Origin of the sequence: Nonomuraea marmarensis (assembly GCF_043197025.1) — a bacterium.
Taxonomy (GTDB): domain Bacteria; phylum Actinomycetota; class Actinomycetes; order Streptosporangiales; family Streptosporangiaceae; genus Nonomuraea; species Nonomuraea marmarensis.
In genome coordinates this window covers 111412-224516 of record NZ_JBICRM010000009.1, presented here as the reverse complement: position 1 = coordinate 224516, position 113105 = coordinate 111412, and the positions used below count along the sequence as shown (strand labels likewise).

The 113105-nt window shown below is 69.9% G+C and carries 104 protein-coding genes (2 of these 104 only partly in view); 51 read left to right on the top strand and 53 right to left on the bottom strand.

Translation table 11 applies throughout. The annotated features are described in order from the left end of the window. From ACFLIM_RS17695 to ACFLIM_RS17680, 4 genes are all read left to right on the top strand, one after another. A protein-coding gene (locus ACFLIM_RS17695) for a cytochrome P450 (protein ID WP_393166624.1) crosses the window boundary here: on the top strand, positions 1-27 show its 3' portion. It extends 1164 nt beyond the left edge of the window; only the last 27 of its 1191 coding nucleotides appear in the window; its start codon lies off the left edge, out of view; the stop codon is at positions 25-27. 141 nt (positions 28-168) lie between these two features. Further along, positions 169-738, top strand: a complete 570-nt coding sequence (locus ACFLIM_RS17690; protein WP_393166622.1) for an NADPH-dependent FMN reductase — start codon at positions 169-171, stop codon at positions 736-738. A 48-nt stretch (positions 739-786) separates the two neighbouring features. Continuing rightward, the gene (locus ACFLIM_RS17685; RefSeq protein ID WP_393166620.1) at positions 787-1761 is read left to right on the top strand and encodes an ATP-binding cassette domain-containing protein; all 975 of its coding nucleotides are present in this window, start codon (positions 787-789) and stop codon (positions 1759-1761) included. Next, a complete protein-coding gene (locus ACFLIM_RS17680) occupies positions 1758-2600 on the top strand; it encodes an ABC transporter permease (protein WP_393166618.1) in 843 nt (280 codons plus the stop codon). Before ACFLIM_RS17685 ends, ACFLIM_RS17680 begins: the two co-directional genes overlap by 4 nt. A gap of 238 nt (positions 2601-2838) precedes the next feature. On the opposite strand, the gene ACFLIM_RS17675 is transcribed toward ACFLIM_RS17680, so the two are convergent. The 5 genes from ACFLIM_RS17675 to ACFLIM_RS17655 form a co-directional block, all read right to left on the bottom strand. Continuing rightward, a complete protein-coding gene (locus tag ACFLIM_RS17675) occupies positions 2839-3129 on the bottom strand; it encodes a hypothetical protein (RefSeq protein WP_393166616.1) in 291 nt (96 codons plus the stop codon). Positions 3130-3468: 339 nt separating this feature from the next. Next, the gene (locus tag ACFLIM_RS17670) at positions 3469-4710 is read right to left on the bottom strand and encodes a helix-turn-helix domain-containing protein (RefSeq protein WP_393166614.1); all 1242 of its coding nucleotides are present in this window, start codon (positions 4708-4710) and stop codon (positions 3469-3471) included. 236 nt (positions 4711-4946) lie between these two features. Next, entirely contained in the window at positions 4947-5657 is a 711-nt protein-coding gene (locus tag ACFLIM_RS17665) for an HAD family hydrolase (RefSeq protein WP_393166812.1), read from the bottom strand. An 873-nt stretch (positions 5658-6530) separates the two neighbouring features. Further along, positions 6531-7406, bottom strand: coding sequence for a TIGR03620 family F420-dependent LLM class oxidoreductase (locus ACFLIM_RS17660; protein WP_393166612.1), 876 nt, complete (start codon positions 7404-7406; stop codon positions 6531-6533). Beyond that, positions 7403-8329, bottom strand: coding sequence for an NmrA/HSCARG family protein (locus ACFLIM_RS17655; RefSeq protein ID WP_393166610.1), 927 nt, complete (start codon positions 8327-8329; stop codon positions 7403-7405). The genes ACFLIM_RS17660 and ACFLIM_RS17655 overlap by 4 nt, the downstream gene beginning before the upstream one ends. A 118-nt stretch (positions 8330-8447) precedes the next feature. On the opposite strand from ACFLIM_RS17655, the gene ACFLIM_RS17650 reads away from it, so the two are divergent. Next, positions 8448-9104, top strand: a complete 657-nt coding sequence (locus ACFLIM_RS17650; RefSeq protein ID WP_393166608.1) for a TetR/AcrR family transcriptional regulator — start codon at positions 8448-8450, stop codon at positions 9102-9104. A 12-nt stretch (positions 9105-9116) separates the two neighbouring features. Here the strand turns inward: ACFLIM_RS17650 and ACFLIM_RS17645 are convergent, their stop codons facing one another. The 3 genes from ACFLIM_RS17645 to ACFLIM_RS17635 all read right to left on the bottom strand — a co-directional run bounded on the left by ACFLIM_RS17645 (position 9117) and on the right by ACFLIM_RS17635 (position 13947). After that, complete coding sequence (locus ACFLIM_RS17645; RefSeq protein ID WP_393166606.1) at positions 9117-12362, bottom strand: ATP-binding protein; 3246 nt, start codon at positions 12360-12362, stop codon at positions 9117-9119. A 47-nt stretch (positions 12363-12409) separates the two neighbouring features. Continuing rightward, on the bottom strand, positions 12410-13606 hold the full coding sequence (locus ACFLIM_RS17640) for a cytochrome P450 (RefSeq protein WP_393166604.1): 1197 nt from the start codon (positions 13604-13606) through the stop codon (positions 12410-12412). 134 nt (positions 13607-13740) lie between these two features. Beyond that, on the bottom strand, positions 13741-13947 hold the full coding sequence (locus tag ACFLIM_RS17635) for a cold-shock protein (RefSeq protein WP_393166602.1): 207 nt from the start codon (positions 13945-13947) through the stop codon (positions 13741-13743). A 236-nt stretch (positions 13948-14183) separates the two neighbouring features. On the opposite strand from ACFLIM_RS17635, the gene ACFLIM_RS17630 reads away from it, so the two are divergent. Together ACFLIM_RS17630 and ACFLIM_RS17625 are read left to right on the top strand one after the other, a co-directional pair. Next, complete coding sequence (locus ACFLIM_RS17630) at positions 14184-15701, top strand: FAD-dependent monooxygenase (RefSeq protein ID WP_393166600.1); 1518 nt, start codon at positions 14184-14186, stop codon at positions 15699-15701. 114 nt (positions 15702-15815) lie between these two features. Beyond that, positions 15816-16772, top strand: a complete 957-nt coding sequence (locus ACFLIM_RS17625; RefSeq protein ID WP_393166598.1) for an NAD-dependent epimerase/dehydratase family protein — start codon at positions 15816-15818, stop codon at positions 16770-16772. Here ACFLIM_RS17625 and ACFLIM_RS17620 read toward each other — a convergent pair. The 5 genes from ACFLIM_RS17620 to ACFLIM_RS17600 are packed head-to-tail and all read right to left on the bottom strand — an operon-like array spanning position 16762 to position 21463. Next, positions 16762-18030 (bottom strand): ABC transporter substrate-binding protein, encoded by a 1269-nt coding sequence (locus ACFLIM_RS17620; RefSeq protein WP_393166596.1) that lies wholly within the window; start codon positions 18028-18030, stop codon positions 16762-16764. The genes ACFLIM_RS17625 and ACFLIM_RS17620 overlap by 11 nt on opposite strands. A gap of 5 nt (positions 18031-18035) precedes the next feature. Further along, the gene (locus tag ACFLIM_RS17615; RefSeq protein WP_393166594.1) at positions 18036-19040 is read right to left on the bottom strand and encodes a branched-chain amino acid ABC transporter permease; all 1005 of its coding nucleotides are present in this window, start codon (positions 19038-19040) and stop codon (positions 18036-18038) included. Then, positions 19037-19918: a branched-chain amino acid ABC transporter permease gene (locus ACFLIM_RS17610; protein WP_393166591.1), complete on the bottom strand. Its 882-nt coding sequence runs from the start codon at positions 19916-19918 to the stop codon at positions 19037-19039. The genes ACFLIM_RS17615 and ACFLIM_RS17610 overlap by 4 nt, the downstream gene beginning before the upstream one ends. 4 nt (positions 19919-19922) lie before the next feature. Next, a complete protein-coding gene (locus ACFLIM_RS17605; RefSeq protein WP_393166589.1) occupies positions 19923-20639 on the bottom strand; it encodes an ABC transporter ATP-binding protein in 717 nt (238 codons plus the stop codon). Continuing rightward, on the bottom strand, positions 20636-21463 hold the full coding sequence (locus ACFLIM_RS17600; protein ID WP_393166587.1) for an ABC transporter ATP-binding protein: 828 nt from the start codon (positions 21461-21463) through the stop codon (positions 20636-20638). Before ACFLIM_RS17600 ends, ACFLIM_RS17605 begins: the two co-directional genes overlap by 4 nt. Before the next feature lie 178 nt (positions 21464-21641). Here ACFLIM_RS17600 and ACFLIM_RS17595 point away from each other — a divergent pair, with 178 nt between their 5' ends. The 4 genes from ACFLIM_RS17595 (at position 21642) to ACFLIM_RS17580 (ending at position 26961) form a co-directional block, all read left to right on the top strand. After that, positions 21642-23000: a PucR family transcriptional regulator gene (locus ACFLIM_RS17595; protein WP_393166585.1), complete on the top strand. Its 1359-nt coding sequence runs from the start codon at positions 21642-21644 to the stop codon at positions 22998-23000. Beyond that, positions 22987-24465, top strand: a complete 1479-nt coding sequence (locus ACFLIM_RS17590; protein WP_393166583.1) for a long-chain-fatty-acid--CoA ligase — start codon at positions 22987-22989, stop codon at positions 24463-24465. Before ACFLIM_RS17595 ends, ACFLIM_RS17590 begins: the two co-directional genes overlap by 14 nt. 129 nt (positions 24466-24594) lie before the next feature. After that, on the top strand, positions 24595-25344 hold the full coding sequence (locus ACFLIM_RS17585) for a sulfite exporter TauE/SafE family protein (RefSeq protein WP_393166581.1): 750 nt from the start codon (positions 24595-24597) through the stop codon (positions 25342-25344). 72 nt (positions 25345-25416) lie between these two features. Next, on the top strand, positions 25417-26961 hold the full coding sequence (locus ACFLIM_RS17580) for an OmpA family protein (protein ID WP_393166579.1): 1545 nt from the start codon (positions 25417-25419) through the stop codon (positions 26959-26961). Between the two features lie 5 nt (positions 26962-26966). Here the strand turns inward: ACFLIM_RS17580 and ACFLIM_RS17575 are convergent, their stop codons facing one another. From ACFLIM_RS17575 to ACFLIM_RS17565, 3 genes are read right to left on the bottom strand one after another with little or no spacing between them, the layout of a single operon-like run. After that, positions 26967-28163 (bottom strand): FAD-dependent monooxygenase, encoded by a 1197-nt coding sequence (locus ACFLIM_RS17575; RefSeq protein ID WP_393166578.1) that lies wholly within the window; start codon positions 28161-28163, stop codon positions 26967-26969. After that, a complete protein-coding gene (locus ACFLIM_RS17570; protein ID WP_393166576.1) occupies positions 28160-28792 on the bottom strand; it encodes a PadR family transcriptional regulator in 633 nt (210 codons plus the stop codon). Before ACFLIM_RS17570 ends, ACFLIM_RS17575 begins: the two co-directional genes overlap by 4 nt. Positions 28793-28822: 30 nt before the next feature. Beyond that, positions 28823-29524 (bottom strand): hypothetical protein, encoded by a 702-nt coding sequence (locus ACFLIM_RS17565; protein ID WP_393166574.1) that lies wholly within the window; start codon positions 29522-29524, stop codon positions 28823-28825. Positions 29525-29740: 216 nt separating this feature from the next. Between ACFLIM_RS17565 and ACFLIM_RS17560 the strand changes: the two genes are divergently transcribed. Genes ACFLIM_RS17560 through ACFLIM_RS17550 form a run of 3 tightly spaced genes read left to right on the top strand, consistent with a single transcriptional unit; the run spans position 29741 to position 35628 of the window. Further along, on the top strand, positions 29741-31300 hold the full coding sequence (locus tag ACFLIM_RS17560; protein ID WP_393166571.1) for a cellulase family glycosylhydrolase: 1560 nt from the start codon (positions 29741-29743) through the stop codon (positions 31298-31300). A 39-nt stretch (positions 31301-31339) separates the two neighbouring features. Then, positions 31340-34447, top strand: coding sequence for a BTAD domain-containing putative transcriptional regulator (locus tag ACFLIM_RS17555; protein ID WP_393166569.1), 3108 nt, complete (start codon positions 31340-31342; stop codon positions 34445-34447). Between the two features lie 38 nt (positions 34448-34485). Further along, entirely contained in the window at positions 34486-35628 is a 1143-nt protein-coding gene (locus ACFLIM_RS17550) for an FAD-dependent monooxygenase (RefSeq protein WP_393166567.1), read from the top strand. Here the strand turns inward: ACFLIM_RS17550 and ACFLIM_RS17545 are convergent. Next, positions 35615-36439 carry an SAM-dependent methyltransferase gene (locus ACFLIM_RS17545; RefSeq protein ID WP_393166565.1) on the bottom strand — a complete coding sequence of 275 codons (825 nt, stop codon included), beginning with the start codon at positions 36437-36439 and terminating at the stop codon, positions 35615-35617. The genes ACFLIM_RS17550 and ACFLIM_RS17545 overlap by 14 nt on opposite strands. A gap of 289 nt (positions 36440-36728) precedes the next feature. Here ACFLIM_RS17545 and ACFLIM_RS17540 point away from each other — a divergent pair, with 289 nt between their 5' ends. Then, the gene (locus tag ACFLIM_RS17540) at positions 36729-36914 is read left to right on the top strand and encodes a hypothetical protein (protein ID WP_393166563.1); all 186 of its coding nucleotides are present in this window, start codon (positions 36729-36731) and stop codon (positions 36912-36914) included. 36 nt (positions 36915-36950) lie between these two features. Here ACFLIM_RS17540 and ACFLIM_RS17535 read toward each other — a convergent pair whose 3' ends face one another. Continuing rightward, positions 36951-38054, bottom strand: a complete 1104-nt coding sequence (locus tag ACFLIM_RS17535) for a serine hydrolase domain-containing protein (RefSeq protein WP_393166561.1) — start codon at positions 38052-38054, stop codon at positions 36951-36953. 97 nt (positions 38055-38151) lie between these two features. Between ACFLIM_RS17535 and ACFLIM_RS17530 the strand changes: the two genes are divergently transcribed. Next, entirely contained in the window at positions 38152-38778 is a 627-nt protein-coding gene (locus tag ACFLIM_RS17530; protein WP_393166558.1) for a TetR/AcrR family transcriptional regulator, read from the top strand. Positions 38779-38785: 7 nt separating this feature from the next. Here the strand turns inward: ACFLIM_RS17530 and ACFLIM_RS17525 are convergent, their stop codons facing one another. Beyond that, positions 38786-39589: an N-acetylmuramoyl-L-alanine amidase gene (locus ACFLIM_RS17525; RefSeq protein WP_393166556.1), complete on the bottom strand. Its 804-nt coding sequence runs from the start codon at positions 39587-39589 to the stop codon at positions 38786-38788. Between the two features lie 322 nt (positions 39590-39911). Between ACFLIM_RS17525 and ACFLIM_RS17520 the strand changes: the two genes are divergently transcribed. From ACFLIM_RS17520 to ACFLIM_RS17510, 3 genes are read left to right on the top strand one after another with little or no spacing between them, the layout of a single operon-like run. Then, positions 39912-40547: a GOLPH3/VPS74 family protein gene (locus tag ACFLIM_RS17520; protein ID WP_393166555.1), complete on the top strand. Its 636-nt coding sequence runs from the start codon at positions 39912-39914 to the stop codon at positions 40545-40547. Between the two features lie 19 nt (positions 40548-40566). Further along, entirely contained in the window at positions 40567-42036 is a 1470-nt protein-coding gene (locus ACFLIM_RS17515; protein WP_393166553.1) for an APC family permease, read from the top strand. A 23-nt stretch (positions 42037-42059) separates the two neighbouring features. Continuing rightward, a complete protein-coding gene (locus tag ACFLIM_RS17510) occupies positions 42060-42656 on the top strand; it encodes a GNAT family N-acetyltransferase (RefSeq protein WP_393166551.1) in 597 nt (198 codons plus the stop codon). A gap of 50 nt (positions 42657-42706) precedes the next feature. Here the strand turns inward: ACFLIM_RS17510 and ACFLIM_RS17505 are convergent, their stop codons facing one another. Further along, positions 42707-43183 carry a hypothetical protein gene (locus ACFLIM_RS17505; RefSeq protein ID WP_393166549.1) on the bottom strand — a complete coding sequence of 159 codons (477 nt, stop codon included), beginning with the start codon at positions 43181-43183 and terminating at the stop codon, positions 42707-42709. 170 nt (positions 43184-43353) lie between these two features. On the opposite strand from ACFLIM_RS17505, the gene ACFLIM_RS17500 reads away from it, so the two are divergent. The 7 genes from ACFLIM_RS17500 to ACFLIM_RS17470 all read left to right on the top strand — a co-directional run bounded on the left by ACFLIM_RS17500 (position 43354) and on the right by ACFLIM_RS17470 (position 54704). Next, the gene (locus ACFLIM_RS17500; RefSeq protein ID WP_393166548.1) at positions 43354-46596 is read left to right on the top strand and encodes an ATP-binding protein; all 3243 of its coding nucleotides are present in this window, start codon (positions 43354-43356) and stop codon (positions 46594-46596) included. Positions 46597-46709: 113 nt separating this feature from the next. Further along, positions 46710-49220: a glycoside hydrolase family 9 protein gene (locus ACFLIM_RS17495; RefSeq protein WP_393166546.1), complete on the top strand. Its 2511-nt coding sequence runs from the start codon at positions 46710-46712 to the stop codon at positions 49218-49220. A gap of 42 nt (positions 49221-49262) precedes the next feature. Beyond that, on the top strand, positions 49263-49586 hold the full coding sequence (locus ACFLIM_RS17490) for a PadR family transcriptional regulator (protein WP_393166544.1): 324 nt from the start codon (positions 49263-49265) through the stop codon (positions 49584-49586). Next, the gene (locus ACFLIM_RS17485) at positions 49583-50845 is read left to right on the top strand and encodes a sensor histidine kinase (protein WP_393166541.1); all 1263 of its coding nucleotides are present in this window, start codon (positions 49583-49585) and stop codon (positions 50843-50845) included. The genes ACFLIM_RS17490 and ACFLIM_RS17485 overlap by 4 nt, the downstream gene beginning before the upstream one ends. Beyond that, complete coding sequence (locus ACFLIM_RS17480; protein ID WP_393166539.1) at positions 50842-52818, top strand: histidine kinase; 1977 nt, start codon at positions 50842-50844, stop codon at positions 52816-52818. Before ACFLIM_RS17485 ends, ACFLIM_RS17480 begins: the two co-directional genes overlap by 4 nt. A 32-nt stretch (positions 52819-52850) precedes the next feature. Further along, positions 52851-53273 carry a hypothetical protein gene (locus ACFLIM_RS17475; protein WP_393166537.1) on the top strand — a complete coding sequence of 141 codons (423 nt, stop codon included), beginning with the start codon at positions 52851-52853 and terminating at the stop codon, positions 53271-53273. Between the two features lie 9 nt (positions 53274-53282). Then, on the top strand, positions 53283-54704 hold the full coding sequence (locus ACFLIM_RS17470; RefSeq protein WP_393166535.1) for a pyridoxal phosphate-dependent decarboxylase family protein: 1422 nt from the start codon (positions 53283-53285) through the stop codon (positions 54702-54704). A 15-nt stretch (positions 54705-54719) separates the two neighbouring features. On the opposite strand, the gene ACFLIM_RS17465 is transcribed toward ACFLIM_RS17470, so the two are convergent. Both ACFLIM_RS17465 and ACFLIM_RS17460 read right to left on the bottom strand, forming a co-directional pair. Then, positions 54720-54926 carry a hypothetical protein gene (locus ACFLIM_RS17465; RefSeq protein WP_393166533.1) on the bottom strand — a complete coding sequence of 69 codons (207 nt, stop codon included), beginning with the start codon at positions 54924-54926 and terminating at the stop codon, positions 54720-54722. Between the two features lie 169 nt (positions 54927-55095). Further along, positions 55096-55554 carry an ATP-binding protein gene (locus ACFLIM_RS17460; RefSeq protein ID WP_393166530.1) on the bottom strand — a complete coding sequence of 153 codons (459 nt, stop codon included), beginning with the start codon at positions 55552-55554 and terminating at the stop codon, positions 55096-55098. Positions 55555-55751: 197 nt separating this feature from the next. Here ACFLIM_RS17460 and ACFLIM_RS17455 point away from each other — a divergent pair, with 197 nt between their 5' ends. After that, positions 55752-56573 (top strand): helix-turn-helix domain-containing protein, encoded by an 822-nt coding sequence (locus ACFLIM_RS17455; protein WP_393166528.1) that lies wholly within the window; start codon positions 55752-55754, stop codon positions 56571-56573. Then, positions 56560-56784: a DUF397 domain-containing protein gene (locus tag ACFLIM_RS17450; protein ID WP_393166526.1), complete on the top strand. Its 225-nt coding sequence runs from the start codon at positions 56560-56562 to the stop codon at positions 56782-56784. Before ACFLIM_RS17455 ends, ACFLIM_RS17450 begins: the two co-directional genes overlap by 14 nt. Positions 56785-57009: 225 nt before the next feature. Here ACFLIM_RS17450 and ACFLIM_RS17445 read toward each other — a convergent pair whose 3' ends face one another. The 3 genes from ACFLIM_RS17445 to ACFLIM_RS17435 are packed head-to-tail and all read right to left on the bottom strand — an operon-like array spanning position 57010 to position 58596. After that, positions 57010-58143 carry a methyltransferase domain-containing protein gene (locus ACFLIM_RS17445; protein ID WP_393166524.1) on the bottom strand — a complete coding sequence of 378 codons (1134 nt, stop codon included), beginning with the start codon at positions 58141-58143 and terminating at the stop codon, positions 57010-57012. A 17-nt stretch (positions 58144-58160) separates the two neighbouring features. After that, positions 58161-58295, bottom strand: a complete 135-nt coding sequence (locus tag ACFLIM_RS17440; protein ID WP_393166522.1) for a hypothetical protein — start codon at positions 58293-58295, stop codon at positions 58161-58163. Positions 58296-58341: 46 nt separating this feature from the next. After that, positions 58342-58596, bottom strand: a complete 255-nt coding sequence (locus tag ACFLIM_RS17435) for a hypothetical protein (RefSeq protein WP_393166520.1) — start codon at positions 58594-58596, stop codon at positions 58342-58344. A 180-nt stretch (positions 58597-58776) separates the two neighbouring features. Here ACFLIM_RS17435 and ACFLIM_RS17430 point away from each other — a divergent pair, with 180 nt between their 5' ends. From ACFLIM_RS17430 to ACFLIM_RS17405, 6 genes are all read left to right on the top strand, one after another. Beyond that, on the top strand, positions 58777-59001 hold the full coding sequence (locus tag ACFLIM_RS17430; protein WP_393166518.1) for a DUF397 domain-containing protein: 225 nt from the start codon (positions 58777-58779) through the stop codon (positions 58999-59001). A gap of 426 nt (positions 59002-59427) precedes the next feature. Beyond that, complete coding sequence (locus ACFLIM_RS17425) at positions 59428-60291, top strand: hypothetical protein (RefSeq protein WP_393166516.1); 864 nt, start codon at positions 59428-59430, stop codon at positions 60289-60291. Further along, positions 60291-60938 (top strand): NUDIX hydrolase, encoded by a 648-nt coding sequence (locus ACFLIM_RS17420; RefSeq protein WP_393166514.1) that lies wholly within the window; start codon positions 60291-60293, stop codon positions 60936-60938. Before ACFLIM_RS17425 ends, ACFLIM_RS17420 begins: the two co-directional genes overlap by 1 nt. Then, positions 60935-61183 (top strand): hypothetical protein, encoded by a 249-nt coding sequence (locus ACFLIM_RS17415; RefSeq protein WP_393166512.1) that lies wholly within the window; start codon positions 60935-60937, stop codon positions 61181-61183. The genes ACFLIM_RS17420 and ACFLIM_RS17415 overlap by 4 nt, the downstream gene beginning before the upstream one ends. A 21-nt stretch (positions 61184-61204) precedes the next feature. Continuing rightward, a complete protein-coding gene (locus ACFLIM_RS17410; RefSeq protein ID WP_393166810.1) occupies positions 61205-61768 on the top strand; it encodes a class I SAM-dependent methyltransferase in 564 nt (187 codons plus the stop codon). Beyond that, the gene (locus ACFLIM_RS17405; protein WP_393166510.1) at positions 61731-62567 is read left to right on the top strand and encodes a phosphoribosylaminoimidazolesuccinocarboxamide synthase; all 837 of its coding nucleotides are present in this window, start codon (positions 61731-61733) and stop codon (positions 62565-62567) included. The genes ACFLIM_RS17410 and ACFLIM_RS17405 overlap by 38 nt, the downstream gene beginning before the upstream one ends. A gap of 242 nt (positions 62568-62809) precedes the next feature. Here ACFLIM_RS17405 and ACFLIM_RS17400 read toward each other — a convergent pair whose 3' ends face one another. From ACFLIM_RS17400 to ACFLIM_RS17380, 5 genes are all read right to left on the bottom strand, one after another. Continuing rightward, positions 62810-63958 carry a methyltransferase domain-containing protein gene (locus ACFLIM_RS17400; protein ID WP_393166508.1) on the bottom strand — a complete coding sequence of 383 codons (1149 nt, stop codon included), beginning with the start codon at positions 63956-63958 and terminating at the stop codon, positions 62810-62812. Continuing rightward, complete coding sequence (locus ACFLIM_RS17395) at positions 63955-64104, bottom strand: hypothetical protein (RefSeq protein WP_393166506.1); 150 nt, start codon at positions 64102-64104, stop codon at positions 63955-63957. The genes ACFLIM_RS17400 and ACFLIM_RS17395 overlap by 4 nt, the downstream gene beginning before the upstream one ends. 66 nt (positions 64105-64170) lie before the next feature. After that, positions 64171-64398 (bottom strand): hypothetical protein, encoded by a 228-nt coding sequence (locus ACFLIM_RS17390; protein WP_393166504.1) that lies wholly within the window; start codon positions 64396-64398, stop codon positions 64171-64173. A 67-nt stretch (positions 64399-64465) separates the two neighbouring features. After that, positions 64466-65557: a sensor histidine kinase gene (locus ACFLIM_RS17385; RefSeq protein ID WP_393166502.1), complete on the bottom strand. Its 1092-nt coding sequence runs from the start codon at positions 65555-65557 to the stop codon at positions 64466-64468. Between the two features lie 40 nt (positions 65558-65597). Further along, positions 65598-67544 carry a family 10 glycosylhydrolase gene (locus tag ACFLIM_RS17380; protein WP_393166500.1) on the bottom strand — a complete coding sequence of 649 codons (1947 nt, stop codon included), beginning with the start codon at positions 67542-67544 and terminating at the stop codon, positions 65598-65600. Between the two features lie 207 nt (positions 67545-67751). Between ACFLIM_RS17380 and ACFLIM_RS17375 the strand changes: the two genes are divergently transcribed. Next, positions 67752-69293, top strand: a complete 1542-nt coding sequence (locus ACFLIM_RS17375; protein WP_393166498.1) for a golvesin C-terminal-like domain-containing protein — start codon at positions 67752-67754, stop codon at positions 69291-69293. 65 nt (positions 69294-69358) lie between these two features. Here ACFLIM_RS17375 and ACFLIM_RS17370 read toward each other — a convergent pair whose 3' ends face one another. From ACFLIM_RS17370 to ACFLIM_RS17355, 4 genes are read right to left on the bottom strand one after another with little or no spacing between them, the layout of a single operon-like run. Further along, positions 69359-70123, bottom strand: a complete 765-nt coding sequence (locus tag ACFLIM_RS17370) for an SDR family NAD(P)-dependent oxidoreductase (RefSeq protein WP_393166496.1) — start codon at positions 70121-70123, stop codon at positions 69359-69361. A gap of 16 nt (positions 70124-70139) precedes the next feature. Continuing rightward, positions 70140-70718, bottom strand: coding sequence for a TetR/AcrR family transcriptional regulator (locus tag ACFLIM_RS17365; protein ID WP_393166495.1), 579 nt, complete (start codon positions 70716-70718; stop codon positions 70140-70142). A gap of 34 nt (positions 70719-70752) precedes the next feature. Beyond that, entirely contained in the window at positions 70753-71034 is a 282-nt protein-coding gene (locus ACFLIM_RS17360; protein WP_393166494.1) for a hypothetical protein, read from the bottom strand. Next, positions 71031-72101, bottom strand: a complete 1071-nt coding sequence (locus ACFLIM_RS17355; protein ID WP_393166493.1) for a glycosyltransferase family 9 protein — start codon at positions 72099-72101, stop codon at positions 71031-71033. Before ACFLIM_RS17355 ends, ACFLIM_RS17360 begins: the two co-directional genes overlap by 4 nt. 72 nt (positions 72102-72173) lie before the next feature. Here ACFLIM_RS17355 and rfaE2 point away from each other — a divergent pair, with 72 nt between their 5' ends. After that, positions 72174-73607, top strand: a complete 1434-nt coding sequence (rfaE2, locus tag ACFLIM_RS17350; RefSeq protein WP_393166492.1) for a D-glycero-beta-D-manno-heptose 1-phosphate adenylyltransferase — start codon at positions 72174-72176, stop codon at positions 73605-73607. Between the two features lie 6 nt (positions 73608-73613). Here the strand turns inward: rfaE2 and ACFLIM_RS17345 are convergent, their stop codons facing one another. Both ACFLIM_RS17345 and ACFLIM_RS17340 read right to left on the bottom strand, forming a co-directional pair. Further along, positions 73614-74438: an alpha/beta fold hydrolase gene (locus ACFLIM_RS17345; RefSeq protein ID WP_393166491.1), complete on the bottom strand. Its 825-nt coding sequence runs from the start codon at positions 74436-74438 to the stop codon at positions 73614-73616. 47 nt (positions 74439-74485) lie between these two features. Then, positions 74486-76048 (bottom strand): IucA/IucC family protein, encoded by a 1563-nt coding sequence (locus ACFLIM_RS17340; protein ID WP_393166490.1) that lies wholly within the window; start codon positions 76046-76048, stop codon positions 74486-74488. A 55-nt stretch (positions 76049-76103) separates the two neighbouring features. Here ACFLIM_RS17340 and ACFLIM_RS17335 point away from each other — a divergent pair, with 55 nt between their 5' ends. Together ACFLIM_RS17335 and ACFLIM_RS17330 are read left to right on the top strand one after the other, a co-directional pair. Then, positions 76104-77660: an IucA/IucC family protein gene (locus ACFLIM_RS17335; RefSeq protein WP_393166488.1), complete on the top strand. Its 1557-nt coding sequence runs from the start codon at positions 76104-76106 to the stop codon at positions 77658-77660. A 121-nt stretch (positions 77661-77781) separates the two neighbouring features. After that, a complete protein-coding gene (locus ACFLIM_RS17330) occupies positions 77782-78318 on the top strand; it encodes an STAS domain-containing protein (protein WP_393166486.1) in 537 nt (178 codons plus the stop codon). 7 nt (positions 78319-78325) lie between these two features. Here the strand turns inward: ACFLIM_RS17330 and ACFLIM_RS17325 are convergent, their stop codons facing one another. From ACFLIM_RS17325 to ACFLIM_RS17315, 3 genes are all read right to left on the bottom strand, one after another. Continuing rightward, the gene (locus ACFLIM_RS17325) at positions 78326-79426 is read right to left on the bottom strand and encodes a sialidase family protein (RefSeq protein WP_393166484.1); all 1101 of its coding nucleotides are present in this window, start codon (positions 79424-79426) and stop codon (positions 78326-78328) included. A 152-nt stretch (positions 79427-79578) separates the two neighbouring features. Beyond that, positions 79579-80154: a class F sortase gene (locus tag ACFLIM_RS17320; protein WP_393166481.1), complete on the bottom strand. Its 576-nt coding sequence runs from the start codon at positions 80152-80154 to the stop codon at positions 79579-79581. A 2-nt stretch (positions 80155-80156) separates the two neighbouring features. Next, the gene (locus ACFLIM_RS17315; RefSeq protein WP_393166479.1) at positions 80157-80582 is read right to left on the bottom strand and encodes a hypothetical protein; all 426 of its coding nucleotides are present in this window, start codon (positions 80580-80582) and stop codon (positions 80157-80159) included. A 184-nt stretch (positions 80583-80766) separates the two neighbouring features. Here ACFLIM_RS17315 and ACFLIM_RS17310 point away from each other — a divergent pair, with 184 nt between their 5' ends. Further along, positions 80767-82173, top strand: a complete 1407-nt coding sequence (locus ACFLIM_RS17310; RefSeq protein ID WP_393166477.1) for a dihydrolipoyl dehydrogenase family protein — start codon at positions 80767-80769, stop codon at positions 82171-82173. A 28-nt stretch (positions 82174-82201) separates the two neighbouring features. Here the strand turns inward: ACFLIM_RS17310 and ACFLIM_RS17305 are convergent, their stop codons facing one another. From ACFLIM_RS17305 to ACFLIM_RS17290, 4 genes are all read right to left on the bottom strand, one after another. Next, positions 82202-82618 (bottom strand): STAS domain-containing protein, encoded by a 417-nt coding sequence (locus ACFLIM_RS17305; RefSeq protein ID WP_393166475.1) that lies wholly within the window; start codon positions 82616-82618, stop codon positions 82202-82204. A 74-nt stretch (positions 82619-82692) separates the two neighbouring features. After that, entirely contained in the window at positions 82693-83193 is a 501-nt protein-coding gene (locus ACFLIM_RS17300) for a MarR family winged helix-turn-helix transcriptional regulator (protein WP_393166473.1), read from the bottom strand. A 39-nt stretch (positions 83194-83232) separates the two neighbouring features. Next, on the bottom strand, positions 83233-84231 hold the full coding sequence (locus tag ACFLIM_RS17295) for a hypothetical protein (RefSeq protein WP_393166471.1): 999 nt from the start codon (positions 84229-84231) through the stop codon (positions 83233-83235). Then, entirely contained in the window at positions 84228-85436 is a 1209-nt protein-coding gene (locus tag ACFLIM_RS17290; RefSeq protein ID WP_393166469.1) for a hypothetical protein, read from the bottom strand. The genes ACFLIM_RS17295 and ACFLIM_RS17290 overlap by 4 nt, the downstream gene beginning before the upstream one ends. Before the next feature lie 296 nt (positions 85437-85732). On the opposite strand from ACFLIM_RS17290, the gene ACFLIM_RS17285 reads away from it, so the two are divergent. From ACFLIM_RS17285 to ACFLIM_RS17275, 3 genes are all read left to right on the top strand, one after another. Further along, positions 85733-87877, top strand: a complete 2145-nt coding sequence (locus ACFLIM_RS17285; RefSeq protein WP_393166467.1) for a transglycosylase domain-containing protein — start codon at positions 85733-85735, stop codon at positions 87875-87877. A 191-nt stretch (positions 87878-88068) separates the two neighbouring features. Beyond that, positions 88069-89040, top strand: a complete 972-nt coding sequence (locus ACFLIM_RS17280) for a LacI family DNA-binding transcriptional regulator (protein WP_393166465.1) — start codon at positions 88069-88071, stop codon at positions 89038-89040. After that, positions 89027-90268, top strand: a complete 1242-nt coding sequence (locus ACFLIM_RS17275) for a serine/threonine-protein kinase (protein WP_393166463.1) — start codon at positions 89027-89029, stop codon at positions 90266-90268. Before ACFLIM_RS17280 ends, ACFLIM_RS17275 begins: the two co-directional genes overlap by 14 nt. A 76-nt stretch (positions 90269-90344) precedes the next feature. On the opposite strand, the gene ACFLIM_RS17270 is transcribed toward ACFLIM_RS17275, so the two are convergent. Further along, positions 90345-91727: a GH12 family glycosyl hydrolase domain-containing protein gene (locus ACFLIM_RS17270; RefSeq protein ID WP_393166461.1), complete on the bottom strand. Its 1383-nt coding sequence runs from the start codon at positions 91725-91727 to the stop codon at positions 90345-90347. Between the two features lie 259 nt (positions 91728-91986). Between ACFLIM_RS17270 and ACFLIM_RS17265 the strand changes: the two genes are divergently transcribed. Further along, positions 91987-93057: a lytic polysaccharide monooxygenase gene (locus tag ACFLIM_RS17265; RefSeq protein WP_393166459.1), complete on the top strand. Its 1071-nt coding sequence runs from the start codon at positions 91987-91989 to the stop codon at positions 93055-93057. Further along, positions 93054-93566, top strand: a complete 513-nt coding sequence (locus tag ACFLIM_RS17260; protein ID WP_393166457.1) for a hypothetical protein — start codon at positions 93054-93056, stop codon at positions 93564-93566. Before ACFLIM_RS17265 ends, ACFLIM_RS17260 begins: the two co-directional genes overlap by 4 nt. Before the next feature lie 104 nt (positions 93567-93670). Here ACFLIM_RS17260 and ACFLIM_RS17255 read toward each other — a convergent pair whose 3' ends face one another. The 3 genes from ACFLIM_RS17255 to ACFLIM_RS17245 form a co-directional block, all read right to left on the bottom strand. Further along, a complete protein-coding gene (locus tag ACFLIM_RS17255) occupies positions 93671-95254 on the bottom strand; it encodes a cellulase family glycosylhydrolase (protein ID WP_393166455.1) in 1584 nt (527 codons plus the stop codon). A gap of 65 nt (positions 95255-95319) precedes the next feature. Further along, complete coding sequence (locus ACFLIM_RS17250) at positions 95320-97872, bottom strand: glycoside hydrolase family 9 protein (RefSeq protein ID WP_393166807.1); 2553 nt, start codon at positions 97870-97872, stop codon at positions 95320-95322. Further along, positions 97815-100706 (bottom strand): glycoside hydrolase family 48 protein, encoded by a 2892-nt coding sequence (locus tag ACFLIM_RS17245; protein ID WP_393166452.1) that lies wholly within the window; start codon positions 100704-100706, stop codon positions 97815-97817. Before ACFLIM_RS17245 ends, ACFLIM_RS17250 begins: the two co-directional genes overlap by 58 nt. A gap of 318 nt (positions 100707-101024) precedes the next feature. Between ACFLIM_RS17245 and ACFLIM_RS17240 the strand changes: the two genes are divergently transcribed. Beyond that, positions 101025-103376, top strand: coding sequence for a glycoside hydrolase family 6 protein (locus ACFLIM_RS17240; protein ID WP_393166449.1), 2352 nt, complete (start codon positions 101025-101027; stop codon positions 103374-103376). A gap of 157 nt (positions 103377-103533) precedes the next feature. Here the strand turns inward: ACFLIM_RS17240 and ACFLIM_RS17235 are convergent, their stop codons facing one another. The 5 genes from ACFLIM_RS17235 to ACFLIM_RS17215 all read right to left on the bottom strand — a co-directional run bounded on the left by ACFLIM_RS17235 (position 103534) and on the right by ACFLIM_RS17215 (position 107768). Continuing rightward, positions 103534-103932 carry a DnaJ family domain-containing protein gene (locus tag ACFLIM_RS17235; protein ID WP_393166448.1) on the bottom strand — a complete coding sequence of 133 codons (399 nt, stop codon included), beginning with the start codon at positions 103930-103932 and terminating at the stop codon, positions 103534-103536. A 12-nt stretch (positions 103933-103944) separates the two neighbouring features. Beyond that, on the bottom strand, positions 103945-104844 hold the full coding sequence (folP, locus tag ACFLIM_RS17230) for a dihydropteroate synthase (protein WP_393166446.1): 900 nt from the start codon (positions 104842-104844) through the stop codon (positions 103945-103947). Positions 104845-104886: 42 nt separating this feature from the next. Further along, positions 104887-105360 carry an ATP-binding protein gene (locus ACFLIM_RS17225; protein WP_393166444.1) on the bottom strand — a complete coding sequence of 158 codons (474 nt, stop codon included), beginning with the start codon at positions 105358-105360 and terminating at the stop codon, positions 104887-104889. Positions 105361-105484: 124 nt separating this feature from the next. Next, the gene (locus tag ACFLIM_RS17220; RefSeq protein ID WP_393166442.1) at positions 105485-106534 is read right to left on the bottom strand and encodes an NAD-dependent epimerase/dehydratase family protein; all 1050 of its coding nucleotides are present in this window, start codon (positions 106532-106534) and stop codon (positions 105485-105487) included. 52 nt (positions 106535-106586) lie between these two features. After that, complete coding sequence (locus ACFLIM_RS17215; RefSeq protein ID WP_393166440.1) at positions 106587-107768, bottom strand: zinc-dependent alcohol dehydrogenase; 1182 nt, start codon at positions 107766-107768, stop codon at positions 106587-106589. Between the two features lie 142 nt (positions 107769-107910). Here ACFLIM_RS17215 and ACFLIM_RS17210 point away from each other — a divergent pair, with 142 nt between their 5' ends. Then, entirely contained in the window at positions 107911-108177 is a 267-nt protein-coding gene (locus tag ACFLIM_RS17210; RefSeq protein ID WP_393166437.1) for a hypothetical protein, read from the top strand. Between the two features lie 7 nt (positions 108178-108184). Here ACFLIM_RS17210 and ACFLIM_RS17205 read toward each other — a convergent pair whose 3' ends face one another. After that, entirely contained in the window at positions 108185-108427 is a 243-nt protein-coding gene (locus ACFLIM_RS17205) for a 1-deoxy-D-xylulose-5-phosphate synthase N-terminal domain-containing protein (RefSeq protein ID WP_393166435.1), read from the bottom strand. Positions 108428-108551: 124 nt separating this feature from the next. Between ACFLIM_RS17205 and ACFLIM_RS17200 the strand changes: the two genes are divergently transcribed. The 5 genes in view from ACFLIM_RS17200 to ACFLIM_RS17180 are tightly spaced (at most 43 nt apart) and all read left to right on the top strand, a layout consistent with a single transcriptional unit that may run on beyond the window. Further along, positions 108552-109601, top strand: coding sequence for a polyprenyl synthetase family protein (locus ACFLIM_RS17200; protein WP_393166433.1), 1050 nt, complete (start codon positions 108552-108554; stop codon positions 109599-109601). A 12-nt stretch (positions 109602-109613) separates the two neighbouring features. Continuing rightward, entirely contained in the window at positions 109614-110555 is a 942-nt protein-coding gene (locus tag ACFLIM_RS17195; RefSeq protein WP_393166431.1) for a 4-hydroxy-3-methylbut-2-enyl diphosphate reductase, read from the top strand. Between the two features lie 31 nt (positions 110556-110586). Next, on the top strand, positions 110587-112002 hold the full coding sequence (locus ACFLIM_RS17190; protein WP_393166429.1) for a family 2B encapsulin nanocompartment shell protein: 1416 nt from the start codon (positions 110587-110589) through the stop codon (positions 112000-112002). A 43-nt stretch (positions 112003-112045) separates the two neighbouring features. Next, entirely contained in the window at positions 112046-112531 is a 486-nt protein-coding gene (locus tag ACFLIM_RS17185; RefSeq protein WP_393166427.1) for a hypothetical protein, read from the top strand. Then, positions 112528-113105: the 5' portion of a terpene synthase family protein gene (locus ACFLIM_RS17180; RefSeq protein WP_393166425.1), read on the top strand. It continues 1597 nt past the right edge of the window; the window shows 578 of its 2175 coding nt (coding positions 1-578); the start codon lies at positions 112528-112530; the stop codon falls past the right edge of the window. Before ACFLIM_RS17185 ends, ACFLIM_RS17180 begins: the two co-directional genes overlap by 4 nt.

Sequence of the window (113105 nt, the reverse complement as noted above, 5' to 3'; positions counted from 1 at the left end):
CTGCCCGTACGCAAGAGACCGGCGTAACGCTCCTCGGTGAGTGGGCAATGGAAGCCTGCCGCCGCGCCCTCGCGGGCTTCGACACCTGACCACCGCCCCCCGCCGCTAGATCCGATCTAGCGACCCTCCTAGCGCCTGTGAAGTGACGGCCGCGGGGAGGGGGAGACCATGGGGAACGATCGGCTGCGGGTCGCGGTGATCATCGGCAGCACCCGGGTCGGCCGCGTCTGCGACACGGTCGGCGGCTGGTTCGCCGGCCGGGCCCGCCGCCGCGAGGACCTCGACGTGGAGGTGCTCGACCTGGCCGACTACGCCTTCCCCAGTTGCTACCCGGAGGAGGCGACATCGTCCATGTGCCGCTTCGCCGCGTCCGTCGGCGGCGCGGACGCCTTCGTCGTGGTCGCCCCCGAGTACAACCGCAGCTTCCCCGCCTCGCTCAAGCAGGCGATCGACTTCGCCTATGACGAGTGGCAGGCCAAGCCGGTCGGGTTCGTCTCGTACGGTTCCGGCTCGGCCGGCTTCTACGCCGTCGAGCAGCTCCGTACCGTCTTCGGCGCCCTGCACGCCGTGACCATGCGCGACTGGGTGGGGCTCGACCTGCTCGGCGAGGACGTCGACGGGTGCCGCCCCTACGACACCGACGACCGCCTGCGCGCCATCGGCGCCATGCTCGACCAGCTCACCTGGTGGGGCCGCACGCTGCGCGAGGGCAGGCGCGCCCAGCCGTACGTCTCTTGATTGCGGAAAGTCCTGAATTCGGAAGCCCTGACTTGGGAAAGGATCTTTATGGCTGACCTGGCGATACAAACCACCGGCCTGGTCAAGGTCTTCGGCGACACCCGCGCCGTGGACGGCCTCGACCTCGCCGTACCCTCCGGCGCCGTGTACGGCGTGCTCGGCCCCAACGGCGCGGGCAAGACCACGGCGGTACGGATGCTGGCCACGCTGCTGCGGCCCGACGGCGGCGAGGCGACCGTGTTCGGGCACGACGTGGTACGCGAGGCGGACGCCGTGCGCAGCCGGGTCAGCCTGACCGGCCAGTACGCCTCCGTGGACGACGAGATGACCGGCGCCGAGAACCTGATCCTGCTCGCCCGCCTGCTCGGCCACCGCAAGCCGGCCGCCAGGAACAGGGCGGCGGAGCTGCTGGAGGCTTTCGGGCTGACGGAGGCCGCGGGGCGGCAGGTCAAGACGTACTCGGGGGGCATGCGGCGGCGCATCGACATCGCGGCCAGCATCCTGAACACGCCTGACCTGCTCTTCCTCGACGAGCCCACCACCGGCCTCGACCCGCGCAGCCGCAACCAGGTCTGGGACATCGTCCGCATCGTCGTCGCCCACGGCACCACGGTGCTGCTGACCACCCAATACCTGGAGGAGGCCGACCGGCTCGCCGGCCGCATCGCGGTCATCGACCACGGCAAGCTCATCGCCGAGGGCACTCCGGGCGAGCTGAAGTCCTCCGTCGGCTCGGGCTCGGTCCACGTACGCCTGCGCGACCCGGCCAACCGCCCCGAAGCGGAACGCGTACTCACCGAGACCCTGGACACCCTCGTCTACCTGGAGTCCGACCCGGTGGCCCTCACGGCCCGCATCACCGGCAACGGCCGCGAGCAGGCGGCCGCCGAGCAGGCCTCACGCGCGCTCGGCCGGCTGGCCGCGGCCGGCATCGTCGTCGACGACTTCTCCCTCGGCCAGCCCAGCCTGGACGAGGTCTTCCTCGCCCTCACCGACCACCCCGCCACTGAGGAGGCAGCATGAGCACGACCATTGAGAGCGGCACCACGTACGCCCCCGCGGCCGAGGTCCTCGGTACGGTCCTGGCCCCGAGGGCGAAACCGGCCCGGCCGAGCGCGTGGTCGGCGTCCATGACGTTCGGCTGGCGGGCCATGTTGAAGATCAAGCACGTGCCCGAGCAGCTTTTCGACGTAACCGCGTTCCCGCTCATGATGACGCTGATGTTCACGTACCTGTTCGGCGGCGCGCTGGCCGGGTCGCCGACCGAATACCTGCAGTACCTGCTACCGGGCATCATGGTGACGAGCGTCGTGATGATCACCATGTACACCGGTCTGGAGGTCAACAAGGACATCGAGAAGGGCATCTTCGACCGTTTCCGCACCCTGCCGATCTGGCGCCCTTCGACCATGGTGGGCTACCTGCTCGGCGACGTACTGCGCTACACGATGGCCTCGACGGTCATCCTCCTGGTGGGCCTGGTCCTGGGCTTCCGCCCCGGGGGTGGGTTCGTCGGGGTGGTGGCCGGGATCCTGGTGCTGCTGGGGTTCTCGTTCGCGTTCTCGTGGGTGTGGACGATGTTCGGGCTGCTGATGCGCAGCGAGAAGTCGGTGATGGGGGTCAGCATGCTGGTGCTGTTCCCGCTGACGTTCCTGAGCAACGTCTACGTCGAGCCGGAGACGATGCCCGGCTGGCTCCAGGTGTTCGTCAACATCAACCCGATCACCCACCTGGTGGCCTCGGTACGGTCCCTGATGGCGGGCACACCGGACGTGGGGCAGCTGACCTGGGTGCTGGTGTCGTCGGTGCTGTTCATCGCGGTGTTCGGCACCCTCACCATGCGGCTGTACAACCGCAAATAGTGAGAATGGCCGTGCCGGGTGACCGTCCTTCACGCGGCGCCCGGCAATCGCCTTGTCGTAGACGGCCGTTCTCGGCGGCGGGTTTCCTGCTCCAGGTTCCCGAAGAGCTCGGCCAGAGTGGCGCCGCAACGCACGTTGGAGAGTCCGCTGTGGTCGGGCACCAAGACGGTACGGAACGCGATGTAGCCGCCTCCGGCCCCTTCCATGATCTCCCAGCCCGGGAACCCCGTAGCCATCCTCACGCCGCCCGCCTGCCAGCTCCGCGGCCGTGGAGAATGGGGGCCCAGGAGCCTGGACCCGCAGCCCACAAGCGGTCGCCGCCCTGCCCGGTTGTGGCGTCGCTCATGCGGTGGAGCAGCTCGTCCGGCTGCTCGGCCTCGACCCAGATCCCGGGCGAAGGGCAGTGGCCTTGGTAGAAGGCGACGAGGCGGCGTCTGCTGAGGGAGTACATCAGCCACCAGGCGGGAAGGCGAGGCTGAAGCTCTTCGACGTACTTCCTTCCCGTGGCAACGTCGCTTTCATTGGTCATGAGCATTTCCTCCGCAGAGTCGAGGTCGGCTAGGGGGATGGGCGCGGGCCGGGCGTCGGCGGCAGGAAGCGCCCGGCCCGCGCCGGATGGTGCGGAGCGGCGGGGAAGTCATCACCGGGCCGCCCGCACGCGGCGTGGCCATGCAGCGCGCGTCCCTGGATGCGCTGCTCCGGGCCCAATCGGATGCCACGCCACGATCATCAGACCGGGGGTAGTCGAACGGGCAGGGTCAGGCGTGGCGGTCAGTGTGGCGTCATGCACACACCGTAAGCGCCCCATGATTCGGCACCGGGTGCCACCTGCACCCGTCGTCACGAGGGTGCAGTCCGCACCCACCATCTACAGGGGCAGTCCGAGCTCCTGAGCAAAGCTGCGGGCCCGCCGCTCGATCAACGGACCGCCCTGGTCGACCGCATCTGAGGCCATCTGACGGCCAGTCGGGCTGTAGTGCACCGAGTCATGCGAGATCGCATGCGCTTGGCGCAACCAGTCGAGCATGGATGACCAGTCGCGCCGCTGGTGGTAGGTGCGGGCGATCTCGACGTGTAGCCTGGCACGCCGCTCCCTTGAGGGGATGCTGTCGGGGTCGATCTGCTCGGCCCGCTCTTTTGCCGTCGCCGACTTGGTCAGGTCAGCGCCGATCGACACAGCGTGCAGCGCGACGTTGGAGCCGCCGAACTGCGTCCACGGATGGTGGTAACCGACGGGCAGCCGGGCAGCGGTGGCGGCGGCCTCATCCCAGAACCGCCACGCGTCGCCCTCCCGGCCAGCGCGGGCTGCGGTAGTGGCGGCATGCAACTGCATCGCGCCATAAAGGGCCCGCAGTTCGTCTCCGCCATCCTCAAGCTGATCGCGCAGTAGACCGGCGGCGTCGAGGGCGAGGGTCAGAGCCGCGTCGGTGTCTCCTCCGGAGCGTTGCACGATGGCGTACGTCCAGGCGGCCCCGGCCAGCGCGGCTGGCTGGTCGGATTCCTGGGCTGCGGCCATGGCCCGGTCAGCGACCACCCAGATCAGTTCAGGCTCGCTGGCCCACACGATGACATGCTGCACGAGTGCCCACAGGTCGACGAGCACGGCGTACGCGTCGCGCCGCTCTTGCCCGAGCGCCTGGCGGGCGGAGGCTCGCGCGTCACGGATGAGGGCGGGCAGCACGCGGCCGACGTCGGTACGGTGCGTGCGCGAGGTGTGCCACACCTGCCAAGCGTCCGCAGTGCGCTGCCGCAACGAGGCGACCGGCAGCGGCTGGTCATCGACCGTGAGCAAGGGCGCGCGTACGGCTTCGCGGATGGCGGGCACCGCTTCGTGCGGTATCCGGGCAAAGGCGCTGATGGGAATAGTGGTGTTGCCACCGAGATCCATGTCGCTGCCGGCGAGGACGGCGACGTCGCCAACAGCGAGCACTTCGGCAAGCCGGATGAGCACAGGCAGGCGAGGCGGCAGACGCCGACCAGACTCGATGCCCTTCAGCCACTCCGTGGAGTAGCCGACGAGACCGGCCAGGACTGGCCGGCTCATGCCTTTGCGTTCCCGGATGGTCTGGATTCGCTCGCCTGTCCGCTTTCCTTCGAGGTCGTCGAGCATCGGGATTACCCTCGATTCGTTCCGTAACCACTGATCAGGCTACGCCTGCGCCTGTGCGGTGGGGGTAGGGAACGCGGCCTGTGGCCACCCCCGTGAGTGCAGCGTGCGTTGTGAGCACGCGTTCAGGCGAGCAGGTCCGCGTGCCGGTCCCGCCGACTTCTTCGACGTACGTCCACAGCTTCGACCGGGTCTGGACCCCATCGAGGATTCCAACTTCTGGCAGCAACGCCGGGCCTCTAATGGGACAGGCCTGCCAGTTTCGTGACCGCAGCGACCAGAGCCGGGATGTCAGTCAGATCGGAGAACACCACGTCCGCGCCTGCCGCCGACAATTCGGCCACGCTGTCAGACCCCGTAGCCACCCCGATGACCGCGGCACCACCGTCCAGCCCGGCCTGGACATCACGTGGCGTGTCACCGATCAAAACAGTGGAGGACCGACCGAAACTCCCGCCGTATTTGCGGCAGGCACGCTGCTGGGCGACCGCGACCAGGTCGGCACGCACCGCACCGTCCGATCCGTACCCACCGACTTCGAAATCCAGACCCTCATGCAGGCCGAACACCGATACCTTCACCACCGCGTTGGCCTTGATGTTGCCGGTGAGCACAGACTGGACGATGCCCGGCACCTCGGCGAGCGCGACGATCGCGTCCAGCGCTCCCGGCAGCGCGTACCCGCGCTCACCGAGTCGCACCCGGTTGAAGGTCATCGCGTTCTCCAACGCGGCGTTCAGCCTTTCCAACTGGTCAGGGGAAGGCTCGATGCCGTGACGCTGCAGGAGGTTGAGCATGATCTGCGGGTCTGTACGGCCATCGGTCTCCGCCCGGTGCTCGGCAGGCCGCCCGGTTAGCAGTTCAAAGGCCCGAGCGTACGTCTCCTTGCTCACCCCACCGTTCTCGATCAACGTGTGATCGACATCCCAGAGCACCAGTCCCGCCACCATCGTCACCACCCATGCGCCTCGGACCGTTCTCCCAGGCTAGCGGCGTGCCAAGCGTCTTCGCCTAGTGATACGTCAAGTGCTTTGAAACAGTGGGCTCCGCAATCAGACCTTTGAGACCGTGCTCGATGCGGGGCGTTTTCGCCTCGTGCCATCCCGCCGCAGCCGACAGCGCCCGCGAAGTCAGATGCGCGTCGAGCCGTAGTTCGCGCAACCTCCCCGCAAGCGTCTGCCGCGCCGCCTGGGCGCTGGAGTTGGAGGGTGGTGTCGAAGCCATGGGGGCCGGGATCCGAGAAAACGCTAGACCTGGTACACCCTGTGATCGGTAGCCCGATCCCACGCCGCCGCGAAGGCAACAGCGCATTGCCTCACGACGACCGAAGACTCGTTCTCATCGTTGGCAACCGGCATAACGGCATCATCGAGGCGCGTACGTTCCGCCGCCTCCTGCTAGAACGCGGTCCGATATCCCGGATGGCAGGCGCCGGGTGATTCGCGAATGGGACGAGGTGCCCCGTCGCGTCGCCGAGGGCAGCTTCAAGGACGCGAATCTCTCTGACGGGGCCTGGCACTGAGCAACGCCGGAAACATGGGCGGCGCCCTCGTCGCGCCGGTCCTGCTGTTCAAGGTACGCCCGGTTGTCCCCATCGCCAACGATCTCCACCCACCCCCGCACGTCCAACGCAGCGGGCATGTAGTGGATGTTGCCGGGAGCCCCACAGCACATGTTCAGGTGGATCACCTTGATCACGGTGGAGGAGACGTTCAGGGACAGAAGCATGCGATGGAGTACGACCGGCGTCGCCGCATACGGCGGGAAATCATCCGAAGGCTCAAGACTCTTCGGACAGACACGCATATCGAGCTGAGTGACTCTCAGGGTAGGAGGTTCGCGGCAAGCGCTCGCCACTGTCGTAGGGGTGGGACGTGGGGAGTGGTGGTCAAGAGATGGAGGCTGACATGGTCGGCACCCACGTCGAGATGCTGGTGGACGCGGTGGGCGATGTCGTCGATGGTTCCGCGTACCACCAGCGCGTCGACAAGCTCGTCATTGAGGGCGTCGAGGTCTTGGAAGCCCAGGTCGTGCAGTAGTACGCGGCGGTTGGGGAGGGCCGCGGCGACGTGGGTGCGGGCCAGGTCGGCGGCGGTGCGGTCGAGGTCGAGGATGGCAAGCTGGGTGACGGCCAGCAGCGCGTGCGGCCCGAGCAGAGTCCTGGCGTGCTTGGTGTGTTGGACCGGCATTCCCAGGGGGTGAGCGCCCCAGGCCCGCCGGCCTGCCAGTTTGAGCATGCCCGGGCCGAGGGCCGCCAGCACTCGGTGTGGGGCCGCCGGTGGGGCGGGAGGTCCGAAGGGGGCGTTGTCCAGCGCGTCGAGATAGTCGCGCATGGCCGCCAGCGGCGGGCCGAAGCGGTGGCCGCGGACGTCTTCAACGAGGGCGGGGTGGCTCACTCCCAGGCCGAGCAGGAAGCGGCCGGGGAAGGCCTCCTCCAGGGTGCGCTGCGCGGCCGCGGTGCTTACCGCGTCGCGGGCGTAGATGCTGGCGGTGCCGGTGGCCACGGTGATCCGGCGGGTGGCGGACAGCAGCATCCCTGCCTGGGCCATGGCTTCGCGGCCGGTCGCCTCGGGGAACCACAGCGTCCCATAGCCGAGGTCCTCGATCTCGGTCACGGCCCGGCGTACCTCGGTCGCGGAATAGTTGTCGATGTCGCCCGCCCAGATCCCGATCCGTCCGAGACTGGGCCGCCCGCTCACATGTCCTGCGTTCCGGCGCGCTGGGCCGTCAGGAACGCGGAGATCTGGGACGCGCCGGTCCGCTCCAGCCACGTGCGCAAGTCCATCAGCCCTGGATGTATCCGGCGCACGGCCGACAGGTCGGCTCGGTAGCCGCGTTCATTGAGCCATTCGTAGGCGAAGGCGAACTCCTCACCGACGTGCCGGATCGCCTCGATGGGCACCTGCACGTACGGCAGGGCCGCGCCGATCGCCTCCGAGATGGCCTTGGTGATCTGCACTGGGGTCAGCTCGTCACCGGCCAAATCGATCGCCCGTCCGATCCACTCCTGCGGCCGGGCGAAGGCCAGCGCGGCGAAGGAGCCGACATCGTCGACGGCGATGATCTGCTGCGGGACGTTGGGCTCGAACGCGGTGGTCACGGTGCCCTCGTGCAGGTGGTAGCCGCCGGTGTAGTTCTCCATGAAGGAGACCGGCCGCAGGATCGTGGCGGGCAGGCCGAGCGTGGCGATGTGCTGCTCGATCCGTGCCTTGCTCACCAAGTTCTGCGGCAGCACCTCGCTGCCATGGCGGCCGGCTCCGGCGACCGAGGAGTAGACCAGGTGCGGGACGCCTTCGGCGTGTGCGGCCCGAGCCACGTTGACGCCCCAGCGGACCTCGTCATCGGCGGTGAAGTCAGGTGCGGTACCGGGAGAGCCGACGGTGGGCTGGACGCTGAACATGCCGTGGGCGCCCCGGGCTGCGGTGATCAGGGAGGCGACGTCGTCCATGTCTCCGCGCACGAGCTGGGCGCCTGTCTGGGCCAGAGCCCGGGCTGCGGCGCTGCCCGGATCGCGGGTGAGCGCTCGCACCCGCCAGCCGTCGGCGAGCAGGCGCGCCGTCACGGCGCGGCCCTGCAGACCGGTAGCGCCCATCACGACGACGGTCTTTTCCGGTGTGTCCACGGGTGTCTCCTGAAAGTCGGTCGCGCTGCGGAGCCATCACCAAAATGGGGTGGCCCTCCGTTTATGTTCCAGTACGATATGGAGGATCACCCCGTTTTGCAAGTCCAGGGAGGTTCCCTTGCCCCGAGGCGATGCCGCACCAGACACCACCGGGCGGCCGACGCGGGCCGATGCCCGGCGCAACTACGACCGGATCCTGGCCGCGGCCGCCGACTGCATCGCCGAGCACGGGGCCGAGGCCTCGCTGGAGGAGATGGCCCGGCGCGCCGGGGTCGGATCGGCCACTCTGCATCGGCACTTCCCCTCCCGCCAGGCGCTACTGGAAGCCGTCTTCCGCGACAAGGTCGAAGCCTTGTGCGCCAAAGCGCGCGACCTGTCCTCCGCCCCCGGTCCAGGGGCCGCGTTGGTCACCTGGCTGCACGCGGTGGGCACCCACGCCGCCTCCAACAGGGGGCTGGCTGCCTCTCTCCTGCGCGGCGCGCGCGACAGCGATCCCGCGTTCGGCACCACCTGCCACACGATGATCGTGAACGCCGGCAACGAACTCCTGGAGCGCGCCCGCCTGGCGCGCGCCGTACGTCCCGACATCGCCATCGTCGATCTGCTCAAGCTCGTCAACGCCATCTCGCTGGCCACTGAACATGACGTGGACGGAGTCTCCGAGGCCGAACGGCTGCTCGCGCTGGCCCTCGGCGGCGTCCATCCCCGCGCAAGCTCAACCGGGCACGGCACTGAGCAAGATGCTCACCCGGGTGGGAAGAAGACGGCCGGGTAACCCAGCAGACCCTCAGAGGCGCCAGGCGATGTCGTCGTCGGGCTGGTAGCGGCACGTTGAGCCGGTGGAGACGGTGGCGCGCAAGTGGGCGGCCAGTTCGGGGTGGGCGTGGTCGAGTTTGCGCAGCACGTCGCGGATCCTGGCCGTGACGGTCTTGCGTGCCCGCTCCGCCTCATCCCCCAATCGACGGGTACGCCCACCAAGCCCGGCCGCCGCCCGCAACTCCTCCAGCAACGCGGCCCGCTCCCGATCGAACCCGGCAGCCCACCGATCGTCGCCCAGCTCCACGGCCCGGTCGATCTCCTCGTCGAGCAACGCCAGACGACGGCGGTAACGGCTCTTGGCCTCCTCGTCGAGCACGTCGTCGCCGCCCATCCGGCGAGCCGCGACGACGACCTCACCGCCTTCAGGATCGAGCAGTCGGACGGCGGGCACGTCGTCACCGGGGCGGCTCAGCAAGGTGTGCAGGTCACGTAGCCCTTTGGCGTCGGGCATGTGGGCGACCCGCCCCGCGAACCCCAGCGACCAGACCGCGCCGTCCCTCCTGAACTCTCCGGACGTCACGCTGGGCAGGCCCGGCCTGTCTCCGGAGGCGTCCCCACCTGGGATGTCCTGCCTGTCGCCAGAAGTGCCCTCGCCTTGGCGACCCAGATCCGCCCCAGAAGTGCCCTGGTCCCGACGCCCCAGGTCTCCCCGTGCCGCATGATCGGGCTCCCGGGAGGGCGGCGCCGGGCGTACCGACTCCAGGACCTGGCGCATCCCGAGCTCGGCCGCCTCGCGCTGGACCCCGTCGAGCAGCCTCCGCGCAGTCTCGAGGTCGCCGGGTCCCGCGCGCGCGAGCAGCGTCTCGGCCAGGTGGGACCGGGCCAGGACGGACCATGGCCGTGCCCGCATCTGGTCGGCGGAGCGGTAGGCGGCGGTGAGCTCTTCGACGGCCTCGGTCCAGCGCTCCTCCGCGGCGTCCACCAGCCCCAGCCACAGGTCGTAAGGGCCGCTGATCTCCCACCCGAACAGCGACACCACCCACCGCCCCCGATGCGGCGTCAGCTCCACCCGCGCCCGGGCGCACAGCTCAGGGTCCTGCGTGGCGGCGGCCAGCTCGGCCTGAAGGCGCAGCCAGAGCGGCTGGATCATGCGGTCGGCCGGCTCCTCGCCGGCGTGGTGGCGCAGCGCGGTGTCGAGGTCGCCGCCGTGCAGGGCCGTCAGCGCCTCCAGCAACGGCACGCACGGGTGTTGGGTGCCTCTGAGCCCGCGGAGCACCGCCTGCTGCTCGGCCAGCCTGCCCTGCAGCGCCAGCATCGCCCAGCGGTGGTGCTCGATCATGAACAGGAAATGGTCGTGGTTGGCGTCCGGATGGACCTCCGACAGCAGCGACTCGGCCTCGGCGAAGCGGCCCCCGAGGGCGGCGACGATGCTCGCGTCGACGTCGGCGGACATCGCGAGGTGTGGCCGCTCACTGCGACTGCCCCTGGCGGCGTAGTCGTGGAACTCGCCGAGGTAGCGCGGATCGCCCTGCTCGATCAAGGCCACCCAGCGCAGCGCCCTGGCGAAGTGCTCGAGGTCGAGGTCGGAGGTGCGCCGGGCCACCGCGATCAGCTCGCCGGTCAGCGCCACCCGCTCCCCCGCCGTGCCCGGCCCCCAGATGATGTCGTGGTGCGCCCACAGGCTGAACGCCAGCGCGTCGTCGTCGCCGCCCTTCCTGGCCAGGGCGACGAGGTGGAAGACCAGGTCGAGGGCGAGCCGCTCGTCGGGCACGGAGCCGCCGACCAGCCTGCCGTGGGCCTCTTTCAGCTGGTCGAGGGCCTTTTCGAGGCCGTAGTGGGTGTGGAAGACCAGCGCGACGCGGGCGGGCAGCTCGGGATCGTCGAGGTCGCGGGCGATGGCGGCGGCCTCCTCGAAGCGCCGCCGCGCCTCCTCGCGCTCGGCCAGGTGGTGCAGCTCCCTGCCCAGGTCGAGCGCGATCATGGCCCGCCTGCGCGGCTCGGCGGCGGCGCTCAGCTCGTACGCCCTGCGCAGGTGGCCGACCTGCTCCTCGCCCGCCAGCCTGCCCCTGGCCTCGCGGGCGGCGGCCAGCAGGAGGTCGATGGCCCGGTCCGGGTCGGCGCGGTCGCCGGCCAGGTAGGCGTGCCTGGCCAGGTCGTTGGGCAGCACCTTGCCCGCCAGGCCGGGTGAGCGGTCGAGGGCGTCGACGACCGCGCCGTGCAGCTCGCGCGGGTCGTCGAGCGAGTCGTAGAGGGTCTCGCGCACCAGGTCGTGCGCGAACGCGAACACGCCGCCGCCCCTGGTCACCACGAGCTTGGCGACCACGGCCAGCTCCAGCAGCCGGTCGACGTGCGCGACGGGGGCGGCGATGGCCGCGGCGAGCACCTGACGGTGGAACTCGTTGCCGAGCACGGCCGCGGCGGGCAGCAGGTCGGACACCTGCCGCGGCAGCAGCGACAGCCGCCGCAGCAGCGCGTCGCGCACGCCGGGCGCGATGGCGCTGGCCGAGCCGCCGCTGCGCCAGAGCCTGGCGGTCTGCTCGATGAAGAACGGGTTGCCGCCCGTGCGCAGGTGGACCTCCGCGACCAGGTCGGGCGGCGGCTCGTGGCCGACCGTGCGGGCCATGAGCGCCGCGACGCCCGCCTCGTCGAGCCCGGTGAGCGTGATCGTGGTGGCCTTGGCGACGAGCGGCGACAGCAGGTCGCGCAGCGGATGGTCGACCGGCTCGACCTCGGCGTCGCGGTAGGTGCCGACCAGCAGCAGCCGCTCGAACCAGGTCTGCTGCGCCGCGAACTCCAGCAGCCGCAACGAGGCGGGGTCGGCCACGTGCAGGTCGTCGATGACGATCATCACCGGGCGCCGCTGCGACAACGAGACCAGGGCGGACGTGACCGCGTCGTAGACCCGGAAGCCGCCGGGCGTCTCGCTGCTCTGCTCCTCGCCGAGCAGGGCGGCCAGGCTGCCGCCCGCCGCCTCCTCCGCCGCGGCCCACTCCTCGGGCTCGGCGGCGCGCCGCAACGCGCGGATGACCTGCACCCACGGCCAGTAGCCAGGGGCGCTGCCGGAGTCCCAGCACGCGCCGCCGACCACCAGCGCGCCCTGCCGCCTGGCCTCGCCCGCCGCGCTGGTGACGAGCGTGGTCTTGCCGATGCCCGCCTCGCCGGTGACCAGCACCAGGCCGCCGTGGCTGCCGATCACCCTGGTGATCTCGGCACGCAACAGCGCTGCGGGGTGCTCCCTGCCGATGAGCTCGTGTGCGGCGATGTCGGTAGGCATGACGCTTGCACGTTATCCGCCCTGACCGACAATTTCCTATGGCCGCGCTACCAGGCCACCTCGAGCGAGGCCATGCCGTACACAATGCTGAACGAGCGGAATCTCGGCTCCGAATCGGACACGCGCAGCCCGGGGAAGCGCTGGAGCAGTGCGGGGAACGCGATCCGCATCTCCATGCGGGCCAGGGGGGCGCCCAGGCAGTGGTGTACGCCGTGGCCGAAGGCGACGTGGCCGGGCGCGCCGCGCTGGACGTCGAACGTGTCCGCGTCGGGCATGAGCGCCGGGTCCCGGTTGGCGGCGGGCAGGGCGCAGATCACCAGCTCACCGGCCCCGATGGTACGGCCGCCGATCTCGACCTCCGTCGTCGTGATCTTGGTGGTGCCGGAGTGCACGATGCTGAGCCAGCGCAGCAGCTCCTCGGCCGCGGCGTCGATGCGGTCGGGCTCCTTCCTGAGGAGTTCGAGCTGCTCGGGGTGGCGCAGCAGGGCCAGCGTGCCCAGGGAGAGCATGTTGGAGGTGGTCTCGTGCCCCGCGAACAGCAGCAGGCCGCCGATGCCGACGAGCTCGTCCGTGCTCAGGTCGTCGCCGTGCTCGCGTACGAGCATGCCGAGCAGCTCCTCGCCCGGGTCCGCCTGGATGCGGCCGACCAGGTCCTCCATGTAGGCCCGCTGCTCGAACTGGGCCATCAGCCGCTCTTCGCCCGGCACCGTCATGTCCAGCATCCTGCTGGTGCGCAGCTGGAAGCCCTCGCGATCGGCGTACGGGACCCCGAGCAGCTCGCAGATCACCAGCGACGGGATCGGCAGCGCGAACGACGACACCAGGTCGGCGGGGGACCCGGCGGCCTCCATGGCGTCCAGGTGGTCGTCGACGATGCGCTTGATCCGCGGCTCCAGCCGGCGCATCCGCCGGATGGTGAACTCGGGCGTCAACATCCTGCGCAACCGCGTGTGCTCGGGCGGATCGACGCCGAGCAGGTTGCCCGCGCGTACTTTGGCGAGCTGCTCCTCGGTCATCTTCGGCGCTCCCGGCAGCCGCGCGATGCCCTGCGGCGCGACCTTGAACCGCGCCGCGTCGCCCAGCACCTCGCGCACGTCCGCGTAGCGGGTCACGAGCCAGGCGGGATCGCCATGTGTCGTGGTGACACGCTTGACCCGCTCCTCGTCCCGCGCCGCCGCCAGCTCCGGCGCCGGATCGAACTCCACTCGCCGCATGTGCAGCGGCACTGTCGAGGACTCGCTCATGCCAACCCCTGAAATGATCCCGGTTATCGCGTTAAACGGTAACAATCATGGGCCGGTGCCCTCTAGTGCGATCTTCAACTAAAAGCCGGAACCGGGGCCCCTTTTTCGGCGCCCCGGCTCCTGGCAACGTCGCGTCAGGCGATGGGGACGATGTTTTCCGCCTGGGGTCCCTTTTGTCCCTGGGTGATGTCGAAGCTCACCTTCTGGCCTTCCCGCAGCTCGCGGTAGCCCTGGGCGGCGATGTTGGAGAAGTGGGCGAAGACGTCGGCGCCGCCGCCGTCCTGTGCGATGAAGCCGAAGCCCTTTTCGCTGTTGAACCACTTCACGGTGCCGGTTGCCATGCCGATCTCCTTTGACTGGCGCACTTCATGGATCCCATGTCGCCGCAATGACCCATCCGGAAATGACCGGCGAAAACAAAAATGCGCCCGTCAGGCGCACGAAGTTCATGGGTACCAGAACTGCAACGCGTACAAGTTAGCACGCGGAACCTGGCCTCGTCGTCGTGTTGCGCGGTCGGTAGCGCACGACGTCGATGGGAATATATCCCTGATCATCACGATGAAGAGGACGACTGATGGACCTCGTTGCGCAAGTTCCCGACTCCGTGCCCGTGCTGATCGCCGGAGGTGGGCCCGTGGGGCTGGCGACCGCGGTGGAGCTGGCTCATCATGGCGTTCGCAGCTTAGTGGTCGAGCCGCGCGAGTCGGTGTCGTGGTTGAGGCCGCGCGCCAAGACGACGTCGGCGCGTTCGATGGAGTTGCTGCGCAGGTGGGGGCTGGCGGAGACGGTGCGCGCCCGCGCGCCGCTGGCGGTGTCGTGGTCGGACGAGGCGGTCTTCGTCACCAGCCTGCTGGGGCGGGAGATCACCAGGATCGGCGGCTGCTTCGGGCTCGACCTCGTGGGCTCGGACCTGGCGGCCGAGCCGGGCCAGCAGGTGCCCCAGCCGCTGGTGGAGGAGGTGCTGCGGGAGGCCGCCGCGGACGCGCTGCGCACGGGATGGGAGGTGGCCGGGCTGCGGGAGGACCCCGACGGCGTGTCGGTGCGGATCGTCTCCGCCGGGGGCGAGGAGCGTGAGGTACGCGCCCAGTACGTGGTCGGCTGCGACGGCCCGCGCAGCGTGACCAGGGCGGCCATCGGCGCCCGCTACGAGGGCCGCCAGGACGCCAGGCCCAACTTCAACATCGTCTTCCGCGCCCCCGGCCTGGCCGAACGCATGCCACACGGCCCCGCCGTGCACTACTGGGTGCTGAACCCGGCCCAGCCCGGCCTCGTCGGCCGCCTCGACCTGAAGGAGACCTGGTGGTGCATCGCCCAGGGGGTACGAGCGGAGGACGCGGACCCGGTACGCCTGGTGCGCAACCTGGCGGGCGCCGACATCGAGGTGGAGATCCTGGCCACGGACCCGTGGACCGCCCGCATGTTGCTGGCCGACCGCTACTCCAGTGAGCGCGTCTTCCTGGCGGGCGACGCGGCCCACCAGAACCCTCCGTATGGCGGGCACGGGTTCAACACCGGGATCGGGGACGCCGTCAACATCGGCTGGAAGCTGGCCGCCGTACTGCACGGCTGGGCCCCCGCCACGCTGCTGGCCAGCTACGAGACCGAGCGCCGCCCCATCGCGGCCGACACCATCGAGGCCGCCGCCGCGAACATGGCCACCCTGGCCCCGGAACTGGCGGATCCGGCGCTCATGGGGGACGAGGCCGCGTTCGAGAGGGTGCGGCCGGCGGTTGCTGAGGCCGTGCTCAGGACCAAGGACAGCGAGTTCCACAGCCTCGACCTGGTGCTCGGCTACACGTACGCGGGCTCGCCCATCGTCGCCCCGGACGCCGGTGAGCGGCTGCCGCACCGGTGGCCGGCTCCCGGCGAATCGCTCTATGACCGGCTCGGGCCGGATTTCAGCCTGCTCGGCGACCTGTCGTTGCCAGGGGCGGGCGTACTGGTCGAGCAGGCCCGCGAGCTGGGCGTGCCGCTGCGGACCGTCGATCTGCCCGGTGAGCCCTTGACCCTGGTCCGGCCCGACCAGCACGTGGCCTGGCGCGGCGACGACCCTTCCGGCGCGCTGCGGCAAGCCCTCGGTCACGACCGATGATTCTGTCCCGCTTCGGCCGAAATAGGACGTTCAGCAGGGTATCGGGGCCGTTTGTACGGGATTCCGCCCCCCTCAACCGAGCGAGCCGTCCGCCCCCATAGTTACGCTGTCCGCATGCGAGTAGTGGTGATTGGCGCCAGCGGGCATATCGGTACGTACCTGGTTCCCAGGCTCGTCGATGCCGGACACGATGTCGTTGCGGTGAGCCGGGGGAAGCGGGGGCCGTACACCCCGCACGGCGCCTGGCAGCACGTCACCAACGTCACCGCCGACCGGGAGGCCGAGGAGTCCGACGGGACGTTCGGGCGGCGGATCGCGGAGCTCGAGGGCGATGTCGTCATCGATCTGATCTGCTTCCAGGAGGACAGCGCCCGGCTGCTGGCCGACGCGCTGACCGGGCGGGTCCGGCAGCTCCTGCACTGTGGCACGATCTGGACGCACGGTCCCAGCCAGCGGGTTCCGACCACCGAGGATCGGCCGAAGCGGCCCATCGGCGAGTACGGGCGGCAGAAGGCCGCCATCGAGTCCTACCTGCTCGAACGTGCCCACCGCGACGGGTTCCCCGCCACCCTCATCCATCCGGGGCACATCACCGGGCCCGGATGGGTGCCGGTCAATCCGGCCGGGAACATCAATCCGGCCGTCTTCCAGACGCTCGCCGAGGGTGGCGAACTCCAACTGCCCAACTTCGGCATGGAGACCGTTCAGCACGTGCATGCCGACGACGTCGCCCGGCTGTTCATAGACGCCATGAACAATCCGTCCGCCGCCGTGGGTGAGAGCTTTCACTCCGTCGCCACCACCGCCCTGACGTTGCGGGGTTACGCCGAGGCGGTGGCGGGGTGGTTCGGGAGGGACGCGCGGCTGGCGTTCCTGCCGTGGGAGCAGTGGCGGCGGGGCACGGTGTCCGAGGAGGACGCACGGATCACGTACGACCACATCGCGCACAGCCCGCACTGCAGCATGGAGAAGGCGGAGCGGCTGCTCGGGCACCGGCCCCGCTACACCTCCTTGGAGGCCATCTCCGAGGCGGTCGACTGGCTGGTCAGGGCGGGCACCATCACCCCGTAAGGGGGCCGAACTCCTTGCGGGTGTCGATCACCTGGCCGAACAACTGCCACCGCTCTCCCTTGAACGTCATGAGCTGCATCGACTCGATCGGGAACCCGTCCCCCTGCGCGGTGTTCATCGTCACCCCGGGCAACAACATGTCCACCTTGACGCCCTTCAGGTTGCGCATGGAGTCGCGCAGCCCTTCGCGGGTCGGGCAGGCGGCCGCCTCCATGGCCTTGTGGAAGCTGCTGGCCACCGCCCACCCGAAGGTGTGGTACGGGATGTTCGGGTCGGCGCCCGGCGCGTACTGCTGCATCTTCTGGCGGTAGAGCATCATCTCCGGGTCGTTCTGCCACGTCGGGTCGTTCGGGTCCTTGTAGTACGTGCTCGACACGACACCCTGCACGTTCTCGAAGCCGACGGGCTTGAGCACGGTGATCGAGGCGGCCACGTTGTTGACGATGTGCAGCGGGTTCCAGCTCGTGTTCTTGGCGTCGGCGGCCAGCGCCTGCGAGCCGAACTTGGGCGTGGTGATGTTCAGGAACACGTCCGCCTTCGACTCCGCCAGGTTGCGCATCTGCGGATCGATGCTGGGGTCGGTCACCTCATAGCTCTGCTGGGCCACGACCTTGATCCCGGTGCCCTCGATGGCCCGGGTGAACCCGCCGAACAGGTCCTTGCCGAAGTCGTCGTTCTGGTAGAGGACGGCGACCTTGGCGTCGGGCTTCTCCGTCTTGAGGTACTGGGCGTAGACGCGGGCCTCGGAGATGTAGTTGGGCTGCCAGCCGATGGTCCACGGGTGCGTCGTGTCGGTGCCCCACTTGGAGGCGCCGGTGGCGACGAAGACCTGCGGCACCTTGCGCTGGTTCGCGTAGTCCCAGGTGGCGGTGGTCGAAGGCGTGCCGAGCGTCTGGAACAGGGCGAACACCTGCTCCTGCTCCACCAGCCTGCGGGCCTCCTCCACGGCCTTGGGCGGCTGGTAGCCGTCGTCGCGTACGACGAACTCGACCTTGCGCCCGCCGATGCCGCCCTTCTCGGCGTTGACGTAGTCGAAGTACGCCTTGATGCCCTTGGGGATGTCCCCGTAGGCGGAGGCGGGGCCGGACAGCGGGTAGATGCCGCCCAGTTTGATGCTCTTGTCGGTGATGCCGGTGGTCTGCTGTCCCTGGCACTGGCCCGACGCGGCCGTACCGGTGCCACCGCCGCTGTCCCGCCCCCCGCAGGCGGCGACGGCGAGCAGGAGCAGCGCCGTGCAGCCGATCGCAGATACTCGCATCCCTCTTACTCCTTCCGGGGAATCTTCTTGATCAAGCGTTCGGCCAGCCCGGCCAGCCCGGTCGGGGCCACGTACATCACCGCGATGATCAGCAGACCGAAGATGACGCCGGGCGCGGCCTCGTTGATGTCCTGCGAGATGCTCGGCACGAACATCACGAACAGCCCGCCGAGCAGGGGCCCGAACAACGAGCCGAGCCCGCCGACGACCAGCCCGGCGAGCAGGGTGATCGACAGGTTGACGGTGAACGAGTCCGGTGACACGAACCCGATCACCCACGTGTACACGCACCCGGCCGCCCCGGCGAACATCGCGCTCCAGGCGAACGCGAGCGTCTTGTACGACGACAACCGCACGCCCATGACCTCGGCCGCCGTCTCGTCATCCCGCAGAGCGTGCAACGCCCGGCCCACCCGCGACCGCAACAGGCTGCGGGCCAGCAGGAACGCGGCCACGGCGATGGCCAGCGTGAGGAAGTACAACCACTGGTCCTCGGCCAGCCCGCTCCACCCGGGCGGCACGGGCTTGGCCAGCGTCAGCCCCATCGACCCGCCGGTCACCGCCTCGAACCGCTTGAGCAGGGGCACGAGGAAGATCGCGATGGCGAGCGTGACGAGCGCCAGGTACAGGCCGCGCAACCGCATCGCGGGCACGCCGAGGGCCAGGCCGAGCAGGAAGGCCACCCCGGCCGCGACGGGCAGTGTCAGGGGGTACGGCAACGCCCAGCGATCGAGCAGGATGGCGGCCGTGTACGCCCCGATGGCGAAGAACGCGCCATGGCCGAGCGAGATCTGACCGGCGTGCCCGACGAGGAGGTTCAGCCCGAGCAGCGCGACGGCGTAGATCAGCACCATCGTGAGCTGGAAGACGTGGAAGGGCACGAGCTGGAAGGGTGCGTAGCAGGCGGCGGCGAGGAGCACGGCGACCGCGGCCCACCGCCACCGCGGCCCCGAGGCAGCGGACGTCTTGCCCACCGCGACAGGTGCGGGTGCGCGCTTGACCTGGCTCATGCCCGCTCCACCACCGCTCGCCCGAACAACCCCTGAGGCCGCAGCAGCAGCACGCCCAGGATGATCACCAGTGGCACTCCCACCTTGAGATCGGATCCGATGAACCCGACGTAGGCCCCGGCGAGTGTCTCCGCGACCCCCACGATCAACCCGCCCACCACCGCCCCCACCGGGCTGTCGAACCCGCCGAGCGTGGCCGCCGCGAAGGCGTAGATGAGGACGCCGCCCATCATGTTCGGCTCCAGGAACAGCAGCGGCGCCACCAGCACCCCCGACACCGCTCCCACGGTGGCGGCGAGCCCCCAGCCGAGTGCGAGCGTCCACCCGACCCGGATCCCGACCAGCCGCGCCGACGTGGGATTGGTCGCCACCGCCCGCATGCCCAGCCCGATCTTGGTGTGCCGGAACAGCAGGTACAGCAGCCCCATGACCACCGCCACCACACCCAGCACACCGAGCGTGGAGAAGCTCACGCTGATCCCGCCCGCCGACAACGCGCCCCCGGGGAACGGGTTCGGGAAGTCCTTGATGAGAAAGGTCCAGATCCACCCGGCGGCGGCGTTGACGAAGATGAACAGCCCGACGGTGACGATCACCAGCGTCAGCTCGGGCGCGCCCTCGACCGGCCGGATGATCACCCGCTCGATGAGCATCCCGCCCGCGAACGACACCACCAGCGTGAGCACCAGCGCCAGCCAGAACGGCAACCCGGCCGCCACGCACTGCCAGGCGACATAGGTGGAGAACATCGCCAGCTCGCCCTGCGCGAAGTTCACGATCCCGGTGAACTGGTAGATCAGCACCAGCGCCAGCGCCAGGCTGGCGTAGATGGCGCCCGCGCCGAGCCCCTCGACGACCTGCTGCAGGAATCCGGCCATCGCGCTACACCCGGTATCCGAGGTAGGACTGGGCGACCTGCTCGTCGGCCCTGATCTGCTCGGCCGTGCCCGACAGCACGATCCGCCCGGTCTCCAGCACGTGCGCCTGCTGGGCGATACCGAGGGCGAGATGGGCGTTCTGCTCGACGACGACCACAGTGGTCCGCTCCTCTGCGTTGATGGCCTGGACGATGCGGAACAACTCCCGGGTGACCAGCGGCGCGAGGCCCAGCGACGGCTCGTCGAGCAGCAGCAGCCGGGGCCGCGACATGAGGGCCCGGCCGATGGCCAGCATCTGCTGCTCGCCGCCGCTGAGGCTGCCGGCGGTCTGCTTCATCCGGTCTTTCAGCGCCGGGAAGTAGGTGTGGGTCCGCTCGATGTCGGCGTCCACCGCGGCTTTGCCCCGCCGTACGTACGCGCCCAGCCGCAGGTTCTCCTCGACGGTCAGCGGCATGAACGTGCCGCGCCCCTCGGGGACGTGCGCGACCCCCTGCCTGGCCAGCGCGTCCGGTGGGCGGCCCACCAGGTCCATCCCGCCCAGCAGCACCCTGCCGCGCGCCTTGATCATGCCGGACAACGCCCGCAACAACGTCGTCTTGCCCGCCCCGTTGGGCCCGAGGATCGCGCAGATCTCCCCCTCCTGCACGGTCAGCCGAATCCCATGCAGTACGCGAGCATCCCCATAACCGGCCACCAGGTCCTCGACCACCAAGGAACTCATACGCCCTCCTGCGTCGGTCGCATGAGCTCGGAACTGCTGTGTTCGATTGTTCGCTCGCTTCGCTCACTCACGGCCGTCCCCAGATAGGCCTCGATGACCCCGGGATCGCGCTGCACCTCGCCCGGCGGCCCTTCGGCGATCTTGCGGCCGAAGTCCAGGCACACGATGCGCTCGCAGATGCCCATGACGAACCCCATGTGGTGCTCCACCACGATCACGGTCAGGTCGTACTCGGAGCGGATCGCGCCCAGCGTGCCCGCGAACTCGTCGACCTCGCTCGCGCTCAACCCGTTGACGGGCTCGTCGAGGAGCAGCAACCGGGGGCGCCCGATGAGCGCGCGGGCCAGTTCGACGCGCTTGAGCGTGCCGAACGGCAGCCCGGTAGCGAGGTGCCCGGACACCCCGGTCAGGCCCAGCCGGTCCAGCACGGCATCGGCGTCGGCGTGCAGCGCGCGCTCCTCTCGGCGCACCCCCGGCAGCCGCAGTCCAGCGGACAGGAAGCCGGCCCTGCCCCGGTGGTGCGCGCCGACCAGCACGTTGTCGCGGACGGACAGGCGCGGGAACAGTCCCAGGTTCTGGAACGTCCGTGCGATCCCGAGCTCCGCGATCGCGTGCGGCGGCACGGCGGTCAGGTCCCTGCCCTCGTACGTGACCGTGCCGGAGTCGGCGTCGTAGCGCCTGGTCAGGCAGTTGAACAGGGTGGTCTTGCCGGCGCCGTTCGGCCCGATGAGCCCCACCATCTCGCCGCGCCCCACGTCGAAGCCCACGCCGTCCAGCGCCGTGATGCCGCCGAAGCGAACGGTGAGATCGTGTACCTCCAGCATCCGGCCTCCTGGAGAACAATGTTCTTGAATTGGGCTCAGCGTAGGATCCGCTCGTCAACGGCCGCATTGGGCACGGTGACCCAAGATGTTTCAGGGGAGTTGTCCTCTGAGCACAGCGTCTGTCTCGGACCGGTTACGACCCGTTGACCTCCCCGCAATGGCCATGGATCATCCCGGCATGGCCAGTGTTTTCAGCACGGAGACCGTCCGGGCTGAGCGCGCCCGCATCCTGTCCGAGCTGCTCGGCGATCTCCATCGGCTGGCCGACGCCGCGCTGGCGACGATGTGCGAGGAGATCCCCGCGTACGCGGCGCAGCGGCCGGACTTCCACGCCGACGTGCGCGACCAGGTGGTCAAGCACTACCGCGCCAAGCTGGCCGTGCTGCTGGAGGAGCGCACGGTGACGTTCGAGGACATCTCGTTCACCCGGCGGGCGGCGATGCGGCGGGCCAGGGCGGGGGTGGCGCTGGCCGACTACATCAACGCGTTCCGGGTCGGGCAGCAGGTGTTCTGGGAGTCGGTGGTCGAGCGGGCCGGGGACACCTTCGCCGGTCGCGAGGCGGCCTTGTCGCTGGCGGCCCCGCTGATGCGCTACTGCGACTTCGCCAGCACGCACGCGGCGAACGCGTACATGGAGTTCCAGCAGTACGCCGCCGCCGAGGCGGTGCGCGAGAGCCGGGACCTGCTGGAGACGTTGCTGGCCGGGGGCGTGCCGACGCGCGGCAGGGAGCTGGCCGCGGCGCAGGCGCACGGCCTGGGCCCCGACGCGCGCACGCCGCTGCTCGTGGTGATCGCGGTGCTCGTCGGGTCGCCCGCGGCCGTGACGACGGGCCCCGACCGCGGCGCCGACGCCCGGCACGCCGCCTGCGCGGCCATCGCCAGGACCGGCGGAAACGGAACGCGTACGTTGTCCGTCGTGCGCCAGTCGGAGATCGTGGCGATCCCCGTGCTCGGCCCGAACACGGGCCCAGAGGAGTTGTGCGACCGGCTGCAGTCGGTGCTGGAGAGCCTGGCGGGCGAGGGGGTCAGGCTGGCGATGGGCATCAGCACGGTGTCGGCGGGGACCACGCAGATCCCGCACGCGTACCAGGAGGCCAGGGCCGTGCTGGACTTCGTGCCCGAGGAGGGCGGCGTGGCGGCGCTGCCCAGGCTCACGCCGTTCCAGTATCTGGCGCTGAAGGCCGACGACACCGCCCGCCATCTGGTGGACCCGCGCATCACGTCGCTGCTGGCCGAGGACCGGGCGCGCGGCGGCGTGCTCACGGCCACGATCAGGGCGTTCGCCACCGCCGACCTGAACCTGCGGGCCGCGGCCGAGCGGCTGCAGATCCATCCGAACACCGCGCAATACCGGCTGCGCAAGATCCAGGAGCGCACCGGGCGCAACCTGCGCTCGATCAACGATCTCGTCGATCTGCTCGTGGCGATCGCGTTGCAGGACGCGCTTCCGACCAATTCCGGGCGGGAAAGACTGGGCACCGCGACCAATGAGGGCCGTGGGAGCGCGGACGTACGGTCTTTCCATGAACCTCGCTGACCGGCTCCACACCGCCGCCCAGCGGCTGGGTGGCAGAGCGGTTCTCACACTGGACGAGGCGGAGCTCACCTACGGCGCGCTGGAGGAGCTGAGCGCTCGGCTCGCGGGGCTGCTGCGGGCCCGCGGGATCGGCGCCGGCGACCGGGTCGCGATCATGTTGCCGAACGTGCCCGAGTTCGGCGTCGTCTACTACGGGGTGCTGCGGGTCGGGGCCGTGGTGGTGCCGCTCGATCCGCTGCTGAAGCGGCGGGAGATCGCCGCGTACCTCGGGGACTGCGGGGCGCGGCTGCTCATCGCCTGGCACGCGTTCGCGGAGACCGCCGAGGCGGGCTCGACGGGCACGAAGGCGGACTGCTTCTTCGTGGTGCCCGGGGAGTTCCGCCGGTTGTTGCGGGGTGTGGCGGCCGAGCGCGAGGTCGCCTCCATGGCGGCGGACGACACCGCGGTCATCCACTACACGTCCGGGACGACGGGCCGGCCGAAGGGCATCGAGCTGACCCACGCGAACCTGGGCGGCAACGCCGCCACCGTGGCCCGCATGCACGCGCTCGGCGTGGACGACGTGGTGCTCGGGGCGCTGCCGCTGCATCACACGTTCGGGCAGACGTGCTCGCTCAACGCGACCGTGCACGCGGGAGCGCGGCTGACGCTGCTGCGGCGGTTCGAGGCGGGGCGGGCGCTGGAGGTCATCAGGCGCGACGGGGTGACGGTCTTCCAGGGCGTGCCGACCATGTACATCGCGCTGCTCGACCATCCCGGCGCCTCGGACATGTCGATGTTGCGGGTCTGCGCCTCGGGCGGGGCGGCGCTGCCGCTGGACGTGCTGCGGGCGTACGAGACCCGGTTCGGCTGCGAGATCATCGAGGGGTACGGCCTCAGCGAGACCTCCCCGGTGGCCGCCACCAACAGGGGAGGCCACCACCGCAGGCCGGGCTCGATCGGCTGGCCCATCAGGGACGTCGAGATGAAGATCGTCAGCGAGGACGGCCAGGAGACGCCCCGCGGCGAGATCGGCGAGATCGTGGTCCGCGGCCCCAACGTCATGAAGGGCTACTGGAACGACCCGGAGGCCACCGCCGAGGCCGTCCGCGACGGCTGGTTCCACACCGGCGACCTCGGCCGGGTCGACGAGGACGGCTACTTCTTCCTGGTGGACCGCCGCCGCGACGTGATCATCCGCGGCGGCTACACCGTCTACCCGCGCGAGGTGGAGGAGGTCCTGTACGAGCACCCGGCGGTGCGCCAGGCAGCCGTCTTCGGCGTGCCGCACCCGGAGCTCGGCGAGGAGATCGAGGCCGTGGTGTCCCTGCGCGCCCCGGTGACCTGCGAGGACCTGCGCGACTTCGTACGCGAGCGGGTGGCCGCGTACAAGTATCCCCGGCGCCTGTCGTTCGTGGACGAGCTGCCGATGAGCCCCACGGGCAAGATCCTCAAACGCGCCCTCACCCGCCCGGCGGCCGGCTAGCGCCCCGCCCTGAGCGGGCTTCGGGGCCGGGGCTACCATGGCGATGGAGCGGCGGGCGCCCTCGCCCGTGGTCTCATATCCCGATACGATCCATCCTAGCTGGTAAGACGTGGTCTACAGTCTCGCGCCATGACACCTTGGGAGATGGTCGCGGTGCTCGCGGCCGGCATCGCGGGCGGCACGATCAACACCGTCGTCGGGTCCGGGTCGCTGATCACGTTCCCCACGTTGCTGGCTGTCGGCCTGCCCCCGATCACGGCGAACGTCTCCAACAACATCGGCCTGGTGCCCGGCGGGCTGACCGGTGTCGTGGGCTACCGGGCCGAGCTGAAGGGCCAGCGCGGCCGGCTGCTCTGGCTGGCCCCCGCCTCCTTGGCCGGCTCGCTCATCGGTGGCCTGCTGCTGCTCAACCTGCCGGAGCGGACGTTCACCGCGGTCGTCACCGTGCTGATCGCGCTCTCCTGCACGATGATCGTGATCCAGCCCAGGCTCGGCAGAATGCTGGCCACCCGCCCCCGGCACGCGCACGGCGGCCCGTGGTTGTGGCTGGGCGCGCTCGCGGCCGGCGCCTACGGCGGCTATTTCGGCGCGGGGCAGGGCATCCTGCTCATCGGCCTCATGGGCCTCCTCCTGGAGGAGGAGCTGCAACGGATCAACGCGGCCAAGAACGTGCTCGTCGTGCTGGTCAACGCCGCGGCCGCCATCCTGTACACGATCGTCGCCGACGTCGACTGGCTGGCCGTGCTCCTGGTGGCCCTGGGCTCCATGATCGGCGGCTTCGCCGGAGCCCGGCTCGGCCGCCGGCTCTCCGCCCCGGTCCTGCGCGGGATGATCGTCTGCATCGGCGTCGTGGCGATCGTCAAGCTCCTCGCCGGTTAGCGGGGAGTCGCGCGCACTAAAAGCCACCCGTAATGCTGCTTTCTGGTCAGAAAGTACGACAGGATCGGTCGGGTGAGTTATCGGATCGCTGTCCCTTTCGTCGCGCTGCTCATGGTGTCCGCCTGTGGCGGAGCGCAGGACCCGGCCCCACCACCGCCCTCCGCCCCGGCCTCGAGCGCTCCGCCCGCCACCGCCTCAGCCGGTAAGGCCACGCCAGGGCAGGACACCAGGCCCGCGCTGGCCGAGACGCGCAGCACCATGACCCAGAACCTCAAGGTCGAGGTCGTCGGGCTGAACCGGGTCAAGGCCAAGCACCTGGTCGTCCAGCTCAGGCTCACCAACACGGGCACGGACAAGAAGCTGCCCTGGACGGGCGAGATGGGCGACAACACGCGCCCTCTGGGGCGGATCCGCTGGGCGTCCGGCATCGGCGTGCTCGACGCGCAGGCCCGCACCTGGATCCTGCCGTACCAGCCGGCCGACTTCCCCTGCCTGTGCAGCGACCAGGACCGGGACGGCCTCGGCTATTTCATCGACCCCGGCCAGTCGATCACCCTGTACGCGGTCATGCCCGCCTCCTCGGGCAACCCCGCCACCACCACGGTCGTCACCCCGGTGGGCTCGCCGATGCCGGACGTGCCGATCAGCGACGACCCGCCGGTCACGCCATCCGGCCTGATCATCCCCGACCCGGACGCCGAGCCCGTCACCACCGTCATCCGTAGCCTCGTGACCCCGTCCGAGTCGCTCGACAAGTCGGAGGAGACCGCGGACAACGGCAAGGACCTCCAGGTCAGCCTCTCCTCCGACGTGCTGTTCGCGGTGAACAAGGCCACGCTCACTCCCAAGGCCAGGGCCGTACTCGCGCGTACCGCGAAGTTGATCGACTCCTCGGCCGGGCCCGCGGTGACCGTGGAGGGGCACGCGGACTCCTCCGGCACCGACGCCATCAACGACCCGCTCTCCACGCGCCGCGCCCAGGCCGTCCGGCAGGCACTGTCCGCGCTCGTCACCAGACAGGGCGTGGGTTTCCAGGCCAAGGGGTACGGCTCGCGCCGCCCGCTCTACAGCAACGACACCGACGAGGGCAAGCGCCGCAACCGGCGCGTCACGGTGACCTTCGCCAAGCCGCAGACCACCGAGACCGCCACCCCCGAGGCCGCCGCCACCCCTGGCGCGACCGGGCTGACAGGCACCGGGAAGGCGGACGGCCAGCCGATCTCCATGGAGGTGACCGGGCTGCGGCGGCTCTCCGGCGGCCTCGGGCTGCTGACCTATCGGATCAGGAATGAGGGAGCCGACGAGGCCTGGTTCAACGAGCTGCACCAGGCACAGGACTGGATGTCGTTCAAGTACCGTGCGGCCTTCAACGTGTCGTTGACCGACGTGGCGGCCAAGCGGCAGTACCTCCCCGGCCGGCTCCAGGTGCCGACGGACGGCGGCAAGCTGGATTCGTACTGTGCCTGCACGGACGTGTCCGGCGTGCGGCTGAGCACCGAGAAGTTCGGTCCCGGGGAGGAGAAGGAGTTCTGGAACCTGTTCGCGTTGCCGGAAGGCGCTTCGACGATGCAGGTCAAGATCGCCAGCTTCCGCGACCTGCGGGTACCCGTCCAGTAGGGGGATCACACCGCCACGGGAGCGTCCCAGTCGACGCGGTGGCGCTGCTCGGGACCGAGCGTGCGCTCGGGGCTGAGGAAGGTCTTCGTGGCCATCGGCATCATCAGCCGCATCAGCGAGATGGCGACGGGGCCGAAGCTCTTGCTGTTGTTGGTCCTGGCCGCGCGGGCCGCGACCCGCTCGACCCGGGCGCGCCGCAGCCGTACGTACGCCGCGAACGCCGCCGGAACGTCGGGCAGGTCGCGCAGGCAGCGGGCGAGCTCCACGGCGCTCTCCGCGGCCAGCGAGGCCCCCTGGCCAGAGCTGGGTGAGGGCGCGTGGACCGAGTCGCCGACCAGCACCATCCTGCCGCGGTACCAGTGCGGGACGCTCGGCATGATCTCCACCGAGCCGAGCGTGACCAGTCCCTCGGCCTCGGTGTGCGCGAGCAGGTCGCGTGCGGGCACGTCGTCGGCGTAGATCTCGCGCAGGCGGCGCAACCACTCCGCCGCGGGCACCTGACGGGCCTGGGCCGAGGTCATCGGCCGCTCGTGCGGCACATTGCCGAACCACGCGGTACGCCCGTCGGGCTGCACCCAGTAGCCGAAGAACGCACGCCGGCCGAACACGAAGTAGGAGGCGTCGGCCCTGGCGGGGACCGTGAGGTCGGCCAGGCCGCCGAAGTTCAGCAGGGGGACGTGGCGGGGTGCCGGCGCGGCCGGGTCGATCAGCGGGCGCACGACGGACCTGATGCCGTCCGCGCCGACCAGGATGTCGGCCGACGCGCTCCCCCCGTCCGCGAACCGCGCGATGACGCCGTCAGGGGTCTCGTCCACGCCCACCAGCCGCCTGCCGTACTCGATGGGCACGCCGCTCGCCACGGCCTGAGAGTGCACCGCGGCGTAGAGCTCCGAGCGCCACATCGCCTGGCCGGGCGGCAGGTCGGGCAGGCCGGGCAGCTCGGTCATCCGCCGCCCCGCGCCGTCCCGCATGACCGTGTGCGCCATGGGCTGCCCGACCGCGCGCACGGCCGTCTCCGCGCCGACGATCCGCAACGCGTCGAGCCCGTTGGGGGCGATCGTGAGTGTGCCGCCGATGCCGTCGGCGCTGCTCGCGTACGCCTCGAAGACGGTCGCCTCGATGCCCGCGCGGCGCAGCGCCATCGCCGTCACCGGGCCCGCGATGCCGCCGCCGATCACTAATGCCGTTCTGACCGTTGTCATTGCCGACTCCCAAACATCTCGTGCCAGGTCCTGGCATAGTCCGGATCGCTGAGGGATTCGATGAGCCGGGTGACGAAGCCGAGCTCGGCGTCCAGCACCGCGAGCCGGTATTCCTCCTCGACGAGGAACACCCACGTCACACCCGCGTCAGCGGCGCCCTGCACGGCCTCGCGGATGCCGCGCCGCTCCTCGGCCAGCGCTTCCGACCTCCGCCTGAGCAGCTCGGTGGCCTCCGCCGGGTCGAGCACGCTCAGCAGCGACAACGCCACCCCGAAATGCGGGTACTCCTCATGCGGCGTGGCGACCAGCTCACGCAGCCAGTCGTAGAGCTCGCGCCTGCCCTCGGCGGTGAGCGCGTAGAGGGTGCGCTCCGGCCGCTCCGTGTCGCGCACGGTCTCCTGCTCGACGATGAACCCCGCCTTCGCCAGCTGCTTGACCACCATGTAGAGGGAGCCCCTGTTGTACTTGAAGCTCCGGTCCTTGTCGGTCTCCTGCAGGCGCCGCCCCAGCTCGTACGGATGCATCGGTTCCATCAGCAGGAACGCCAGCACCGCCAGGGCCAGCGGATTGGCCACCTTGCGCCGCTTCTCCATCGAGATCCCCTCATAGTTGATATCAACTATCCACACCTGTCTAGTTGATGTCAACTATATCGGGACTTATCCAGACAGTCCGAGGAAGAAAGCGACCGGGATCAACGCGACGGTGAGGGCGACGGCCCACCACCGGGGAGCCGGGCCGTCCTTGAGCACGGCGACGCCGAGCGGCACCAGGGCGGCGGCGAGCCCGAGCAGCGCGGCCAGCGAGATCGGGTCGCTGCTGCCCTTGAGCACCCCCAGCGGCAGCCCGGCCGCCAGGCCCAGGGCGAGACACCTGACCAGGCCGAGGACCTTGGCCCGGTAGGCGCCGATGGCGAGCACGATCCAACCGCCCATGATGCAGACGTTGACCGCCTTGAAGACGTGGAACGCGCCGTAGGTGTCCGCGACCGCCCGCTGCGCCGCCTCCAGCCCGAGCGCGTCCACCAGCTGGAAGGCCAGGTGGCTCACCCCGGCGTGGAAGACCCGCCCGAACAGCCCGAGGACGACGAGCGTGACGCCCCACTGCGCCCAGCCGGGATGCGTCTTCCCGATCAGGCGGGCCAGCGAGGTCACCGCGGGCCACAGCAGCACGACCCCGGCCGCGAACAGGCTGTAGGAAAGGACCATTTGGCCCGGCCGGGCGGCGTAGGCGGCGAGCTGGTCGGGGAAGAAGTCACCCTGGCCCGCCCGGATGAGCACCCCGGCCAGGAGCAGCAGCGGCCCGAGCACCAGCCCGGCGCCCTCGACCCAGCGCCCGGGGAGCGGGTGCGCGTTCGTCATGCCATCGATCCAAGCGGCGGGCACGCGGGCGCGCACGGGCGCTGCCGCGAGACCCCGGGGTAGACCCAGCACTACCTCCGGCGGCCAGGGTGGCGCGTGGTGAAAGTTTCACGCCTTCGCGCAGGTCAGAGCCATCGGAGCGCCGCCTCGCATTGACGTGCCCCGAGCAGGCGGCTGAGCATGGCGCGCGTTCTCCCTCTTCGAAAGGGCACCCCCATGCACTTGTCCAAGGCGATGACGGCCGCGCTGGCCACGCTGGTGGCCGGAGCGGCGGTCGCCGTCGCGCTGACCACGGCCACCCCGGCGGGCGCGGCCGCCGGAACGGGCACCGGCTACCTGCGCACCAGCGGGAACAAGATCGTCGACAGTACGGGCGCGACCGTGCGGCTGACCGGCATCAACTGGTTCGGCATGGAGACCGACAACGGGACCTTCCACGGCCTGTGGTCGAGCAACCCCTGGAAGAGCCAGATCGACAAGATGGCCTCGCTGGGCTACAACACGCTGCGGGTGCCGTACTCGAACGACGCGCTCAAGGCGGGCGCCACGGCCACCGGCATCAACGACTTCGTCAACCCGGACCTGGTGGGCAATTCGCCGCTGCAGATCCTGGACAAGGTCATCGCCTACGCGGGCACCAAGGGCATGCGGATCATCCTCGACCGCCACCGCCCCACCGCGGCCGGGCAGTCGCCGCTCTGGTTCGTCTCCGCCACCCCGGAGAGCACCTGGATCAACGACTGGAAGTCCCTGGCCCAGCGGTACGCGAACAACCCCACCGTCATCGGCGCCGACCTGCACAACGAGCCGCACGCCGAGGGCACCAACCCCAACGCGACCGGCGCCTGCTGGGGCTGCGGCGACCAGGCACGCGACTGGCGGCTGGCCGCGGAACGGGCCGGGAACGCGGTCCTGTCGGTCAACCCCAACTGGCTGATCTTCGTGGAGGGCGTGAGCTGCCCGAGCGGCGGCCTGTCCAACGTCTGGGACGGCGATCCCAGCAACGACGAGGACTGCGGCTGGTGGGGCGGCAACCTGTCCAAGGCGGGCCAGTATCCGGTACGCCTCAACGTGGCCAACCGCCTGGTCTACTCGCCCCACGAATACGCCACCTCGGTCTACCACCAGACCTGGTTCGACGCCCCCGACTACCCGGCGAACCTGCCCGGGATCTGGGACAAGTACTGGGGATACCTGTACAAGCAGAACATCGCGCCGATCATGCTCGGCGAGTTCGGCACCACGCTGGCCTCGAACATCGACAAGATCTGGCTGCAGGAGCTCATGAAGTACATGGGGACCGGGGTGAACGGGATGTCGTTCACGTACTGGTCGTGGAACCCGAACTCCGGGGACACCGGCGGCATCGCCAACGACGACTGGACCACGATCAACCAGCCCAAGCAGGACATCCTCCAGCCGTACCTGATCCCGCCCGTCGGGGGCACCGGTCCCTCCGTGACACCCACGGCCAACCCGCCCGGGCAGTGCACGGTGGCGTACCGGCAGACGAACACCTGGCAGGGCGGCTTCCAGGGTGAGGTGACGGTGAAGAACACCGGCACGAGCACCATCAACAACTGGAGCGCCACCTGGACGTTCCCGTCCGGGGTCACGCTGAACAACGGGTGGAACGCGGTCCTGACGCAGTCGGGCACGACGTGGACCGCCAAGGGCCCGGACTGGTCGAAGAACCTCGCGCCGGGGGCCTCGGTGGTGGTCGGCTTCACCGCCAACGGCCCAAGCAGCCAGCCCGCGAACGCCACCTGCTCCTGACCCCGCCGGTTGATCCGGGGTTGGGGGACAATCGGAGGCGTGCAGTTCGGCATTCTGGGCCCGCTCGTGGTGAGATCGCCCGACGGCGACCCGATCGCCGTCGGCGGTCCCCGTCCGCGTGCCCTGCTCGCCCTGCTGCTGCTCGACGCGGGGCGGCTCGTGAGCATCGAACGCCTCATCGACGGCCAGTACGGCGACCGTCCCCCCGCCGGCGCCGCCAACGCCGTCCAGGCGCAGATCTCCCGGCTCAGACGTCACCTGCCTGCCGATCTGATCGAGTTCCACGGGGCCGGATACCGGCTGGCGGTCGATCGGGACGCCGTGGACGCGCACCGGTTCGAGGGGCTCTCGCGTGAGGGGCGGAGGCTGCTGGCTGCGGGCCGACCCGCCGAGGCCGCCTTGTTGCTCAGGGAGGCACTCTGGTTGTGGCGGGGCCCGGCGTTCGCGGACGTGGCGGACGCGCCGTTCGCCGAGCCGCAGGCGCTCCGGCTGGAGGAGCTCAGGCTGTCGGCCACGGAGGACCTCCTGGCGGCCGAGCTGGCCCTGCCCGAGGCCAGTCCGGTGGCTGCGCTGCGGGAGCTGGTGGCCGCCCATCCGCTGCGCGAACGGCCGCGCGGGCTGCTGATGCGGGCATTGCACGCGGCGGGGCGGCAGGCGGAGGCGCTGGCCGTGTTCGACGACGTACGCCGGCTGCTCGCCGACGAACTGGGCGCCGACCCGTCACCCGAGCTGGCGGCCCTGCACCTGGAGATCCTCCGAGGAGAGCGGCGCCGGGAGCGCGTGGCGCGGCTGCCGACCCAGCTGACCAGCTTCGTCGGGCGGGAAGAGGAACTGGCCCGCCTCGACGCGCTGCGCACCGCCCGCCTGGTGACGATCGTCGGCCCGGGCGGCACCGGCAAGACCCGCCTGGCCATCGAGGCAGCAGTCCGCCGCAACCGTGAGTCGTGTTTCGTGGACCTGTCACTCGTGGACGGCGTGGGGCAGGTGGCGCAGGCCGTGCTCGGAGCGCTCGGGCTGAGGGAGTCGGCGCTCATCGCCGGTCTGCCCGATACCGCGGAACGTCTCGTTGCGGCGCTGGCCGAGCGGGACCTCCTGCTCGTCCTGGACAACTGCGAACACGTGATCGCCGGGGCCGCCGCGCTCGCCCGCCGCCTGCTGGCCCACTGCCCCGGCCTGACCATCCTGGCCACCAGCAGGGAGCCGCTGGGCATCACCGGCGAGCACCTGGTCCCGCTGGCACCCCTGCCCACCCCGCCGCTCGATGGCGGGGCGGACCCGACCGGCTATCCGGCGGTCAGGCTGTTCGCCGATCGGGCGGCGGCCGTACGGCAGGGGTTCTCCCTCGGGCCCGGCAACCTGGACGCGGTGATGCGGATCTGCGCGGCGCTCGACGGCCTGCCGTTGGCCATCGAGCTGGCGGCGGCCCGGGTGCGGACGTTCCCGGTCGAGGAGATCGCCACCCGGCTGGCCGAGCACGGCAGATTCAGATTGCTCTCGCGCGGCGACCGTACGGCCGCCGCCCGCCACCAGACGCTGCACGCGGTCGTGGAGTGGAGCTGGAGCCTGCTCGACGCCGAGGAGCAGGCGCTGGCCCGGCGATTCTCGGTGTTCTCCGGGGGTGCGACCCTGGAGGCGGTGGAACGGGTCTGCGGCGCGGACAGCGCGGAGCCGCTGGCCGACCTGGTGGACAAGTCGCTGGTCGAGACCGACGGCGGGCGCTACCAGATGCTCGACACGATCCGGCTGTTCTGCGCGGAACGGCTGGCTGAGGCGGGCGAGGAGGAGCGGCTGAGCGCGGCCCACGCGGCCTGGTTCCTGGAGCTCGCGCGGCGCGCCGACGACCACCTCTACGGGGCCGAGCAGCTCCAGTGGCTGGCCCGGCTGTCGGCCGACAACGCGAACCTGCAGGCGGCGCTGCGGTGGAGCGTGCAGCACGCCAGGCCGACGGCGTTGCGGCTGGTCGCGGCGCTGGCCATGTACTGGTGGCTGACCGGCCGCCGCGGCCAGGCCACCCACCACGCCGTACGCCTCCTCGAAGCGCTCGACCCGGGCGAACTGGCCGAGGAGTACGTGCTGGCCGTGCTGCACGCCGTGCCCGAGGCCGGGTCGCCGCACTGGGCGCGGGCCAGGGCGATCGTCGAGTCGCTCGACCGGCCGATGCGGTACCGGTTCGGGCCCGCCCTGTGGGGGATGATCGCCGGTCCGCCGGAGCCGCTCGCCGTGCCGGAGGCGGCCGAGCGGCGGCAGCAGCAGATGCTCGGCTCCGATCCGTGGAGCAGGGCGCTCGGACGGCTCAGCATCGCGCTGATGGCGCTGCTCAACGGCTCGGTCGTGGCGGCCGAACGGGAGCTGGAATCCGTGCTGGCGGACTTCGGCGCGACGGGCGAGCGCTGGGGGAAGGCGCAGGCGCTCGACTGGCTGGCCCTGATCGCGAGTTACCGCGGCGAGTGGGCGCGGGCCATGGGGTTGTGGCAGGACGCGCTCGACCTGCTCGAAGAGCTGGGGGCGCTGGACGAGCTCGTGGACTTGCTGCGCAGGCGGGCCGACGCGCACTGGCGGGCGGGCGACGCCCCGGCGGCGCACGCCGACTACGCGCGCTCGGGCGAGCTGGCCAGGCGGCTCGGGCGGCCGGAGCTGATGGCGTGGGTCCACCTGCAACTCGGGGAGATCGCCCGGCTGGAAGGAGATCTCACGGAGGCGTCCCGGTTGCTCGACGCCGCGCTGGCCGCCACGGAGACCGGCGTGTTCACCGCCGACGGCACCAGGTCACACGTGTGCACGGCACTCGGCCGGCTCGCCGCGGCCATGGGTGACGCGCCGGGGGCCGCACGCAGGCACCACCAGGCACTGGCCGCCGCCCTCGCGTCGCCGCTGACCACCGACCTCGCCGACGCAGCCGATGGCCTGGCCGGACAGGCCCTCCTGGACGGCACCGCGCAGCCATCGGCTGAGCGGGCGGCGTTGCTGCTCGGTGTGGGTGTGGCGCTGCGGGGGCTGGCCGTGGCCGGTGATCGTGACGTCGCCAGGATCGCCGCCGCCGCCACCCGCGTCCTGGGCCCTGAGGCCTTCGCGGCGGCGTTCGCCGGGGGCGCGGCGATGAGCAGGGACGAGGCGCTGACAACCCTGCGTGGGACTGTCAGCCGGTAGTCGCCCCGCTGTCAGCCGCGCTCGCGAAGCTGCGGGACATGCAGAACAAGAACGTGCTCATCTCCGGCGCCAGCATCGGCGGCCCCGCCCTCGCCCACTGGCTCATCCGCTACGGCTTCAACGTCACCGTCGTCGAGAAGGCCCCGGCCCTGCGCCTCGGCGGCCAGGCCGTCGACTTCAAGGGCCAGACCCACCTCACCGTCCTGGACCGCATGGGCATCCTGGACGACGTACGCAAACACCAGACCGACCGCGTGGACCAGGAGATCGTGGACGCCGACGGCCGCAGGCTGACGGTCATCCCCGGCGAGTTCACCGGTGGCGACCTCGAGATCACGCGCGGCGACCTGTCCAGAATCCTGTACGACCACACGGCCCCGAACTGCGAGTACGTCTTCGGCGACTCGATCACCTCGCTGACCGAGACTCCCGGCGGCGTCCACGTGACCTTCGAGCGCTCCGCCCCCCGCACGTTCGACCTGGTGGTGGGGGCGGACGGGATCCACTCCAACGTGCGCCGCCTCGCCTTCGGCCCCGAGTCCGACTATGTCAGGTTCCTCGGCCACTACTACGCCCTGGTGGCCGTCGAGGGAGGCTTCGGCGAGGTGGCGAGGATGTACAACGAGCCGGGCAGGATGGCCGCCGTCGGCGGGTCGAAGGCGCCGGCGTTCTTCGTCTTCGCCTCCGAGCAGCTCGACTACGACCGCTACGACCTCCGGCAGCAGAAGGACATCCTGGCGCGCGCCTACGCGGGCATGGGCTGGCGGACTCCGGCGATCATGGAGGCGGTGCGCTGCTCCGAGGACGTGTACCTCGACTCGATCAGCCAGGTGACGATCGACCGCTACAGCAAGGGCCGCGTGGTGCTGCTCGGCGACTCGGCCTACGGCAACACCCTGGGCGGCTTCGGCAGCGGCCTGGCCGTGGTGGGCGCGTACGTGCTGGCGGGCGAGTTGTCGGCGGCGGGCGGCGATCACCACGTGGCCTACGCCCGGTACGAGGAGCAGCTCCGCCGTTACGCCAAGGTCGCCAAGAACGGCAACGCGGGCCCCTTCCTCGCCCCCGGGACCCGGGCCAGGATCGGGATGCGTAACTGGATATTCAAGTACCCCTTCCTGCTCGGCCTGATGATGAAGGCGGCCGACAAGTTGGCGACCGACATCGAGCTCAGGACGTACTGAGCACCCGCCCGACGCCGCCGTCCACCCGGAGTCGCGGGACGCCGTCCAGCAGCGGGAGCCCGGCGTCGTCCGCGCCGATGCGCCAGTCCTGGACCGGTACGAGCCCCGGCCCGATCAGCTCGAACCCGTCGAACAACGCCAGCACCTCCTCCCGCGTACGGAACCTGGACTGCGCGGGCGAGCCCGCCGTCGCCTCCGTGAGCTGCGCGATCGCCTCCGGGTCGCTCTCCGCCATCGCATGGGAGAGCACCAGGTGGCTGCCGGGCGCCATGCGCTCCCTGAAGGCGGCCACGATGCCGGCCGGATCCTCCTCGTCCATCACGAAGTGCAGCACGCCGACCATCAGCACGCACACCGGCTGCTCGAAGTCGATCAGCCCGGTGACGTTCGGGTCGGCGAATATCTCGGCGGGACGGCGCAGGTCGGCCTGGATACCGGCGATCCCCGGGGCATCGGCGAGCAGCACCTGGGCGTGCAGCCGCACCACCGGGTCGTAGTCCACGTAGATCACCCGGCAGGCGGGGCTCACGGCGCGGGCGGTCTCGTGGATGCTGAGGGAGGTCGGGATGCCGGTGCCCAGGTCGATGAACTGCCGCAACCCCTGCTCGGCCAGATGGCGGACCGCCTCGACCTGGAACCGCCGGTTGGCCACGGCCACCAGGCGGGTGTCGGGGGCGACCGCGAGCAGCTTGTCGGCGACCGCCCGATCGATCGCGAGGTTGTCCTTGCCGCCGAGCAGATAGTCGTACACCCGGGCCGAACTCGGGACACTCGGGTCCACGCCGGGCGGAACGCGTTCTAGCTCGGTCACCAGGAGCCGTCTCTTTCGCCGCGTACAACTTGGACGTCATACTACTAGGCCGTTCCAGGTCCGCAGGCGAATGTGCCTTCGGCCGGACCGGCAGACGAAAGAGAACATGTTCTCGTTTGATTCGGGGGTGCACTTCCCCACCTGCGGGGGTTCTACACCGGCAAGGTGCTTCCCCTGGCGTACCGGAAATACAGCCTCATGACCGATGCGCTCAGGGCACCCGCCTGTGCATCCTGGTGGGGACGGGTCCGGGAGGGCCTGTTCCGTAGCTGAGAGGAGTCACGTGGGTATGGACAACGCGGCAGGCCGCCCGACCGTGATCTTGGATAATGGCGTCGTCGGCAGGGTCATGCTGGCTCACTCATACCGGCGCGATCTCGTACTCGTGCTCGGCATGGACGGCACTCTGCTCAGCTGCCAGCTCGACGACATCGCCTGCGTGGTCGGCGGAAAGCCGCTCTGCCGCGACGGGTGACGCGCTCTGCGATCGCGCGGAACGGCACCACCTGAGCTAGCCGCGGGTGACGATGCCGCCGATCAGCTCGGCCGCCGCGAAGTCGTTGGTGAGCTTGTTCTTGGTCAGCGCGAACGCGGTGCCGGTCGCCGTATCGGCCCAGGCCGCGCTGCCGCCCGCCCCCGGCACCCCGAACACCGTCGGGCTCTCCTCGGCCGTCGAAGTGGGGCCGCCGATGCCGTATCCGAGCCCCCATGCCGACGGCATGCCGAACACCTCGTCGATGCCGCTCGACGCCACGGCCGTCGCCTCGCGCAGCCGTTCCGGCGAGATCAGCCGCATCCCGTCCACCTCGCCGAGCAGCGCCGCGTACATCCTCGCGATCGCCCTGGCCGAGGTCTTGCCACCCGCGGGGATGTCGGCGGACAGGTAGTCGGGCCGGTTGCCCAGCGCCGCGGTCGGCATCAGCTCCATCGGACCGGCCTTGAACATCGGCAGGTCCGCCGGCATCTCCCCGAACGCCGACATGTCCATCGGCGCGTCCTCCAGCCTGGCCAGCCGGGCGTGCTCCTTCTCCGGCATCCCGAAGTACAACTCGTCGCCCACCCCCAGCGGCCCCGCCACGTCCTCGAGCAGGACCTGCGAGATGGCCTTGCCGGTGACCCGCCGGACGATCTCACCCACGAGGTACCCGAACGTGTACGCGTGGTAGCCGACTTTGATCCCCGGCTCCCACCAGAGCTCGGCGTCCTCCAGCGCGGCGACCATCTTGCCCCAGTCGCAAGCGTCCTCGGGCGTGGTGTCGAGCGGCACGCCGGGCACGCCCGCCGTGTGCGACAACACATGCCGTACGGTCACGCCCTCCTTGCCGTGCCGCCCGAACTCGGGCCACAGCTCCACCACCGGCGTGTCGTACCTGAACAGGCCCCGCTCGGCGAGCAGGTGCGCGACGGTGGCGGTGGCCCCTTTCCCGATCGAGAAGTTGTAGAACGGCGTGCCGGACGTGACGAGCCGCCCGGTCTCAGGGTCGGCCACGCCCGCGACCACGTCGACCACCTGGACCCCGTCCTGGTACACGGCCACCTGTAGCCCGCGCTCCGCACTTGATTCGACGAGCCCGTCGGCCGCTTCCTGCACCCGCTTCTGAAGATCCGTACTCATGGTGCGCCTCTCCTTTTCGCCGCTGGAACTAGACGGTACAGTACTCATCTCGGTACGGAACTGTCTAGTACTCTGTTCGTGAACAGAAAGGGCGGTCATGGCAGCGGAAGAGGACGGCCGGACGGCACGCAAGCGCAGGCAGATCCTGGAGGCCGCGCGACCGGTGTTCCTGCGCAACGGCTACGTGGGGGCGAGCATGGACGAGGTCGCCTCATTGGCGTCGGTGTCGAAGCAGACCGTCTACAAGCACTTCACCGACAAGGAGCAGCTGTTCACCAGCATCATCCTGGACACCACCGCCCAGGTGGACGGACTGGCCAAGATGATCACGGTCGCGCTCGACGAGAGCGACGACCTGGAGCAGGACCTGGGCGAGCTGGCCCGCCAGTTCCTGGGCGCGCTCATGCGACCCGACCTGCTCCGGCTGCGCCGGCTGGTCATCGCCGAGGCCGACCGCTTCCCCGACCTCGGCCGCACCTGGTACGAGCAGGGCTTCCAGCGATCACTGAACACCCTGGCCACCGCCTTGGAACGGCTGGCGAAGCGCGGACTGCTCAGCCTGGACGACCCCCAACTGGCCGCCGAGCACTTCGTGGGCCTGCTGCTGTGGATCCCGGTGAACAAGGTGATGTTCTGGGGTGGCGGCGACCCCTACACGGAAGCGGACCTGGAACACCTTTCGGAAGCCGCCGTCGCGACCTTCCTCCGCGCCTACGGCACCTAGCCGGCACCTAGCTGAGGTACTGCTTGAGCCCGGTGGCCAGGGAGGCGGCGATGCGTTTGCGGAAGGCGGCGTCGGACATCTTGGCGGCGTCGCCCGGATTGCGCATGTTGCCGCACTCGACGAATATCGCCGGACGCTTCGACAGGTTGAGCCCGCCCAGGTCGGTACGGGTCTGCAGCCCGTTCTGGCCGGTATAGGTGGCGTACGGCAGCCCCGTACCGGCTCGATACGCGTTCCGGATCGCCAGCCCCAGGCGGCGGGACGGCTTGATGATCGCGTCGTTGTGCCCGGGAACCAGCCCCGGCAAGATCACATGAAACCCGTGCCCGCCGGCCGCGGCGCCGTCACCGTGGATGGACACGACGGCGTTGGCCACGGCCTCGTTCCCGATGGCGGCGCGCTCGGTGATGCAGGGCCCGACGCCCTTGTCGTCGGGCCGGGTGAACACCACCTTGGCGCCCATCTCCTCCAGGATCGGCTTGAGCCGCTGGGCGACGTCCCAGGTGAAGGCATGCTCCGGGTATCCGGCCTGGGTCTGGGTGCCGGTCGTGTTACACGGTTTGCGGCCGGTGATGATGTCGACCGGGCGGTTGATCTCCGCGGGATGCGCGGCGTTGCCGCCGTTGTGCCCGGGATCGATCACCACGACCTTGCCCGCCAGCACGCGCCCGGCGGGCGACGGGGTGGCGGACGGCGACGCGGCCTCCCGCGCGGCGGGTGACACCGCCTCCTGCGCGGCGGGACCGCCACAGGCGGCGGACAGCGCGGCCACCGTGGCGAGTGCCATGGATCCGGCTCGGTACGCGCGCATGCTGTTGACCGTACCCGGCCGCGCCCGCCACGCCCAACAATCCCCTGACCTGCCATTTCGTGTCGCGCGGCCGGGGCGGGTGCGGCGGCCGGGGCGGATGCGGCGAGAAGCGGGCGCACGGCTGCTGCTCGACCAGCACCAATAGAACCCGATGAATACGGATAAATCGCTATATTGAGCTTTAATTCCGTCATTATCTTGACTTGCCATAAATGGGCCTACCCGGGCGATGAAGTTCTTGGTAGATATTTCGGCTGGCGGCTCCCTGTCGCCGGGTGAAGCCGGTCGTCCTTTAAGGCGATAGTGAGCGGACCGATTCAAGGTGCTTGCCGATGATTTCTTCCTCGTCTCATGGGACACGACCGGCTCGGGCAAACCCCGCCTGCACGTGCAGGGCGTCGCGCTGGGCCTGGCCGGAGCCCTGATCGGGGAGCTGGTACTGGGCCGGCGGGTGGCCGTGCGCGGCGTGCGGCTCGATGTGATCGACCCGCGGCGGGTCCAGGAGAGCGTGGCCGACCAGGTGCTGGCCGATCTCGGTAATTCGCCGCACCATACCGACGTGCGTACCTGGCTGGCGTACCTGGCGCAACGCTCGGTCGAGGACGTGAGCGGGCGGCTGGTCCGCGCCGGGCTGCTGGAACGCGAAACCCGGAAAATTCTCAAGCGCCGGCAATGCCGCTATTTCTCCACCGACTTCAGCCGGGCGGCCTGGCCCGCCGTACGCCTGCGGCTGGCGCTGGTCAGGCGCCAGCCGGTGTCGCCGCAGGACATGGCGCTGGCCACGCTGGTGGACGCGTGCGACATGACCGACACGATCCTCGACGAGGATCCGGCCGACCGGCGGGTGGCCCGTAATTACCTGGCCACGTTGCTGGCCACGATGCCCCAGCCGCTGAGCGACCTCAGCCGCCAGGTCAGCGCGGCCGTGGGCGACGCCGTACTGACTTATCGCACCTAACCCCCCAGAAAGGAACCCGATGCGCACCGCAAACTCCGACCCCGTCGCCGGCGCACTCGCCGCCGATCGGCTCGGCGCGCCCTCGGTCGTTTACTTCGTCCTGTCGGCCGCCGCGCCGCTCACCGTCGTCGCCGGGGTGGTCACCACCGGGTACGCGGTCACCGGGATCACCGGGCTGCCCATCGCGTTCCTGGTGGTGGGGGTGGTGCTGGCGGTGTTCGCGGTCGGGTACGTGGCGATGGCCCGGCACATGGCCAACGCCGGCGCGTTCTACACCTACATCAGCCGGGGCCTGGGCCGCCCCGCGGGCATCGCGGCCGCCTGGGTGGCGCTGATCGCGTACAACGCGCTGCAGGTGGGCCTGTACGGCGCGTTCGGGACGGCGGCGAGCCCGCTGCTCGAACGTTGGCTGGGCGCCGCGCCTCCCTGGTGGGTGCTCTCGCTGGTCGCCTGGGCGCTGGTGGCGGTGCTGGGCCTGATGCGGGTGGACGTCAACGGCCGGCTACTGGCCGTCCTGCTGACCGCCGAGGTCGTGGTCATCCTGCTGTTCGACTTCGCCGACCTGGTCAATCCGGCGCCCTCGGGGTTCTCGGTGGAGACGTTGTCGCCGGACGGGCTGTTCGTGTCCGGGGTGGGGGCGCTGCTGGTGATCGCGACACTGGGGTTCGTCGGGTTCGAGTCGTCCGTGGTGTTCTCGGAGGAGAGCCGCGAGCCTCGCCGTACGGTGCCGCTGGCCACGTACGCGGCCGTCGCGATCATCGCCGCCCTGTACGCCCTGTCGTCCTGGGCGATGACGGTGGCCACCGGACCCGCGAACATCGTGGCCACCGCCCAGCGCGACCAGGCGGACACCATCTTCGCCCTCGCCGCGGGGCCCCTGGGTGGCACCGTGGTGGACATCGCCAGGGTGCTCTTCGTGACCAGCCTGTTCGCCGCGATGATCTCCTTCCACAACACCACCGCCCGCTACTTCTTCGCGCTCGGCCGCGAGCGGGTGCTGCCCGCGATCTTCGCCAGGACGCGGGCGCGCAGCGGGGCGCCCAAGGTCGGCTCGATCGCCCAGAGCGTGTTCGGGCTGGTCGTCATCGTGCTCTACGCGATCCTGGGGCTCGACCCGCTGGTGCAGCTGTTCTTCTACGGCGGCTCGTTCGGCGGGTTCGGCGTACTGCTGCTGATCTTCGTGACCTCCGTCGCGATCATCGTCTTCTTCGCCCGCGAGCCGAGCGGCGAGACGTTGGCCCGGCGGGTGGTCGCGCCCGTGCCGGCCGCGATCGCGCTGGCCGTGATGGTGTGGCTGGCGCTGGACAACTTCCCGACGCTGCTCGGCGTGCCCGAGGGCGACCCCCTGGCGTGGATCCTGCCCGCCGTCTACGGCGTCGCCGCCGTGGTGGGGGTGGTGTGGGCCCTGGTGCTGCGGGCCGGGCAGCCCGCCGTCTACGCTCTGGTGGGGATGGGCGCCAAGGCGGCCACCGCCCAGGACGCCGCGTGACTGATTGAGAGAGGACCTGGGCCATGGGAGAGACGTTCGCGCTGAGGCCGGTCATCCGCCGCGCCACGGCCGATGACGCGGGGCGGGTCGCAGAGCTGATCGCGACCGCGTTCGCCGGCCTGAACGCGGTGCGCTACCTCGTGCCCGACCGCCGCGAGCGGCACCGGGTCATGACCGCCAACCTCCGCATCTTCGTGGACCACGCCGTCGAGCACGGCGAGGTCGACCTCATCGACGACGGCCCGGCCGTGGCGGTCTGGTTCTCGCACACCTCGCCGCTGCCCGAACCGAAGGACTACGACCGCCGCCTCGAAGCGGCCACCGGCGAGTGGATCGAACGTTTCCGGGTGCTCGACGCGCTGTTCGAGGAGAACCATCCCGCGCAGCCGTACCACCATCTGGCCTTCCTGGCGGTGCACCCGGACCGCCAGGACCAGGGGCTCGGCTCGGCGTTGTTGCGCCACCACCACGCCCGGCTGGCCGGCGCGCCCGCGTACCTGGAGGCCAGCGACCCGCGCAACCGCGACCTGTACGCGCGGCACGGCTACGAGGTGCGCGAGCCGTTCGCGCTGCCGGACGGTACGTTGTTCTGGCCGATGTGGCGGCCGGCCGGACCTTAGCCCGCGGTGCGGGCCCCGCCGGCGTGCGGCGGGGCCCGCTACCGGGCCGGCTACAGCCCGGTCAGTTTGAGCTCGACCAGGTACGAGTAGAAGGTCCCGTCGGTCCCCTCGATGAAGTCCTCCTCGTAGTCTTCGTCGCCGGGGCCGAGCGGGGCGCACACGGAGCCGTGGGCGACCACGGAGCCGAGGCTGTCACCCGAGTTGACCCACGGCGGGGTGACCTCGCGCAGGTTGAAGGACGCGGTCCCGGTGCTCGAGACGACCGTGCTCGGGAATCCGAACTGGTTGGGGTCTCCGTCGCTGTTGGTGCTCATGGAGAACCAGCCGTTGTTGGGGAACAGGTTCCCGCCGACCAGGAACCGGAGCTCGTCGTGGCCGTCCCGTTCCGCCACGTTGAGGGCGTCGATGTCGTGGAGCTCCACCAGGCACGACCCGGTCGCCGCGGCGGCGGGGCTCGCGGCCAGCGCCGTCGGGGCGGCCAGGCCCACGGCCAGGGCGAGCGTGGCGATCAGCTTGTGAGAGTGCATGTGTCCTTCTTCGGGTGTCAGAACGCTCCGCGGCCTTCGCGGAACATGGCCTCAGAGTGCGGAAGGCAGCGTGAGCGCATCATGAGAGCCCAGGTCAGTGGCGCAGAGCACGCCCCATCCGTGGCTTTTTCCACAGCCAGGCGCCCCGTTCGCACCTACGCTCCCCGGCTATGGGAGACTCGCTGACCCTGCTCATGCTCGGCCCGCCGGACCTGGCCGTCGGAGGAGCGCCCGTCGGCATCCGGTCGGCGAAGACCCGGGCCCTGCTGTGCTACCTCGCCGTCACGTCGGGGCCGCGCTCGCGGGCTGAGCTGGCGGCGCTGTTGTGGGGCGAGCGGCCCGACGCCAACGCCCGGGGCAGCCTGCGGCTGGCGCTGTCGGAGCTGCGCAGGGAGGTGGGCGGCTGGCTCGACATCACCCGCGACCACGTGCGCTTCCGCGCCGAGGACGGCTGCTTCGTGGACCACCGGCAGCTCACGCAGGCCCCGACCGTGGCCCAGGCGTTGCGGTTGTGGCGCGGGGAGTTCCTGGACGGCGTCTCCTTCGGCGACGCTCCCGCCTTCGCCGGGTGGCTGGAGTCGGAACGCCAGCGGGTGCGGCTGTTGCTGCGAGGGCTGCTCGTGCGGTCCGGCGCCGACGGGTCCGACCAGGTGGTACGGCTGGCGCGCATCGTGGCCGCGCTCGACCCGTACGACGAGGAGGCGCACCGGCTGCTGATGGCGTCCCTGGCCCGGGCGGGCCACCGGACCGCCGCGCTGACCTGCTACGACGACCTTAGACGGCGGCTGTCCGCCGAGCTGGGCGTCGAGCCCGCGCCCGAGACCCTGGCGATCAGGCGGGAGCTCGTGCCCAGGTCCCTGCCCGCCCGCCGCGCGGCCCTGCCCGTGCCCGGCACGGAGCTGATCGGCAGGGACGCCGACGTCCGGCGGCTGAGGAGGCTGATGGCCCGCGAACGCCTGGTCACCCTGCTCGGACCGGGCGGCGTCGGCAAGACCCGCCTGGCCATCGCGGTCACCACGAACGACGGCCAGGAAGCGGTCGGGACGCGACCCACCACGAACGACGGCCAGGAGGTGGCTGGGGCGCGATCCGCCCCGAGCGGCGAGTGGCGGGAGGTGGCGTTCGTGTCGTTCGCCGGGGTGCGGCCCGAGGCGGCCGTGACCACGCTGGCCCGCCGCCTGGGCGTGGACCTCACGCCGCCACGCCCCGCCCTCGACCTCCTCCTTTCCGCCCTGACCGGGCGCTCGATCCTCCTCGTGCTCGACAACCTCGAGCACCTCACCGGCTTCGACCCGGTCATCGGCGAGATCCTGCGCACCGCCCCGGACGTGCGGGTCCTGGCGACGAGCAGGCGGCGGCTGGACCTGGCGGGCCAGACGACCGTCCCGGTGGAAGGGCTGCCAGGACCGGCCGCGGAGGCGCTGTTCGCGGCCAGGGCGCTCAGGGCGCAACCGGCGTTCGACCCCGACCGCGAAGCCGCCCTGGTGGCCGCGATCTGCGCCGCCACCGGCGGGCTGCCGCTGGCCATCGAGCTGGCGGCCGGCCTGCTGCGCGCGGTCCCATGCGCCGACCTGGCCCAGCGCCTGGGCGTGGACCCCGGGCTGCTGTCGGACTCGGGACCGGCCGCCCGATCGCGGCACGCCGGCATGCGTACGGTCTTCGAGACCTCCTGGCGCCTGCTGGACCCGGCCGGGCAGGGGACGCTGGCGGCGCTGTCCGTCTTCGGGGGCGGCTGCACGCTGCGCTCGGCCCTGGAGGTCGCCAGGACCACCCCGCAGCTGCTGGTCCGCCTGGTGGATCACAACATGATCCACCTCACCGCCTCGGGCCGGTACGCCATCCACCCCCTCATCCAGCAGCTCGCCGCCGCCCACCTCCCGGAAGACTCCCCGGTACGCCGCCGCCACGCCGCCCACTTCGCCCGCCTGCTGGACCACCACGCCCCGGCCCTCCAGGACGCGTCGGACACCGAGGTCACCCGCGTGCTCGGCCCCGAGATGGACAACATCCGGCTGGCCTGGGCCGCGTCGGAATGCCCTCGGTTCCTGGACCGCTACTGGACGTTGTGCCTGCGGTTACGCCTGTACGAGGAGTCGGGGGCCATCGTGCGCCGCCACCTCGCCCGCACCCCGGAGGCGCCGCACCTGCGGGCCCGCTGGCTCAGGATGGCGGCGGTGAGCGAATACCAGCTCGCCAGGGAAGGCGATGCCGCCCGCCTGGCCGGCCAGGCACTCGACACCCTCGGCGAACCGCTGCCCGCCTCGCCCGCCGGTCTCGTCGCGGCCATGGTGACCGCCACCGCACGGCAGGTGGTGCGCCGCCTCGTGCCGGCCGGGCGTACCGACCTGGCGGGGCCTGAGGCCGCGCAGGCGCTGACGTTGCTGGCCAGGCTCGCCTACCACCAGCAGGACCTCCGCACGATGCTGGCGGCCTCGCTGCGCCAGCTCAACGCCGCCGAGCGGGCGACCGACCCCGCCCTGCGAGCCGAGGCGTACGCGAACTTCGCCACGATCGCCCGCATAGCCGGCCGCCACGGCCTGGCCACCCGCTACGGCACGCTCGCCGACCGGGCGCTGGCGGGCATCGAACACCCCACCGACGCCGCGAACCGCGCCCTGCTGTCCCGGGGGCTCGACCAGCTCGGTTCCGGGGCGTTCGGGGCCGCCCGCCGGTCGTTCAGCGAGGGCCGGGCCAGGACGCTCGACCCCCGGATGGCGGAGAACTGCGCGGGCATGCTCGCCGAGACCGCGCTCTGGCAGGGCGACTTCGCGGCGGCCGTGGAGCTGTTCGTCGCCACGGAGGAGCTGTCGGCCACGCGGGTGGGCGACGACATCGGCCGCTACTGGTGCCTGACCGGCCAGGCCGAGGCGATGTTGCGCATGGAGGCCGAGCCGGAGCGGATCAGGCAGCTGATCACGGCCGCCCGTGCGTCCACCGACCGCCGCCTGACCCACGAGAAGGAGCTCGGCCTGCGCAACGGGCCTGTCACGCGGGTCATCCAGCGGATGCGACTGCTGACGGCATCTGCCCGCCTCGACCTCCGCGACGGCCGCCAGGACGAGATACGGGACGCGCTCGCCGAGGCGCTCGCGCTGGCGGAGCGGCTGCCGTCGGCGCAGCCCGGCATGCTCGAATGCTGGTCGGGCCTGGCCGAGCTGCTCTGGGCACTCAACCCCTGGCCGGACCGGGCGACCGCGCGCCTCCTGCACGCCCACCTGTCCAGGTACGCGGCCCGCAACCCCGGCGCGGCGGCCAGGATCGGCTGGGCCCGAGCCCTGGTGCTGGCCACGGCGGGCATGGAGAAGGCGGCAGGCAAGGCGGCCCACCAGGCCATGGCCGCCGCCGAACGCCTGGCCACCCCCTACGATCACCGCAGGGCGGAGGAGTTGACCCGGCACCTCGAACGCGCATGAAAGTTTCACAGTCTTCGAGGACGGATGGTGCGCAGCCGTTGACTGTGCGGCGGTGGGAAAGGAGGATCGGATGGCTCCAATGGGAGCGCTCCCAGCACCCCCGAAGGACCTCCATGACCCGATACCGGGCCGCCTTACTGGCCCTTTTCACCATGGTCGCCCTGTCCCCCACCACGGCAGCAACCGCCGACGAGGGACCCGAGCAGATCGTGAACGGCACCTTCGACGCCGGCACCGCCCCCTGGTGGGGCACCGGCAACGTCACCCTCGCAGTCAACGAAGGACGGCTCTGCGCCGACATCCCCGGCGGCACCGTCAACCCGTGGGACGTCATCATCGGCCAGAACGACATCCAGCTGGTGGCAGGCGACACGTACGCGTACGGGTTCGGCGCCTCCACCACCCCGGCCAAGGTCGGCAGGGCGCTGGTCCAGCTCCCGGTGGACCCGTACACCCAGTACCTGTCGGCCGCCCCGGAGCTGAGCGTCTCGGGCAACGACTACTCCTACACGTTCACCGCCCCCGTGTCGTTGCCGAACGCCCAGGTGGCCTTCCAGCTGGGCGGCAGCGCCGAGCCATGGAGGTTCTGCTTGGATGACGTATCGCTCAAGGGCGGCGCCGAGCCCGAGGTCTACGAGCCGGACACGGGCCCGCGCGTGCGCGTGAACATGGTCGGCTACCTCCCCACAGGCCCCAAGAAGGCCACCGTGGTCACCACCGCCACCACAGCCCTGGACTGGGAGCTCAAGAACGCCGGCAAGCAGACCGTCGCCCGCGGCAAGACGACCCCCAGGGGCGTGGACGCCAGTTCGGGCCAGAACACGCACACGCTGGACTTCGGCTCGTACCGCAAGCAGGGCAAGGGCTACACGCTGACGGCGGACGGGGAGACGAGCAGGCCGTTCGACATCGCCGCGGACCTCTACGACGTGCTGCCGATCGACGCGCTGAAGTTCTACTACACCCAGCGCAGCGGCATCGAGATCCTGGACAGCCTCCGGCCCGGCTACGCCAGGCCCGCGGGCCACGTGGGCGTGGCACCGAACCAGGGCGACGTGAGCGTCCCGTGCCAGCCCGGCGTCTGCGACTACTCGCTCAACGTCAAGGGCGGCTGGTACGACGCCGGCGACCACGGCAAGTACGTCGTCAACGGCGGCATCTCGGTCTACCAGCTCATGGCCACGTACGAACGGGACAAGGCGGCCTTCAAGGACCGCCAGCTGAACATCCCGGAGAGCGGCAACGGCAAGCCGGACATCCTGGACGAGGCCCGCTGGGAGCAGGAGTTCCTGCTGAGCATGCAGGTGCCGGAGGGCAAGCCGTTCGCGGGCATGGCGCACCACAAGATCCACGACCAGAACTGGACGGGGTTGCCGCTGCTGCCGCACCTGGACCCGCAACTGCGCGAACTGCACCCGACCTCGACCGCCGCCACACTCAACCTGGCCGCCACGGCGGCGCAGGCGGCGCGGCTGTTCGCCCCGTACGACGCGGAGTTCGCCGCCAGGAACCTCAAGGCGGCCCGCAAGGCGTGGGTGGCGGCCAAGGCCAACCCGGCCAGGTACGCCGACCCGAACGACGGCATCGGCGGCGGCGCCTACAACGACAACGACGTGAGCGACGAGTTCTACTGGGCGGCGGCGGAGCTGTTCATCACGACGGGCGAGAAGGAGTTCAAGGACTTCGTGCTCGCCTCGCCGCACCACACCGGCGACATCTGGCGCGACCGGGGCTTCGACTGGGGCAACACCGCCCAGCTCGGCCGCCTGGATCTGGCCACTGTGCCCAACGCCCTGCCCGACCGGGCACGCGTGCGGCAGTCGGTGCTCGAAGGGGCCGAGAAGTATCTGGCGATCCAGAAGGCGCACCCGTACGGGCTGGCGTACAACCCGCCCGACTTCGACTGGGGCTCGAACAACCTGGTCCTGAACAACCTGGTCGTCCTGGCCACCGCGTACGACCTGACCGGCCAGGAGAAGTACCAGGCGGCCGTGCGCGAGGGCATGGACTACCTCCTGGGCCGCAACGCGCTCAACCAGTCGTACGTGACCGGCTACGGCGAGGTGGCCTCGAAGAACCAGCACAGCCGCTGGTACTCCCACCAGCTCGACCCCGCCCTGCCCAACCCGCCGAAGGGCAGCCTGGCAGGAGGGCCCAACTCCAGCATCCAGGACCCGCTCGCGCAACGGCTGCTGCAGGGCTGCAAGCCGCAGTTCTGCTACATCGACGACATCGAGTCGTGGTCGACGAACGAGCTGACCATCAACTGGAACTCCCCGCTGGCCTGGGTATCGGCGTTCCTGGCCGACAAGAGCGAGCGCTCCGACTGCCAGGTGCGCTACTCGGCGCACGGCTCGGGCACGTTCACCGGCCAGGTCGCGATCGAGAACACCGGCAAGGCGACCGTGGACGGCTGGAGCCTGCGCTGGTCCTTCCTCGGCGGCCAGCGCATTCGCGACGGGTGGGGCGCGACGCTGTCGCAGTCCGGCTCGGTGGTGACGGCGAAGAGCTCCGGCAAGATCAAGCCAGGCAGGTCCGTGACGTTCGGCTTCGCCGCCACGAACACCTCGGGACCCAATCCGGCGCCCGAGGTGTTCCACCTGAACGGAGACCGCTGCAAGTGAACCCGTTGCGGACGCTTCGTTGAACGGAATACTGTCGGCACCATGCCGAGGGGAACGTCTGAAGTCAGCGAGCCGATGTACTTCGTCCTCACCGCGCTACGTGCCGGCCCGCTGCACGGGCACGCGATCAGCAAGTCGATCAAGGAGCTGTCCGGCGGCCGCGTCCAGCCGTCGGTCGGCACCCTGTACGGCATCCTGGAGCGCCTGAACGAGCGCGGCGTGATCACCGTGGACCGCGAGGAGACGGTCAACGGCCGCAACCGGCGCTACTTCCGGATCACCGAAGAAGGCCGGGCGCTGGTGGAGGCCGAGGCCAGACGGATGCAGGCGGCCGCTTCCCTCGTGCTGCGGCCGTCCGGCACATGACCATGCACCTGGCAAAGAATGTCAGGCTCATGCTGCTCAGGGCGACAGGACCGCTGCTCGTGCGAGTGGCGGTCCTTTCAGGCATGCGGCGGCGCCGGCTCGCGCTCGTCGCCGCCAACCGCGCCCTGGTCTACGCCGCGCTCACCACCGTCGTCGGCGCCGTCTACTTCGGGATCATCGCGCTCGGCGCGGCCCTCGGCACGTGGTCCGACCTGGTCGCGGCGCTGGTGGCGGGCGCACTCTTCCAGCCGGTACGCCTCCGCCTCCAGAGCGCGGCCAACCACCTGTTATCCATGGAACACGACCCCTACCGGCTGGCCGACCGGGTCAGCCAGAGCGTGCAGGAGGCCCCGGGCCCCGCCGAGGCGCTGGCCTCCGCCGCCGCCGCGGTCCGCAGGGCGCTGGGGGCGCCGGGCGTGGCGGTCGAGGTGGTGTTGCCCGGCGGCCGCATGCGTACGGTCGCCGACGGCGAGGTCGGCCCGGACCCTGCGGTCGTGCGGCTGGTGTGGCACGGCAGGGCGATGGGCTGGCTCATGGTGGCGGGCGAGCCCAGGGACCCGGCGCTGCTCGACATGCTGTCCAGACAGCTCGCCGAGGTGGCGCACGCCGTACGGCTCAGTGCCGATGTGCAACGTTCCCGCGAGCGCATGCTCCTCACCCGCGAGGAGGAGCGCCACAAGCTGCGCCGCGACCTCCACGACGGGCTCGGCCCCACGCTGACGAGGCTGGCGATGAGCGTGGACGAGGCGCGGCTCAGCCTGGCCGACGGCCCCGAGACGGTCGAGCCGCTGCTGAGCCGGACGCGCAGGCAGCTGACCGAGGCCGTGATGGACGTGCGCGAGCTGGTGTACGGCCTGCGCCCGCCCGCGCTCCACGACTCCGACCTGGGCGAGCTGGGCCTGGAGAGCGCCCTGCGAACCCTGGCCGACGCGCCGGGCCCGAGGGTGGACGTGGCCGTCTCCGGCTCGCTCGCCGACCTGACCGCCGCGGTGGAGGTGGCCGCGTACAAGATCGCCCATGAGGCGGTGGCCAACGTGCGCCGGCATGCCCGGGCCACGACGGCGCTGATCCGGGTGGAGCGGCGGGACGGGCTCTGGCTGACCGTGTCCGACGACGGGATCGGCCTGCCAGAGCAGCGCCGCCAGGGCGCGGCGCTGCTCCGGCGCGCCGAGGAGGCCGGCGGCACGTGCGAGCTCGACGTGCGGCCGGGCGGCGGCACGTCGGTCGTCGTCAAGCTGCCCCTGAAGGAGACTGCATGAGAGGGCGGGTGGTCGTCGCGGGCGTGTGGGTGCTGGCGGTGTTGTCGCTGGCGGCCACGGTGATCGCGGCGCTGCTGGGCGCGCAGGTGGAGTCCTGGACCGAGAACCAGGGCCTCGATCCGATCGGGCTCATGTTCCCGATCACGGGCGCGTTCCTGATCTCGCGCCGGCCGCGGCTGCCGTTCCCGTGGCTCATGTGGGGCACGGGCGTGGTGTGGGCGGTTTACTCGCTGACGTTCGCCCTGGCCGTGTGGATGTCCGTGTACGCCCCGAGCCCGCTGACGCCCTACCTCGCCTGGCCGGGCATCTGGTTGTGGTTGTGGGTGGTGCCGACGTTCACGGGGATCATGCCGCTGCTGTTCCCCGACGGGCGGCTGCCGTCCAAGCGCTGGCGCCCGGTCCTCTACGGCAACCTCGTGCTCATGGTCGGCCACTCGCTGCTGCTCGGCCTGTCCCCCGACCCGTCGTTCGAGCTGGGCGTGCCGATGAGCAACCCGTTCGGCGTCGCGGCACTGGGAACGTTCCCCGAGGTCGCCGAGGCGTGGATCGGGGCTCCGATGATCCTGCTCTGCCTGCTCGGCGTGGTGTCCCTGGGTTTCCGCTATCGGGCCGCGACCCGCGAGGTACGCAGCCAGATCGCCTGGTACTTCTGGGCGATGGCGATCTTCCTCGGCTTCTGGGTGGCCAGCGGGGGCACCGAGGACCCGGTCGTGATCGCACTGCGCGTCGCCTTGTCAGCCGGCATCCCCATCGCGGTCATCGCCGCCGTGCTACGCCACCAGCTCTACGGCATCAGGCTCATACTCAACCGCACGCTGGTGTACGGCACGCTGGCGGTCGTCGCCGGCCTCACCTACTCGGTGCTCATCTGGGCGGCGAACAGCATGGCCGGGGACTACGGGGCGGCGGCGGGGCTGGCCGCGGCGATGGCCACGGGCGTGGTCTTCCATCCGGTACGCCTGCGCCTGCAAGGCTCGGTGGACCGGCTGTTCAACGTCGAACGCGACCCGTACAAGGCGGCCGACCTGCTCAGCCGGGCCGTACAGCGGGCTGGCGACCCCTCCGAGGCGCTGGCGGAGGCGATCTCCGTGGTGCGCGCTTCGCTGGGCGCGCGCGGCGCGGGCGTGGAGGTGGCGGGCGAGCCGGTGCTGTCGTTCGTGGACGGCGAGCTGGGCACCCGGCCGCGAACGGTCGAGCTGACCTGGCACGGCGAGCGGACCGGGCGGCTGCTGCTGGCGGGCGCGCGGCAGAGCAGGCAGCAGCTTTCGGTCATGGCCAAGCATCTGGCCGAGCTGGCGCACGCCGTACGGCTGAGCACTGACCTGCGGGACTCCCACGAGCGGATCAGCGCGACCCGCGACGAGGAGCGCCGCAGACTCGGCAGGGAGCTGCACGACGGGCTCGGGCCCTCGCTGACCAGCGTCACCATGACGCTGGACGAGGCGCGGCGGCGGCTGGAGCGCGACCCGGAGGCGGTGGACGAGCTGCTGGTCAGGGTGCGCGAGGAGATGACCAGCACACTCATGTCGGTACGCGAGCTGGTGGACGGCCTGCGCCCGCCCGCGCTGGAGGAGCGAGGGCTGGCCGGCGCGCTCCACGAGTTCGGCCAGGCCCCGGGGCCTCGGGTCGAGGTACGAGTGGAAGGCGCGCTCGGCGAGTTACCCGCCGGGGACGGCGCGCTTGGCGAGTTACCCGCCGGGGTCGAGACGGCCGCGTATCGGATCGTGCAGGAGGCGCTCACCAACGTCCGCCGTCACGCCCGGGCCACGTCGGTGCTGGTCACGCTGAGCCGCGACGACCGTGCCCTGCGCGTGACCGTGACCGACGACGGAATCGGGCTCCCGGATGAGCCGTCGCCGGGCGTGGGGCTGACATCGATGCGGGAGCGGGCGGCCGAGATCGGCGGCACCTGCACGATCGGCCCGCGCGAGGGCGGCGGCACCGACGTGACGACCGTACTCCCGCTCAGATGAGCCGTTCACCGACCCGGGTACGTCCAAGGAGTATGAAGATATGGCGACTCGTGCTCCTGCCGCTGCTCGTCCTGGCCCTGACCACATCCATGGCGCCAGCGCAGGCTGAGGCGGTCCTGGGGAAGCGGATCCTGGTCGATTTCCGCAAGCAAGGCGGGTTCACGGGGCTGAACGACCACGTGATCGTCTACGGCAACGGCTGCGTCAGGCTCAGCCGTCGCACCGGGCCGACCGTGGACAAATGCCTCACCGGCAAGGAGGAACGCAAGCTCCACGGCTATCTCAAGAACCTGAAGATCGGCCGCTCGGAAACGCGCCCGCAGGGGGCGGACTTCATCAAGTACACGCTCGTTTACAACAAGCACCGCGCCAGCCGCTACACGCTCCCCGGCAGCTGGCAGCCGGTCGTGCGGCACCTTGACAGAATCATGGAGAAATACTGGGCGCCGGACTAAGGAGACCTCGTGAACCTCCCCCCGACCGGAAGGACCACCGAAGACCTGCTGGCCGAGGTGGCCAAGCTCAAGGAGCACGACTTACCGGTGCGCGGCGGCCAGGTGACCGCGTACGTCTACGACACCGGGCGGGCCGACGTGCACGAGGCGGCTTCCCGCGCGTATTTCGAGATGCTGGAGGTCAACTGCCTCGACCCGACGGCGTTCCCGAGCGTGGTCGAGATGGAGCGGCAGGTCGTGGGCGCGGTCGCGGACCAGCTCGGCGGCGGCCACGGCATCTTCACCAGCGGCGGCACCGAGTCGATCATGCTGGCGGTGAAGGCGGCCAGGGACATGTGCTCTCGTGCCCGCCCGAACCTCGTGGTCCCGGTCACCGCCCACCCGGCCTTTCACAAGGCCGCGCACTTCCTCGGGGTCGAGGTCGTCTCCGTGCCCGTGGATCTGGCGACGTACAAGGTGCGGGCGCGGGACGTCGAGGCGGCGATCAACGAGGACTCCATCCTGGTCGTGGCCTCGGCGCCGTCCTATCCCCAGGGCGTGATCGATCCGATCGAGAACGTCGCGGCCGTGGCTTCGGCGGCGGGCGTGCCGTGCCACGTGGACGCGTGCGTTGGCGGATGGCTGCTGCCCTGGCTGCGTGCGGCGGGTTCGGAGATCCCGCCGTTCGACCTGTCCGTGCCCGGGGTCACGTCGATCTCCTGCGACCTGCACAAGTTCGGGTACGCCCCCAAGGGCGCCTCGGTCGTGCTGTTCGCCGATCCCGCGATGCGGCGCAAGGCGTACTTCGCCTCGGCGGCCTGGCCCGGTTACACGATCATCAACGCGACCGTGCAGAGCTCCCGGTCGGCGGGACCGCTCGGCGGCGCCTGGGCCACGTTGCAGGCACTGGGCAGGCAGGGCTACCTGGAGCTGGGCCGGGCCACCCTGGAGGCGACCACCCGGCTACGCGAGGGCATCGGGGCGATCCCCGGACTGCAGGTGCTCGGCGATCCTGCGTCGTCGCTGGTGGCGTTCGCCGGGGACGGGATCGACGTGTTCGTGCTGGCGGACGAGGCCCGGGCGCGGGGCTGGTTCCTGCAGCCGCAACTCTCCTACGCGGGCATCCCCGCCAACCTGCACATCACGGTCACCGGGGTGACGCTGGCAGGGGTGGAGACCATGCTGAAGGTGATCGCGGAGTCGGCCGAGTCCGCGAGGGCACGGGGTCCGGTCGTACTGCCGGAGGGGCTGGTGGAGTTGGTGGCGGGGCTGGACCTGGAGGCACTCGACGACACGACCTTCGCCGAACTGGCCTCCTCGGTCGGGGTGGATTTACGGCCGGGGGCCGGGCAACCGCAGATGGCCGTGGTCAACGCCGTGCTGGACGCGCTGCCGGCGGCCAGCAGGGAGGCGGTGCTGGTGCGGTTCCTGTCGGTGATATATGGCACGTAAGGCTATATCGCGGATTTATGCCGCACTTGCCGGAGCCTGTCGTTTTGGGCCGCGCATTTCCTGCTCCAGATTCTTGAACAGTTCGGGCAGGGTCGCGCCGCAGCGTACGTTGGAAAATCCACTGCCCTCGGGCACCAAGGCGGTACGGAACGCGATATAGCCGCCCCCGGCGCCCTCCATGATCTCCCAGCCCGGGAACCTCCTGGCCACCGTCACCATCATCACCGTCCTTTCGCAGGTAATGCCGTGGCGCCCCTGGCTGGAGGGGTCCCGATCTCCAGCCAGGGGCCATCCCACCCGCAGCCGCGAGTCCCATACACGCGCGGGTGGGGGATGCCCCGGTTGGCGATTACGGCGGGTGAGCCAACCGGGGCATGGTAGACGCGGGCGATCACGCCCTCGCTGCGTCACCGATCGCGAGCGCGGAGTTCGCCAGGTCGGCCCACACGACGCGGTGACCGCCCTCAATGGCGTGAGTGCCGCATCGGACACTCAGCCGAGCCACGATGCCGAGGCCACGGCCTGACTCCTCCATGGACCCAATCTGGAGAGGGACGAAGCGAGGTTCTGGCGTCTGGGTGCCCGGGTCGATCACTTCCAGCCGCACGAATCCGAGGCCGAAGCCCAGTCGCACGGTGACCCAGTCGCGCCGCGGACCACCCGGCACATGCTGGATGACGTTGGCCACCAGTTCGGTGACGATCTGGAGCGCGTCCGCCCGGACGTTCGGGTGGCTGTCGGCCAGCCATAGCCCGGTGGCCTGCCGGGCGTGCCATGGTGTCCGTTCGCTCCGGTGCAGCGTGGTACTTCTCCATATGACTACGTCCGCTGATGCGATTCCCGCCCGCATAAAATCACCGACTTGTCTAGATATGCCGCCATCTGATCCGGACAGGAATGTGAGCGTGCGTCCGGATGCCCTGCCTGCTTTCCAGAAACACTTACAAGAGTGCCGCCTCCCGGCTAACTTGTAATCAGCACGCAACTGTCCGTATCCAGACAGACCCAAGCACGTGGTTTGTGCGGATGCTTTCGAAAGGGCGTGGCATGACGGTGAACGAGCAACCAGAGTCCCCGACCGAGGAATACGGAGCGATGTTGAAGAGGGCACGGGACGCCGCCCACCTCTCCCAAGCTGCCTTAGGAGAAGTGCTCTCCTGCAGTGAGAGCTTGGTAGGGCTGATCGAGCGCGGTAAGCGTCGGCCGACCAAGAAGTTCACCCTCGCGGCCGAAGCCGCTCTGGGGCTGAAGGGAGACCTCTATCGGCTCCTCCCCAACACAACGGTCATGGCCACGGAAAAGTGGTTCAGCGAATGGCCGGGGGTGGAGACGAAAGCGGACACGATACGCACGTGGGAGCCCCTCGTAGTCCCAGGCCTCCTCCAGACACCTCGCTACGCGCAGGTCCTCTTCGCCGCCGAGCCTGGGGTCACCGAGCAGTGGAGAGAGGAGGCCCTCGCAACACGGATACAGCGGCAGTCCGTGTTCCAGCGCAAGGATCCGCTCATGTATTGGGTGCTGATCGACGAGTCCGTTCTCCTTCGGCCCGTCGGCGGAAAGGAGGTGATCCGGGAGCAGTTGGAGCACTTGCTGAAGATGGCCGAGCAGCCGAACATCTCGATCCAGGTCGTGCCGCTGGATGTAGGAGCTACGGCGGGCCTGGTCGGAGGCTTCGCCATCGCCCAAGGCGAAGGCATGCGGGACCACGTCTACCTCGAAGACGCCGCCGTGGCGGGCACTGTCAGCGCTCGCGAGGAGATGGTGCGGCGCGTTAGGCTCAGATATGACGCGATTCACAAATGGGCACATCCCGTACACGTGAGCCAGCGACTACTACGTGAGGTGGCGGCGACATATGAAGATCAGTGACGAGCTGCGCACCGAACTGGAGGCCGCACAGTGGAAGAAATCCACACTCTCCAGCTCCGGCGGAGGCAACTGTCTTTACGCAGCCAAGCTGAGCGGCGACCGATACGCGATCCGAGACTCCGAACAACCCGACGTCGAGCCGATGATCCTCCGGGGCAGCGTCTTCCGCGCCTTCGTAGGCGGCGCCAAACTCGGCGAATTCGACTTCTAGCGACACACAAAAGCCCCTGGCGTCACGTCGGGGGCAGCGTCGTGTCCCTGCGGCCAGGCGACGACGGACATGACGAGCACCTGCCCACTGCCATCGATCCCAATAGTTCTGCCGGTGATCGCACCCTCGACGAGGAAATGATCGCTTGCTGAGCACGGGAACTTCGGCGCGAGGCCGCACTCATCCGGTGGGAACTCCACGGACCCACCGCCGTCCGCTAACGGCCTATTTCACAATCCGTTCGGGGAAATCCAGCCAAATCCGCTGCCCTTCGGACGCAACTGTCATGCCGAACCGATCGCGTTCGGGCTCGCCCCAGCTCACCCACTGGAAGTAGGCATCCACGACCTCGTCCCACAGCGGCCGTTCGCCCACCTGAAACAGCTTGTACTCCACAGTGTCCGGCCTCCAGTCCACCGCCGCCCACGAGTACGGGTCGCCGGGGTCGGACACCCACAACCGATACAGGTCGCCGTCCTCGTCAGGTTCGCCGCTGCCGTTGGAGGTCAGGCCGGTCAGAGCAGAGATCGCCAGGTCCGCGCCCGCCGGGGCGTAGGCGATCGTACGCGGGTCGATACGGGTGGTCAGGTGATGCTTGTCGCCGGGACCACGCGGCGGGCGGTCGGGAGTGCCGCGCTGCGAGCGCATCATCATGTACGAGGCGAAGCCGGGGAAGCGGCCGACCGCGGTCCCGTCCGGCATGACCACGAGCCGCACCGCGTGGTTGGTGCCGAACCCGGGACAGTACGGCAACACGATCACCGCGCCGGGCCGGGACTGCTCGACCCACGCATACGGCACCGTCCTTACGCCACAGGTGACATGGATCCGGTCGAACGGCGCCCGCTGCGGGCACGCGGCCGCACCGTCACCGACGACCAGGTGCGGGCGGGCGCCGACGGCGGCGAGATTCTTGGCGGCCTGCTCGGCGACGGTCGCGTCCAGTTCTACCGAGGTGACCTCACCGTGCTCGCCGACCAGACGGGACAACAGAGCGGCGGTCCAGCCGGTTCCGGTGCCGACCTCCAGCACCCGGTGACCAGGGTCGGGATCCAGCAGGTTCAGCAGGTCGGCGACAGTGCTCGGAGCGGACGCCGAGGAGGTGTATTCACCGGTCATCTCGCTCAGGTCGGTGGCGCCGTCGTCGAGCTGGGTGACGATGCTGGTGTCGGAGTAGACCGTGTCCCACCAGGCGCCGGGGTCGGCGTCACGGTCGATCAGGAACGCGGTGCCGGTCTTGCGCGGCGATATGAGCCCGACGTCAGGAATGAAAAGGTGGCGGGGCACCGCGCGGACCGCCTGCTTGACAACGTCCCTGATGTCTCCTACAGGGTCGAGGTCGGCGATCAGGCGATCCATTCGCGCGGTGATGTCCACTACTTCTTGCCGTCCTTGCCGTCTCCGTGCTGGCCGGAGCCTGTCCTGTTCTCGTCGTCGTTGCTGCCCTGGCCTCCCTGCTTTGGGTCGAGCGGCGTGTCCTTGGGGCTGTTGGGGTCTTCATGACGGCCCACGAACGATCTCCTTTGCTCCACCTAGACGCTCACCGTAACCGTACGACTACACATCGGATCGGACAAGACGCTGCGACTGCCTGAACGGGCCGGACGTCCCGCTGGCGGCCGACAGGATGGCGATGCCCAGGCACATCTCGTCGCTGGTCCCGTCGCCCCAGACCACGTACCGCGCCGGCAGTTTCTGCAGTTGCGGCACCTTCGAGGGCTTCGAGGTGCGCGCCACCGATGGCGGAGCGCGTACGCGGCTTTCCGGCTTCCTGGGCAGCTCCGCCGACAGGTCTGCGACGGACGCGGTCACGTCAGCTTCGCGCTTGTCCAGGGCTACGGCATACCGGACCACGTCTACCTCGAAGACGCCGCCGTAGCGGGCATCGCGAGGAGATGGTACGGCGCGTTACGCTCAGATATGACGCCATTCACAAATGGGCGCATCCCGTACACGTGAGCCAGCGACTAATACATGAGGTGGCAGCAAAGTATGAAGATCAGTGACGAGCTGCGCGCCGAGTTGGAGGCCGCACGGTGGACGAAGTCCACTCTCTCCGGCCCGAACGGAGGAGACTGCCTCTTCGCAGCCAAGCTGAGCGACGACCGATACGTGATCCAGGATTCCGAGCAGCCCGACGTTGAGCCGATGATCCTCCGGGGCAGCGTCTTCCGCGCCTTCGTGGGCGGCGCCAAACTCGGCGAATTCGACTTCTAGCGTCACACAAAGGCCCTGGTGTCACGCTGGGGCACGGACGTAGCACTGCGCTCAAGACCCGCACCCGACTTGGAACGAAACAAAACCGACGCATTGTCGGCTAAGGTCACGCAAAAAACCATATTCCAGCAACCCTAATCTCCACATATTAAATACTTCTGCGCGACCAGCAAAGACGATAAACTGGCGACACCCGGAAGCGGTGTAGTCGGGCTGGCGGCGCAGTAAAGGTGCACAGACACCATGGCACCTAAATTGAGACGGGGTCCCAGACAGACCAATGACTCGCGCCTCAGACTGATAGCAACCGGGGTTTGGAGCGGATCTTTCGCATGCGCGGCCTTCGTCTTTCAAGTGGTCCAGGCGTGGATAGATCGCGGAGTTGCTCCAGAGATCTCCCGCTGGCTGGTCCCTTCCAGTTTCTCAGTGATCGTGCTGCTCAGCACTGCGGTCGGACACCTGTGGTTCCGCCGAGGCGCTGAAGCGCGAGAGGATCCGATAGCCGGCGATCTGGCCACAGCCGTCATCAGTTACGCTGAGCGACTGTACCAACCGCAGCGTTACGCGGCTCTCGTGCACTTGCGTAACAATATTTCCGAAACGCTGCATATTCTCGGATTCCACCAGATGCGGATTCGACTCGGCGAACTGGCTCTGAGTGCGGCCACGGTCTTGCAAGATGATGCCGCGAAAGCGTGGATTCTGACCGATGACCTAGGTTGGGCATATTACATTCTCCGAGACAAGGCCACGGCACTCAAGAATATCGAACGCGCTATTGAAGTGGTGGGCGAGGCAGCCTCGCCCTCCGACTCGGAATCCCTCAGCCTGGCCACCTGCCAGGCAAAAGCCCTGCGGCACAAGGCGTTAATTGGGTACGCTGACGAAGCGCACTCCTCCCGGCTTCTTGCCGAGGCGCAAAATGTTCTACAGGTTCTGCCGAAGTCGCCGAGCGCGATTCGTGAGTTCGCCCAACTCCACCATGCGAGAGCTTTGGCGATCGCGATGCGATTGGGCGTGCATAAGGAAGGTTTCATCCGTGAGGGCGACTCCGTGGCCAGCAGGAATCTGGACGAAGCGCTGAGCTGTGCAAAGTTAGCAGCCAGAGATTTCCAGGCGATTAAGGACACCGCACGACACACCAAGACGCTATTCCTAATAGTCCGATTGCTGGAAGCAAAGCGGGCAGAGCCGGAAGCGCGGGAAGCACGAATTCTGCGCGATCAAGCACTTGCACAGTCCGCATGGATAACGGAGCAAGGGATCGCGACAATCACCGGAGCTGAATAGTGGACGAGCACATCGACATCTATGATGCGAACCTACGTCACCTCGGTACCATGGAACGGCTTCAGGCCCACATGGAGGGGAAATGGCATGTGACCTTCCACTGTTGGGTGGTGACCGCGATCGACGGCGGGAAGATCCTCTTCCAGCTGAGATCAAAGAACATGGCGAACTTCCCGGACCTTCTGGATGTGACCGCCGCAGGACATCTTGAGGCAGGTGAACGCGTCGCCGACGGCATAAGGGAAGTGTCGGAGGAGCTGGGCATAGACCTCCCACCGGACTCCCTGCACGGACTCGGCTATCGCGTCGAGGTCGCGGACCAGGAGAACGGGCAGCGCAACCGAGAATACCAGGCGGTCTTCATTGCCCAGGTGGATCTACCCCTGGCCGAGTACGCACCGCAAGTAGAAGAAGTCACGGGTCTGCTCTGGCTACCCCTGGACGCGGGCATAGCACTCTTCAGCGACAAGGCCGCAAGCGCTACGGCGCACGGCATCAGATACGACTCAGCGACCGCGACATGGGTTCCTATGAAGAGAACGGTCGAAAAGCTGGACTTTCTGCCACGCATCCAGCAGTACTATCTCACCGCATGCATCATGGCAGACCGCCTGCTCAAGGAAGAGTTCCCACTGAGCATCTCGTGAACCGCGATGAGGACATCCGAATGACTTTGGATGGTTACTACGACGAGGTCGCCCCCTTATATGACTCGGTCCGGCTCGACCGCGAAGAGGAAATCCACCTCACTGTTTCGCGGGTGCGGAGCCACCTCCTACCTGACGACATCGTTCTCGATATCGGGAGCGGGACGGCCCGGTACGCTGCAGCGCTCCGTGAGCTCGGCCTAAATGTCCTGGCCTTGGACCGGCGGTTCGGTGTGCTCAAGTAGGCGCCACGTTCCCTTCCGAAGATCTGCGCTTACGGCGAAAGGCTGCCGCTTCGCTCGCAATCCATCGCTGCCTGCATGATGATCCTACTGATCCACCAAGTGGCGCCGGAAGATCGCTACTCTCTTCTGGCAGAAAGCCGGCGCGTGCTCAGGCCGGGCGGTGTTCTCATGGTGAAAACTTCCTCGCATCGTGACTTGCGACGGCGAACATTCGTGAAGTTCTTCCCGTCAGGACTCGAGATCAACTTATCGAGATATCCCACCATCGAGAACCTTGTCGAGACGGCACGGGCAGTCGGGTTCGATCTGCTCTGCCTGGAGCCCATCCACTCGTCGCAGGTCCTCCCTGTCGCGGATATCCTGCACGCCATCCGGAGTAAGCACAATTCAACCTTGGCGCTACTGAGCAAAGAGGAGTTCGACACGGGCTACGCATCCCTCGAGCGCACAGTCGACGCGATGAGCACCTTTCGAATAGATCACTACCACACGATCGCCAAATTCCGACGCAAGGAGATTTCGCCGGGATGCGCGACCTCTTTCAGGGGTGACCGTGGAGTTCCTTCGATCAGGTTCAGTTCGTGATCTCTATATCGACCAGGGCGACCTTATTCTCTTCGCCTCGGATCGGGTGGCGGTCCATGGGATCACATTGCCCACACCGATTCCCGATAAGGGTCGGATTCTGACATCACTTACTCTATGGTGGTTCGAGCGCCTCGCTGACATCATACCCAATCATATTATCTCGACTGCGAACCTGCCTGCGGGTTTCTCTGGCCGCGCGATCCGATGCCGGCTGCTCAAAATGGTGCCGATGGAATTCATCGCACGAGGCTATTTGGCAGGTTCTGGACTAGAGGAATACGAACTGACCGGGCGCGTGTCAGGCATTGATCTGCCACCAGGGCTCGTTAGGGGGTCGAAGCTACCCGCTCCGATCTTCACGCTGGCCAGAAAGGGAGAGCCCGGCGAGCGCGATGTCCCCTGTGACTTCAACGCTCTCGTCAACGAGTGCGGCATCGAAACGGCATGTGAGATCCGCAGGATTACGCTGGAGATATATCGCAGGGGTGCAACATATCTCGCCGAGCGAGGCATAATCCTGGCGGACACCAAGGTCGAATTCGGCTGGACGTCTGACGGAGGGATCATGCTTGGCGATGAGGTGCTCACCTCCGACTCATCCAGATTTTGGCTCCGAAATAATTGGCAGCCGGGGGTCATTCAATTCGCGCTGGACAGGCAGTTCGTCCGTGATTGGCTGATGAAAATCGGATGGAGTGGACGATCATCTCCACCTCTGCTTCCAGCGGATATCGTTGCGGAGGCTCGCAACAGATATGTCATGTCATTCACCTATATCACAGGAGGAAAGTGGTGATCCTGTTCACAGGTGACCCCCGCTATTCCTCTCGTGACCACAGCCCTTATCGTCTACTCCTCCTCAACCCACAGAACGCATGGGACGGGCCAGACAGTTGCATCTGCGAACTGTTCACCACCTGGCTGCGCGCCGCCCGTGACCTGGAAAACTGACCCAGGCGCGCCTGAGCCCGACACATTCCAGCGTTCAGGCCATTGCCTCGTCCGATCGACGGACCTGCCGCCGTCCACTGACGGTGTCTACTCGACAATCCGGTCCGCGGAATCCAGCCAAATCCGCTGCCCATCGGGCGTAACCGACATGCCGAACCGGTCGCGGCCGGGCTCGCCCCAGCTCACCCACCGGAAGTAGGCATCCACGACCTCATCCCACAGCGGCCGGGCGCCCACCTGGTAGATCTCGTACTCCTCGGCATCCGGCCGCCAGTCCACCACCGCCCAGGAGTACGGGTTGCCAGGATCAGACAGCCACAGTCGATATAGCTCTCCGTCTTCGTCGGGCTCGGCGCTGCCGTGGGAGGCCAAGCCGGTCAGCGCCGCGATGGCGAGGTCCGCCCCGGGTGGGGCGTAGGCGATCGTGCGAGGGTCGATGTCCGTGGTCAGGTAGTGCTTGTCTTCGGACCTGCGCGCAGACTGACCTGGGGCTCTGCGCTGGGAGCGCATCATCATGTAGTCGGCGAAGCCGGGGAAGCGGCCGTGCGCTGTGCCGTCGGGCATGACGATGAGTCGCAGCGCGTGGCCGGTACCGAAGCCGGGACGGTACGGCAGCACCATCACGGCGCCGGGCCGGGACTGCTCGACCCATGTGGACGGGACGGTCTGGATGCCGCAGGTCACGTGAACCCGATCGAATGGGGCGCGCGACGGGCACCCGTGCGCACCGTCGCCCACGACAAGGTAGGGCTGGACCCCGGCGGCGGCGAGGTTCTTGGCGGCCTGCTCGCCGACGGCCTTGTCCACCTCGATCGAGGTGACGTTGTCCTCGCCGACGAGATGGGACAGCAGCGCTGCGGTCCAGCCGGTTCCGGTACCGATCTCCAGCACGCGGTGGCCAGGTTCAGGATCCAGCAGCTTCAGCAGGTTGGCGACCGTGCTGGGCGCCGATGCCGAAGACGTGCAGTCACCCGAGCCCGTGGCGATGTCGGTGGCACCGTCGTCGAGTTGGGTGACGATGCTGGTGTCGGAGTAGACGCCGTTCCACCAGTCATCGGGATCGGCGTCGTGGTCGATGACGCGGATGTCCCCATCCGGCGCCCATGCCTGGCCTATGTGCGGGATGTACTGATGGCGGGGCACGGCACGGATGGCGTCGTAGACCCACGCAGCGTCCGGGACGAGGGCGCTGACCTGGCCGATCAGCGCCTCGGTCCGCTCGGGGATGTCCGTCACTTCTTGCCTTTGCCGTCGCTGTTGCCGCTGCCGTGCTTGCCGTCTCCGCCTTGAGTCTTGTCCGGGCCTTGTGGCTCGGGCTTGAAGGGCTTGTCGCCCTGCTTCTCGCCCTCGTGCTTACCCAAAATAACCTCCAGCTCCAACAAGGACACTCAGCGTAACCGTACGAATACGCACCGGATCAAGCAAGGGGCGTCCGACCTGGATGCTCGTTACCCATAGGGAACATCGACGTACCCGCTGCCCGGCGGCAGCGCGTAGCCGTACTTGGGGTCGAGGAGCGTCTCGTTGGTGCCGGGGGCCCAGTGCGCCACCCACGACGCGTCACCGACGCCCGCGTCGCCAAAGCACGTCCAGCCCTGGCCGGGAGTGCTGTCGTCGAGCCGGCGGGCCTGCTCGGCCTGTTCGGGGACACACCACGCCGAGGTCGTCGGCGCCACGGGCGGCGCGCTGAGCACCGTTCATCGAGGGGCCGTTCCCAGCCGCCGCCTTCTCGATCCGGCCGAGTCAGGGCGGTGACGTGGGCAGGGTGGCCTCGACGCGGAAGCCGCCGTCCTTGTCCTCACCGGTCTCCAGGGTGCCGCCGGCCAGCTCCACCCGCCGCCGCAGGTCGAGCAGGCCCATCCCGGGGCCGGTGACGGTGACCCAGGTGTCCGGCAGGCCGGGGGTGTTGCGGACGCTGAGCCGTACGGAGCCTGGAAGATAGCGGACCTGCACCCGCACGTCCGCGCCGGGCGCGTGCTTGCGGACGTTCGTGAGCGCCTCCTGCACCACCAGGTACGCGGTACGCCCCACAGCCCCCGGCACGGGCACCGGCGGGCCGGCAACTACGAGCTCCACCGGCACACCCGCCGACGCCGACTCCGCGACCAGGGGCCGCAGGTCGGGCAGCGGCAACCCCAGGTCGAAGCCCTCCCCCGCGCTACGCCGGAGCAGCGCCACCATGTGACGCAACTCCTCCAGCGCCTCGCCCCCCGTCGCGCGCAGCTCCTCGGCCGCCGCCCTGGCGCGCTCGTCGCCCGACGCCATGGCCAGGACGCCGGCCTGCAACACCATCCGGCTCACCCGGTGGGTGACCACGTCGTGCAGCTCGCCCGCCAGCCGCTCGCGTTCCACCCGCTCGGCCCGCTCCGCCAGCTCCCGTCGCAAGCGTTCCCTGACGGCCACGTACATGCCGTACAGAGCGGCGAGCGCGATCGCCACCTCGGCGCGGAAGACCAGGGGCAGGCGGTCGGTGAGAGCCAGCACGGCCAGGGCGAGGGTGAGCACCGGCAACCACTGCGTCATGCCCCGATGCCGGTCGACCGCGAACGCCATCGCGCCATAGGCGGCGAACGGCCCGGTGGGCGGCCAGATCAGCACCTCGCCCAGCGGGGGCAGGGCGGACGGGGCGAGCACCGACAACACCGGCAGGGCGATCGCCGTGCCCGCGCTGACCCAGGCGACGGTGAGCGGCGCGCGGCGCATCCAGAGCACCGGCAACGCCGCCGCCAGCAGGAGCGCGAGGACGGGAGCCGGGAAATATCCGATCGCCAGCGTCAAGCCTGCCGCGACCAGGACCGCGACCGCGTCGATCGGCCGCGGACGGACACCGTCCATCGGCTCATCGTACGATCACGTGCCGAAGGTGCCCAGAGTCTCAGACCTTGGTGAGGCGAACGGCGTCGGCGATGAGGTAACCGGTCGTGGACGTCCAGCGGCTCACCCCGACCACGTTGTACGTCCCGGCCGCCAGCGAGTACGTCCCGAGCACCCGCCACTGCCCCCCGCCCGACCGCTGGTCCACGGTGACCGTCTGGTTCCCGCCCGACGCGGCCACGATGTACGGCGTCGCGCTGTTGTAGCCGGAGTTGGCCGGATACCACACCTCCACCCGGTAATTCCCCGCACTCGGGACGGCGGCCCGGTACCAGGCCGGGTCGCTGGCCGAGACCGGGTCGGCGAAGCGGTAGTCGGCGCCGTGCAGTTGCCCGGAGAAGGTGGAGCTGCCCCAGTTCGCGCTGGCGGTGAAGCCGGGGTCGGAGTTGTCGATCACGACGCTGAACGTGCCGCCCGACGACCCCACGACCTTGCCCGCGCTCGGCGCGCTCTCCTGGTGCGTCCGGTTGAGGGCGGTCACGTAGTACGTGTACGTCCCGGTGGCGGTCGTGTCCGTGAAACTCGGCTGCCTGGTCGTCTTGACCAGGTTGCGGGCGTCGGCGAAGAAGCACGGATCGGACGCCGACTGCGAGCCGTCGACCCGGTAGACCGCGTACGACGTGCCCGAGCCCGTCCACGCGAGCTGGACGCCGTTCGAGACGCGGGTGGCCGAGGTGATCGAGGGCGCGACGGGCGCGCCGCCGGTGCCGCGGGCAGGAAGGAGGGCGGGCTTGGTGTAGTGGGCGTTCACCAGCCTGGTGATCGCCCCGATCCGGTCGGCCTTGACGTCCTTGGCGCTGAAGAACACGTCGCCGACCACCTCGGGATGCCGCCGGTTGTCGGTCAGGTGGTCGCTCAGCTCGGCCGGGTCCTGCCAGGCCGCGTCCTGGCCAGAGGCGCCCGCGCGGTAGGCGGCCTGGCCGACGACGAGTTGCACGCCGGTGCCCCGTACCACGTCGGACCACCAGGCGGTGAGCACCTCGTAGGCGGCCGTGGTGAAGCCGATGTGCCAGTAGATCTGCGGCGCGAGATAGTCCACCCAGCCCTGCTTCACCCACTGCCTGGTGTCGGCGTAGATGGCGTCGTACGACTGCAGCCCCGAGGTGCGTGAGCCGAGCGGGTCGGTGCCGGCGTTGCGCCAGATGCCGAACGGGCTGATGCCGAACGACACGTGCGGCTTGGCGGTGTGGATGCGCTGGTCGAGCTCCCGTACAAGGAGGTTGACGTTGTCGCGCCGCCAGTCGGCGACGTTGCCGAACGAGCCGCCGTACTGGGCGTACGCGGCCGAGTCCGGGATGCTCTCGCCGCTCACCGGATAGGGGTAGAAGTAGTCGTCCAAGTGCACGCCGTCCACGTCGTAGCGGGAGACGGCGTCCATGATCGCGTCCTCGATGAAGTCGCGTACCGCCGGGATGCCCGGGTTGTAGTAGAGCTTCCCGCCGTAGGCGAACCGCCAGTCGGGGTGCTGCCGCGCGGGGTGCGTGGAGACCAGCCTGCTGGGGTCGTCGTGGTTGGCGATCCGGTACGGGTTGAACCAGGCGTGGAACTCCAGGTTCCGGGCGTGGGCCTCGTTGACCATGAACGCCAGCGGGTCGTACCCCGGATTGCCGCCCTGGGTGCCGGTCAGCCACTGCGACCACGGCTCGTACGGCGAGGGCCAGAACGCGTCGGCCGTCGGCCTGACCTGTACGACCACGGCGTTCATACGTTTCTGCACGGCCAGGTCCAGCCAGGCGCGGAACTCGGCCTGCTGCGCCGACACGCTCAGTCCGGTGCGGCTGGGCCAGTCGATGTTCGCGACCGAGGAGATCCACATGGCCCTGAGCTGGCGCTTGGGGGTCGCGGGATCGATCGCGCAGGCCGCGGCGGCGGCGGATGAGGTGGGGGCCACGATGCTGACGAGTGCGGCGGTGAGCGCCGCCAGGACGGTACGCAGGAGCGCGGTCACGAAAGGAAGTTTCAGTGCGATCAGATCAAAGCGCAATAGTTTTCACAACTTCGGTGGGCCCAAATCTCGGACGGGTCACACCAGGGGCGGAAAGTTTCACCTAACACGCGAGTAATGTCAATTATCGACATTAGTCAGGAGGTGCAATACGGTGGGCCGCGTCCAGCGGCGCACCGCAGGTTACGGTTCCGCACCTACGGTGCACCCGTGGCAACCAACGAGGAGCACCCCATGACTCTCGCCCGCACGCGATTAGCCGCCCTCGCCACCTCGATCCTCGCCATCCTCCTCATCGCCGCAGGCCAGCCCGCCCTGGCAGTGGCCAAGGAGGCTCCGCTGCCCGCCGCGTTCGCCAAGGCGGCGGCCGGCCACGACGTACCCCGCGACCTGCTCGTCGCGCTCGCCTACGCCGAGACCCACCTCGACGGCCACCACGGCGAGCCCAGCGCCAGCGGCGGCTACGGCGTGATGCACCTGGTCAGCAACCCCACCAACCACTCGCTGGAGAAGGCCGCGGAGCTCACCAAGCTCCCCGTCGAGAAGCTGAAGGCCGACGACGAGGCCAACATCCTCGGCGGCGCGGCCGTCCTGCGTTCCCTCGCCGACAAGCTCGGCCTCGACGAGGCGGCCAGGAAGGACGCCGGCCGCTGGTACCAGGCCGTGGCCACGTACGGCAACGCCTCCTCGCCGGAGGTGGCCCGCCTCTACGCCGACGCCGTGTACGAGCAGCTCGGACTCGGCATCGACATCCGGGGCGTGCAGGTCAAGCCGCAGGAGGTCACCGCCGACCGCGGCGAGTACGCCAAGGCCCGCGACCTGAACGCGCAGGCCGAGGTGGCCAGCCCCGACTACCCGCCGGCCGCCTGGGTGCCCGCCAGCACCAGCAACTACCGGGTCTCCAGCCGCGAGACGAGCTACAACATCGACCGGGTGGTCATCCACGTCACCCAGGGCTCGTACGCGGGCACCATCTCCTGGTTCCAGAACCCCAGCGCGCAGGTCTCCGCGCACTACGTGGTCAAGTCCTCCAACGGCGCCATCACCCAGATGGTCCGGGACAAGGACGTCGCCTGGCACGCCGGGAACTCGACCTACAACAACCGCTCGATCGGCATCGAGCACGAGGGCTTCGTCGCCGACGCCTCGTGGTTCACCGACGCGATGTACCGGGCCTCCGCGGCCCTGACCAAGGCCCTCTGCGACAAGTACGGCATCCCCAAGACCAGGACCGGCATCATCGGGCACAACGAGGTGCCCGGCGCGACCCACACCGACCCGGGCCCGCACTGGAACTGGACCACGTACATGAACTACGTGACCGGTGGCGGCACCCCACCGTCGTGGACGACGACCGTCGACAACACCACGTCCGGCCAGTTCACCGCCAGCGCGAACTGGGGCACCTCCGCCTACTCCAGCCAGCGCTACGGCACCGACTACCGCTTCGCCGACCCCGTCGCCGCCAGCGACCCGGCGTGGTATTCGGCCGCCATTCCCAGCGCGGGCACGTACCGGGTCGAGGTCTGGTATCCGGCTGATCCCGGGTACAACAGCTCGGCGCCGTACATCGTGGCGGCGTCGAGCGGCAACCAGACCGTGTACGTCGACCAACGGGCCGGCGGAGGCGCCTGGCGCAGCCTGGGCACCTTCTCGCTCAACGCCGGCACCTACAACGCCGTCGGCGTGAGCCGCTGGACCTCGGGCACGGGCCTCGTCATCGCCGACGCCGTGCGCATCAGCCGGCTCTGAAAGACCGGGACGGCTCGCGCCCACTCTGGCGGGGGCGCGAGCCGTACCTATGCGGCGCGGCGGGGTCAGGCCGTGGCGCCGCCGTCGATCACGTGGTCCTGGCCGACGACGAAGCTCGACTCCGGTGACGACAACCACAACACCGCGGCGGCGATCTCCTCGGGAGTGCCGACCCGGCCGATCGGCAGGGCGGTCCTCATGCGCGCGTCCCGGTCCTCGCGGGTCTCGCCCGGACGGGTCGACATGGGCGAGTCGATGGGGCCGGGGCTGATGGAGTTGATGCGCACCCCCTCGCCGATGTGATCGCGGGCCGCGGTGCGGGTCAGGAAGCTCACCCCGGCCTTCGAGGCCGCGTACGCGCCCGCCCCCGGCAGCCGCCAGTGGGCCCCGAGGTTGGAGGCCACGTTGACGATGACGCCGCCGCCGTGCGAGCGCATGTGGGCGATCTCGTGCTTCATCGCCAGGAACATGCCCTTGAGGTTCACCGCGACCACGTCGTCCCAGGTTTCCTCGTCGTAGTCGGCCAGCGGCGCCACCGTGCCGAAGATCCCGGCCGCGTTGAAGGCCATGTCGAGCCCGCCGTACCGGGAGACGGCGGCCTCGACCATGGCGGCCACCTCCGCCGACCTGGTGACGTCCGCGGCGAACGCGCTCGCCCGGCCGCCCCCCTCCTCGATCGGCTTCACGACCTCCGCGAGCCTGGCGGTGTCCCGGCCCGCGACCAGCACCGCCGCACCCTCCCGCGCGTACGCGAGCGCCGCCGCCCGGCCCACGACCCCGCTCGCGCCGGTGACGAGCGCGACCTTGCCTGCAAAACGACCTGCCATCATTCCATACCAATCGTTCTCAAATTTGGACAGCGATCATGGCCTGCTCCACCGCGTCACGCAACCTGCGCGGATCCGGGTCGGCCCTGCCGAGCACCCTGACGCCCTGCAGCAGCACGAGCAGGAACCTGGCCAGCGCGTAGGGGTCCTTGCCCGCCGGGATCTCCCCCTGGGCGCGCGCCCTGACCAGCGTGGCGGCGAGCGCCGTCTCCAGCCCCGCCCAGCTGGTCGCGACCTTCCGCGACATCGCCGCGTCCCGCCCCGCGAGCTCGACGGCGGTGTTGACCACCATGCAGCCCCGCCGCAGCTCGTCTGCCAGCGTCTCCGCCACGTAGGAGTCGAGGAAGGCGCGCAGGGCGGGCAGCGCGGGACCCGGCTGGGACAGCGGCTCGACCACGTTGCTCTGCTCCAGATAGAGCTCCAGGGCCTTCAGGTAGAGCTCGCGCTTGCCGCCGAAGGTCGCGTAGATGCTCGCCCGCGCGACCCCGAGCCGCTCCACGAGATCCGCCATCGAGGTCGCCTCGTATCCGCGCTCCCAGAACAGCTCGAGAGCCCGTTGCAGGGCGACCTCGGGATCGAACTCCTTGCTCCTTGCCACGGCGGCAAAGCTAGCACAATCAAGAACGATCGGTCTAATTATCGTCATCCACGGATCGCAACTGCCGCGGCACCTCCAGCAGCCCCAGTACGTCCTGCTCTCCCCTGCGCGTGATGACGTCGTTGATCGCCTCGGCCACCTCCTGCCTGCTGTAGTCGCCCTCGGGCAGCTCGTTGAGGTGCGTCAGCAGGTCGGCGGGCAGGCCCACGTGCTGCGAGACCCGCGAGTACACCTCCCTCATCGCGACCCGGTCCCGGTCCTGGAACGCCTCGTCGATGGCCTGCTGCAGCTCGTCGAGCACGGCTCTGTCAGTCATCTCTCATCCCCCAATAGGTCCCTGGCCTGCTCCATCACCATGTCCACCGAGACGTCGGCCACCCACGACGGGTCGTGCGGGCAACGTTCGGCGCTCGGGTCCACGCCGCTGGCGCCGCATCGCGGGCACGCCGTGATCCAGGAGATCAGCGGCCGGTGCGTGGTCCTGCTGAGCGGTCCCGCCTGGATCAGGTTGCCGCACCAGTAGACGGCGACCGTGGGTGTGCCGACCGCGGCGGCCAGGTGGCGCGGGCCCGTGTCGTTGGCGATCACCAGGTCGCACCGCTCGTAGAGCGCGGCCAGCCCGCCGATGCCGAGCGCGCCCACCACGGGGATCGCAGGCCGCGAGCTCCGGCGCATCGCGGTGACCACGCCCATCACCAGGTCCTCCTCCTGCCGGGTGCCCGTCACCGCGACGGGCCGCCCGACCAGGTCGGCCACCTCGGCGAAACGCTCCACCGGCCACCGCCGCCGCGGATCCATCGCGCCCGGGTGCACCGCGACCAGCCCCTGCGGCGGCTCGCCGAGCGCCCGGGCCAGCTCGGCGCGGTCGTCGCCGGTGACCGCCACCCGCGCCTCCAACCCGTCCGCGACCCCGCCGACCAGCGCGACGACCTGCAGGAAGCGCAGGGTCTCGTGGTGATAGTCCGTGTACGGCACCCAGCGGTCCAGCAGCTCCGCCCCCGGCGCCCGCAGCCCGGCGCTCACCCTGGCGCCCAGCCGCCGGACGAACGGGTTGGAGAACCGGCCGCCCCCGTGGATCTGCACCGCCAGGTCGAATTCGCGTCCCAGCAGCTCCTCGCACAGGTCCTCCGGCGGCGGGTGCCCCGGCTCCGGCGTGGACACGCCCGAGATCGGCGGCAGCGCCACCACGTCGTCCACGGGACCGGGCCGGCCCGCGAGGAACTCGGCGTGCCACGACGTGCCGAGCAGCGTCAGATGGGCGCCGGGGTAGGCCCGCTTGAGCGCCTCCAGCGCGGGCACGGCCAGCAGGAAGTCGCCGAGCGCGTTGGCCCGCAACACCGCGATGCGTGCCACGCCCTCCACAAGTCCCGTCGTGCCCTGCATAGCCGCCTGGCTACCCAGAGACCTCATACCCATAACTGGTTTGAGCTGGTCTTTTGCAGGTACTCGCTCCTCATGGGCACTGAGAAGGCCGTCAACGCGGTGGTCGTCGGAGATGTCATGCTCGACTCCTGGCTGCTCGGCTCGGCCAAGCGCCTGGCCCAGGAGGCGCCGGTGCCCGTGATGAGCCTGGAGGCGACCGAGGACGCGCCGGGGGGCGCCGCCAACACCGCGGCCAACCTCGTGGCGCTCGGTGCCCGGGTCCGGCTCGTCGGCGTCGTGGGCGACGACGCCTGCGGGGACAAGCTCGTACAGTCGTTGCGCCTGCTCGGTGTCGAGACCGACCTGCTGACCGTGCCGGGGCGGCGTACCGCGCACAAGTGGCGGCTGGTCGCCAGCGGCCAGCTCACCGCGCGCTACGACGAGGAGGACCTCGACGTCATCCCGGACGAGGCCGAGCGGGAGCTGCTCGGGCGGCTCGCGGAGGCGCTGCCCGGCGCCGATGTGGTCGTCGCGTGCGACTACGGCGGCGGCGTGTTCACCCCCGCCGTGCGCCGGGCGCTGGCCGGGCTCCCGCTGCTGGTGGTGGACGCGCACGCGGTGGCGCCATGGCGCGAATGCGGGCCCGCCGCGGTCCTGCCCAACTACGCCGAGGTCGTACGCCTGCTCGGCCACGTGGACGAGACGACGGACCGGCTGGCGTACCTGACGTCCCGCTCTGACCGGCTCCTGGAGCTGACCCGGGCCGGGATCGTGGTGACCACGCTGGACGGGCAGGGCACGCTGCTGCACAGGAGCGGCCACCCGCCGTACCGGACCTATGCCCAGTCCGCGCCCCATCACATGGCGACGGGCGCGGGCGACACCTACACCGCCGCGTTCGCGCTCTGGCTGGCCGACGGCGCGTCGCCGGAGGAGGCCGCGGAGGCGGGCCAGGCGGCGGCCGGTGTCGTGGTACGCCGCCAGGGCACTGCCATCTGCACCCGGTACGAGCTGCTGCGCGCCCTGCGCCGCCAGGAGGGCGCCGTGCAGACGGGGGAACGCCTGGCCCAGCTCCTGGACGAGCACCGGCGCAGGGGGGAGCGGGTGGTGTTCACCAACGGCTGCTTCGACGTGCTGCACCGGGGGCACGTTACGTACCTGGAGCAGGCGGGCCAGCTCGGCGACGTGCTCGTGGTGGCGGTCAACAGCGACGCCAGCGTGGCCCGGCTCAAGGGCCCCGGACGGCCTGTCAACCCGTGCGAGGACCGGATGTCCGTGCTCGCGGCCCTCAACGACGTCGACTACGTGACGGAGTTCGACGAGGACACGCCGGAGCGGCTGCTCAGGCTGATCCGGCCGGAGCTCTACGTCAAAGGCGGCGACTACACGGCGGAGGCGCTGGCGGAGGCCGCGCTCGTGCGCTCGCTGGGAGGCGAGGTACGGGTGCTCGGCTACCTGCCCGACCGCTCGACCACCGCCATCATCGGCCGCATGCGGTCGCTGCCCGACCAGCTCGGGAACGCGTGACCGGGGTCAGCCCAGCGCCTTCACGAGCCAGGGGCGCAGGATCGGCAGGACGTTCGCCGCCTGCATGGCGCTCATGTGGTCGAGCCCGTCCAGCACCGCCACGTCCCACCCGAGCGCCGCCAGCTCGGCCCCGTGCCGCACCAGCGGGCCCGCGATGCTGACGCGCACCCCGCCCCACCGTTCGTCGTAGTCGATCTCGTCGGCCGACCCGGCGAAGCACAACCGGGGACAGGAGAGCCGCACCGCCCGGTCGTCGAACCCCTGCAACGCCTGATACAGCGTGACGAACTGCCGGGCCTGCTCCTCGGTGGTGGTCACCTCGGCCGACGACCAGTCGTACTCCTCCGCGGCCTGCGGGGTGGCCTGCCGGGGCTCGGTGGCCATCGCATGGGTCGCCATGGTCACCTGGAGCATCTCCTTGTACGGCCCCGCATACGCCGGGAACCCGCCCATGACCAGCGCCGAGACCCGGTCGCTCCTGACGGCGAGCTGCAGCCCGCTGAGCGCCAGCCAGGAATAGCCGTAGTACGCGAACCGCCCGGCCCCCGCCGCGTCCGCCACCGCCAGCAGGTCGGCCGCGACGTTGTCCGGGGTGAGCGTGTCCGGCTTGGGGGTGCTCATGACGTGCCCCTGGTAGTCGAAGGCGACGACCCGGAACGCGTCGCGCAGCCCGTCTATGAGCGACCGCCCGAGCGCCGGGTCCATGCCCCATTTCCGCAGCTCGTCGGCCCGCTCGCCCTCGACCGGCCGCGGATCGACCGGCAGCAGCAGGACAGGGCCCGACCCATGTGTCTCGACCTCGATGGTGCTCCCGTCGTGCAACGTCGCCATCGTCCCCTCCGTAAGAATTCGATACGCCGTAAAGTGTTGAGAATAGCTTACGGCATAAAGAGTCTCAACGGGTTGGGGATCGGCACGCATCGCATGTCCCCGCCGCCGGCGTCCAGCCAGCGCAGCAGCAGGTTGGCCTTGGCCGGGATGTGCGTGGCGGCCAGCAGGGCACCGAGTTCCTCGGGGTCGTCGTGGTCCTTGCCGCAGGCGGCGAACGTGGCCCTCGCACGTACCCACAACTCGGACCGCAACCCCGGATGGCGGGCCGCGAGGGCGCCGGCAATCTCGCAGAGGTTGTTGGTCAGCAGGCAGTACACCAGCCGCTCCCACCCGTAGGAGCCGCTCACCACGTGGGCGCCGTGGAGACGGGGATGCCGCTCGGCGACGAGCTTGACGCCCTCGTGGTCACGGAAGATCGCCTGCGCGGGTGTGCCGTGCTCGTCCACCCCGATCAGCACGTTCTGCAGGTGGCATTCGAGCACGACCCCGTGCCGCAGGTACGCGTGCAGCACCGGCGGCACCACGTGGTCGAGATAGCGCTCCCACCACGCGAGCGCCTGCTCCTCGCCCAGACCGTCGAGCGGGTTGCCGGGAAAACCCTCGCTGATGCCCGCCGCCAGCAGCGCCGTCAGCCCGGGGCGCAGGTGCTCGCGCAGCCCGTCGCGAACGATCACCGCCAGCGACTCTCCGCCGTCCAGCACCAGCTCGGCGCTGCGGTACCCGCGGTCGCGCAGCACGGCGGGGCGCGCGACGTGGTCCGGCAGGTCGTCGAAGGCCCGGCCGAGCAGCTCCGCGATCTCGGTCAGCCGGCGCAGGTCGTGCCGCCACAACCGGCGCACGTCGTTCGTGATCCGCACGTCCAGGCTGAACTTGCAGAACAGGTCTTGGTCCGGCAGGTACACCGTGCGGATCGACGAGGTCGGCGACGCCCTGACGGCGGTGACTCCCACCTGGCGCAGCCGCAGGCCCCCCAGCAGCTCCACCTGCCAGGGGTGGGCGGGCAGCAGGACCAGGCCGTCCCCCGGCGGCGGGCCGAGCCGGTCCAGCGCACTCGCGTCCCCCTCCTCGACCAGCTTCGCCGCGGGCACGCCGAACAGCGGCAGGGCGAAGCTCGCGTGCGCCTCCGGCGAGTACGGGAGCCAGGCCTCCGGCCCCGCTCCACCCCGTGCCTTGGGCGCGGGGTGGTAGCGATGCCCCGCCACGAGGGCCTGCTCAGAGCGCAGGTACGGGTCCGCGGGCGGCACGGCGGTCCGCCTGGTCGCCAGCAGGGTGGCCATGACGTCCCGGCTGTGCACGATCTCGGCGGGCAGCGTGTCGTTGGCGACCCCGGTGCCCGCACGCAGTTCGGCGGCCGCCAGCGCGATCAGGTCGTCCAGCGACAGCGGGCACCAGCCGTCGGGCGTGCGCAGCGCCGGTCCCGTGGGGAAGCGCTCTCCGCCGACCCGCAGCACATGGCCGGTGGCGGGCAACAGAAGGGTCCTGGGATCCAGGTGTGTGGCCACTTCACGGATGAGGCAGTTGAGCAGCGCCGTCACCGCGAGGGCTTCGGCGTCTCTGCATGCCTCCTGTTCCGGCCCGAGGGGCGGGAGGAGGCCGTCGATGGGTGTCATGGCGACCTGCTCCTACCCTTTGTACCCATTGTCGCCAACAGGGTAGCTACCAGGCATGATTCTGGAAATGGGGGGAAATATGCGGCGGCTGGAGGTGGACTTCGCGGCGCAGCTGGCCGCCGTGCGCCCGGACCTGTCAGCGGGGTACGCGGCGGCCCTCCCGGGCGCCCGAGCCGCCGTCCTGGGCCGTCTGTGGCGCAGCCTCCTGTACGAGCCCCTCCCCGGACTGGCCAAGGTCCGGGGCGGCGAGATCCTGCTGGTAGACGGGCGGAGGCTGACCGGGCGGGCGCGGCTGCCCCATGACCTCGGCGGCGAGCCCGCCCTCTGGCTGGACGGCCGCCCCCACACACATCCGGCCGAGCTCCTGTCCACTCTCAGCCTGCCCGGCACGGCCCGGCTGGTCGACGATCTGGACAACAGCGTCGCATCGCTGGCGTTGTCCCGCGCGGGAGCCGCCGCGCACCCCCACGCCACGACCACCCCCGAGGACCACGAACAGAGCGTGGTCGACGGCCACCCCTACCACCCGGGCTGCCGCAACCGCCCGAGCGTCTCGGTGGCCGAGCAACTCGCGTACATGCCGGAGCACCGCCCCGTCGTCTCTCTGGACCTGGTCGCGCTGCCCGCCGCCGAATGCCTGGTCGCGGGCCCGTGGCCGCTCATGGACGGCGACCGGCTGCTGCTCCCCGTGCACCCCTGGCAGACCCGGCACGTCCTGCCCGCCCTGGGCCTGCGCCCGCACATCGTGGGGGCTCTCCAGGCCCGCCCGCTCATGTCCGTACGAACTCTCGCCCCTCTCGACGGCGGCCCGCACGTCAAGACGGCGTTCGCCACGCGGATGACCTCGGACGTCAGGGACATCTCCCCCGGCTCGGTACGCGACTGCGTCCCCCTGTCGCACCTGCTGACCACCCTGGCAGCGAGGCAGGGCGGCCGCCCGCAAATCGCCCGTTACCTGGCCGGGGCCGCCGCCAAGGTGAACGGCGAGTACAGCGCCGACCTGTCCGCCATGCTGCGCGAGCCAGGAGCGGGAAACGCGATCCCGGTCGCGGCGGTCACCCGCGCGATGGTCCGCGATCCCGCCGGATGGCTGACGGCGTTCGCCCACCTGGCCCTGGCGGACACCCTGGGCCTGCTGGCGCTCGGCGCGGCGCTGGAGGCACACGGCCAGAACCTGCTGGTCGCGCTCGACGGCGACGGCTCCCCGTCGCGGCTGGTCTATCGCGACCTGGCCGACGTCAGAATCAGTCCCGCCAGGCTCGCCCGCAACGGCGTCGAACTCCCGCCGATCAGCGACAGGCTGCACACCGACGACCCCGAGGTCCTGCACGCCAAGCTTTTCGGCTCGCTCATAGGCACCACGTTCGGCAGCCTGATCTCGCTTTTCGGGCAGGGTGACCGCGCCGCGGAGTCCCGCCTCTGGGGTGTCGTGGCCGCCGCCGCACGGAACGTGTTCGACGAGCTCCCGGGCACCCCGGACGTACGAGCCGACCGAGACGCCCTGTTCGGGGCGCACATCACGGTGAAGGCCCACCTGCTCGCGCAACTGGAGGGCGCCCCGCCGGGCGACAGCTGGGCCAGGCTGCCCAATCCGCTCACCACACTGGCCTGACCGCGCTGTCGCGGAGTGCCTGGCTGTAGGCGCGGCAGGGGAGGAGGATGGCCAACAGCCGGAAATCTGCCACCGCGCCAATCACGGCTAGCGCAAAGGCGAGGGGAAGGAGCGCGTGCAGATGATGGAGTTATCGGTACGGCTCGTTCCCGTCGGCGACACTACCCTGGTGATCGCCTTGACGGGAGAGCTCGACCTGACGACCAGGCCCGTGCTGGCCGCCTTCCTCGACCCGCTGCCGCGGTCCCGGGTGAAATACGTGGTCGTGGCGGCGGCGGAGCTCTGGTTCTGCGACCTGAACGGCCTGGAGCAACTCGCGATCACCCATCGCGCCCTGCGCGACAAGGGCGGCCACCTGGCCGTCGCCGAGGCCCAGCCGCCCCTGCGCCGCCTCATCGCGCTGATGACGGAGCGCACCCAGCCCGTCATCCCGGTGTACGCGAGCATGCCGGACGCCCTGGCGGGCACCGACGTCGAGACCTACAAACGGCCGGCGCCACCCGTGACCCGCCACCTGCCGCACCTGCGCACCGTGCAACGCCTCCCGCTCCACGGCCGCTCACGCACCCCCCGCAAGCCGCCCCGCCCCGAGGAAACCGGCCCGTCCCCCCCGATCACCATCCACTCTCCACCCACCGGCACTGCGACAACCACCTGAGGTACATCTAGGCGGCGAGTTCGGCGAGCGGGATGCGGCGGAAGACGATGCTCTCGTACGGGCCGAAGTTGCCCGTTTCGAACAGCAGCCCCACCGTTCCCCCGTCCAGCCTGACCAGGTCCGAGTATGCCGCGGGCAACCCCGACACCGTGTGGGCGGTCCGCCAGGTGACGCCGAGGTCGTCGCTGGCGCGTACCGTCATCGACGCCCGCGCGTCCGGTGCCGCCGGGCCTGAGAACAGCAGCACGTCCGGCGACGCGCACCACAACACGCTGCCTTCCACCACCGGCCCGACCAGCCCGGCCTGCGGGCGGAAGGGCAGCTCCAGCGCCTGCCCACCGTCGGAGGAGTAGGCGTCGGCCCTGGTCCCGGGGGCGGTGGAGTCGGTGCGGGTGTTGACGTAGACGCGCCCGCCGGGCAGCTCGGTCGCCGTGGTCTCGTTGACGTTGACGTAGCCGTCCGGATTGTCGTCGACGTACCCGATACGCCAGGTCTTGCCGCCGTCGTCGCTGAGCAGCGAGTGGCCGCCGTTGTACTTGCCCTCGGTGCCGTTGTCGGTCCCGCCCGGCGGCAGGGAGTGGTTGGCGGGCACCACGATCCGCCCGGCGTGCGAGCCCTGCCGCAGCTCGACGGCGTGCCCGGGGGCGGTCGCGTACCAGCGCCACTCCGGCCGCTTCACGCTGCCGGTGATCTCCGCGGGCGCCGACCAGGTGACCCCGTCGTCCTCACTGACCTGCACGAACACCCGTCGCCCGTCGGCCGCCGGCACCTGGCCGCGCCTGATCTTGTCCTCGGTCGCCGTCGGCCCCTGCCTGACGTACACCAGCACGATCCTGCCGTCGCCCAGCACCACCGGCGCCGGGTTGCCCGCGGTGCCCCGGCGCGGCTCCGTGGCGACCACCTGCAGGTTTCCCCACGTCGCGCCGCCGTCCGACGACCGCCTGAGCACCAGGTCGATGTGGCCGGAGTCCCCGGCAGAGGTGTGCCGCCCCTCCGCGAACGCCAGCACCGTGCCTGCCCCGGTCACCACAACCGCGGGGATCCGGTACGTGTTATAGCCGTCGGTCGACTGCCGGTACGCAACCGACGTCGGATAACGATCCGCCATGCGGGCACGCTACGGCTTCCGGGTTAACGGCCCCCGACGAAGGGCGTACATGGAGACGAATGTGGCCGGCGGTGGAGCAGGGGCATATCGGTGTGGGCGTGGCTGTGCCGCCGAAGAGTCGGCTCCTCGGCGGCACAGGTGAGGGTGCTGGTTCAGCTGGCGAACACGATCACGTTGTCGCGGTAGCTGCGGTGGGCGCGGTCGAACGTCCCGCCGCACGTGATCAGGCGGAGTTGGGTGCCCCGGCCCGAACCGTAGACCTCCTTGTCGGGGATGCGGCTCTTCGGGTAGCGGGCCAGGCGGCCGACCCTGAACGTGGCCGTGCTGCCGTCGGCGCGGTCCACGTGGATGCGGTCGCCCTTCCGCAGCTCGCGCAGCCGGTAGAACACCGCCGGCCCGGTCTTGGAGTCGACGTGACCCGCGATCACGGCGACGCCTTTCTCGCCCGGCTCGGGTCCGGCCTTGTTCCATCCCACCCGGTCGAACCTCGCGGGGGCGACCAGGCTGCCCTTGGCGTCCAGCCGCAGCGGGATCACCCGGGTGGAGATGCCGATGGCGGGGATACGCAGCCGTACTGGATCGGCCAAGTCAACTGACGCCACCGAGGCGGCCCCCGCGACCGCCACCGGCTCCGCGGCCCCGCCCGCGGCCGGGGTGGTGGCGTTCGTTGTGGAGCAGGCTCCGGTCGCGAGCAGGGCGCAGGTGGCGGCCGCCACGAGCAGGCGCATGGTCAGCTCCCGGCCCAGAACACGCGCCGCAGCCAGTACGCCCCGACACCGAGCAGCCCGGCGCCCGCCAAGCTCAGCGGCACCAGCGGCACCGCCCTGCTCTCGGCGGACACGCTTTCCGTGCTTCCGATGTCAGTGGTCCCGCTTCCGGCAGTGCCGTCCCCGGCGGTCCCGCCCATCCCGGTGTCGACCCCGCCGCTGGGAGCGTCGTCGTCATCGTCGTCGTCCCGCGTGGCCCCACCGACGCCAGTGTCCACCCCACCGCGCGGAGTGCCGTCGTCGTCATCATCGTCGTCCGAGGGCGTGGCGACGTGGACGGCGGTCGGGGCGGCTGCGTGTGCGCCTGCCGTCATGAAGATCGTGCCCGTGGTGCCCAGTCCGAGCGCGACCGCCATTACGAGCAGGAGCCGCTGTAACGTGTGACCCATGTGAGCCTCCTGGTGTCCTCCGCGGGCTTTCCGCGGCTGACCTCAGGCTCTCGGGCGGCCGTTGGGCCACCATGAGCACGAGATGAAAGGTCTCTCACCCACGCACCCCCCGGCGGGGAGAACCCAGCGGGTTGCTGTAATCGTGAAAGAGTTCATCCATAGGCGAGTGGTACTGGAGGCAGGCGTGGCTGACGAGTTCGACGTCATCGTGATCGGCGCCGGTCCCGCCGGTGAGAACGTCCTGGACAGGGCCGTGCGCGGCGGCCTGACCGCGGCGATCGTCGAAGATCGGCTGGCCGGCGGCGAGTGCTCCTACTGGGCGTGCGTGCCCAGCAAGGCGCTGCTGCGGCCGATCGATCTGGCCGGCGAGGTGCGCCGGGTCCCCGGTCTCGATCTCGGGCCGATCGACGTGGACGCGGTGCTGGCCAGGCGCGACGAGGCCATCGGAAACTACGACGACACCGGGCAGGTGCGCTGGATCGAGGGGGTCCCGGCCGAGTTCGTACGCGGTCGCGGCCGGCTCGACGGCCCCAAGCGGGTGCGCGTCACCTTGGACGACGGCGGCGAGCGGGTGCTGACGGCCAGGCAGGCCGTCGTGCTGGCCACGGGCAGCACCCCGGTGGTGCCGCCGGTGCCCGGGATGGCCGAAGCGGCCCCGTGGACCAGCCACGAGGTGACCGCGGCCAAGGAGATTCCCGAGCGGCTGGCGGTGCTCGGCGGCGGCGTGGTGGCCTGCGAGATGGCCCAGGCCATGCATGGGCTCGGCGCCCGGCAGACCACCGTCCTGGTACGCGGCGGCGGCCTGCTGGGCAAGATGGAGCCGTTCGCGGGCGAGATGCTGGCCGAGTCGTTCGCCGAGGCGGGGATCGAGGTGCGCACCCACACCCAGGCCGTCCGGGTCGAGCGTCCCGAGCCCGGCGGGAAGGTGACGCTGCACCTGCCGGACGGGCCGCCGCTGGAGGCCGACGAGCTGCTGGTGGCCACCGGCCGCCGGGCCGCGACCCGCGGGCTGGGCCTCGGCACGGTGGGCCTGCCGGACGACGCTCCCGTCGAGGTGGACGACAGCATGCGGGCGACCGCCGTCTCCGAGGGCTGGCTGTACGCCGTGGGCGACGTCAACGGTCGCGTACTCCTCACGCACATGGGCAAATATCAGGCCAGGGTCTGCGGTGACGTGATCGCCGCACGGGCCCGCGGCGACGAGTTGCCCGCCATGCGCGATCTCGCGGGCGGCTACGGCGCGCCGCAGGTCGTGTTCACCGATCCGCAGATCTGCGCGGTCGGCCGCACCGAGGAGGCGGCTCGGAAGGCGGGCTTCCGGGTTCGCGCGGTGGACTACGACATGGGCGCGGTCACGGGGGCGTACCTGCTGGGCGACGGCTACCGCGGCCGGGCCAGGGCGGTCGTGGACGAGGACAGGAAGGTGCTGCTGGGCGTGACGTTCGCCGGGCCCGGCGCGGCCGAGCTACTGCACGCGGCCACGATCGCGGTGACCGCCGAGGTGCCGCTCGACCGGCTCTGGCACGCCGTCCCGTCCTTCCCGACGGTGAGCGAGGTCTGGTTGCGGTTGCTGGAGACGTACGGGCTCTGAGTCTCCTGTACGCGCGCTGGAGACGAACCTAGCCGGGACTTTCCGGCCCGCTCACCCGCATGACCACGGACGGCGGGACGGGTCCCGCGAGGTTACCCGACTGCGTCATCAGCTCCGCCACCGTCTTCTCGACGCTGTCGCGCAGCTCCACGTGTGACAGCAGGTCCGTCAGCCGCAACACCGACAGCAGATGGCCGGAGGGACGGACCAGGATGATCCTCCCGCTCCCTTCCTCCTCCATCCGCTGCATCGCCATCGCCAGCACCCCGATGACCGAGGAGTCGTAGAAGTCCAGGTCGGCCAGGTCGAACACGAGAACGGGGCCCTCCGACCAGTCCCACACGGCCTCGATCCGGGCGCTGAAAAGGACTCGGCCCGCGTGGTCGAGCTGACCGCTTGCGCGGATGACCGTGCAGTGCAGATGCCGGATCGTCTCGATTCGCAAACCGCTCCTGCCCACATTGACAAACTGCCCGCTCAGCGGCGATATCACAGAAGATCGCCATTTTTCCCGACCTATTAAGCTCCGCGCTCCTCCTGGTTACCGTCGAGGAGCTTGCGCAGGATTTCGGCCAGCGTCTCGGCCTCCTCGGGGGTGACGGGGGAGGCCAGGCGGGCCATGTTCGCGGCGTGCTCGGTGAGCGTGTCGTCGATGATCCGCAGTCCCTTACGGGTCAGCCGGACGCGGAAGCTGCGCCGGTCGGCCGGGTCGAGGCTGCGCTCGACCAGCCCGGCGGCCTCCAGCCGGTCGAGCCGGTTGGTCATGCCGGCCCGCGACATCATCAGCACCGCCGACAGCTCCGACGGAATCAGCGTGTACGGCGGCCCCGCCCGGCGCAGCGCGGCCAGCACGTCGAACTCGCCCTGGCGCAGGCCGTGCTTGCTGAAGACCTGGTCGATCCGCGGCTCCAGGATCCGCATCACCTGGGCGAGCCGCCCGAACATGCCCATGGCCGACAGGTCGAGATCGGGCCGCTCGCGCCGCCACTGCTCGAGGATCCTGTCGATAGCGTCGCCCATGAAAGCATCTTATTCGAGCCGGGATAGTTCAATCCCGTACTACTGGGACGTACAGGACTCCAGCGTGGGGACGGAGCCCTGGCGTGGGGCGACGAGCACCAGGTACGGCGACTGCGTAGCGCTGGGCAGCGCGAGTTCCATGACGTTCCCCTGCGCGCGCTGCTCCGGCGCCCCCATGTCCCCGTCCCTCACGCTGAGGACCCGCTCCACGGACGGCGCCGCCGTACCGAACAGCTTCCGGCCCGCGTGCCGCAACCAACGCAGCTCGCTGTGCATCCGCCGCCACGTCACCGGCAGGACGCTGGCCGCCTCCGCCCTCGTGCCCAGCCTGAACGTGAGCCGCCCGCTCGACCCGAACGTGTCCTTGAGCACCGGGTTGACCACGAACAGGCCCGAACGCAGCACCCGTACCCCCTGCCGGTTGCGGTTCGCCAGGCCGCCGGCGCTGATCAGCGACGACAGCTCGCAGCGCGCCCCGTCCAGCGTGTCCGGGTCGAAGTCCACCGCGGGAGGCTCCTCGAACACGACCTTGTTCAGCCGCAGCCCCGCCACGCCGTCGGGCGCGACGAGGCCCGACACGGCCTGCCTGACCTCCTCGCGGACGCCGTCGCCCTCCGTGATGTCCAGCACCTCGACGCAGATCAGGCCGTCGTCGGGGATCTCCTCGGCGGTCAGGTCGAAGGGCACCTGGACGAGCGCCCGCCGGCCCTTCAGCAGCGCGCACTGGCGCAGCCGCCCCTGGCAGCGGACCTGCACGAGCCGCGGCAGCGGGCTCGCGGGCTCGGTCCTGCCGGTGTGCCAGCCGCTCACGGACAGCTCGTCCGTGGACAGGGACACCCGCACCCGCAGCGGCCGCCCTTGCGCGGCCACCTTGAACCCGGCCAGCCCCGACGTCTCGAACCTGCCCAGGATCTGGGCGCCCCGGCGCAGCCTGTCGGTCACCTGCAGCGCGGAGACGTCGCCGCTGAGCAGGTGGACGGGCGGGATCGCGGGGAGGATCACCGGATCGAGGTCGGTGGCGGATTCTGCGCTGCTCATCGGGTGCTCCTCACGGGGGTGCCCACTGGGGTGAAGGTGACGGCCGGGTCCTGGAAGTCGAATCGGGAGAGCACGGGTTCGCGCCTGTCCCACATGCGGCGTACCGCGTCGTAGAGGGGATCGCCGTCGCGCTCCACGTGCAGCAGGTTGACGGCGAGCGTGCGCGCGTAGTCGGCACCGTGCTCCCAGTGCGGCAGGAGCTGGGTGGGCACGTCGGCGCCGCAGCGGCGCAACCAGAGCCACAGGCGGGCGCGCTCGCGCTGCTCGGGCCCGAGGATGCTCTCGCCTTTCGCATGCCTGGCGATGGCCTCTCCGAGCAGCACGCGGTGTTCGGCGGGCGAGCGGGCGACGTGCGTGGCGCCGCAGGCGCTGCCCTCCGACCAGCCGGCCTGGATGACGGGGATGCCGAAGGCGGGCAGGTCGCTGTCCCTGAATGTGACGCCCACGTCCGCCAGGCTCCAGAGGATGTTCGTGGTCAGGGCGCCGGTCACGCACCTGATCCGAGGGTGGTCGTGCGCGACGGGGTCGAGGAAGAGCCAGTTCGCGGACTGGTCCGACGCGGCGAACTCCGCCGTCGTCTCGAACAGCTCCCTGTCCTCGGGCGCGTGACCGAACACGGCGATCGTCGGCCGGTCGGCGTCGATGCCCAGGCGGGCGCAGCCGTAGTAGCGGAGCTGGCGGCGTTCGGTCTCCGTACGGATCTGGTAGCCGCTCTTCGAGCGCCAGGCCACCCGCTCCGCGCTGGGCCAGATGGCGGACCTGCGCGGCCAGACGTGCCGTTCGAAGAACGCGCCGACCCTGGCGGGCAGCTCGTCCTGGAAGGAGCACGCGCCCTGGCCGGGGAACAACGCGTACGCCTTCAGCCCCCCGGTGCCGTGAACGTGCACCACCGGGATGTCCCCGCGCACCCCGCGATCCGGCCGGCTGGTGACCAGCGCGGCCGGCGGCGCCTCCGGCCGGGCGTCACCGGTGGCGCCGAACGCCTCGGCCAGCCGCTTCCACTCCGGGTCCGCCAGCACGAACAGCCGCGCCGAGAGCAGGCCGCAGAGTGCCTTCGCCACCATGAGCGTGCGCACCACGACCCTGATGTCCTGGCTGTACGCCTCCGCCACGACACAGCTCTCACCACTGCGGCTTTCGCCGCAAAATGTCCTGACGGCGGAGAGCAGCTGATCGAAGTGCTCGCCATCCCCGACACGACGCATAAGCCCCTCCCCCATGGCCGGCACGAAACGCCTTAGTAGACGCTGCCAGAACCGGAGCCACGCGCCCCGCCGTCAACACGCTTCTTTGCCTGTGGTTGGGGAAACCCGGCCCGACGAGTACGGGCCCCCGCGCCGATGACCACCGCCAAGCGTCCAAAAGTGACCAAAAACACCATGTGCGGCGCGAACAAAATCGCTCTCTGCGGGGTCAAAGCTTTTACATGGAGCAGGTCATGGCGGGGTTTAGGATGCACCCTATTGCCACGAGTGGGAGGAATTTCCGCATGGGTTCCCGTATGTCGAGTATCACGCGCCTGACCGGTGCGGCGGTGGCGGCCGGCGTGGTGTTCGCGGCCATCGCGCTGCCCGCGGTCGGGGGCACGGGAGCCATGTTCGTCTCGGCCTCGGAGGACCTGGGCATCAAGCCCGAGGAGCTCAAGGAGCCCCCACTCGCTGAGAAGACGACGGTGCTCGACGCCAAGGGCAACCCGATCGCGCAGTTCTACGAGGAGTACCGCGAGAACGTCACCCTCGACGAAGTGGCCGAGTCCATGAAGACGGCCATCATCTCCATCGAGGACTACCGCTTCTACGAGCACGGCGCGATCGACATCGAGGGCACCGTCCGCGCCCTGGCCAAGAACGTGACCTCGGGCGGGATCGCCCAGGGCGGCTCCTCCATCACCCAGCAGTACGTCAAGCAGGTGCTGCTCAACTCGGCGTCGACCGAGAAGGAGAAGAACGCGGCCCTCGAGGCCAGCTACGCCCGTAAGCTCAAGGAACTGCGGTACGCGATGGCGGTCGAGGCGAAGTACACCAAGGACCAGATCCTGGAGAAGTACCTCAACATCGCCTACTTCGGCGGCGGCGCCTACGGGGTGGAGGCGGCGGCCAAGCGCTTCTTCGGGGTGAACGCGTCCGAGCTGAACCTGGCGCAGGCCGCGACCCTGGCCGGCGCCGTCCAGGACCCCAACTCGACCGACCCCAACCTGGGCAAGGACCAGCGGGCGCGGCTCCTGAACCGGCGCGACACCGTGCTCAACAGGATGGCCGAGCTGGGCAAGATCACGACGGCGGAGGCCACCGAGGCCAAGGCCAAGAAGCTCGGATACAAGGGCACCCCGCTGCCCGGCGGTTGCGGGGCCAGCGACTATCCGTACTTCTGCATGTACGTGCGCAACGAGATCCTCAGCAACCCGGTCTTCGGCAAGACGAAGAAGAGCAGGACGCAGTTCCTCAACAGGGGCGGCCTGACGATCCAGACCACGCTGGACCCGGAGATGCAGCATGCCGCCGAGCAGGCCATCAAGAAGCACGTGAACGCCTCCGACAACCCGGTCGCCTCCGAGGCCCTGGTGCAGCCGGGCACGGGCCAGATCAAGGCCATGGCCGCCAGCCGCAAGTACGGAAATTCCAAGCGTAAGAACGAAATGTCGTACAACGTGGTCGCGGACGCCGTGCACGGCGGCGGCATCGGCTTCCAGGCCGGCTCGACGTTCAAGACGTTCACCCTGCTCACCGCGCTCAAGCAGGGCATGAAGATCAACGATGGCTTCACGGTCGGCAGCGGCTACCGGGCGCCGTACTACTCCTCGTTCAAGAACTGCAAGGGCGAGAACATCGGCGACCCCTCGCACACCGTCACCAACGACGAGGGCGGCGGCGGCTTCAAGTCGCTGGCCACCGGCACCTGGGGCTCGGTGAACACCTTCTTCCTGACGCTGGAGCAGAAGGTCGGCCTGTGCAACGTGATCAAGACGGCCCAGTCGCTGGGCATCAAGCGGGCCGACGGCCAGAAGCTGCAGGAGTACGAGACGTTCACCCTCGGGATCAACGAGATGGACCCGGTGACCGTCGCCAACGCGTACGCCGCGGTCGGAGCGCGCGGCAAGTACTGCGCGCCCATGGCCATCACCAAGATCACTGATCGCTACGGCAAGGTGACCAACTACCAGCCCAAGTGCAAGCAGGCCTTGGACCCCGAGGTCGCGGACGCCGCGGCGAACATCCTGTCCGGCGTGTTCACCAAGGGCACGATGCGGAGTGTCGGCGGCATCGGCCGCCCGGCGGCCGGCAAGACCGGCACCACGGACGCCCAGTCCACCGCCTGGTTCGCCGGATTCACCCCGGACCTGGCGGGGGCGGTCAGCATCGGCGACCCGCGCGGCGCGAACGACCACAAGCTGAACAACATCACCATCGGCGGCCGGTACTACGGCTCGGTCTTCGGCGCGTCCGTGCCGGGGCCGATCTGGAAGGACACCATGCTGGCCGCGTTGAAGGACGTCCCGCCGACCGACTTCACCCCGGTGAACACAGCCCGCTTCGGCGGTTGCGGCCAGAGCTGCCAGCCCGTCCGGACGCAGCCCGACCCGGGGGGCGACAACGGCACGAACGGCCCGCTGGACGAGGCGAACATAGGCACCGCCCAGAACAACTGACCCCAGCCGCCCGGGCATCGGCCTGTCCGGGCGGCCCGGCACAGAAACCTCTGACGGTTACCACCGCCCCTAGCTGAGCAAATTCGGAATACGTCCGCACAGTGGGACGCACTCGCTGCAAAGGCCCTATTAACAACGGCGAAACATTGGTAACGTGGGAGCGCTCCCAGGCTCTTTCCGCGAGGTGCTCCATGACCGAGCAGCCCACACTGGCACAGGTGGCGGCCGCTGCAGGGGTTTCCCCCGCGACCGCGTCTCGGGTCCTCACGGGCTCGGTGCGGGTCAGTACCTCGACCCGCCGGCAAGTGTACGACGCCGTGTCCCGCATGGGATACGTCCGACAACGCGCACCACGGGGAACGGCCGCCAAGACCCTGGCCGACGGCGTCACAGCGGTGATCTGTGACCACCTCCCCCGCCTCTTCTCCGAGCCCTACTACGCCAGGCTCCTGTCCGCCGCGGGCGCCGTGATCGCCGAGCACGGCACCCACCTCATGGTGACCACCGTCACCCCGACCTCGTCCACGCTGCCCGCCTTATCGGGCGCGGTGTTGATCGTGGGCGCCAGAGAGAGGCATCCGCTGGCGATCAAGTTATCCACCTCGGGCATCCCCGTGCGCAACATCGGCCGCCCGCCCCACGACCTCAAGCTCCCGTACGCCGACGTCGACAACCTCGACGGCGGCCGCCAGGCGGCGGAGCACTTCCTGCTGACCGGCCGCCGCAACGTCGCCGCCATCGGCGGCCCCCCGTCCTTACCCGCCGCCCGCGATCGATTGCAGGGCCTCGTACGCACCCTGCAGGCGGCGGGCGCCCCCGACGTGCCGGTGGCCTACGGCGACTTCACCGCCGCGTCCGGCACCCACGCCATGCAGTGGCTGTTACGCCACGCCCCAGGACTGGACGCCGTCTTCGTCGCCTCCGACCTGATGGCGGCGGGCGCGATCCAGGCACTGCGCAGGGCCGGGCGCAAGGTTCCGGCGGACGTCGCGGTGATCGGGTTCGACGACGCCCCGGTCGCCAGGCACACCCAACCCACACTCACCACCATCCGCCAGCCCGTCGAGGAGCTCGCCACGGTAGCCACCCGGCTGCTCCTGACGGGGGCCGCGGGGATCGACCCCGTCCTCCCCACGGAACTGGTCGTCCGTGAGTCGGCTTGAGCCTGGGGATGTGCTGGCCCGCCGGTATCTGTTGCTGGATCCGCTGGCCCGCGGGGGCATGTCGGTCATCTGGCGTGCCTTCGACCAGTCGCTGCACCGCATGATCGCGGTCAAGGTGCTCACCGCCTCGCTGCACGCCGACCACGGCGAACGCGTCAGCGTACGCAGCGAGGCCCGCGCCGCCGCCAGGTTCATCCATCCGGACTCGATCGAGATCTACGACTACGGCGAGACCGTCACCACGAACGGCGGCGTGGCGGCCTACGTGGTCATGCCGCTGCTCGACGGCACACCGCTGGCCGAACGCGTCGAGCAGGGCCCGCTGCCGTGGACCGAGGCGGCGGCCATCGCGCTGCGGCTGGCGCGGGTCCTGATGGCCGGGCACGCCCGCGGCCTGGTCCACCGGGACGTCACGGCGGAGAACGTGCTGCTCACCGCCGACGGCCCCAAGCTGCTCGACTTCGGCATCGCGGCCTGGGCCGGAGATCCCGACGACGACCGCGGCACCCCTCCCTACGTCGCCCCCGAACGGCTCCTGGGCGCGCCGACCCATTCCGCGGTCGACGTCTACGCCCTCGGCGTGCTGCTGCACACCATGATCACCGGGCGGACGCCGTACCCGGAGACGACGTGGGAGGAGATCGAGGCGGCCCGCAGGACGGCTCCCCCGCCCCGGATCGCCGGCGTGCCGCACGCCGTCGCCTCGCTCTGCCAGCGCTGCCTGGCGGACCGGCCGGAGGAGCGGCCCACGGCGGCGGAGATCGTCGCGGCGCTGACCTCCACGCTCGGCACGGCGACGCTAGGGCGGCACGTCCGGCGCGGCCTCACCGTCGCGGGGTCGGCGGCGATCGCGCTCTCCGCCCTGCTGTGGTTCCAGCAGACGGGGCTGCAGCAGCCGGAGAGGGCGGCCAAGCCGCCGCCGTCCCCCACGGCCACGCTCGTCGAGAGCTCGCCGGCCGCGGCGGTGACCGTCGAGCAGGCGCTGGACGGCTTCCAGACCGTCCTTGAGGCCAAGACACCCTGCGGCGCGACCGACGCCGACGTGGTGCTCGACCTCAAGCAGGTGCTGTACGCCACCGTGACGCCGCAGGGCCCGTACGAGTCGGATACGGAGGGCCTGCGCCGCAAGCTCTCCGACCGCCTGCGGGAGGGCCGGCTCTCGCCCGCCTGCCTGAGCGAGCTGCAGGCCAGGCTCGACGTCATCGACGCCGCGCTGAAACGGGAGTGAGGAGGGGTACGGCAGCACCAGCCGTACCCCTCGAGTCGCCCGACCGTGCCCCTCGCAAAGCACGGCCTGGCGAGCCTTAGGCCGAGCTCCGGCAGGTGTAGCCCGAGGGGACCTGCGTGTTGCCGTTGGGCCTGCTCGCCTGGTAGCCGAAGCTCGTGGCGGCGTTCGGCCCCAGGTTGCCGTTGTTGCCGTTGTTCCTGGCCGTGACGGTCTGGCCGTTGACGGAGAGGTTCGCGTTCCAGGAGCCGGTGATCGTGTGCCCGGCCGGGAGCGTGAAGGTGACCGTCCAGCCGCTGATCGCCGAGGTGCCGCGGTTGGTGACGGTCACCGGCTGGATGACGTAGCCGTTGTTCCAGGCGGTCTGGGTGGTGGCGGCGACCGCGCAACCTCCGCCGCCGCCCCCGCCCGTCTGGGTGGTCACGGTGGCCGTGCCGGACATCTGTGAGAGGTTGCCCGCGCCGTCCCTGGCCTGGATCCGGTAGCGGTAGGTGGTGGCGGGGAGCAGCCCCGTGTCGGTGAAGGAGGTCGTGGTGCTGCTGCCGACCCTGGCGAAGGCGTCGCCGGTCGCGCGCAGGATGTCGTAGCCGGCCAGGCCGCTGCCGCCGGTGTCGGTGGCGGCTCCCCACGACAGGTTCGTGCTGGTCGAGGTGGTGCCGGAGGTGGTCGGGTTGCCGGGCACGCTCGGCGCCGTGGTGTCCGTGCCGCCGCCCGACGAGCCGTAGGAGAAGGAGTTGACCGCGAGTCCCGCGCCGCCGATCCAGGGCTCGAAGCCGGCCTGCACGCTGGTGAGGTACCACGACCGCTGCGCGTAGCCGCGGCTGACCGCGTCGGCGTAGAAGGTGTTGATCGTGAAGTCGAGCGAGGAGGCCGCCGAGGTGCGCACGTACGAGATCACGTTCCAGCCGGAGTTGCCGAACCAGACCTGCCAGGTGCCGCCCGCCAGGTTCACGGTGCCGACCTGCGAGCCGACGGGCTGGATCGAGCCCTGCTTGTTGAGCCAGATCATCATCTCGGCGCCGGTGTTCTGGCCGTCGGTGCGCGGGGTGGGGTCGAACCAGATGTCGTAGGCCGCGTCCCAGGTGCCGCTGCTCGGGTAGCTCATGCTCACGCTGGTCCGCAGCGAGTTGAACGCGGAGGCGCTGGCCTGCATGGGCAGGTTGCTGCCGGTGCTGCAGTTGGCGTAGTGGCAGCCCGCGTAGATCGCCGGGTACGAGGCCGGGGCTCCGTTCGTCGGCTTGTTGTGCGCGGCCTGGGTGACCGTGAAGCCCCCGTTCTGGTTGACGTCGATGCATTGTGCGGTGTCGGCGCCCCAGACGTTGTTGATCACGACGTAACGGCCGCTCTGGACGGTGGTCGAGCCGAACTTCTCGCACAGCACCGGGGCGGCCTGTGCCGGGGCGGCGAACAGGCCGGTGGCGAGTAACGCCCCGATGATCAGGTAGATGTGCGCGTGCCTCATGGCATGTTGCTCCCGCTTCTGTGTACGAGGGAGATGCTGGGAGCGCTCCCACCCATCAGCCTTCCGGGGCCGTCCACGTACGGCAAGCGCACACGACCGCGTACACCTGCGCCGGGGCAGGCCACCAGGGCAACCGTGACCAAGATCGGCTGAAAGTTTCACAGCGCGTTGTCGAAGCCGTGAGAGGCATGATTCAATGCGCTGGCCGGGCGGGCTGTTCGTGGGCAGGTTCCTCTGTCGTCAGCGCTAGGGAATCCCCATGAGGTTATTCAAGTCGGCGGCGCTCACCGCCGTCATGGTTCTGATCACGACTGTCCTAATGGTGCCCACGCAGGCACAGGCGCACGGGGTGTCGATGTTCCCCGGCGCCAGGACGTTCCTGTGCTGGCAGGACGGCCTGCGGGAGAACGGGCAGATCATCCCCTACAACCCCGCCTGCGCGGCCGCCGTCAACCAGAGCGGCGCGACCCCCCTGTACAACTGGTTCGCGGTGCTGCGCTCCGACGGCGCGGGCCGGACCACCGGCTTCATCCCCGACGGGCAGCTCTGCAGCGGCGGCACCGGCGGGCCCTACGACTTCACGGCCTACAACGCGGTCCGCTCCGACTGGCCGCTGACCCACTTGACCTCGGGCGCCAGCATCCAGATGCGGCACAGCAACTGGGCGCAGCACCCGGGCGCGTTCAACTACTACATCACCAAGAACGGCTGGAACCCGAACGCACCGCTGAAGTGGTCGGACCTGGAGCCGTTCGGCAGCGTCACGAACCCGCCCGCCAACGGCGGTCCCGGCGGGCTCAACTACTACTACTGGAACGCCCAGCTCCCGTCCGGCAAGAGCGGGCGGCACATCATCTACACGCACTGGATCCGCTCGGACAGCAACGAGAACTTCTACAGCTGCTCCGACGTCGTCTTCGACGGCGGCAACGGCCAGGTGACGGGTGTCGGCCCCGGCGGCAGCACCCCCACCGCCACTCCGACGGTCACGCCGACGGTCACGCCGACCGACCCCGTGCCGGGCGGCTGCTCGGCGACGTGGAAGGCCACCAACACCGGCTGGGCCGGCCACTTCCAGGGTGAGGTGACCGTGCGCAACACCAGCACCAGCTCGCTCAACGGCTGGACGGTCAGGTGGACCTACAGCGGCGGCCAGGGCTTCGAGGGCGCGCCGTGGAACGGCGTGCTGAGCGGCCAGCCACCGAACGTGGCCGTCAAGAACGCCACGTACAACGCGCAACTCGCGCCGAACGCGACCACCACGTTCGGCTTCAACGCCACCGGCTCGATACCGAGCCCCGCACCCACCCTGACCTGCTCCAGCCCGTGATCAGAACGCGTCGCGGGCTAGTCGCGGCAATCGTCACCCTGGCCGGCCTGACCCTGGCCGGGGTGATGCTTTTCGCCGCCAGGCAGGAGTCGTCCCGGCTGAACGATGAGCTCGCCGCCGAGGTGACGCGGATACTGGAGCAGTCCTCGCCCGAGGAGCACCATGCGCACGGCCACGACTTCGACTCGCGCGTCGTGTGCGCGGTGGAGCCCTTCGGGACCGAGCCGGCCGACGCGTCCTCCCTCGTCGAGGTGAAGTGGGTCTACGCCCGCCACATGTGCGCGATCACCGGCGACAGCAGCGACTGGTCGTACTCCGTGCGCGCCTCGGGCCCGATCGCCGTCCGCCTCGGCATCCCGCCCCTGGTGAAGGTGCCGGAGCCGGGCGTGGGCTACCCCGAGCGGGTCAGGCAGCTCATCCCCGCGCGCTACCACGCCGAGGCGTTGGCCGAGTTCCAGGACGACGCCGCGATCGATGCGGCGCGTCAGAGGTTCGCCCAAGCCAAATAAGAACACAAACGGACGCGGCCGACTGGAGGAATCGGCCGCGTCCGTCCCATCCGGGCGGGATGGTGTCGTTAGGCAGGGTTGATGCTTCGCCTCACCTCCTCAGGTCAGTTCGCACAGGTGTAGCCGGAGGGAATGGACGTGTTGCCGTTCGGCCGGCTGGCCTGCAGACCGAAACTCGTCGAAGCGTTGGGCCCCAGGTTGCCGTTGTAGCTCAGGTTCTTGGCCGTCACGGTCTGGCCGCTGACCGTCACCGTGGCGTTCCAGGAGCCGGTGAGCGTGTGCCCGGCGGGCAGCGTGAACGTCACCGTCCAGCTCGTCCTGGCCGAGGTGCTGGTGTTGGTCACGGTCACGGGCTGCACGACGTAGCCGTTGCCCCAGTGGCTCTGCGCGGTGCCCGCGGCCGTGCAGCCGCCGCCACCGCCGCCGCCGCTCAGTGTGGTGAAGGAGGCGGTCGGGGACTGCGCGGACTGGTTGCCCGCCGCGTCCCTGGCCTTCACGTACACCTGGTACGCGGTCGCCGCCGACAACCCGGTCAGCGTGATCGAGTTCGTGGCGGTGGTGCCGAGCGGCGTGCCGGTCGAGGTGTAGACGTCGTATCCGGTCACGCCCACGTTGTCCGTCGCGGCCGTCCAGGTCAGGGTGGCCCCCGACGAGGTGATGTTCGAGGCCGACGGGGTGCCGGGAGTGCTCGGCGGGGTCGGGTCGGTGGTGCCGCCGCCGTAGATCGAGGCCTGCTTGGAGGTGGCCGCGATGCCGTTGGCGCCGTTGAACAGCCGCTGCCCCCACGAGGTGAGCTGGGTGACGTCGAAGTTGGTGACCTGGTCGAGGTACTCGACGCCGCCGCCGTTGCCGCTCCACGACCAGCCCAGGTAACCGAGGCCGCGGCTCACGGACTGGGCCATGATCGTGTCCTCGTCCGGGTTGCCGTCGGAGTGGTTGAACCCGAACTCGCCGACCACCAGCGGCAGCCCGGCGGTCCTGAACGCGTCCATGTAGGCGGTGATCTCCGCAGCCGTGTCGAAGACGCCGTACATGTGGATGGAGAAGATCGTGTTCTTCCTCGGGTCGCTGTCGAAGACCGCCCGCGCGTTGTCGCGCATGCCGAACTGCCAGTCCTGGCCCCAGTTGGGCGCGTCGACCATCAGCGCGTGGTCGAAGCCGTTGGTGCGCAGCTTCTGGATCGCGGCCGTGGTGGCGGCGGCCCAGCCGGGGGTGACGGCGTTGTTGCCGATCGGCTCGTTCCCGATGTTGACGATGATGTAGTCCTCCTGGCCGACCAGGGCGGACTTGACGCTGATCCAGTAGTTGGCGGCCTGGTCCAGGGTGTAGGCGCCGCTCTGCTCGCCGTACCCGGTGGTGTCGTGGTTCTCCAGCACGCAGATGAGCTTGTTCTGCTTGCAGAGGGAGACGACGTTGGCCACGTCGGAGACCGAGTTGGCGGGCCAGCGGCCGCCGCTGAGCACGACGCGCACGGTGTTGGCCTTCAGCGACTTGATGTCGGCGAACGCCTTGGTCTGCGTGGCGTACCAGGTGTGCGCGTGGCTGGTGCCGCGCATGACGAACTCCTGGCCGTTGGCCTCCAGGATCTTCGTGCCGCTGACGTGCAGGCCGGTCGCGGCGTTCGCGGGGGCGGCCGGTATGGCCAGCAGGGCCAGGAGACACGCCAGTGCGGTGAGCAGTGATCTCATGTGCTGCCTTTCACTGAGCTGTGGAACCGCCCCCGCCGCGGCTGCGACGGGGGCGGGGTCTTCACTCAGGCGGGGGTGCAGGTGATCGGATCGGGGGTGGTGGGTGTGCCGTTGGCGATGAAGCCGAACGTGGTGGTGCCGCCCGGGGCGAGCGCGCCGTTGTACGTCTCGTTCCTGACGGTGACGGTGGAACCCGACACCGTGTGCCGGCCGCCCCAGAGCTGGGTGATCTGGTTCGCAGACGTCCAGGTGACCGTCCAGCCGGTGGTGGCGGCGGTGCCGTTGTTCTTCACCGTCACCTCGGCCTGGAACGCGCCGCCCCACGAGTTCGCCACGTTGTACGTCGCCGCGCACCCGCCGGGCGGCGGCGTGGTGGTGTTCGAGGTGGTGAACGACGTGCTGTCCGACGCCGTGGAGGAGTTGCCCGCCGCGTCCCGAGCCACCACGTTGACTGTGTAGGCGGTGTTAGGGGTGAGCCCGCTCAGGTCGAAGGACGCGCTCGTGGCCGTGCCTGCCTTGGTGGACCCCAGGTAGACGTCATAGCCACTCACACCAACGTTGTCCGTGGCGGCGGTCCAGCTCAGCTTCGCGGTTGAGCCCGTGATCCCGGAGACCGCGGGCTTGCCCGGTTTGCTGGGCGCAGTCTGGTCCGCTTCCTCCGGCCCAGGGGGCTCACCCCAGATCTTGGTGGCGCCGCTGTAGAGAGTGATGTTCTGGGTCCGCACGGGCGTCGTGCCGGGTGTGGTGGGGATGCCCCGATACGACCAGTCGTTGGCCGGGTCCCACGTGCCCGCGCTGGAGATCCTGAACTGCACCTCCCTGCGGTGCTGCGACTGCCCCGCCGGGGCGATGACCTGGCCCGAGCAGTCGATGTTCACGTAGTACGTGCTGCCGCTCGCCTGGTGCAGCGTGGGCGCCTTGCACTGCGTGTAGGCCGACGACACGCTGATCTGCGAAGCGGTCGTGGTGCCGTCAAGGGTGAAGTAGTAGCGGAACGAGCCGTCGGACAGGACCCTGGCGGGCCAGGCCGACTGGTTGCGGACGATGGCCTTGATCTCGGTGAAGTTGGTCCCCGAGGCGTTCACCCCGGCCTCGACGAAGATCTCGGGCCCGTCCGGCGTCTCCGCCACCGGGAAGTTCGCCGCGGGCGCTCCGCCGTACTCCTTGTAGAGCCGGGCCAGCGCGCTGGTGAACCCGGCGTTGTAGTCGGTGGCGACCTCGTTCATGACGTAGTCGTCGCGCTTGTCGGTGTAGGCGTCGTTCGGGTCGGGCGGTCCGCCGACGAGCGCTCCGTACAGGGTGTGGCGGCTCTGCTCGGGATTGGTGATCTGGTCGGTCCACGAGCCGTGCGCCGTGCGGTGGTGCGGGTTCTTCGGCGGGTTGGCGCCGAACCCGATCAGGTAGGAGGAGTTGCGCGGGTTGTCGCCGAGCGCGTAGTTGATCTGCCGCACCGCGAAGTCGTGGTAGCGGGCCTTGCGCGTGGCATCGGTGATGGTGTCACTGTGCACGAGCGCCGCGAACGCGGTGTTGGCCGCGTACCGCAACGACCCCCACCGATCCAGTACGGCCTGACCGCCCGGCGAGTACGCCACCTTGGCGCCGTTGACGCCGACCGTCCACCAGTCGAGCCACCGGTTGGCGTCGTCCAGGTAGCGCTGCTTGCCGGTCAGCTTGTGCAGCAGCACGTACGCGCCGTACGACTTGTCGTCCCACGCGATCGTCCACTTGTACGACTTGGTGGTGGTCTGCGGCTCGTTGCCGAGGTTGTCGTAGCCGGTCTCGGCCTTGGCCAGATAGGAGGCGTCGTTCGTGGCCCGGTAGAGCCAGATCGCGCCCCACACCAGCTCGTCGTTGAAGCCGCTCCACGAGTTGTAGTAACCCTGGGCGTCGCCGATGCAGTCGCTGTACTTCTTCCTGACGGTGTCGGCGAAGGAGTAGAGCTGCTTGGCGTGCGTCACCAGCGTGTCGGCATAAGACGGATTTGTCGGGCGGAAGACGATCGAGGACGCCGCCATCGCGGCCGCCGTCTCCCCCGCCAGATCCGACCCGCCACACGACGCGTCGATCTTGTACGCGGGCCGCGCCATCGACATCGCCTCGGCCGGACCCCACCAGGCGTGGTCCGTGCCGCCGTTGCCGACCTGGCCGTAGAGCACGTTGGCGGAGGGGTGGGCCTTGATGAAGTAGTCGTTGACGAACTTGAGATTGTTCAGCAGGTGGGTGAGCTGGCCGGAGGAGGCGTAGGCGTCGCGGTAGTCGACCGCGCCCCAGGCCAGCATCGTGGCGGAGAACGCCATCGGGAAGCCGAACTTGACGTGGTCGCCCGCGTCGTACCAGCCGCCCGTGAGATCCACTCCGACGTCCTTGCCGTCGTTCATGCCCGAGTCGCCGCGCCACCCGACGCGGCTCCACGCGGGCTTCGCGCCCGACTGCTGGGCCTCGTAGAACCACAACGACTTCTGCAGCGCCTCGCCATAGGCGAAGGCAGGAGCGGCGTGGGCCGCCGGCCCTGCCCACAGAAGGGGCAGGACCAGCGACACCACGGCTATCAGTGCTCTTCTCACGGGAAGAGCCGCCCGTACTCGGCGAGGGCGACGGCCACGTCCACCTGCGCCCAGAACCGGTGGTAGTTGAACACCGGCGCCGGTCCCGTGCCCTGCAGGAAGGAGTTGACCTTGGCCCAGTCGGGGTCGTTGCGGTAGAACGACCTGATCGAGATGAACGTCGAGTTGGAGTTGATGGCGTCGCCGTTGGGCATCTCGCCGTTCCAGCCCGGCGGTACGTAGACCGGGTCGTCGATGCGGTTGTAGTCGGTCTTGGTCTCCGGCACCGACACGCCCTTGGCGTCCCGCTTCGCCCAGACGCCGTCGAGCAGCGACTTGGCCATGTTCCGCGCCGCCGTGTTGTTCGCCTTGGCGGCGTAGTACATGAGCACCTTGGCGTACGCGCCGGCGACGCCCACGTCGTTGGTGTAGTCGGCGATCGTCACGTGCAGGCCGGGGTTGGCCGGGGGCATCCCGGTGCCACTGAAGTTGCCCGCGGGCTGGCCGGTCCAGCGCAGCGTGGACGGGATCTGGTACGTGCCGTCCGCGTTGATCGTGGTGTTGGCCATGGCCCACGTGACCCACTTGTCGAGCAGCGCCTTGGCGTCGGCGTTGCCGTTGGCGTAGTAGAGCTCGGCCACCCGCTCCATCGACCATGCCTGGAACCCGAACCACTGGTTGGACGGCGGGTCGTGGTAGACCGGCTGCCAGTCATAGGCCATACCGAAGAACTTCGGCAGGGTCGTCGGCGGGGCCGCGTAGTGACCGTCCCAGCTGTTGGTCGCGCCACCGGCGATGGCGCCCTCGGCGGACTGCAGCCAGGTGTAGAACTGCAGCTGCCTGGTCAGGCTGGCCGTCCAGTCGGCCGAGCCGGTCGAGCTCTTGGGCTTGAGCTCGGTCACGTTCGCCAGCGCCCAGGCCGCCAGCGGGTTCTGGTAGCCGGCGTGGTTGTGGCTGGAGCCGATGCGCCAGGCCCATCCCGCGCTGGCGTCGGTCGCGCCGCCCCAGGCGTAGTACCAGCTCAGCAGGTAGTTGGAGGCGTTCTTGCCGGTGCCGGCCGGGCACGAGGGGCTCGTGCAGCCGGGCTGCTTGAAGTACTTGTCGTACATCGAGTAGCGCAGGTAGTCGCCCATCTTGGCGGCCTTGGTCACCGTCGCGGAGATCTGCGAGTCCTTGCCCTGCGCCTTGGCCCAGGTCAGCGCCCAGTAGGCGGCCTGCACGGCCCGCGCGTCGGCGTCGGGGGCGTTGGTGTACTTCCACTGCTTGGCGTAGGAGCTGTCCTTGATGAACAGGTCCAGGTAGCCGTTGGTCCCGCCGTGGGCGAAGGTGTCGCACGACGGCTGCGGGATCGTCTCGAAGACCGACTCCTCGGGACCGCGCTGGTAGGTGTTGATGTAGGCGGGCTTGGTCGTGCCGTCGCCGCAACGGCCGAAGCCGTAGGTGTTGTCGACGTCCAGCAGCCAGTGCATGCCGTAGATGTCGCGGGTGCCGTACGCGCTCTGCAGCTCACCGGCCAGCGGGTCAGTGCCCACCGAGACGCCGGAGTCGATCTGCGACGGGTAGCTGCTGATCGTGTTGTACTCGGCCGCGTACGTGGCCGGCTTCGACGCGTTGTAGAAGGAGTTCGTCGGCTGGTCGGCGGTGGCCGGGATGATGTACCTCTCCATCGACGCCCACGCGTTGTTGAACTTCGTCCAGTCGCCGGTGACCTGCCCGTAGGTCGCCTCCAGCCACAGGTAGTAGCTGTAGGCCTCGGACGTGGTCTCGTGCCCGTGGTCCGGCGCCTCGACCATGAACGTCTCGACCGAGTGGTACGGCACGCCCTCGGGCGAGAAGTAACCGTTGGCCGGGTCGTGCAGCTCGTTGTACATCTCGACGAAGCGCTGCACGTACTGGTTGTCGCCGCCGACGTCGTCGTCCGCCTCGCTGGCGGTGACGTCCACCGCGGTGTAGCCGGTGGCGCTCACCCTGAACACGGCCGAGCCGCTCGCCGTGTCGGAGTCGTTGGCCGCGGCCAGCGTGACGTTCTGCGCGGTGTTCCAGTTGGACGGCGTGAAGGTCCGGGTGGCGGTGCCCGAGACCGTGAGGTCGGCGTCACCGCTGGCGCGGGCGACCGAGACCGTCACGTTCGCCGTGGGCGCCTGCGACAACCGCACCCCGAAGCTCGCCGTCCCCGCCTCCGGCACGGACAGGCTCGTCGGGCTCACCACGAGCGCGGGACCCGTGTTCTGCGAGACCGTGATCCCGACGGGCGCCGAGGTCGTGGTCGCGCCGCCGTTGTCGGTGGCCCTGGCGGTGATCGAGTAGCTGCCCGCCGCCACGTTCGCCCAGCTGAAGCTGTACGGCGCCGAGGTGTCGGTGCCCAGCAGCGTGGTGCCCTGGTAGAAGTCGACCTTGGCGACCGTGCCGTTGGCGTCGGCGGCGTTCGCGGCGATCGGCACGGTGGCCGGCGCGGTGAACGTCTGCCCGGCGGTCGGCGAGGTCAGCGACACGGTGGGCGGCGTGTTGGCGCCGCCGCAGGTGGTGCCGTTGACGCTGAACGAGGTCGGGCTCGGGTTGCTGCCCGTCCAGGTGCCGTTGAACCCGATGTTGGTCGAGGCACCGGTGCCCAGACTGCCGTTGTACGGCATGTTCGTGGCGGTCACGCGGGTGCCCGACTGGCTCCAGTTGGCGCTCCAGCCGGTCGGGGTGTACTTCTGGCCGGTGGTCGGGAAGTCGAAGGCCAGCGACCACGACGTGATGGGGTCTCCGGTGTTCTTCAACGTGATGCTGGCGGTGAAGCCGCCCTGATTGGTGCCACTCGTCCACTGGTTGGCCGTGTACGTCACGTCGCAAGCCACGGCCGCCTGGGCGGGACCGGCCGCCACGGCCGTGGTCATGCCCGCGACGAGGACGAGCGTCGTGGCCACGGCGAGCCGCCTCGATAAGCGCGTCAGAAGGGAAGGAGGTCTGTGCTTCACGGGATCTCCATGGGAGTAGGTGTGTGGGAGCGCTCCCAAAGGGGATTGTCGGTGCCATCCCGCGTATGTCAACGGAATGGCATCCCGGTAACCCCCGTGTTTCCTCTCACCAGGCTGCCCGGGATGAAAGTTTCATCCGCGTTCCGGGGCATTCAGCGAGCATGCGGGGCGGCGGGCAGCTCCGCGCGGGCCGCCCTCTGTACATGGCTGCGAGTCCGGCTCACCATGGGAGCGCTCCCAGCCACCTAGCACTGGAGATGATCGCTCGTGAGACTCCAACGCGGCCTTCGCAAATGGGCCGTGACCGTGACCGCCGCGAGTGTCGCGGCGTTAGGGCTCGTCGTCGGCCAGGGTACGGCCGCGAACGCCGCCGTCGCCTGCGACGTGACCTACACAGCCAACTCGTGGACGAGCAGCCCTGGTCAGGGCGGTTTCACCGCGAGCATCACGTTGAAGAACACCGGTGACCCGATCACGTCGTGGTCGCTGGCCTTCGACTTCCCGACCACCGGCCAGAAGTACACGCCGACGGGCTGGGGTGCGAACTGGAGCCAGTCGGGCACCCGCGTGACCGCCACGAACATGCCGTACAACGGCAGTCTGGGCACCGGTGCCTCGACCAACATCGGGTTCAACGGCACCTGGACGGGCAGCAACCCGAGCCCGACGTCGTTCAGCGTCAACGGCACGACCTGCGGCGGCACGACCCCCACCACCCCGTCCGTGGTCACCTCGGCCAGCGCGGTCGCGGTGAACGAGGGCGGCACGGCCACGTTCACGGCCAGGCTCTCCGCCGCGCCGAGCGCCAACGTGACCGTCACCACCACCCGGGCCAGCGGTGACACGGACCTGACCGTCGGCTCGGGCGGCTCGCTGACCTTCACCCCGTCCAACTGGAACACCGCCCAGACGGTGACCCTGGCCGCGGCCCAGGACAGCGACACCACCGCGGGCACGGCCGCCTTCACCGTCGGCGGCACCGGCGTCACCGCCGCCACGGTCAACGCGACCGAGGTGGACGACGACGCCGTGGTGGCGCAGTCGATCGTCGTGACACCGACCTCGGTCACCGTGCCGGAAGGCGGCACCGCCGGCTACACCGTGCGGCTGGCCGCGCAGCCCTCCGCGAACGTGACCGTCACCTCGACGGCGGGCAGCGGCGACACCAACCTGACCGTCTCCGCCGGCGGCAGCCTCACCTTCACCCCGTCGAACTGGAACACCACGCAGCCGGTCACCCTGGCCGCCGCGCAGGACTCCGACACGACCAACGGCACCCGCCCCTTCACCGTCGCCGCCACCGGCCTGACCTCCAGAACGGTCACCGCCACCGAGGCCGACGACGACGGCGGGCCCACCCCCGGCACCCACGCCGAGAACCCGTACGCCGGCGCCACCGGCTACGTGAACTCCGAATGGCGGGCCAAGGCGACGGCCGAGCCCGGCGGCTCCGCGGTGGCCAACACCTCCACGGCCGTGTGGCTGGACCGCATCGCGGCCATCGCCGGCTCCTCCTCGGCCATGGGCCTGCGCGCCCACCTGGACGCGGCCCTCACCCAGGACGCCGCCAACGGCTCCGCGCCGCTGACCGTCCAGTTCGTCATCTACGACCTGCCCAACCGCGACTGCTCGGCGCTGGCCTCCAACGGTGAGCTGCTCATCGCCGAGAACGGCCTCAACCGCTACAAGACCGAGTACATCGACCCGATCGCGGCCATCATGGCCGACTCCAAGTACGCGAACCTGCGCATCGTCACGATCATCGAACCCGACTCGCTGCCGAACCTGGTCACCAACCTCAGCTTCGCCAAGTGCGCCGAGGCCAACTCGACCGGCGCGTACGTCCAGGGCGTCCAGTACGCGCTGAACAAGCTGCACGCCATCACCAACGTCTACACCTACATCGACGCCGCCCACCACGCCTGGCTGGGCTGGGACACGAACTTCAACCCGTCGGTCAACATCTTCTACAACACCGCCGCCGGCACCACCGCGGGCGTGGACAGCGTGGACGGCTTCATCGTCAACACCGCGAACACCTCCGCGACCAGGGAGCTGTACTTCAACATCAACACGACGGTGAACGGCCAGTCGGTCCGGCAGTCCAAGTGGGTCGACTGGAACTTCTACGTGGACGAGCTCAGCTTCGCCCAGGCCCTGCGTACCGCGCTCATCGGCAAGGGCTTCAGGCAGGGGCTCGGCATGCTGATCGACACCTCGCGCAACGGCTGGGGCGGCAGCGCCCGCCCGACCGGCCCGAGCACCTCGACGGTCCTGGACACGTTCGTCAACCAGTCGCGCATCGACCGCCGCATCCACGCCGGCAACTGGTGCAACCAGAGCGGCGCGGGCATGGGCGCGCGGCCCACCGCCAGCCCCGAGTCCGGCATGGACGCCTACGTCTGGGTCAAACCTCCCGGCGAGTCGGACGGCGCGAGCACGGACATCCCGAACGACGAGGGCAAGAAGTTCGACCGGATGTGCGACCCGACCTACACCGGCAACAGCCTGAACGGCAACAACATGTCGGGCGCGCTGCCCAACGCGCCGCTGTCGGGCCGCTGGTTCTCCGCGCAGTTCCAGGAGCTGCTCAGGAACGCCTACCCGCCCATCAACTAGCCGACCGAAAAGGGGCCCGGACCGGATCCGGGCCCCTCATGAGCCCGAGCGACCCGCCTGACCCGGGTCTCTCGGAGGGGCCCGCCTGACCCGGATCCCTCGTCTACCGGAAGGGGCCCTGGCGGCGTGCCGGGCCCCTTCTCTATCGGGCCCTGCTCTATCGGACGCGGCGCCACTCCGACACGATCTGGTCGGCGTCGAAGGGCATCAGGTTGAGCGGCGGCCCCGACAACCCCGTCCTGATCGCCTGGCGGATCTTGCCGTTGATCTCCTCGATGATCCGCCGCACCTCGGTCTCCGACCTGGCCCCGCGCGCCTCGGCCAGCGCCTCCTCCGCCTGCTTGCGCAACGCCAGCGTGGGCGGCAGGGGCATCGACAAGCCCTCGCTCTCCACCTTCTGCTTGATCCACCACATCTCGTCGTGATCCCGGTCGAGGCCCGGGAGGGGTTTGCCCGCGCCCGGCAGGTCGTCGAACTCGCCGCGGTCCTCCGCCTCGCGGATCTGCCTGTCGATCCAGCTCTCGAAGGGGACGCCGGTTGGCTTGCGCTCGGTCACGTAGGGCTCTCCTCACACGAGGTTGTGGACGGGGGCGATCGGGCCGCGCCAGCCGAGCACGGCCTCGGTCATGCGTACGGACGCGACCGTCGCGGCCACGTCGTGCACGCGCAGGATGCGGGCGCCCTTGATGATGGAGACGACGTTGGCGGCGATCGTGCCCTCCTTCCGCTCCCCCTGCGGCCGGTCGAGGGTCTCGCCGATGAAGTCCTTGTTGGACAGCGCCACCAGCGTCGGGTATCCGATCGCGGTGATCTCCTCCAGCCGGCGCGTCAGCTCCAGGGAGTGGAAGGTGTTCTTGTTCAGGTCGTGGCCGGGGTCGATGATGATCTTGTCGGCGGCGATGCCCGCCTTCAGCGCGTGCGAGACCCGCTCGCGCAGGAAGTCCGCCACCTCGGAGACGACGTCGGCGTAGCTCGGCCGGGAGACCCGCTGGCCGGGGCCGCCGAGGCTGTGCGTGACGACCACACTGACGCCGGCCACGGCGGCGACCTCGGCCATGCCCGGCTCGCGCAGGCCGTTGGTGTCGTTGATGACGTCGGCGCCGGCCTCGATGGCCGCCCGCGCCACCTCGGCCCTGTGCGTGTCGACGGAGATCACGGCGTCGGTGGCGGCCCTGACCTCGGCGATGACGGGGACGACCCGCTCGATCTCCGCCTCGACGGCGATCTGCGCCTGGTCCGCGCTGAAGGCGTAGCCGCCGATGTCCACCCAGTCGGCCCCGTCGGCCACGGCCTTGGCGGCCGCCGCGACGGCGCTTTCGAGCGCGTACGTGCGGCCCTGGTCGTGGAAGGAGTTGGGCGTCCTGTTGACGATGGCCATGATGGCGACCTGGCGCTCGAAATCGAACTCGCGCCGCCCGATGCGCCGGACGGGAGAGATGATCCCGGGAAAAAGCATTTCGCCGCTCACGGCTTGAGCCTACCTGGCCTCCAGCCAGGTCAGACGGCGGGATCAGGCGGTGAAGCGGCCGAACGAATGCCTGACGCAGGCCGTGACCCTGATCCGCCGCATGGCCTTGTGACCTCCCGGAACGGGCTCCCGCGGTAACCGCATGGTGAGCCGGACCGTCGTGCCGCCGGGGCCGGTGCGGAAGTCGGCCGTGTCGCACAACCGGCGGATGAGGTAGATCCCCCTGCCGGCGTTGCCGAGGATGGACGGCCGCCGGTGGCGGTTGACGTATCCGTCGGGGATGCCGGACCCGCGATCGGTCGTCTCCGCGCTGATCGCGCCGTTGTCCGTCCACAACCTGAAGTGCCCGTGCCCGCCCGCGTGCTCCACGACGTTGACGATGCTCTCGTGCACGGCCAGGACGAAGTCGTCCAGCCGGTGACCGTGCAACCCGCGGCTCGCGGCCAGCTCGGCCACGCCGCGGCGCAGCTTGGTGATGTCGTGGAAAGTGAAAGGCTGGCTGATCAGCAGGTCCATGTCGCTCCTCCGTGTCATCCCGACACGTAGGCCTCGCTTCAGGACCTCGCGTAGTTGTCTCCCCTTCCCCCGCGAAGGGGAACTACACGCCGTCCTCATTTACGACCGTGACTACGGGCGCCCTTTACGGATGTCCGCCAATGCCCGTCGCGAGCTCCCGGATCCGGTCGACGGGCCCGCCGTCGGGTGCCAGCGGCGCGGTGTCCATGCCGGCGCCGTCATGCAGCCCGTCGAACATCTCCCGCATCGCCTCCCACGCCGAGTGCCGCGGCGTCCAGCCCAGCACGTCCCTGGCCCGGTCCGTCTTCATGATCGGGATGCGCAGGACCAGCTCCAGCAGCCCCGGCGCGGCGGGCACCAGCCGCAGGTGCCAGCCCGCCGCCACGACCGCCCTGGCCAGCCCGCGCGGGACCCGCACCGTACGGGTGCCGAGCAGCTTGGCCAGGTCGTGCGGGTCGAGCACGGGCTCGGCGGCGAGGTTGAACGCGCCCTTCACCGGCTTGGTGACGGCCAGCCGGTACGCCTCGGCCGCGTCCTCGGCATGCAGGACCTGCAACCGCAGGCCGGGAATGTCCGGCACGAAGGGAATCCGCCCCGTCCTGACCAGCCGCCGCGGCACGAGCGGCCCCGCGAGCAACCTGCGCTGCTCGGTCGCCGCCACCCGCTGGAAGATGAACCCGGGCCGCATCCGCACCACCCGGATGCCCGGATGATCGTGCTCGAAGACGTCGAGCACCCGCTCGACGTAGGCTTTCTCCCGCCCGTACGCGGCGCCCGGCCAGCCGTGCGTGGGCCAGCTCTCGTCCACGGGCCGATCCTTGGGCCCCGGCGAGTACGCCCCCACGGACGACGCGTGGACCAGCGCGGGCACCCCCGCCTCGGCGACCGCGCGGAACACCCGCATGCTGCCCAGCACGTTCGCCCGCCACGTCGTCGCCGGGTCCCTGAGCGGCTGGAACAACCACGCGAGATGCACCACCGCGTCCGCGCCCTCGAAGATCCGCGTCAGGTCGCCGGTGGCCACGTCGGCCTGCCGCCAGTCGGTGCGGTCGATCCGCCACCCGGGCAGCCGGCGGGCGACCCCCACGATCGAGGTCACGCCGGCGTCCGCGGCCAGCGCGCGCACCACACTCGTGCCGACATTCCCGGTGGCTCCGACCACAACGATTCTCATGAACGCTCCGCTGCCCGCTCCCCGGGCGGCGAAACGCTTCTGACCTGCCCGATTACGGCTGGAGCAGGATCTTGACCGCGCCGTCGACCTTCTTCTGGAACATCTCGTACGCCATCGGCGCCTGCTCCAGCGGCATGCGATGGGTGGTCAGATCCAGCACGCCGAGCGGATCGGCGTCGTCGGTCACCAGCGGCAGCAGCGCGCTGGTCCACCGCCGGACGTGGGCCTGGCCCATGCGCATCGAGATGCCCTTGTCGAACATGCGCATCATCGGCATGGGATCCGTCATGCCGCCGTAGACGCCGACGACGGAGATGACGCCGCCGCGCCGTACCGCGTCGATGGCCTGGTTGAGCGCCGCCAGGCGGTCGATGCCCGTGTGCGTCATCAGCGGCGCGGCCACCGCGCCGGGCAGCATCCCCGTGAGCGTCTGGGCGATCTTGCCGGCGGGCGAGCCGTGGGCCTCCATGCCCACCGCGTCGATGACCGAGTCCGTGCCGCGCCCCGAGGTCCGCTCGCGGATCTCGTCGGGCACGTGGGTGACCTCGCTCGCGTCGATGACCTCGATGCCGTGGCGGCGGGCCATCTCCAGGCGCTGCGTGATGCCGTCCACGCCGATCACCCGGTATCCGAGGTGGCGGGCGATGCGGGCGCACATCTGGCCGACGGGGCCGAGGCCGAAGACGGCGACGCTGCCGCCCTCGGGAATGTGCGCGAACGCGACGGCCTGCCAGGCGGTCGGCAGCACGTCGGACAGGTAGAGGAACCGTTCGTCAGGAGGGCCTTCTGGCACCTTGATCGGGCCGAACTGGGCCTCGGGCACCCGCAGGTACTGGGCCTGCCCGCCGGGCACCTGGCCGTACAGCTTCGTGTAGCCGAACAGGGCGGCGCCGCTGCCCTGCTCGCGCACCTGGGTGGTCTCGCACTGCGCGTAGAGCTCCATGCCGCACATGTGGCAGTGGCCGCAGGAGATGTTGAACGGGATGACCACGCGGTCGCCGGGCCGGATGTTGATGATCGACGACCCGACCTCCTCGACGACGCCCATGGCCTCGTGCCCGAGGATGTCGCCCTCGGTCATGAACGGGCCGAGCACTTCGTACAGGTGCAGGTCGGAGCCGCAGATCCCGGTGCTGGTCACCCTGATGACCGCGTCGTTGGGCTCCTTGATGGCCGGGTCCGGGACCTCCTCGACCCGTACGTCGCGTTTGCCGTGCCAGGTGACTGCCTTCATGGTGTCTCCTTACCGACGGGGCACAAATGCCGCATACCCCCACATAGAGCATCAAACAGTCCGGACCGCCGACGCCCGGCACAACCGTCGCCCTAGACTGCGCCACCAGGCCACCGCCCTTTCCCCGCCGGCAGGAGTTCGCATGCCCACACCGCTCACCCCCGACGAAGCGGCCCGCTTCCACGTCACCATGTCCGAGTGGCTCGCCAAGGAGCTCGCCGAGAAGGGCTCGGTGCGCCTCTCCGCCGTCGACTCCCCCGACCTGCAGCGCCACTTCCAGGAGGTGGCCCACCGGGCGAGCGAGATGCTCCAGCGACCGGTGATCAGCCTGGCCAGCAGCCGCGGCATCACGATCTCCCTCAACGACGAAGAACTGCCCGGCGAGGAGCGATCCGCCATCTCCTCGTGACAGGGCACTACCGGATGGCGTGCGCGATGCCCTGACCGGTCGGCCCGGCCTCGGCGAGCAGCTCGGCCCTGCCGCCCTGCGGGCCGCCCATTGCCATGCCCGCTGTGCGCATGGCCTGATCCAGCGCGGGGATGCCGCTGCGGATCTTATGCACGTACGCCTGTGCCCGGTGTCGAACACCCGGGTGCAGCGCGATCGTGAGCTCGACGATGCCGAGGTTGGAGCCGAGCCGGCCGCCTCTGCCGCTCATGGCATCCCCTGACCGTGGAACGGCTGTGGCAAAACAAAGCGCGAGATACAAAAGACACTTTACACACTCCGTATTGGATGAGTAACTATTGGTAGCGAACGCCTGACAGCAAGGAGCCGCGCCGATGCCGGTGAGCTTCACTCAGCAGTACGTTGGATCGCGAATTGACCGGCGACTGACCGGTTTCCTGGAAACCTGGCGAGCTCCCGTCGCCGATCCCGACGTCGAGGCGGCGTACAAGCTCCTGGGCGACTTCATCCTCAACGGCGGCAAGCGCATCAGGCCCCAGCTGTGTTATTGGGGCTGGCGCGGCGCCGGCGGCGGCGACTGCGATGAGATCATCAGCGCCGCGGCGGCCCTGGAGTTGTGCCACGCGGGGCTGCTCATCCACGACGACATCATGGACGGCAGCGAGTTGCGCCGCGGGCGGGCCACCGTGCACCGGAACCTGGCCGGGTTGTACGACCGTCCGGGCGCGGACGCGTTCGGCCAGGCGGGCGGCATCCTGCTCGGCACCCTGAGCCTGGCCTGGTCCGACACGTTGTTGTCGTCGTGCGGGGTGGAGCCGTTTCGGCTGCGGGCCGCGCACCACCTGTTCGACGCCATGCGGACCGAGGTCATCAGCGGCCAGTACCTCGACATCCTCGCCCAGCTCCGCTCAGGGGCGAGCGTGGAGGAGGCGCTCATGGTGATCCGGTTCAAGACGGCCAAGTACACCGTCGAGCGGCCGCTGCAGATCGGCGGCGCGCTGGCGGGGGCGTCCATGGGGCTGCTGGAGTCGTACTCGCGGTTCGGCCTGCCGCTCGGCGAGGCGTTCCAGCTCCGCGACGACGTGCTCGGCACGTTCGGGTCGGAGTCGGTGACCGGCAAGTCGGCGCTGGACGACCTGCGCGAGGGCAAGCACACGGTGCTGTTCGCGCATGCCGTGCGGCACGCCTCGCCCGGGCAGCTCGGCCACCTCAGGCGCTGGCACGGCAACTCGGAGCTGACCGAGGAGCGCGCCGGCGAGCTGCGGCAGATCCTGCGCGAGACGGGAGCGCTGGCCAAGGTCGAGGAAATGATCGAAGAACGCGTGCGCGAGGCCGTGACGGCCCTGGCCGAGGCGCGGATCGAGGCGGAGGCCGCGAGCGCGCTGGCCCTCCTGACCGATCAGCTCGCGCACCGCACCAAGTAAGGGGATCCCCTGATGGGACGGGTACTTCTGGCTGCCCCGCGCGGCTACTGCGCGGGCGTCGAACGCGCGATCATCACCGTCGAGGAGGCGCTGAGACGCTTCGGACCACCCGTGTACGTGCGCAAGCAGATCGTCCACAACACCTCCGTGGTCGACGACCTCACCAGGCGCGGCGCGGTCTTCGTGGACGAGCTCGACGAGGTCCCCGACGGGGCGCTGGTCGTCTTCTCCGCTCACGGCGTCTCGCCGGCGGTCAAGGAGGAGGCGGAACGGCGCGGGCTGCGTACGATCGACGCCACCTGCCCGCTGGTGACCAAGGTCCACAAGGAGGCCGTGCGCCTGGCCGAGGCGGGCTACGAGATCGTGCTCATCGGCCACGCCGAGCACGAGGAGGTCGAGGGCACGATCGGCGAGGCCCCCGGCCACATCCACGTCGTCGACCCGGCCCGGCCCCACGAGGTGACGGCGAGCGGCGCCGGGCGGGTGAGCTGGTTGTCGCAGACCACGCTGGCCGTGGACGAGACCATGGCGGCCGTCGCGGGGTTGCGCGAGCGGTTCCCCGGCCTGGCCGACCCGCCGAGCGACGACATCTGCTACGCCAGCCAGAACCGCCAGGAGGCGATCACCAGGATCGCTCCGCAGTGCGAGCTGGTCATCGTCGTCGGCTCGGCCAACTCCTCCAACTCCCAGCGGCTGGTGGAGGTCGCGCTCAACGCGGGCGCGGGCGCGGCGTACCTGGTCGACAGCGCCGCCGACGCCGACGAGCGGTGGCTCGGGGACGTGGAGACCGTCGGGGTCAGCTCCGGCGCCTCGGTCCCGGAGCGGCTGGTCGAGGGGTTACTCGACTGGCTCGCCGACCGCGGCTACGCCGGCGTGGAGTCGGTGACCCTGACCGAGGAGACCCTCACGTTCTCGCTTCCTCCAGAACTTCGATCCTCTCGCGACCCCCGCTAGGCCCCCACACCGAGATTGGTGGTGCAGCACGATGACCGAAACGACCAACGCGACCGCTCCTGAGAACGTCAACGGCAACGGACAGCTCAGCCTCAGCACCGATGCCGCCAAGCAGCTCGCGACCACGACCAAGACGCCGCCGCAGATGCAGGAGATCACCTCCCGCTGGTTGCTGCGGCTGCTGCCATGGGTGCAGTGCTCCGGTGGCGTGTTCAGGGTCAACCGGCGGCTGACCTACACGCTGGGCGACGGCCGCATCACGTTCAGCACGACCGGCGCCAACGTACGCGTCATCCCGGCCGAGCTCACCGAGCTGGCCCCGCTGCGCGGGTTCGACGACATAGAGGTGCTCGAAGCGCTGGCCGGCCGGTTCGCGCAGCATGAGGTCGAGGCCGGCGAGGAGATCGTCTCCGAGGGCGGCCCGGTGGACCGGCTCGTGCTGATCGCCCACGGCCGCGTGGGCAAGGTGGGCCACGGCGCGTACGGCGACGAGCAGAACCTCGGCGTCCTGGCCGACGGCGACTACCTCGGCGAGGACGTCCTGACGAACGGCGGCCAGTACGCGTTCAGCGCGCGGGCCAAGACGGCCACCACCGTGCTCACGCTGTCCAGGCAGGACTTCGAGCAGGTCGCCGAGCAGTCGCCCGCGCTGCGCGAGCACCTGGCAGACTGGCGCGAGACCAACGCCCACGACACGAACGCCTACGGCGAGGCCGCGATCGAGATGTCGTCCGGCCACACCGGCGAGGCCGTGCTGCCGGGCACGTTCGTGGACTACGAGCAGAGCCCGCGCGAGTACGAGCTGAGCGTGGCCCAGACGGTCCTGCGCGTGCACAGCCGGGTCTCCGACCTGTACAACCAGCCGATGAGCCAGCTCGACCAGCAGCTCCGCCTCACGGTCGAGGCCCTGCGCGAGCGGCAGGAGCACGAGCTGATCAACAACAGGGAGTTCGGCCTGCTGCACAACGCCGACTTCGACCAGCGCATCCGCACCCGCTCGGGTCCCCCCACCCCCGACGACCTCGACGACCTGCTGTCCACCGTGTGGAAGGACCCGGCGTTCTTCCTGGCGCACCCGCAGGCCATCGCCGCCTTCGGCAGGGAGTGCAGCAAGCGCGGCATCTACCCGCAGTCCAGCGAGGTCAGCGGGAACCGGGTGCCGGCCTGGCGAGGTGTCCCGATCTTCCCGTGCAACAAGATCCCGGTGTCCGCCACGCGTACGACGTCGTTCCTGCTCATGCGTACCGGACAGGAGAACCAGGGCGTCGTCGGCCTGCACCAGACCGGCATCCCCGACGAGTACCAGCCCAGCCTGTCCGTCCGCTTCATGAGCATCAACGAGAAGGCCGTCATCTCCTACCTGGTCAGCGCCTACTACTCGGCCGCCGTTCTCGTTCCTGACGCGCTCGGCGTCCTGGAGGACGTCGAACTCGGCCGTAACGGGTAGCCAGGGATTCGTCTCGTCCGTCCGGTCCTAGGGAATGGTGCTCATGTTGACGGAGTCGGATCAGCAGCGGCTGAGCCTCGGCACCGCGGCGGCGCGCAAGCTCGCCACGACGACCAAGACGCCCCCGCGGATGCGGGAGATCTCCCCGCGATGGCTGCTGCGGGTGCTCCCATGGGTGGACGTCGCGGGCGGCGTCTACCGGGTGAACCGGCGGCTCACCTACCCGGTCGGCGGCGGCCGGGTGAGTTTCGCCCACACCTGTGCGCGGGTCCGGGTGATCCCACCGAGCCTGACCGAGCTGCCCATGTTGCACGGGCTCGAGGACGGCTACGTGCTCGACCAGCTCGCGGGGCTGTTCGAGCAGCGGGAGTTCGAGCCCGGCGACACGATCGCGCGGGCCGGGCGGCCGGCGGACGAGGTGGACGCGAAGGCGGTCGCGTCCTACCTGGTCAGCGCCTACTACTCGGCCGCGATCCTGGTGCCCGACGCGCTCGGCGTGCTGGCGAACGTCGAGGTGACCCGCCCGTGACGCAGCCGTTCGAACTGCCGGACTTCTACCTGCCGTACCCGGCGCGGCTCAACCCGCATCTCGAAGAGGCTCGCGTGCACTCCCGACAGTGGGCGCGGGACATGGGCATGCTGGCGGGCTCGGGCGTCTGGGAGGAGGCCGACCTCGACGCCCACGACTACCCGCTGATGTGCGCCTACACGCATCCGGACTGCGACGGCGCCGAGTTGTGCCTGATCACCGACTGGTACGTGTGGGTCTTCTTCTTCGACGACCACTTCCTGGAGATCTTCAAGCGCACCGGCGACCTCGAAGGCGGCAAGGAGTACCTCGGCCGGCTGGCCCGGTTCATGCCGATGGGCGCGGATCTGACCATGCCCGAGCCGACCAACCCGGTGGAGGCGGGCCTGGCCGACCTGTGGGTGCGTACGGTGCCCGGCATGTCCGCGGACTGGCGCGAGCGCTTCGCCGAGAGCACCCGCAACCTGCTGAACGAGTCGCTCTGGGAGCTGGCCAACATCAACCGGGGCCGGGTGGCCAACCCCGTCGAGTACATCGAGATGCGGCGCAAGGTCGGCGGGGCGCCGTGGTCGGC

What these genes read in the sequence shown, in the direction of transcription:
- ACFLIM_RS17690 (WP_393166622.1), top strand. Translation starts at nt 169, where the DNA reads ATGGGGAACGATCGGCTGCGGGTCGCGGTGATCATCGGCAGCACCCGG.
- ACFLIM_RS17685 (WP_393166620.1), top strand. Translation starts at nt 787, where the DNA reads ATGGCTGACCTGGCGATACAAACCACCGGCCTGGTCAAGGTCTTCGGC.
- ACFLIM_RS17680 (WP_393166618.1), top strand. Translation starts at nt 1,758, where the DNA reads ATGAGCACGACCATTGAGAGCGGCACCACGTACGCCCCCGCGGCCGAG.
- ACFLIM_RS17675 (WP_393166616.1), bottom strand. Translation starts at nt 3,129, where the DNA reads ATGACCAATGAAAGCGACGTTGCCACGGGAAGGAAGTACGTCGAAGAG.
- ACFLIM_RS17670 (WP_393166614.1), bottom strand. Translation starts at nt 4,710, where the DNA reads ATGCTCGACGACCTCGAAGGAAAGCGGACAGGCGAGCGAATCCAGACC.
- ACFLIM_RS17665 (WP_393166812.1), bottom strand. Translation starts at nt 5,657, where the DNA reads ATGGTGGCGGGACTGGTGCTCTGGGATGTCGATCACACGTTGATCGAG.
- ACFLIM_RS17645 (WP_393166606.1), bottom strand. Translation starts at nt 12,362, where the DNA reads ATGCCTACCGACATCGCCGCACACGAGCTCATCGGCAGGGAGCACCCC.
- ACFLIM_RS17640 (WP_393166604.1), bottom strand. Translation starts at nt 13,606, where the DNA reads ATGAGCGAGTCCTCGACAGTGCCGCTGCACATGCGGCGAGTGGAGTTC.
- ACFLIM_RS17635 (WP_393166602.1), bottom strand. Translation starts at nt 13,947, where the DNA reads ATGGCAACCGGCACCGTGAAGTGGTTCAACAGCGAAAAGGGCTTCGGC.
- ACFLIM_RS17630 (WP_393166600.1), top strand. Translation starts at nt 14,184, where the DNA reads ATGGACCTCGTTGCGCAAGTTCCCGACTCCGTGCCCGTGCTGATCGCC.
- ACFLIM_RS17625 (WP_393166598.1), top strand. Translation starts at nt 15,816, where the DNA reads ATGCGAGTAGTGGTGATTGGCGCCAGCGGGCATATCGGTACGTACCTG.
- ACFLIM_RS17620 (WP_393166596.1), bottom strand. Translation starts at nt 18,030, where the DNA reads ATGCGAGTATCTGCGATCGGCTGCACGGCGCTGCTCCTGCTCGCCGTC.
- ACFLIM_RS17615 (WP_393166594.1), bottom strand. Translation starts at nt 19,040, where the DNA reads ATGAGCCAGGTCAAGCGCGCACCCGCACCTGTCGCGGTGGGCAAGACG.
- ACFLIM_RS17610 (WP_393166591.1), bottom strand. Translation starts at nt 19,918, where the DNA reads ATGGCCGGATTCCTGCAGCAGGTCGTCGAGGGGCTCGGCGCGGGCGCC.
- ACFLIM_RS17605 (WP_393166589.1), bottom strand. Translation starts at nt 20,639, where the DNA reads ATGAGTTCCTTGGTGGTCGAGGACCTGGTGGCCGGTTATGGGGATGCT.
- ACFLIM_RS17600 (WP_393166587.1), bottom strand. Translation starts at nt 21,463, where the DNA reads ATGCTGGAGGTACACGATCTCACCGTTCGCTTCGGCGGCATCACGGCG.
- ACFLIM_RS17595 (WP_393166585.1), top strand. Translation starts at nt 21,642, where the DNA reads ATGGCCAGTGTTTTCAGCACGGAGACCGTCCGGGCTGAGCGCGCCCGC.
- ACFLIM_RS17590 (WP_393166583.1), top strand. Translation starts at nt 22,987, where the DNA reads ATGAACCTCGCTGACCGGCTCCACACCGCCGCCCAGCGGCTGGGTGGC.
- ACFLIM_RS17585 (WP_393166581.1), top strand. Translation starts at nt 24,595, where the DNA reads ATGACACCTTGGGAGATGGTCGCGGTGCTCGCGGCCGGCATCGCGGGC.
- ACFLIM_RS17575 (WP_393166578.1), bottom strand. Translation starts at nt 28,163, where the DNA reads ATGACAACGGTCAGAACGGCATTAGTGATCGGCGGCGGCATCGCGGGC.
- ACFLIM_RS17565 (WP_393166574.1), bottom strand. Translation starts at nt 29,524, where the DNA reads ATGACGAACGCGCACCCGCTCCCCGGGCGCTGGGTCGAGGGCGCCGGG.
- ACFLIM_RS17560 (WP_393166571.1), top strand. Translation starts at nt 29,741, where the DNA reads ATGCACTTGTCCAAGGCGATGACGGCCGCGCTGGCCACGCTGGTGGCC.
- ACFLIM_RS17550 (WP_393166567.1), top strand. Translation starts at nt 34,486, where the DNA reads ATGCAGAACAAGAACGTGCTCATCTCCGGCGCCAGCATCGGCGGCCCC.
- ACFLIM_RS17540 (WP_393166563.1), top strand. Translation starts at nt 36,729, where the DNA reads ATGGACAACGCGGCAGGCCGCCCGACCGTGATCTTGGATAATGGCGTC.
- ACFLIM_RS17535 (WP_393166561.1), bottom strand. Translation starts at nt 38,054, where the DNA reads ATGAGTACGGATCTTCAGAAGCGGGTGCAGGAAGCGGCCGACGGGCTC.
- ACFLIM_RS17530 (WP_393166558.1), top strand. Translation starts at nt 38,152, where the DNA reads ATGGCAGCGGAAGAGGACGGCCGGACGGCACGCAAGCGCAGGCAGATC.
- ACFLIM_RS17525 (WP_393166556.1), bottom strand. Translation starts at nt 39,589, where the DNA reads ATGCGCGCGTACCGAGCCGGATCCATGGCACTCGCCACGGTGGCCGCG.
- ACFLIM_RS17515 (WP_393166553.1), top strand. Translation starts at nt 40,567, where the DNA reads ATGCGCACCGCAAACTCCGACCCCGTCGCCGGCGCACTCGCCGCCGAT.
- ACFLIM_RS17510 (WP_393166551.1), top strand. Translation starts at nt 42,060, where the DNA reads ATGGGAGAGACGTTCGCGCTGAGGCCGGTCATCCGCCGCGCCACGGCC.
- ACFLIM_RS17505 (WP_393166549.1), bottom strand. Translation starts at nt 43,183, where the DNA reads ATGCACTCTCACAAGCTGATCGCCACGCTCGCCCTGGCCGTGGGCCTG.
- ACFLIM_RS17500 (WP_393166548.1), top strand. Translation starts at nt 43,354, where the DNA reads ATGGGAGACTCGCTGACCCTGCTCATGCTCGGCCCGCCGGACCTGGCC.
- ACFLIM_RS17495 (WP_393166546.1), top strand. Translation starts at nt 46,710, where the DNA reads ATGACCCGATACCGGGCCGCCTTACTGGCCCTTTTCACCATGGTCGCC.
- ACFLIM_RS17490 (WP_393166544.1), top strand. Translation starts at nt 49,263, where the DNA reads ATGCCGAGGGGAACGTCTGAAGTCAGCGAGCCGATGTACTTCGTCCTC.
- ACFLIM_RS17485 (WP_393166541.1), top strand. Translation starts at nt 49,583, where the DNA reads ATGACCATGCACCTGGCAAAGAATGTCAGGCTCATGCTGCTCAGGGCG.
- ACFLIM_RS17480 (WP_393166539.1), top strand. Translation starts at nt 50,842, where the DNA reads ATGAGAGGGCGGGTGGTCGTCGCGGGCGTGTGGGTGCTGGCGGTGTTG.
- ACFLIM_RS17475 (WP_393166537.1), top strand. Translation starts at nt 52,851, where the DNA reads ATGAAGATATGGCGACTCGTGCTCCTGCCGCTGCTCGTCCTGGCCCTG.
- ACFLIM_RS17465 (WP_393166533.1), bottom strand. Translation starts at nt 54,926, where the DNA reads ATGATGGTGACGGTGGCCAGGAGGTTCCCGGGCTGGGAGATCATGGAG.
- ACFLIM_RS17460 (WP_393166530.1), bottom strand. Translation starts at nt 55,554, where the DNA reads ATGCGGGCGGGAATCGCATCAGCGGACGTAGTCATATGGAGAAGTACC.
- ACFLIM_RS17455 (WP_393166528.1), top strand. Translation starts at nt 55,752, where the DNA reads ATGACGGTGAACGAGCAACCAGAGTCCCCGACCGAGGAATACGGAGCG.
- ACFLIM_RS17450 (WP_393166526.1), top strand. Translation starts at nt 56,560, where the DNA reads ATGAAGATCAGTGACGAGCTGCGCACCGAACTGGAGGCCGCACAGTGG.
- ACFLIM_RS17445 (WP_393166524.1), bottom strand. Translation starts at nt 58,143, where the DNA reads ATGGATCGCCTGATCGCCGACCTCGACCCTGTAGGAGACATCAGGGAC.
- ACFLIM_RS17430 (WP_393166518.1), top strand. Translation starts at nt 58,777, where the DNA reads ATGAAGATCAGTGACGAGCTGCGCGCCGAGTTGGAGGCCGCACGGTGG.
- ACFLIM_RS17385 (WP_393166502.1), bottom strand. Translation starts at nt 65,557, where the DNA reads ATGGACGGTGTCCGTCCGCGGCCGATCGACGCGGTCGCGGTCCTGGTC.
- ACFLIM_RS17370 (WP_393166496.1), bottom strand. Translation starts at nt 70,123, where the DNA reads ATGATGGCAGGTCGTTTTGCAGGCAAGGTCGCGCTCGTCACCGGCGCG.
- ACFLIM_RS17360 (WP_393166494.1), bottom strand. Translation starts at nt 71,034, where the DNA reads ATGACTGACAGAGCCGTGCTCGACGAGCTGCAGCAGGCCATCGACGAG.
- ACFLIM_RS17355 (WP_393166493.1), bottom strand. Translation starts at nt 72,101, where the DNA reads ATGCAGGGCACGACGGGACTTGTGGAGGGCGTGGCACGCATCGCGGTG.
- rfaE2 (WP_393166492.1), top strand. Translation starts at nt 72,174, where the DNA reads ATGGGCACTGAGAAGGCCGTCAACGCGGTGGTCGTCGGAGATGTCATG.
- ACFLIM_RS17345 (WP_393166491.1), bottom strand. Translation starts at nt 74,438, where the DNA reads ATGGCGACGTTGCACGACGGGAGCACCATCGAGGTCGAGACACATGGG.
- ACFLIM_RS17340 (WP_393166490.1), bottom strand. Translation starts at nt 76,048, where the DNA reads ATGACACCCATCGACGGCCTCCTCCCGCCCCTCGGGCCGGAACAGGAG.
- ACFLIM_RS17335 (WP_393166488.1), top strand. Translation starts at nt 76,104, where the DNA reads ATGATTCTGGAAATGGGGGGAAATATGCGGCGGCTGGAGGTGGACTTC.
- ACFLIM_RS17330 (WP_393166486.1), top strand. Translation starts at nt 77,782, where the DNA reads ATGATGGAGTTATCGGTACGGCTCGTTCCCGTCGGCGACACTACCCTG.
- ACFLIM_RS17325 (WP_393166484.1), bottom strand. Translation starts at nt 79,426, where the DNA reads ATGGCGGATCGTTATCCGACGTCGGTTGCGTACCGGCAGTCGACCGAC.
- ACFLIM_RS17320 (WP_393166481.1), bottom strand. Translation starts at nt 80,154, where the DNA reads ATGCGCCTGCTCGTGGCGGCCGCCACCTGCGCCCTGCTCGCGACCGGA.
- ACFLIM_RS17315 (WP_393166479.1), bottom strand. Translation starts at nt 80,582, where the DNA reads ATGGGTCACACGTTACAGCGGCTCCTGCTCGTAATGGCGGTCGCGCTC.
- ACFLIM_RS17300 (WP_393166473.1), bottom strand. Translation starts at nt 83,193, where the DNA reads ATGGGCGACGCTATCGACAGGATCCTCGAGCAGTGGCGGCGCGAGCGG.
- ACFLIM_RS17295 (WP_393166471.1), bottom strand. Translation starts at nt 84,231, where the DNA reads ATGAGCAGCGCAGAATCCGCCACCGACCTCGATCCGGTGATCCTCCCC.
- ACFLIM_RS17290 (WP_393166469.1), bottom strand. Translation starts at nt 85,436, where the DNA reads ATGCGTCGTGTCGGGGATGGCGAGCACTTCGATCAGCTGCTCTCCGCC.
- ACFLIM_RS17285 (WP_393166467.1), top strand. Translation starts at nt 85,733, where the DNA reads ATGTCGAGTATCACGCGCCTGACCGGTGCGGCGGTGGCGGCCGGCGTG.
- ACFLIM_RS17280 (WP_393166465.1), top strand. Translation starts at nt 88,069, where the DNA reads ATGACCGAGCAGCCCACACTGGCACAGGTGGCGGCCGCTGCAGGGGTT.
- ACFLIM_RS17270 (WP_393166461.1), bottom strand. Translation starts at nt 91,727, where the DNA reads ATGAGGCACGCGCACATCTACCTGATCATCGGGGCGTTACTCGCCACC.
- ACFLIM_RS17265 (WP_393166459.1), top strand. Translation starts at nt 91,987, where the DNA reads ATGAGGTTATTCAAGTCGGCGGCGCTCACCGCCGTCATGGTTCTGATC.
- ACFLIM_RS17255 (WP_393166455.1), bottom strand. Translation starts at nt 95,254, where the DNA reads ATGAGATCACTGCTCACCGCACTGGCGTGTCTCCTGGCCCTGCTGGCC.
- ACFLIM_RS17225 (WP_393166444.1), bottom strand. Translation starts at nt 105,360, where the DNA reads ATGGACCTGCTGATCAGCCAGCCTTTCACTTTCCACGACATCACCAAG.
- ACFLIM_RS17220 (WP_393166442.1), bottom strand. Translation starts at nt 106,534, where the DNA reads ATGAGAATCGTTGTGGTCGGAGCCACCGGGAATGTCGGCACGAGTGTG.
- ACFLIM_RS17215 (WP_393166440.1), bottom strand. Translation starts at nt 107,768, where the DNA reads ATGAAGGCAGTCACCTGGCACGGCAAACGCGACGTACGGGTCGAGGAG.
- ACFLIM_RS17210 (WP_393166437.1), top strand. Translation starts at nt 107,911, where the DNA reads ATGCCCACACCGCTCACCCCCGACGAAGCGGCCCGCTTCCACGTCACC.
- ACFLIM_RS17205 (WP_393166435.1), bottom strand. Translation starts at nt 108,427, where the DNA reads ATGAGCGGCAGAGGCGGCCGGCTCGGCTCCAACCTCGGCATCGTCGAG.
- ACFLIM_RS17200 (WP_393166433.1), top strand. Translation starts at nt 108,552, where the DNA reads ATGCCGGTGAGCTTCACTCAGCAGTACGTTGGATCGCGAATTGACCGG.
- ACFLIM_RS17195 (WP_393166431.1), top strand. Translation starts at nt 109,614, where the DNA reads ATGGGACGGGTACTTCTGGCTGCCCCGCGCGGCTACTGCGCGGGCGTC.
- ACFLIM_RS17190 (WP_393166429.1), top strand. Translation starts at nt 110,587, where the DNA reads ATGACCGAAACGACCAACGCGACCGCTCCTGAGAACGTCAACGGCAAC.
- ACFLIM_RS17185 (WP_393166427.1), top strand. Translation starts at nt 112,046, where the DNA reads ATGTTGACGGAGTCGGATCAGCAGCGGCTGAGCCTCGGCACCGCGGCG.